This window comes from Marinobacter sp. PE14 (assembly GCF_053566155.1).
The window spans coordinates 57,672-173,014 of record NZ_JBQXNY010000007.1; the positions used below are offsets into that span (position 1 = coordinate 57,672).

A 115,343-nucleotide genomic window follows, 5' to 3' on the forward strand; every position below is an offset into this window, starting at 1 on the left:
GACCGGCTGCCCAAGGTATTCATGGCCACCGCCAGCGCCTCATGGGCCTCGGGTGACAGGGCACCTAGTGACATACCGGCCGAATCAAAGCGAGGGAAGATGTTTTCAACAGGCTCTACGTCCGAGATATCAATCGGCTTGATGTCTTTCCGGAAGACCAAAAGGTCACGGAGCGTCGCAACCGGGCGCTCGTTAACCAGACCGGCGTACTCCTTGTAGTGGCCATAGTCGCCACTGGTTACCGCTTCCTGGAGCTTGCCGACCACATCCGGGTTGAAGGCATGGTACTCCTGGCCATGGACGTACTTCAGCAGGCCACCCTGGATGATAGGCTTGCGCGGCTTCCAGGCCACGGACGCCAGTTGCTCCTGGTCCTGCTGGAAGTCGTAGAACCCGGCACCCTGGATTCTGCTGGGCACACCCTTGAAGCACAGGTCAACGACATCATCAGCCAGACCGACCGCCTCAAACAGCTGGGCGCCACGGTAGGAAGTGATGGTCGAAATTCCCATCTTCGACAGTATCTTCAGCAGCCCCTTGTTGATGCCCTTCCGGTAGTTGTTCTTGGCATCGATCGGATCCATCAGCAGTTCGCCGGTACGGATCAGGTCGTTCAGAACCTGGTAAGCGAGGTACGGATAGACCGCCGTTGCACCAAAACCGAAGAGCACGGCGAAATGATGGGGATCGCGAGCCCAACCGGTTTCAACAACGATGTTGGAATCGCAGCGCAATCCTTTCTTGACCAGGTGGTGGTGGACCGCACCGGTTGCCATCAGGGCATTGACCGGCAGTTCACCTTCCTTCAGATCTTTATCGGTGAGGATCAGCAGCACTTTGCCATCCCGGACGGCCTGTTCCGCTTCGTCACACACCTGGCGAATCGCCTGCTCCAGCCCCTGCTCCGGACGGTAGCTCATGGCAATACGCGCGACCTCGAAACCCGGGCGCTCGTTATTGGCGATTTTCAGGAACTTGGCCGGAGACAGTACGGGCGTAGTCAGGATGATGCGATCCGCGTGATCGGCGGTTTCCTCGAACACGTTGCGCTCGGCACCCAGACAGGTCTCCAGGGACATGACTATCGACTCACGCAGGGGGTCAATCGCCGGGTTGGTCACCTGGGCAAACTTCTGCCGGAAGTAATCCGCCACATGGCGCACCTTGCTCGAGAGCACGGCCATCGGGGTATCGTCGCCCATGGATCCGACCGCTTCCTGGCCGTTCTCCGCCAGCGGACGCAGGACCTGGTCACGCTCCTCGAAGGAGACCATGAACATCTTCTGGTGCACCAGAAGCTCGTCGGAATCCATCAGCCTGAAGTCCGGAGTGTCCTGATTCAAGGTGGTCTCGACGCGGAGAGCGTTTTCCCGCAGCCAGCGCTTGTAGGGCTGAGCGGTCTTCAGACGCTGATCAATGTCCTTGGTGTGCAGGACTTCACCGGATTCTGTGTCGATCGCCAGCATCTGACCCGGTCCGACACGGCCTTTGGCAACCACATCGTCCGGCTCATAGCCGTAAGTTCCGATCTCCGAGGCCAGCGTGATGAAATCATCCTTGGTGATGACCCACCGCGCGGGGCGCAGACCGTTCCGGTCGAGCATACAGACCGCATAGCGACCGTCTGACATGACCAGGCCGGCAGGACCATCCCAGGGCTCCATGTGCATGGAGTTGTACTCGTAAAACGCACGCAGCTCTGAATCCATGCTGTCGACATTCTGCCAGGCTGGCGGAATCATCATGCGAACCGCGCGGAAGAGGTCAACGCCGCCGGCAAGCAGCACCTCCAGCATATTGTCCATGCTTGAGGAGTCAGAACCGGTGAGGTTCACCAGAGGCTGCAGGGTCTGCAGATCCGGCAATTCCGGAGAGCTGAACTTGGCGGCTCGGGCGATGGCCCAGTTGCGGTTGCCGTCAATGGTGTTGATCTCACCGTTGTGGGCCAGATACCGGAACGGCTGGGCCAGCGGCCAGCGTGGCATGGTGTTGGTGGAGAACCGCTGATGGAAAACACAGATGGCGGTCTCGAGATCGGGGTCACCCAGATCCTTGTAGAAGTTTGCCAGATCTGCCGGCATCATCAGGCCCTTATAGGCCAGGGTGCGGTGTGACAGGCTGCAGATGTAGAACTCGGGATCGTCGGCCATATCGCTTTCGGCGTGGCGACGGCCCACGAACAGACTGATCGCAAAATCACGCTCTGCCTTGCCGCCAGGCACCACGAAGACCTGCTCGATGCGGGGCAGGCAATCAAGCGCCATGGGGCCAAGACAGCTGTCATCGACCGGCACGTCGCGCCAGCCGAGAATCTCCAGCCCCTGCTCCGTCAACCGTTTCTCGATGGCCGCACGACCAGCCGAGGCCTTGGCCTCATCGGGGTTCAGGAAGACCTGGCCGACAGCAAAAAGATCGCCCGGCTCCTTGCCAAACGCTGCCTTGGCGGCTTTTTTCAGAAAGCCATCCGGGCTCTGGATCAGAAGGCCACAACCATCGCCGGTCTTTCCGTCTGCAGCGATACCACCTCGGTGGGTCATGCAGGTCAGAGACTCGATGGCAGTTTGCAACAACTTGTGGCTGGCCTCGCCCTTCATGTGGGCAATCAGACCGAATCCGCAGTTGTCCCTGAATTCATCGGGATGATACAAACCTGTCATCATAAGCGTTCTCTCGCGTAGAAATGCTTTTCAATCAAAGGGTTAATTGGCGTGCAGCCAAACAACCACCCTTCGACACTGAAAATGAGGGCTGGCTATTTTACACACGTAGAAATACGTACTCAAATCGGCGTGACGTTATTGTGGGAAGCCGAAACCGGAATTACCAGTCGACAAGGTTATGGAACAACGAGTTAGCGCCGAAAACGGCGGCGCTATAAATTGTCGACCGGACGCACCCAGGGTGACCGGGAAGCCAGTTCCTCTGGCAAACCCGATGCCGCGGCATTTGCCGCCTCCCGGGTCGGGAATTGCCCATAGAATACCATAAACCAGGGCTGGCCTTGCCTTTCCCCGCGTGTGTAGACCAGATCACCAAGCTGTGAATAGCGGGAGATCACGTTCAGAGCAGTCTGCTCGAGATTGCCGGCCACCAGCTGAATGGTCCAGCCTCCACGAGCCCGTACCTGATCAATCGCCGAAAAATACGTCGGATTTTCCGGAGCGAAGCCCGGAGCTGGCTCTGGCTCTGGCTCTGGCTCTGGCTCTGGCTCTGGCTCTGGCTCTGGCTCTGGCTCTGGCTCTGGCTCTGGCTCTGGCTCTGGCTCTGGCTCTGGCTCTGGCTCTGGCTCTGGCTCTGGCTCTGGCTCTGGCTCTGGCTCTGGCTCTGGCTGGTCAGCTTCCGGCTCGGTTACCGGCTCTGTCAATACCGTTTCAGGCTCCACGGCAGGCTTGTCCTGCGGCGGCTCATCCAGGGGTGGCACTGAATTCTCCGTTTCAGGCCCAATGGTTATGCTCTTTCTCACCGGCTCCGGTGCTTTCACAGTCTCGCCGGCGACGGATTCATCATACTGGCGCGACACGAACCACCAGGAGCCCGCGAGAAGAACAAGCGCCAGTCCCGGCAAAAGGAACCGCTTCCACGGGACGTGCCTCGAGCGATCGGCACTCGGCGAGGCCACCATGTCCAGCCAAACACCCGGAGTCACACGTTTGAGTCGCGCAAAACTACCCTGACTCAGGGCATGGATTTTGGAGACCCTGCCCGGGCTCAGAAGTTCCCCCGTTTTGCCGCCGGCAGCGTGAACCCGTGGTTCCAGATAGGCAACGATTTCATCCCTGGTGAGAGGCCGCAGATGTATCTGGTGGACACTCGTGCTTGCATCATCCAGGCCCATCGACTGGACCAGGCTATCCGTACCAGCAAACACCGGAACTGCAGAAGAGCCGCGTTCTGAAGCCAGATAGGCGGACAGGATCAGCCGTAGCAACTCCGTCGGCGCCCGGTCGGCATCGTCAATCAAAAGAACCATACGCTGGCCCTTTCGGACCCGCGATTCAGACCACCGGAAAAACCCATAAACCAGGTCTCGAGGGCTGTCTTCCGGGCCGAGATTTGAACGAGAAACCGCTTTCAGGTCCCGGGCAAGGGCCTGGGCGCTGGTCAGCGCCGCAGCCGGTATCCGGTGAAAATCGAGTCTGGATGATTCGCTGCGGACCAGCTCCGCCAGTATCCGGGTTTTGCCCGAGCCAGCAGCACCGGTCAATAGCAGAGCCATATCGCCAAAACCGCATAGATGGCGCAATGCTTCCAGAGCGTGATGGCGCATGGCATCCGGAAAAAACGGCGTCTCCATTTCCAGCGGGTTGGCACGGAGGCTATAGCGATGCTGCAACCTGGGGAACAGGCCGCCGCCATCAAGACTGTTCAAGCTTTCTTCAGTCACGGGTCTTCCTTGTCTTCTGGTCCGCTACCAAATCATTGACACCTTCAGGCCGTCATCATGCCGAACTGCAGAAACGTGCAAAGGTGAGAGCAAGGTTTTCAGGACTTGCTTCGGATGTGATCACGGCGTCTCCAACCGAACGAAGCAGGACCAGCCTCAAAAGGCCATCCACGTTTTTCTTGTCGACAGCCATCAGGCCCATAAAGTCATCGGCCGTCATTGTAACCGGCGGCTTATCCGGTAGCCCGGCCCTGAGAATCAGTCGGTTTATGCGATCACAATCGTCACGGCTGATCATTCCCTCAAGCGCCGACAATTCGGCAGCCATCAGCATACCAGTGCCCACTGCTTCTCCATGCAGCCAGTTGCCATAACCGGCATAGGTTTCAATCGCGTGCCCGAAGGTGTGACCGAGATTCAGTATCGCCCTGAGACCACCTTCGCGCTCGTCGAGTGCAACAATTTCGGCCTTGCAGGCGCAGGACCTGAAGATGGCTTCTGCCAGCGCTTCCGGATCAAGGCTGACCAACGCATCCATGTGCTCTTCAAGCCAGCCAAGGAAGCCCTGATCCCGGATCAGCCCGTACTTGATTACTTCCGCCAGCCCCGCTGACACCTCTCTGGCGGGCAAAGTCTGCAGACTCGCGGTGTCTATCAACACCGCTCGCGGCTGATGGAAAGCCCCAATCATGTTCTTGCCAAGCGGGTGATTGATGCCAGTTTTGCCACCAACAGAAGAGTCCACCTGGGAAAGCAGCGTCGTTGGAATCTGGATGAATGGCACACCACGTTGATAACAGGCTGCTGCAAAGCCAGCCATATCCCCGACCACACCTCCGCCGAGGGCAACCAGAGTGGTTTTCCGGGTGTGGCGCTGTTTAAGGAGGCCGTCAAAGATGCTGTTTAGAGTCTGCCAGTCCTTGAACTTCTCGCCATCCGGAAGTACGACGGTATCAACCCGCTTCCCCGGAAAGCAGGCTTTCGCCCGTTCAAGATAGAGTGGTTCCACAGTCTCATTGGTAACGATCATGACCTGCGCCCCGGAAACATAAGCTGACAGATCCTGAGTGCCAAGAAGGTCCTCAGCGATGAATATGGGGTAGCTGCGCTCACCGAGCTCTACCGAGAGCTCGCGATACCGACTAGACATGATTGCGACCTTCCTTACGTATCTGTCTTTTGTGACGCGGCGTTTTCGGATTCAGCCGATTCACCAACTGACGCACCACCAGCCGGGGACTCTTTCTGTCCGTGTACATAATGATGTCTGCCAGATCTGAATACAGCGGATCGCGGATCGAGAACAGTTTCCGCAAGACCGCCTCGGGGTCGTCGTTCTGTAGCAAAGGCCGATTGCGGTCCTTGCGTGTTCGCTCCACCTGCTGCTCTATGGATGTTTTCAGATAGATGACCGTTGCATCCCTCTTGAGGATCGGATGATTTTCCTGGCGCATGACGGCTCCACCACCAGTAGCCAACACAGTCCGATCCTCGTGGGACAACTCGTCCAGCATGGCTGTTTCCCGCAAACGGAATCCGTCCTCGCCCTCAACGTCAAAAATCCACGGAATGTTGGCCCCGCACCGCTCTTCAATGATGCGATCAGAATCAAGAAAACGATAGCCGAGCTCTTTGGCGAGCATCCGGCCAATCGTGCTTTTCCCTGCTCCCATGGGACCAACCAAGACAACGCGTTTCGGCAAAGACATAACTTCCGCTCAGTTTTGTTCAGGCGGGTGAGAATATCACAGGGCCCGTAATTGCATAAGTTCAGGACCCATCTCGCGTCAATTTCGGGCACAAAAAAGCCGCCGGTTTTAAGCGGCGGCTTTTTACCTGCACCGATTAACGAAGCAGATCGTTCTTGATGATCTTCGGTGTAATGAAGATCAACAGCTCGCTGCGCTCATCGAGATGCTCAGTGCGCTTAAACATCCGACCCAAATAAGGGATATCTCCAAGGAACGGCGTCTTGGTCGTTTGAGTCGCAACCTCAGACTGGAAAATGCCACCCAGAACTACTGTCTCGCCGTTGCCAACCAGAACCTGTGTAGTAACAGAGTTTGTATTGATGGACGGAATGCCAGCTGTAACTTCACCTCTGGAATCCTGGTTTACTACCAAGTCCATAATGATTTTGTCATCAGGCGTGATTTGAGGTGTCACTTCCAGTGAAAGAACCGCTTCTTTAAATTCTATATTGGTCGCACCACTGGAAGTGGCCTCTTGATAAGGAATTTCCTCACCTGATTTGATAGATGCTGTTTGGCGATCAGCAGTAACCACCCTTGGCTGGGAAACAACCTCGGCCTGGCCATCACTCTCCAAAGCGGACAACTCCAGATCAACGAGGAAGTTGTCACTGCCCCACCCAATGGCGAAGGAGGACGTACCTTCACCACTAACACCAAGATCAACGGCAAGTGCTCCCGGGAAAGAAATCGTGTTGCTATTCCCGGCAGCTGCGTCACGAGCCTCCTGCAGCGATCCCTGAGAACCACCGACTGTGAACACGTTGTCGCCACTAACATCGTAGGCGGCACCACCCCATCGAACACCCAGGTTCTCGGCAACATTCGTTTGAGCCCGCACAATACGAGCCTCGATAGAGACTTGACGCACAGGAACATCCCAAGTTGAAACCAGCCTGCGAATTTCCTCTAACTTTTCCGCGGTCTCCCTGACACTGATCGTGTTTGTCCTAACATCAGAGGACACAAAACCCCGATCAGAAATCAGTTCCTCATCTTCCTTGATCAAAGCAACAATATCGGCCGCCTTTGCATAGTTAACCTGAATGATATCGAGGCGCACGGGAGCCAACTCAGCAATCTGTTTGCTAGTTTCAAGCTCAAGCTTCTCCCTAGCTGCGATCTCATCGGCAGGCGCGACCAACAAGACGTTACCGATCTGACGCTTATCAAGACCCTTGGTCTTCAGGATCAGATCAAGCGCCTGATCCCAGGGGACATTCTGAAGACGCAGAGTGATGCTGCCGCCCACAGTGTCACTGGCCACCAGATTCAGCCCGGTGAAATCGGCTATCAGCTGAAGTACCGAGCGGACTTCGATATCCTGGAAGTTCAGGGAAAGCTTGTCGCCGGTATACGGAAACTTTTCTTCCCGGCGGGATTCGGCTTCTTCCTGGCTTAGCTCCTCGACACTGACGGTAAACTGGCTACCAGACTGGTAGGCGATGTAGTCGTAGTTGCCTTCCGGGCTGATCTCGACAACGGCATTGCCACCTTCCACAAAGGTGTCAATGCGAGTAACCGGCGTGGCAAAATCAGTAACGTCGAGCCGGCGCCGCAGATTGGCAGGCACAGCAATTCCATCCATCGTAAGACGAATTTTGCCGGCACGCTCTGTCAGGTCGACCGGCGTGCTGGAGCTACCAAGATCCACAAGCACTCGGCCTTCGCCATCTTTACCGCGACGGAAATCGACCCCGGCAAGAGCATTAGATGGCGCCGCGTTGGTTGTTCCACTGCTCTGAGAAGCGGAGGTTGAGGAGCTGGCAACAACGCCCTCAGACTGCCCACCAATCGTCATGACCAGGGAGTTGCCAGAACGAACTGTGTCATAGGGCACCAGCTCGACAAGGTTGAAAATCAAGCGCGTTCGATCCTTGGTCTCAACCACGGTCATGCTCTGGGCATTACCCGACCCCAGAGGCACGCTTCGGCTATCAAGACCACTGGTCGTATCCCGAAGATCCACGGCAATCCGAGCGGGGCGCTCAATGGTGTAACCGGAGGGTTCCGGTGGCGCCCCATCAAATTGCAGTGTCACCTCAAGCCGCTCGCCCGGTAGCGACGAAAACGACACGTCTTCCAGCGTGACCGCGTTGGCCAGGCTGGATAACAACCCAAAAGCAATCACGCTGACGTATACATTGAGTTTTCTGAACATCGCTAGCCTCGACCCTAAACTTTTTTGTACGTGCATGTTTCTTTCAACTTTCATACAGCCGCTCCTTAGCCTGCGCCCTCTTCCAGGGTCAGGGAGCGAGGACGCTCGACCCAGCCACCCCGGCCATTGGGAACGATTTCAATGAGCTCGATACGGGTTTCACTAACGCCCACAATGCGACCGTAGTTCTGCCCCATGTAATTTCCCGTGCGGACTCGGTGGATTCCGCCGGTATCGTCTTCAATCAGGGCGAACAGGTTACCCGATGCACCCTGAAGCGTGCCGACCATTTCAAGCGCTTTCAGGTCGAAATTCTCCAGAACTTCTCGAGGCCGATCCAGATCGGGCTCAACATCGCTGACCGGCTGCTCATCTACCATGGTCAATTGAACATCGATTGGCGGCTCAAATGGGGCACGACGATCCGCAGCAGAATAACTGAATGCCTCGTAGGCTTTAAATTCCGGCAGAGGCTCTACAAAGCCTCTCGGCTTTGCACGAGTATCTGCCATGAATTGATCTAAATCTGAAAAACCGCTGCCCTGGGAACAGGCCGTCAGCAAGGAGACCAGACAAACACCCAGCCAGGCTCTTATCGCATGCTTTACTGTCATGCTCACTCTCCAGCCCGGTAGCGGTATGTGCGAGCTACAACCTGCATGTCAAGTCGCTCTCCATCTCCGCCTGTTGGTTTAATGGTTAAATCATGCAGTGTGACGATCCTGGGCAGGCTTGCGACACTGCTGACAAACGAGGCAAGCTCATGATAAGAGCCAGTCACACGAATATTAATCGGCAACTCTGAATAGAAATCACGACGCTGCTCAGGCTGAAGAGCCACCTCCTGAAGAGAAAGCCCGTTCCCCAACGCCGTGTTGGTTATATCTTCCAACAAGCCCGGAACCTCAGTTTCACTTGGAAGCTGCCTCACCAACGCGCCGAAGGTTTCTTCCATTTCTGCCATTTGAGCTTTGAAGACCTCCAGGTTTGCCACCTGATAAGCTTTCTCTTCGTATTTTTTTCTTAGATCCTGTTCGGTTTTTTCCACACGGTCGAGTTGAACATACTGATCTTTCACGAAAAACCAGTAGCCACCGCCAGCTATAAGAGCAAACACGATAAGCACAACAATTGCCTTGATTGGTGCCGGCCAAATACCCGCATTATTAACGTCAAGATCATTGATATCGAATTCATTGAGGCTTTTAAGTGAGTCGGCGAGGCTCATTGACCATCCTCCCCTTCAGGCTCAGGAGTTTTTTGTTGGACTGAAAGATTGAATTGACTGTACCCCGCGCGACGACTCTCAGCAGCCGACACATTGGACAAATCCGGATCCGTAAACCAGTCTGACTCTTCAAACTGACGCATCAGCGTAGATACACGACTGTTGGATTCAGCCATTCCCACTATGTCGATTTGGTCACCAGTTCGTTTGAGGTCCGCATAGAAAAGCCCATCAGGCAAAGTCCTGACCAGTTCGTCGAAAACGCGCACAATAACGGGGCGCTTGCCCTGAAGATCCTGAATAACCTGCATTCGGGCGAGAAGTTCATCCCTTTTTCGCTTTAGGTCCTCAATTTCCTTGATTTGCTGATCCAGATTTTTGGTCGCTGTTTCGAGGTAAGCATTGCGGGATTGCTGGTAGGCGATCCGGCTATCCATATCGGTTTTCCAGAGGAAGACCAGCCCGCCAGCAATGATCGCAGCGCCCAGAATCATGACCACGAACTGTTTCTGTTTCTCGGCGCGAAGCTCTTCGCGCCACGGTCGTAGGTTAATTTTTGCCATCAGTCGAAGCTCCTCATTGCCAAGCCGCAGGCAATCATCAGGGAAGGCGCATCATTACTCAGTGCCGACGCGTTCACCCTTGAACCTACCGCCATATCTGCAAAAGGATTCGCGACCATGGTCGGTGTTCCCGTTTTTTCTTCGACCATTTCAGTCAGCCCCTGAATCGAGGCCGTGCCTCCGGCCAGAACCACGTAATCGACGGCATTGTATTGACTGGCACCAAAGAAGAATTGAAGCGCTCGGGCAACCTGCTGCACTACAGCCTCACGGAACGGAGTAAGCACTTCGGACTCGTAATCATCAGGCAGTCCGCCCTGCTTTTTCGCAAGACCGGCTTCCTCGAGCGACAAACCATAACGGCGCTGGATTTCCTCGGTCAGCTGTTTGCCACCGAAAATCTGCTCTCGCGTGTAAACGGTTTTCCCACCCGCCAGAACACTCAGCGTGGTCATGGTCGCACCAATGTCCACAATCGCTACCACCAGCTCTTCTCCCTGAGAGTCCAGCTGTGGCTCGATCAGTGCGTAGGCACGCTCAAGGGCATAGGCTTCAACGTCAACCACTTTGGTAGTCAATGAGGCAATCTCGAGTGCATCCTCCCGGATGTCGACGTTTTCTTTCCGGCAAGCAGCCAGAAGCACATCCACCTGGTCGGGGTTGTTCTCGGAAGGTCCCTGAACTTCGAAATCAATCGCCACTTCATCCAGCGGGTATGGAATGTATTGATCGGCCTCGAGGGCAATCTGATCTTCCATCTCGAATTCGTTCAGGCCGCCATCCATCTGGATAAGCTTGGTAATAACCGCAGAACCTGAAACCGCAACAGCCACCTGTTTGACGCCAGAACGGGACTTGGAAGCTACGCGCTTCATTACCTCGCCCACGGCTTCTACGTCCGTAATATTCTTCTCCACCACGGCATTGGCCGGCAAAGGCTCCACCGCGTAGCTTTCGACCTTATAACGGTCGCCCTGCTTCGATAGCTCCAGAAGTTTGACCGAGCTGGAGCTTATATCCACGCCCAGCACTGCACTGGATTTCTTTCCTAATCCAAACACGCGCTCACCCTATACCTGGTTAGATGCACCCGGTTACGTAACTTATGTGTTTTTTATTTAAGAGAATTTCTTCACCATTCCGTCTACAATGCGTGTTCTTCTTTAGTTGAGAACTATTGCAGCGGTGAAGCACCTCTTCCATCCTAAAGCAATTTCTCAAATGATAGACCTATATCCAACAGTTGTCAGAAAAAAATGTCTCATTTGTTGCGCACATCTCGCCTTTTTGCCTGGTTGTTTCTTACCGGACTGAGTGTCGCCGTTATCGTAACCTCAGGCCTCTATCTTTACCTTCGCCCTGGCCTTCCGCCGGTACATCAGCTTCTGGACATCAAGCTGCAGACGCCATTACGGGTCTATAGCAAAGACAACAGATTAATAGCAGAATTCGGTGAAAAGAGAAGGGCACCCATCACAATCGAACAGATCCCAACAATTCAGTTACAAGCCTTTATGGCGGCTGAAGACTCGCGTTTTTACGAGCACTTTGGGGTCGACATCAAAGGCCTGGCGCGGGCTGCAATCGAACTGGTCTCTACCGGCGAGATCCAGTCCGGGGGCAGCACCATCACAATGCAGGTTGCAAAAAATTACTTTTTGTCACGGGACAGAACCTTTATCCGGAAGTTCAACGAGATACTTCTGGCTCTTCAGATCGAACGTGAACTGGATAAAAACCGCATCCTGGAGCTCTATCTGAACAAGATCTACCTGGGCAATCGGGCCTACGGGATTGCCGCCGCAGCACAGGTTTATTACAACGAACCAGTCTCGGAATTATCCCTGGCCCAGATGGCTATGCTCGCCGGCCTGCCAAAAGCGCCCTCGGCGTTCAATCCCCTGGCCAATCCGGACCGCGCGATGATCCGACGCAACTGGATTCTCGGACGCATGCGCGACCTGGGGTACATCACTCCGGATGCCCACGAACTTGCCGTTTCTGCCCCCATTACTGCCAGCTACAACAGCACGGAGACTGAAGTCGACGCCGACTATGTTGCCGAAATGGCGAGGTCCGAGATGGTTCGGCGGTTCGGCGAGGACGCCTACACCGATGGCTATACCGTAACCCTGACAGTTGACGGCAAAAAACAGCAGGTTGCCACAGAGGCATTAAGAGACGGCCTTGAAGCCTATGATCGGCGCCACGGCTTCCGGGGCCCTGTTGGGCAGATTGATCAGGAAACACTCGCCGAGAGCGAACCGTCAGATCTGATTCTGAACTATCCTCGCGTGGAGTCCCTGCTTCCCGCAATCGTCACAGAGGTTGACGATGAATCCGGCAAAGTGACGGTGCATGCGCGCCGTATCGGCAACGCCACCATGGCCTTCGAAACCATGACCTGGGCGAAGCGCTACAAAACGGAAAACCTCACGGGCCCCGAGCCTGGAAAGCCCTCCGATGTTGTGGCTCCCGGCGACGTTATCTATGTGCGTGCCCAAAACCCGGATCCGGCTTCGCCGGAGCCCGAAGCCAACGGGAACGAACTCAACAATGACGAGTCGGAGCGGCTCGGTGAAGCCACTGTTGCGCTTGCTCAAATTCCGAGGGCTGAAGGCGCGGTCATTTCACTGAAAGCCAAAACCGGCGCCATTGAGGCACTGAGCGGAGGCTACAGTTTTGGCCAAAGCAAATATAACCGTGCCATACAGGCGAGACGACAGCCTGGCTCCACCTTCAAGCCCTTCCTCTACCTGAGCGCCTTGGAAAGCGGCATGACACCCGCCACCATTTACAACGATGCGCCGATCGTCTTCGATGATTCGGAACTGGAGACTGCCTGGCGCCCCCAGAACTCATCCGGACAGTTCTATGGCCCAACCCGCCTGCGCGAAGCACTCTATCGCTCACGCAACCTTGTCTCGATCCGACTGCTGCGCGACCTAGGCATACAGAACACCCTGGATTATCTGTCACAGCTGGAAATCCCGGTAGAAAACATGCCGGACGATCTGTCACTCTCACTGGGCAGCGGCCAGCTTACGCCCATGGAGCTTGCCAGAGGCCTGGCTGTGATTGCCAACGGAGGCTACGACGTTGAACCCTACCTGATCGAGACTATCAGTGACTTTAGCGGTGAGACCATTTACCAGGCGCCGAAAACCGTTTTGTGTGACGAAGACTGCGACGACGTTACAGGACAGGAAAAATCGGGCGAGCAAGAAAGCTCGCCAAACACCGTCACCAATGTTTCTGAAACAAGTGAGGACTCGCCAGAGGTTCGGGTTATGCGCAGACTGGCGGACGAACGCTCGGTCTTTATCCTGCATTCGATGATGCAGGACGTCATTCGTCGCGGCACCGGCAGACGGGCGCTGGCCCTTGGCCGGGACGACATCGCCGGTAAAACCGGCACCACCAACGAACAGAAAGACACCTGGTTTGCGGGCTTCAATCACGAAGTGGCCACAACCACCTGGGTTGGGTTCGACCAACCGGCACCTCTGGGCAGACGCGAGTTTGGTGCCAGCACCGCGCTCCCCATCTGGCTGGACTACATGGAAGTAGCTCTCGACGGAGCACCCTCCTCCTTCATGCCCCGACCCAACGGCATCGTCAATATCCGGATCAACCCCGAAACCGGACAGCGGGCAAGGCCCGGCGAGGATGGCATTTTCGAGGTCTTCCGGGAAGAGGATGCGCCACCGCCTCTGACATCAGAAACAGAGAGCGAACGAAATGGAGGCTCCGAGGAAGACGACCTGTCAAGGCGAATCTTCTGACACAAGGAGCAGGCACAAAAAAACCGGCGGGATCACCGCCGGTTTTTTTTTCTATCCAGAACGACAGATCAGATAATGTCGTCCATGGACTTGAGCGGATAGTGCGCAGGGTATGGATTACGTGCAACGCCGGAATCCACGGCAGCGCGAGCAACGGCGGCCGGCACCACTTCCAGCAGGCGAACGTCCATCGGCTTGGGAATGATGTACTCTTTCCCGAACTCGAAACTCTCCACACCATAAGCCTCACAAATTTCCCGAGGCACAGGCTCCTTGGCCAGTTCACGGATTGCATTGACAGCCGCCACCTTCATTTCCTCGTTGATCGCGGTGGCACGAACGTCCAGCGCTCCACGGAAAATGAACGGGAAGCCCAACACATTGTTGACCTGGTTCGGATAGTCAGAGCGACCGGTGGCCATGATCAGATCATCTCGGGTTGCCAGGGCAATTTCCGGACTGATCTCCGGATCCGGGTTTGAGCAGGCGAAAACGATCGGCTTGGGAGCCATTTTCTTGAGCTGGTCAGCGGTCAGGAGATCCGGACCGGACAGCCCCAGGAATACGTCAGCGCCATCAATCGCATCGTCCAGAGTGCGCTTGTCAGTGTCGTTGGCAAACATTGCCTTGTACTGATTCAAATCATCACGACCAGAGTGGATCACACCCTTGCGGTCGAGCATGAAGATGTTCTCAGAACGAATACCGCAGCTGATCAGAATCTTCATGCAGGCAATGGCGGCCGCACCGGCACCCAGGCAGACCACCCTGGCCTCTTCAATCTTTTTACCCTGCAGCTCGAGGGCATTGATCATGCCGGCTGCAGTTACGATAGCAGTGCCATGCTGGTCATCGTGGAAGACGGGCACGTTGCACTTTTCGATCAGCGCACGCTCAATTTCAAAGCACTCCGGCGCCTTGATGTCTTCCAGGTTGATACCACCGAAGGTGTCCGCAATACGCTCGACTGTTTCGATAAACGCCTGCGGGCTTTCGGAATTGACTTCAATATCGAAGACATCAATTCCGGCAAAGCGTTTGAACAGTACGCCCTTGCCTTCCATAACTGGCTTGCTTGCCAGCGGACCCAGGTTACCCAGACCAAGAATCGCAGAACCGTCAGAGATGACAGCCACCAGGTTGCCCTTGGCGGTGTACTTGTATGCGTTCTCCGGGTCCTTTGCGATCTCGCGGACCGGTTCGGCAACCCCGGGGCTATACGCCAGGGAAAGGTCGCGGGAAGTCTTGGTTGGCTTGGTGATTTCAACACTCAGCTTACCAGGCCGCGGCTTGGCGTGATATTCAAGGGCTGCTTCTTTCAGATCTTGAGACATTGCCACTGTTCCGTTTGTCACGTTTAAAGGTAGTGAACCGCCGAAGCCAGGGAGCCTCGGATCAACTCCGAATCGAGGCCCCTACTCGGCGGAGCGCGACATTATGGCCCGCCAGCCCCGAAACGACAAGTGGCCCATGAACATTTTGTGAACAGTCAATAGTGCTAATTGCGTATGTATCCTATAGGTACACTCTGATGCCCGGGCACAAAAAAAGCGCCCGAAGGCGCTTTCCCGGATCCAGCTGGATCAGTCTTTCTTGCCGCCGATGCGACCACCGAAACGCTTCTGGAAACGGTCGATACGACCACCGGTATCCATAACTTTCTGCTTGCCGGTGTAGAATGGGTGACACTGGGAACACACATCCAGCTGCAGATCATGGGTGTAGGTAGAGCGGGTCTTGAAGGTATTACCGCAAGAGCAGGTTGCAGTAATCTCTTCGTACTTAGGATGGATACCTTCTTTCATGGCGAACCTCGTTAGGTCATGCCGCTACCTGATCACGGGGCATCAAATCTGCCCAGGCGCCAGGCACCGCACGTTTGAATCAATTGAGAAGACGGGGCACAATCATACCCTGCCGGAAACAGACCGCGAATCTTACTTGCAATTAGTTCTGCAGGCAAGCACCACCCTGACTTCCGGACTCGCCCACCCCGGATTTCGCGGCAGGCCGCCGACTGAAACAGGATAAGGAAAAACCGTGACACCCGTCATCCCGTGGAGCACTCAGTGCCGTTGATCGCACGCATTGCCCTGAATCGTCCGCTGCGTCGACTCTTCGATTACATCGTTCCGGAAAGCCTTGAACTGACTCCGGGACAGAGAGTGCGAATTCCCTTTGGCCGGCAGCAGGCAACGGGCCTTGTTGTTCAGGTCGGCGTTGAGCCGCCTCCCGGCATCACTCTCAAGCCTGTGGCAGGCGCAATGGAAAACTGGTCCGCGCTGCCTGCGGAAACCTTCAAGCTTCTCAGTTGGGCAAGCGACTACTACCAGCACCCGCTCGGCGAATGCCTGTTCACTGCCCTGCCCCCAGCACTCAGACGAGGGCGCATTGCAGAGGAAAAAAAAGACCAGTGGTGGCGTGCAATCGACAGCGGCTCGACGATCCCCGCGAATGCGCATAAACAGAAAGCCCTTTGGGATTGGCTGAACCAGCGATCCAACGGCGCCCCGACAACCGATATTCTGAGGGCGGGATTCAACCGGGCGCAACTCAAGGCACTGCAGAAGAAGCAACTGATCGAGGTTGTCTCGCCAGCCCGACCGGCGGATTTCAATGAAGCCCCCGAGCTGCTGGCCCGCCGACCCAGATTATCCGAGGCGCAGAGGTCTGCCGCAGAGCAGCTGGCTTCCCCGGACGAAGGGTTCGCCGCCTTTCTCCTATACGGCATCACCGGTAGCGGAAAAACCGAGATCTACCTTCATTACCTGAAAGAACACCTGGGAAATCAGGATCAGGCCCTCGTACTGGTACCGGAGATCAACCTGACGCCCCAAACGGTCGCCCGATTCCAGCACTATTTTGGCGCTCGAATTGTCGTATGGCACTCAGCCCTGAACGACGGTGAACGTCTGGCGACATGGCTGAAAGTGCGGAACGGCGAGCCCGTTATCCTTGTAGGTACGCGATCGGCTGTTTTGCTACCGTTCACCAACCTGCGGACCATCATTGTCGATGAAGAGCACGACAGCTCTTACAAGCAGGGTGAAGGTTTTCGGTACTCCGGCCGAGACCTGGCCGTTTACCGCGCGCACCTGAACAAGTGTCCCGTCATTCTGGGATCCGCCACTCCGTCGCTGGAATCCGTTCATAATGCCGAGCAGGCCAAATACCATCTGGTAAAGCTTGAAGAACGCGCCGGAAATGCTGCGCCCCCGGTCATCAGCTTGCTGGATATCCGGAGCCGCCCATTGGAGGGCGGCCTCTCCCGCCCTACCCTGAATGCCATCGAACAGACCCTGACAAAAGGTGAGCAGGCGCTGGTTTTCGTCAATCGGCGAGGATTTGCCCCGGTCATGATGTGCTTTGACTGCGGCCACATGGTTGAATGCCCGCGCTGTGACACTCGCCTGACCTACCACCGCCGGGACCGGGCGATGAGATGTCACCACTGCGACTACCAGACGGCGGCCACCGAGCAATGCCCGAAGTGCCAGAGTGAGGCCTTCAAACCGGTTGGACAGGGCACCGAGAGAACCGAGGACATTCTTGCCACGGCTTTCCCGGATACACCGGTGGTGCGCGTGGATCGCGACAGCACGCAGCGCAAGGGCAGCATCCAGGGCATCCTGAACCAGGTAAACACTGGCAAATCATGCGTACTTGTGGGCACCCAGATGCTGGCGAAAGGACACGACTTCCCGAATGTCACACTCGTGGTGGTGGTAAACGCGGATGGAGGGCTGTTCAGCGTGGACTTTCGCGCGCCCGAGCAACTCATACAGACCCTTTTGCAGGTCAGTGGCCGCGCCGGCCGGGGCACAAAGCCCGGCAAAGTTCTCGTGCAAACCTGCCACAGCGACCACCCATTGCTAAAAATCCTGTGCGAGGGACAGTATCTCGACATCGCCGACCAACTCCTAAAAGAGCGGGAAGAGGGTCAGTTTCCGCCATTCCGCGCCATGGCCATCTTCAGAGCAGAAGGCGATACCATGGAAAAGAGTCTGCAAGTGCTAGATGCAATAAGGCCTCTTACCAATGCCACAGGCATCGAGACCTGGGGGCCGCTGCCGGCCATGATTGCCCGACGCGCAGACAAGCACCGTGCGCAACTAATCCTCAACGCCCGCAACCGAAAAAAACTGAACAGCTTGCTGACCGGAATCTGTCAGGAACTGGACCAGAAAAAGCTGCCTGCCGGGATCAAATGGATGATTGATGTTGATCCGCAGGAAACCGGGTAAAGAAGATCATCCCACTTTCAGAAATGTGAGCTACTGCCACGAACATAAAAACGTTACAAAGTTTTTCACAAAATGGCGAAACCTCGAGCGACGATAAATTTCGATGTGCTATGATTTCAGCGAACTAGCATTTTGTCTTATCAGGCTCCCTGAACTCTAAGGGACTCGGGCGAGACCAAGATAAACGACACTTACGGAAAGTGGAGATAACAATGTCGGGGAAATTTGGCTTAACCATGGCAGCCAGCCTTCTGTCTCTTTTGCTCGTTGCCTGTGGCGGCGACAGTGGTTCCTCACCCCTTGCGGGGCCTGGAAATAACAACGGTGGTGGCGGAGATGATGACGGAGGACAAGTTACTGCCGGCTCTATCAACCTACTTTCCGACTCGCCTCAGATTGGTACTGCAGCGAACTCGCAAGTCACGCTTACAGCCACTGTCCAGGATAGTAACGGGATCCTGTTACCAGCAATCCCGGTCACGTTCAGCACCAGCGGCGCAGCACTTCAGGTAGTTAGCGCAGAAACAGATACCAACGGAAACGCCCAGGCCATTCTGACCAATTCCAGCAATCCCCAGAATCGGACCATTTCTGTAACCGCCACCGCAGGCGGCCAAACTGACACTGTATCTGTACAAGCTATTGGTACCGACATCTCCATCTCCGGCCCAACTGCTGTTTCAATTGGCGCTACCGCAAGCTATACCGTTCGCCTGACTGACTCCAATGGCAACGGTATCAGCGGAGAAGCCGTCACTGTCTCAAGCAGCGGTTCAAATACGCTGACGAGCGCTTCTCAAACAACCAGCGCAACCGGCACGGTATCACTGGGATTCACAGCCAACACCGGCGGCACCGACACTATTACTGTCTCGGCCTATACCGGCAGCAGCACGGTGCAAGCCTCCATTGATGTCCAAGTGGATCAGGACAGCTTCCTGTTTAACGACCCTGATCCGACTCAGATCGAGACAGTCGACCTGAACACCCCCGAAACTGTAACGGTTGTCCTGACATCTGGTGGGGCCCCGGTGAACGGCGAAACCATTACCTTCTCGGCAACACGCGGTGCGCTGAGTGCAACGCAGGTTTCAACCGCCAATGGCGAGGCCTCCGTCAACATCAGCTCATCCACTGCAGGGCCTTCTATCATTACCGCAACCACCACCGACGGATTGACCGCGACCCGACAGATTGAGTTTGTCGCAACTAACCCAACCAGCCTCATCATTCAGGCCAACGATACGCAGTTGAACCCGCAACAGGAAACCGAGGTTACAGCGGTACTGCGAGACTCACAGAACAACCTCGTGAAAGGCCAGCCCGTCACTTTCAGTATCGTGACAGATGAAAGCAATGGTCAGCTTCTTGAGTCCCAGGCTACGACAGACTCTCTCGGTCGTGCGACCGTCACCTACCGTGCTGGCAACAGCGGAACTGGCAACAATGGGGTCGTCATTCAGGCTCAGACAAGCGCGGGCACGCAGCCTTCTTCAACAATTTCTATGACTGTTGGCGGCCAGGCATTACGAATCACGCTCGGTACCGGCAATGAAATCATTGAGCCGGACAGCGTGCGCTATGACCGAGAGTGGGTCGCATTCGTTACCGACGTCAACGGTGCACCGGTGAGCGGCGCGAATGTTGAACTTAAACTTCTCCCCATCTCTTACGGCAAAGGCTTTTATGTGGCAACCGATATCGACGGGGACGGCGAACCAGACCAATGGGTACCAAACCGCACAGCGACTTGTGATGCCGAAGACCTTAACAACGGAAACGGCATCATCGATCCCGGCGAGGACCTCAACAATAACGGGAAACTGGACCCGTCCAACGACGCAACCTTCTCGCCAGCCACGCTGACTACCGCAGCAGATGGCTCAGCGGGCTTTTCCCTACTTTACCCTCAGAGCAACTGCTCCTGGGCCGACTTCCGCCTGACTGCAACGGTTGAGGTTGCCGGTTCCGAGAGCCAAGGTACGGCGGAATTTACGCTGTCGTGCTCTGCATCAGATTTGAACAACATTGAAGCCTCGCCCCCTGGCGGATCAGAGAGCAAATACGGCTCCGCAGCCATATGCTCCGACCCAAACTGATAGCGAGCGTCTAAACAACAGAACCCGGGGACCACAATCCCCGGGTTCTATTGTTTGAGAATAAGCAACCTTTCCGCGATAATACCTGCCTTCTGTTTTCAACGGGCCTCCTGCCCCGAATCCAATTCTCCTGTAAACCGAGCCACCTGACAGCATGAAAGAGACCGTTTCCGATCTGCTCCAGTCTGCACTGGCAGCACTCCAAGCCGATGGCACTCTGCCTGCGGACCAGTCCTTCACTCCACAGGTGGGCAATACCAAGGACAAGTCCCACGGCGACTATGCCTGCAACATTGCCCTGGTTGCCTCAAAAGCTGCCGGCTGCGCACCCCGCAAACTGGCGGAGGCGCTGATCGAGAAGCTGCCGCAGAGCAAAGCTGTAGAGAAAGTGGAGATTGCCGGGCCCGGTTTTATCAACTTCTTTATGAGCACTGCGAGTGCCTTTGAAGTGGTCAACGCCATACTGGATGAAGGCGCTCGTTTCGGCCGCAACAATCAGGGTCAGGGCGAAAAAGTTCAGGTGGAGTTTGTCTCGGCCAACCCCACAGGCCCCCTCCACGTTGGCCACGGCCGTGGCGCGGCGATCGGCGACTGCCTTTGCCGGCTGCTGGAAGCAAACGGTTACGTTGTAACCCGGGAGTTCTACTACAACGACGCCGGGGCCCAGATTGATAACCTGGCACTCTCAGTTCAGTCGCGGGTGAAAGGTCTGACGCCGGACGACGCGAACTGGCCGGCGGATGGCTACCGGGGCGATTACATTGTTGATGTTGCCAAGGCCTACCTTGCTGGCGACACCGTTACCGCAGACGATCGGGAAGTGACCGCCAAGGCGGATCCGGAAGACCGCGATGCCATCCGCGAGTTCGCCGTTGCCTACCTGCGGCGGGAGCAGGATCTGGACCTGAAAGCCTTCGGGGTTCAGTTCGATGTCTATTTCCTGGAATCCTCCCTGTACGAAGACGGCAAGGTCGAAGCCACGGTCAAGCGCCTGCAGGAAAATGGCTATACCTACGAGCAGGATGGCGCCATGTGGCTGAAGACCACGGAGTTCGGCGATGACAAGGATCGTGTCATGCGCAAGAAGGATGGGGGTTACACCTATTTCCTGCCGGATGTCGCCTATCACCTCGACAAGTGGCAACGGGGCTTTACCACTGTTATCAACGAACAGGGTGCCGACCATCACTCAACCGTTACCCGAGTCCGCGCCGGCTTGCAGGCGCTGAATGCGGGCATTCCCCAAGGCTGGCCTGATTACGTCCTGCACCAGATGGTAATGGTGACCCGTTCAGGCCAGGAGGTAAAAATCTCCAAGCGGGCCGGCAGCTACGTGACCGTCCGGGACCTGATTGATGAAGTTGGCCGCGATGCCACCCGGTTCTTCCTGGCTGCGCGCCGGGTGGATTCCCAGTTGACCTTCGATATCGATCTGGCTCGCTCCCAGACCAATGAAAACCCGGTTTATTACGTGCAGTATGCCCATGCACGCATCTGCAGCGTGCTTCGCAAACTGGCCGAGGAAGGCGTAGAGCGTGGCCGAAACGAATGCATCGGCGACCTTTCACTGTTAACGCTTGACGAGGAAAAGGACCTGGCCAACCAGCTGGCCAAGTATCCGGAGCTTATTGCCAACTCCGCCGCGCAGCGTGAACCGCACCATCTCACGCACTACCTGCGGGACCTGGCGGGCCAGTTCCATACGTATTACAACGCCCACAAGGTATTGATTGAAGATACGGCGATTCGTGATGCCAGGATCAGCCTCTACCTTGCCATCCGGCAGGTTATTGCCAACGGTCTGGACCTGTTGGGCGTCAGCGCACCGGAAGAGATGTAACACCAATGTCCCGAGATTACGCTCGCAAGGACAGGCCCGCCAAAGCGTCGGCCACGTCGCGCACGAAACCGGCGAAGCAGGCAAAGACAAAAGTGGCCCGCCAAAAACCCAAGGCCAGTGCCCGGGCCCAGCACGGCAGTTTGTCACTCAAGTGGATTCTGTCCCTGGCTGCTGTGGGCGGCTTTATCGGGTTTATCTTTTATCTGAATTCCCTGCCTGCGAACCCGGGTTCGCAGCCGCAAGCGGTCAGTGAGAAGCCGGCCCAGAAATCTGAGAAGACGCCGACGCAAACAGCAGAGGAAGAAGATAAGCCCGGGTTCCGCTTCTACGAGATGCTGCCGGAATCCGAGGTGGTACCGCCCAAAGTCGAAGAATACACGCCCGGACCAACGCAAACGGATTTCAATTATCTGCTTCAGTCCGGCTCCTTTCGCAGCAAGGAAGACGCCGAACGACAGCGGGCTCAGATCGCCTTTCAGGGTTTGCGAGCAAGCACCCAGAGGATTGACCTGGACAGCGGCTCCGTCTGGTACCGCGTCAACGTTGGCCCTTTCACATCCCGCAGCCAGATGAATTCCGCGATCGACAAACTGGTTTCCCTGAATATCCAGCCACTGGTCCGAAAGATCCCCAAGGAAGGCTGATCTTTCGGGCTCGTTGCGAACACCTTGAATTCGCACCAGAAGCCTCCATAACAACGGGATACCAATTTCAATCAGGCAATTGGAGCCCAAATGACTACCATTCTTTCCGTCAGGCGCAATGACGAAGTTGCCATGGGTGGCGACGGCCAGGTTTCCCTGGGCAATACCGTAATGAAAGGCAATGCCCGGAAGGTTCGCCGCCTTTACAACGGCCAGGTGATCGCCGGTTTCGCGGGCGGCACCGCCGATGCCTTCACCCTGTTTGAGCGATTCGAGGCCCAGCTTGAGAAACACCAGGGCAACCTCACCAGGGCCGCGGTTGAACTGGCGAAAGACTGGCGCACAGACCGTGCATTGCGAAGGCTCGAAGCCTTGCTGGCCGTAGCGGACAAAACCGCCTCACTGATCATTACCGGCAACGGCGATGTGATTGAGCCGGAACAGGGCCTGATTGCCATCGGGTCGGGCGGCCCCTTTGCCCAGGCTTCAGCCCGGGCCCTGCTGGAAAACACCGACCTGTCCGCACACGAGATAGTCGAAAAAGGTCTGGATATCGCCGCCGATATCTGCATCTACACCAATCACAATCGCACCCTTGAAGTGCTCTCCAAAAACGACTGATCCGGAGCGACCATGTCTGCAATGACTCCCCGTGAGATTGTCCACGAACTCAACAAACACATCGTGGGCCAGGAAGAAGCCAAGCGGGCGGTGGCTATCGCCCTGAGAAATCGCTGGCGCCGGATGCAGCTGGACAGCAGCCTGCGCGATGAGATCACACCCAAAAACATTCTAATGATCGGTCCCACCGGTGTGGGTAAAACCGAGATTGCCCGGCGCCTCGCCAAATTGGCCGATGCCCCGTTTCTGAAAGTGGAGGCCACAAAATTCACCGAAGTCGGCTACGTCGGCCGCGACGTGGAATCCATTATCCGTGATCTGGCGGATATGGCCGTCAAGATGCTTCGCGAAGCAGAAATGAAGCGCCACGAAGAACGAGCACTGGACGCGGCAGAAGAGCGCATCCTCGATGCACTGATCCCACCGCCCCGGGATTTCGGTGAGGACAGCCAGCGCAGCTCCGATTCATCCACACGCCAGCTGTTCCGGAAAAAGCTCCGGGAAGGCGAACTGGATGACAAGGAAATCGAAATTGACCTGAGCAACTCCAGCGCCGGAGTAGAAATCATGGCGCCCCCGGGTATGGAAGAGATGACTAACCAGCTTCAGAGCATGTTCTCCAACCTGTCCTCCGACAAGCGCAAGACCCGGAAAATGAAGGTCTCGGACGCGCTCAAGCGGGCAAAAGAAGAGGAAGGTGCAAAGCTGGTCAACGAAGAAGAGATCAAGCAGAAAGCCATCCAGGCCGTCGAGCAGAATGGCATCGTATTCGTGGATGAGATCGACAAGGTGGCCAAACGGTCCGAGAACACCTCTTCGGATGTCTCTCGGGAGGGTGTCCAGCGGGACCTGCTGCCACTGATCGAGGGCAGCACCGTAAGCACGAAATACGGCTCTGTGCGCACAGATCACATCCTGTTTATCGCCTCCGGCGCGTTCCACCTGTCCAAGCCCTCGGACCTTATTCCCGAGCTTCAGGGCCGCTTGCCGATCCGCGTTGAACTTCAGGCGCTGACGCCCGAGGATTTCAAGCGCATCCTGACCGAACCGGATGCCTCCCTGGTGCAGCAGTACGAGGCATTGATGCTGACCGAAGGTGTGAAACTGACCTTCCGGGAAGATGCCATCGCCCGCATTGCAGAGGTTGCCTGGAAGGTGAACGAAAGCACTGAAAACATCGGTGCCCGTCGGCTGTATACCGTCCTTGAGCGGTTGCTGGAGACACTGTCCTTCGATGCCGGCGACAAGGTTACCGATGGCTTCGAGGTAACCGCCGAGTACGTGGATGAAAAGCTTGGAGAGTTGTCCGAAGACGAGGATCTCAGCCGGTACATCCTGTAGGCGTGAACGAGGGGGCAGGTGAAACGGCCATCTGGCCCCCTCACCCACTGAACATTATTGCGCCTTTGAGAAGAGGTGCGACACGTTAGTCAAGCCGCCCGCCAATCGGCCCTTCTCGGCTTTTTTCTTTCTTCCCTTGGCCACATACAGTGGCAGCATTTCGCCGTAAAGACTGGTGCTGATTGTCCGCTGCTCGTCTTCAAGGCGATCCCGCCGAAGCTTGATGCCATATTTCGCCAGCTTGGGCTCCAACTGGTCTGCACGACTCAAAAGATCACGCCGTGTCATCTGATAGGCGTGCTCACACACCATTCTGCGGGACTGGAAGCTGAATACGTTGGAGAAGAACAGCTTGGCGTCGTCACGGGTAGGCTCAAACAGCAGAATGTCCTTGTCGGGATAATCCCGGGCATATTGAGCAATGCCCGACTGCATCCGGGAGTACACCATGGTCCTGAAAGTCTGTGACAGAACATTCGGCATGCCTGAGCGGGTCAGCTCACCCGGCTTCATGGAGCCGGCCCGGACCGCCGCACTGGCATCAATCGGCACCTGGGGATTCACCGCGAAAACCAGATCGGCACCGTCCTCGAAAGCCACTGAGGCGTGCAACCCCTTGCGCAACGTACCATCCACATAATACCGCCCATCGATTTCCACCGGCACATACAGCCCCGGCGAGGCAGTACTGGCCTGAATAGCCTTGGAAATGGGCACATGGTCAAAACCGGGAGCGCCAAAGCAGACGGCTTCGGTACTCTCAACATCGGCCGCCACTATGTAGAGGCTGCGTTTGAGTTGACGGAAATCATTGGTGCGCCCGAGCATGGTGAAGGCCCGTTTGAGATACTCATGCAGACCTTCATTATCAAACAGCCCTGCAGGCGCTGCCTGAGCCAGGATTGTCATGGCTTCCAGCAGGCTCTGATCGTAAGGGTTGTTGATAAAGCGGCTTACCGCCGTCGAAACCAGCCCCGGAATTGCCAGCAATCGGCTGCCAATCTCCCGAAAGGCCGGGCGGTAAAACACTTCCGGATGAAAGGGATGCACTTCCGCCTCGTTGCGCACGAAAATCCGGCAAAGTTGCGCCGTGGTCATCTGGTTGGCGAGATTTGCCGCCACAAAAGAGCCACCATTAACGCCTACATACACATTGATGTTGTTGAAATCGAGGCCGTCAAGCGCCTCATCCAGCGCCCGGAGCGCTCCGATTTCATAAATGCCGCCCAGAGGACCACCGCCACCAAGGGCAAGCCCGATGCGGGGAGCGGGTTTATGGTCAGTTGGCGAGCTCATAGGCTTCCCTTTTCCGGATAAAGAATGCGGGCCCGTCAGCCGGACCGCCGGATACTTCCATTCTCAAGATAACAACCGCATTTAGAGTGCACACCCTATATTGTCGGAATCCGCGCCTCCGTTCAGGAAACGGCGGCCTCCGATACCGCCATGGCCGATGACTTACCGGGGCGCAGATACCGACCAAAACCGGCATTTCGCAACGCCAGATCGACACAGCTCTTGATAACGTGAGGCGAATCCAGCAATAGGACGTCTTCCAGTAGCTGGATAGCCCACTCCCGGCTTACGCTGCGAATGACTGACTTGACCTTGGGCAGGCTGGCCGCGTTCATCGACAGGGAATCGTAGCCCATGGCCATCAAAAGCAGTGCGCCGCCGGGATCACCCGCCAGTTCACCGCAGATGCCAACGGGCTTGCCCACCGAGTGAGCGTCCTGGGCAATGCGCACCAGCGCCTGGAGTACCGCCGGGTGATACGAGTGATAGAGCTGTGCAACCCGGGGGTTGTTACGATCTACCGCCAGCAGATACTGTGTCAGGTCGTTGGAACCAACAGAAAGGAAGTCCACCCGGTCTGCCAGCTCCCGGATCTGGTAAACGGCAGCCGGGATTTCGACCATCACGCCCACCTTGGGCATGTGAATGTCGTAGCCCTCTTCCCGAACCTCGTGGTACACCCGGTAAATGAGATGCAGGGACTCCTCCACCTCCGAGATGTTCGAGATCATCGGCAGCATGATCTGAAGGTTGTTCAAACCCTCGCTCGCTTTGAGCATGGCCCGAACCTGAACCAGGAAGATCTCCGGATGGTCGAGAGTAACCCGGATACCCCGCCAGCCCAGGAACGGGTTTTCCTCCTGAATCGGGAAATAGGTCAGCGCCTTGTCGCCGCCAATATCCAGCGTACGCATGGTAACGGGGCTCGGCGCAAAGGCTTCGAGCTGCTCCCGGTAATACTCTCGCTGCTCCTGCTCGGAGGGGAAGCGGTCCTTGATCATGAAGGGCACTTCGGTGCGATACAGACCGATACCCTCAGCACCGTGCGAGAGAGAGCGCACCACATCGGTCATCAGACCGGTGTTCACCAGCAGTGAGACTCGATGGTGATCAGTGGTTTCACAAGGCTTGTCCTTGAGAACTTCAAGCCCGCGAATCAGCTCGTCTTCTTCGTCGCAGATCGCCTGGTAATAGGAACGGAGGTCTGCGGATGGCGAAGCAAAAATCTGGCCTTCAAAGCCGTCTACGATCAGCTCCTTGCCGTCAAGCTGGTTTACGGGAATGTCGACCAGTCCCATAACCGTGGGCACGCCCATGGCCCGTGCCAGGATGGCGACATGAGAGTTACTGGAGCCTTTGACGGACACCAGACCAACCAACTGTCCCTTGGGGACCTCGCCAAGCATGGCCGGCGTCAACTCCTCGCTGACCAGCACCGTGCGTTCGGGGTAGTTCAGGTGCTTCTGCTCGCCTTCCTGCAAATGAGACAGCAAGCGGCGGCCAAGATCCCGGATATCAACAGCACGCTCTTGCAGGTAGTGATCGTCCATCATCTCGAAATGACGGATGTATTGCTGGACCACCTGCTTGAGGGCACCCTGGGCCCAGATCCCTTCCCTGATCTTGTTCGACACCTCCCCGGGCATCGCATCGTCACCCAACATTCTCAGATAGACATCGAACAGGGCCTGCTCTTCGGGACGCAGCTGCGAAGCAAGCCGTTTGGCCACCCGCTCGATATCTTCCCTCACCGCTTTAACCGAGGCTCCGAACAGGGCCAGTTCCTGGTCAATATCGTCGGTGGGCTTCTCCGGAACCACATCAAGATCAGCGGAAGGGTAAACGACAACGCCACTGCCGATGGCAACACCCGGAGCACCCGGCACGCCGTTGAAGCTGACATCGTGGGTCTCCTCTCCGGTCAGGGAGAGGCCACTGATGGCGCCGGTGGCTTCGCTGTGGGCGATAACCCCCGCCAGCTGAGCGGAAACGGTGACCAGGAAGGCCTCTTCACCCTCATCAAAGCACCTGGAACTCTCCCGCTGCTGGACAACAAGCACGCCCAGCACCCGGCGATGGTGAATGATCGGCACACCCAGGAAAGAGCGGAAGCGCTCCTCACCGGTCTCGGGGAAGTAACGATAGCGCGGATGGGAGGGAGCATCCTCCAGGTTGATGGGCTCCTCACGAGAGCCCACCAGGCCGACAAGCCCCTCTGAATAGGCCAGACTCACCTGGCCAACTGCCTTGCGGTAAAGGCCTTCGGTGGCCATCAGGATGTAGCGGTTGGTGGCCGGGTCAAGCAGGTAGACAGAGCAGACCTCGGTTCCCATGGCCTTTTGCACCCGCGATACAATGATATCCAGCGCCTCCTGCAGATCGCGGGCGCTGTTTACCTCTTGTACTAGACTTCGCAGAATGCTCAGCATGGCGGTGTCAGTCCGTCATTTCTGGTGTTCCTGTAAACGCCGGTTCTGCTCCGCCCTGTGCCACTGTTCCATGTTGTAGAACAGTCGCGGCGCAAGCTCTCTCAGCGCGCGTCGATACACTTCTCGCTTGAATGAAACCACCTGCCCCAACGGATACCAGTAACTTACCCACTGCCAGCCGTCGAACTCCGGTGAATCCGTACCATCCACGCAAACCTGCGCGTCCGGCGATAACATCCTCAGCAGGAACCATTTCTGTTTTTGGCCCACACAAACGGGGTGGGAGTTTTGGCGTACCATCCTCCTCGGGAGTCGATACCTCAGCCAGCCTCGCGTGCAGCTGATGATTTCCACATCGTTTGCACAGAGGCCGACTTCCTCTCCAAGCTCCCGGTACAGCGCATCCTCAGGGGATTCATCATGTTTGATGCCACCCTGGGGGAACTGCCAGGAGTCCTGCCCTATTCGCCTTGCCCAGAGAACTTCTCCTCTGTGATTGGCCAGAATGATTCCGACGTTGGGTCTGAAACCGTCTGAATCGATCACGGCACAGTCCTCTCAAAAGGTCGGTTGACCGGCGCAAAAATTCACCGGTCGGATTTGTCCAAGTTGCTCTCATTCTTACAGAATCCCAAGGGTTCGGCAAACGGAGCCGTTGGGGACAGGTCATGATAGACTTGGCGTTTTACCGTAAGCCCTTTGATCACCGGAGGTAACCGCTTGACGCTCGCAATTTTTGATCTGGACAACACCCTTTTAGCCGGCGACAGCGACCACGCCTGGGGCGAATTTCTGGTGGAGGAAGGCATTGTCGATGCCGAGGAATACCGCCTTGCCAACGACCGCTTCTATCAGGAGTACCTGAACGGCGAGCTGGATATCCTGCATTACCTGGGCTTTGCCCTTCAGCCGCTGGCAAACCACAATATGGGCGAGCTACTGGCCTGGCGAGAAGCCTTCATGGATAAAAAGGTGCGTCCCATGATGCAGGCCAGCGCGAAAGCCCTTCTGGACAGCCATCGTGAGCAGGGCCATACGCTGATGATCATCACTGCCACCAACCGTTTCGTGACCGAACCCATTGCCGAGGCCCTCGGCATCGAACACTTGATTGCCACCGAACCGGAATTGGTCAACGGCCGTTACACGGGCGAAGTGGCCGGCACCCCGAGCTTTCAGGACGGCAAGGTCACGCGACTGGATGACTGGCTGAGTGCCCACAACAGGACACTTGAGGGGGCCTGGTTCTACAGCGACTCCCACAATGACCTGCCGCTGCTGAAAAACGTGGACAACCCGGTCGCCGTCGACCCGGACCCAACTCTGGAGCAATATGCCCGGGACAACGGCTGGAAAGTGATGTCACTGCGGGGTTAAGACGTGAACAGGGGGTCAGATGAAAGCGTTCATCTGACCCCGACTTCAACTGCTCAGAAAAATCCGGTCAGGGAGCGTACAAAGCAGGATTTGATGTAATCGGTCTCGGGAATACCCGGAATCACCGGATGATCCGGGGCCTGATGCCCCTGCTCCAGCAACTGGACAAAGCGGTCGATCTTACGGCCGCTGCCACGAATGATGTCCACCAGCTTCTCCTGCGAGAGGTGCATGGAACAGGATGCGGATACCAGTATGCCGTCGCGCTCCAGCAACCGCAGACCGAGCTGGTTCAGCCGGGCATAGGCCTCTTCCCCCGCCTTCTGGTCCCTGCGCCGGGGAATCAGTGCCGGCGGATCGAGAACCACCACATCAAACTTCTCCTTCTCATCCGCCAGCGCCTTCAGGGCTTCGAAGGCATCGCCCTCAATGGTTTCCACATTGTCCAGGCCGTTGAGCCTGGCGTTGTGGTGAACCGAATCAATGGCACCGGCCGAACTGTCCACACAGGTCACCTGAGTGGCCCCGGCACAGGCCGCCTGGATGCCCCAGCCACCGACATAACTGAACACATCCAGAACCCGCTTACCCGGCGCATAGGCCTGTAAACGGGCACGATTCATCCGATGATCATAGAACCAGCCCGTCTTCTGCCCCCCTTCCAAAGGTACCTCGAACCGGACACCATTCTCCTCCACTTCCAACAGGCTGACTTCAGCGCCATGGGCCTGCTCCACGTAAGTATCCAGCCCCTCCACCTTGCGCATCTTGCCATCGTTCTTGAGGATGATCGCCTCCGGGTGCGCCAGCCGCTGAACCGCACGGACAACCGCATCCTTCATCGCTTCCATGCCGGCCGTAGAAATTTGCACCACCACTGTGGAATCAAACCGGTCGATCACCAGACCCGAAAGACCGTCACTATCACCAAACACCCAACGGTAAAACGGCTTATCGAAAAGCCGCTCCCGCAGCGCAAGCGCAGCCTCCATCCGCTGGGTCAACCGCTGCGGCGTCATACCATGGCCCGGGTCCCGACTGATCAGCCGGCCACAAATCAGCGCATGGGGATTAACGAACACTGTACCCAGAGGCTTGTCGTTCGACGCCCGAAGCTCCGCCTGAACACCGGCCTCGAATTCCGTCAGCGGACTGCGGCGGGTGTCCACCTCATTGCTGTAAACCCATAGATGGCCAGCACGGAGACGGCGCTCTGCGCCTTTTCGTAGGTAGAGGACAGGAAAGTTCATAGGGACCACCAGGCAGAGGATAATTCGGGGCGAGGATTATACATTAACGGGTGAAGACAACACCCAAGCTACGGGAGCAGTCGGGCAGGGCTTTCGAAAACTGTGCGGAGCCATGGATGGCGGAGCCCAAGCGTCACATGGACGTGCCGCAAGGAGCGTGTTTTCGAAAGCCCTGCCCGACTGCTCATGCTCCGGTGGACAACCGCTACTGCTCGGCAGCCACATGCTCCGCATAAGCCGCAGAATCCATCAGGCCATCTAGCTCACCCGCATCCTCAAGCCGCACCTTGTAAAGCCAGCCGTCACCATAGGGATCTTCATTCACCTTCTCCGGCTCATCCTCGAGACTCTCATTCACCTCGATAACCTCACCAGTCACAGGACTGAACACATCCGAAGCCGACTTTACAGACTCCGCCACGCCAGCTTCCTCTCCACCGTTTACGGTAGTGCCAACATCCGGAACACCGATGTATACCACATCACCCAGTTGCTCCTGGGCAAAATCGGTTATGCCGACCGTCGCCGTGCCGTCATCGGACACGCGAACCCATTGATGGGTCTCAATGTATTTCAGGTCTGCGGGTATCTCACTCATAGTCTGGTTTCCTGAACGAATTTTTTGCGCAGTTTAACTGAAGACGTTAACTCCAGCGAACCTCACTTGCCAGCTTCATGAACGAATTCAGGTAATCCACGCCCCGGTCGCGTTCACGAAGGCCCAGGAAGATCTGTTTCGGGATCCCCGCCTCGCCCAATTGAACCGGTCGAACCGGAATCCGGGCACTGTAATCCTCTACCAGCCAGCGCGGAAGCGCAGCCACCCCGCGGCCTGCAGCGACCATTTGCAGCATGATATCGGTGGTCTCAATGGTTTTGTGCCTTGCCGGGCTGGCGTGAGCCGGCAGTAGGAACCGCGTATAGATATCCAGCCGTTCGATTTCCACCGGGTAGGTGATCAGGGTTTCTTTCTCCAGATCCTCGGGTTCAACCCATCCCTTACCTGCCAGCGCGTGGTCCGCTGCCACCACAAGCACCTGCTCGTAGTCGAACACCGGTTCAAAGACCAGCCCCGGGCGGTGCAAGGGGTCCGGAGTCACCAGCATATCGATATCGTGACCAAACAGCGCACCAATACCACCGAACTGGAATTTCTGTTTTACATCCACATCTACCCCCGGCCAGTCTTCCAGGTAGGGCCCGACCACTTTCAACAACCATTGATAGCACGGATGGCACTCCATACCGATGCGCAGCGTGCCACGCTGGCCCTTGGCAAACTGATCGATCAGCATTTCCGCATGTTCCATCTGCGGCAACAGCCTGTTCGCGAGAGACAGTAAATAGTCACCAGACTGAGTGAGCCTGAGCTGCCGCCCTTCACGCACCCAGATGTCGGTACCCAGCTGTTGCTCAAGCTTACGAATGGAATGGCTGAGGGCAGACTGGGTCAGATGCAGGCGCTCGGCAGCTGCTGTTAGAGAACCCTGCTGATTGACCGCCCTGAGAATCTCCAGATGGCTCCGCTCGATCATCGACACTCCATATATGACCAATATTCATCGTTACCTGAAATAATACCATTATTCTTCATTTCACCAGCCCGATATTCTGCATTTTCTTGCAAACCACAGGATCAAGCAGAGGAAAGACCATGGTAACCACGCATAACCTCGGGTTCCCCCGAGTTGGCGCCCGCCGAGAGTTGAAATTTGCCCAGGAAGCCTTCTGGAAAGGCCAGATCACCGAGGACGAACTGCAGATTACCGGTGCCGACCTTCGGCGCAGGCATTGGCATAGCCAGCAACGCCTCAGTCGTGTGCCTGTTGGCGACTTCTCCTTCTACGATCAGGTGCTGGACATGAGCTTCACCCTGGGCAATCTGCCTGAGCGGTTGAACGACACCGAAGGCAGCGAACTCGATCGTTATTTCCGGGTAGCCCGGGGCCGTTCCGGGCATGAGTCGGCCTGCTGCGGTGTTCAGGCGGGGGAAATGACCAAATGGTTCGACACCAACTACCACTACATCGTGCCTGAGTTCCACCAGAACACCCGCTTTCAGCTCAAGGCCGACCGGCTGATCGAACAGATCACAGAGGCGCGAGCCCAAGGGCTGGCACCGAAGCCGGTGATTATCGGGCCGGTCACTTATCTCTGGTTGGGCAAAACCAAAGACGAACATGATCGGCTTTCGCTACTGGAGTCTCTGCTACCCGTTTATTCAAAGCTTCTGGATGCGCTTGCCGCCCATGGCGTGGACTGGGTACAGGTAGACGAACCCGCTCTCGTCACCGACCTCGACGCAGATTGGCGCCACGCATTCAGCCTGGCCTACCACCACCTCAAGACCAGCGCTCCGAAGCTGTTGGTAACCACTTACTTCGGTGAGTTGCGAGAAAACTTGCAGCTAGCCTGTGAGTTGCCCGTGGCAGGATTGCACCTGGATGCCATCAGTGCCCCACAGGAAGTCGCCCGGGTGGTCGACTGGCTACCGCCCCACAAGCAACTGTCGTTGGGCGTCATTAATGGCCGGAATATCTGGCGAACGGATCTTGAGAAGACCCTGGACTGGCTGGAACCGGTCCACGATAAATTGGGTGGCCGCCTCTGGCTCGCGCCATCCTGCTCACTGCTCCACGTGCCTGTCGATCTCTCGAGCGAAGAAAAGCTGGACCCGGAAATCCGCAACTGGATGGCATTCGCTACCCAGAAACTGGATGAACTGAATACTCTAGCCACGGCATTGAGTCACGGTAGAGCAGCCGTTCAAAAAAACTTGGTGGAATCGACCGTAGCCATCAACAGTCAGAAAACGTCAGAGCGAGTCCATAACGCGTCTGTCCAGGCCCGACTCAAAGACGTCAGACCGGCACTCGGCCAGCGGCAAAGCCCATACCCGGACCGCATCGCCATACAGCAACAGAAGCTTGGCCTGCCACGCTTCCCTACAACTACCATCGGGTCCTTTCCCCAAACACGGGATATCCGCCAGACCCGCTTGCAGTTCCGCAAGGGCGAACTCACGGAGGCGGACTACAGCGCCCGGATTCGCGAGCACGTGCGCCACTGCATTACCGAGCAGGAAGCCCTGGGGCTCGATGTGCTTGTTCACGGCGAGGCCGAACGCAACGACATGGTCGAGTATTTCGGCGAACAATTGGACGGCTATGCCTTCAGCCAGTTCGGGTGGGTTCAGTCCTATGGTTCCCGCTGCGTAAAACCACCCATCCTGTTCGGCGACATCTCACGCCCGAAGGCAATGACCGTCGAGTGGACCCGTTATGCCCAGTCTCTCACGGAAAAGCCTCTGAAGGGCATGCTGACCGGCCCAGTCACCATCCTTAACTGGTCATTCGTTCGGGACGATCAGTCAAGACGGGAGAGCTGCCTGCAGCTGGCACTGGCTATCCGGGAGGAGGTGCTTGATCTGGAAGCCTCGGGCGTCAGAATTATCCAGATCGATGAAGCCGCCCTGAGGGAAGGCTTGCCGCTTAGGCAATCCGATTGGAAGAGCTATCTGGACTGGGCCATCGACGCATTCCGCATAGCCGCCAACGGCGTTCGCGACGAAACCCAGATCCACACTCACATGTGCTATTCAGAGTTCAACGACATTATCGAAGCCATCGCCCGGATGGATGCGGATGTCATTACCATCGAAACCTCCCGGTCGAACATGGAGCTTCTCGACGCCTTCCGTGGTTTCCAGTATCCGAACGACATCGGGCCCGGGGTCTATGACATCCACTCACCGAATATTCCTGACAGCAAGCAGATTCGGTCATTGATGATAAAGGCGGCAGAGCGGATACCGGTGGAGCGGCTATGGGTGAACCCGGACTGCGGCCTGAAGACTCGTCAATGGGAAGAGGTCCGCCCTGCCCTGAGAAGCATGGTCGCTGCCGCCCGGGAACTAAGGGAACGTATTCAGTAACCCGAGCTGTTCTGATCCAGTTCGAACTGGAAATCTTCGGCCCGGCGGACTTCCGTGGCGAAGTCGCCGGAATCGTGAAATTCGAACCAGCGGTAACCCGGCGGCAAATCCTCAACCGAGAACTTACTGGAACCAGAGGTGAACTGGATGCAGGTTGACGGCGTGGCCATCAGTTGCACGCCGTTGCGCTCGCGCTCGTGCTCCTGATGGATATGTCCCCACAACACGATCCTGACCTGAGGGAATCGATCAACCACCTGCCAGAAGGCGTCCCGGTTGGTGAGACCAATTTTCTCCATCCAGTCAGATCCGATATCCACCGGGTGATGATGGAGTGCAACCACTGCCGGCATGTTCGGATGCCGCTCAAGCGTCTCCGAGAGAAACTCCAGTTCGGATTCGGCCAGAGCGCCGAAAACCTTGCCGGGCACGGAGGAATCCAGCATCACGAACTGCCAACCACCCTGAATCACGTGACGTTCAGAAGCCTTGTACTCGCGAGAAACTTGCAGCAGGTTATCAGTATGATCGTGATTACCGGCGATCCAGACTGAAGGACAGGAGAAGGACTTCAGGCTCTCACCAAAGACTCGGTAGGCTTCCACCGACCCGTCTTGAGCGAGATCCCCGGTAGCCAGAATCAGATCCGGCTGACCGTGCACTTTCAGTACCTCTGCAATAACCGCCTGCAGGCTTTCCCGGGTTCTAACGCCCAACAGGTCTCCGTCGGCACGCGCCATCAGGTGCGGATCGGTCAGCTGCAGTACCCGCAGTGGCCGGTTTTTTTCCTTTGTGGTCATGGCGTTCTGGATCTACTCGCTGGCAATACGTGGTCTGATCACAAGTGTACGACGCCGATTCACAGATTTATCACTTTCGAATCGAACCCGGGTCACATTCTGGCAAGGCTTAGACGATATATTGCAATCTTTGACAACTATGGCACATCGGTGAGCCATAGCCACACCACTTTAGTACAGGATAAGCGTGTAACGGGCCGCCTTAGTCGACGCCTTCGCCGGCAGACCAGGCTGCATGTTCCATGGGCAGGTGACCAAACCTCAGGCAGTAATCCAGCCAATCGGCAAGGAAACCGTTGACCTGGACCTTTTCATCCGGATGGTGCATGAAGCGATTGGGGTAATCGTTGACGGGGGCAATCTGGCGATCACGGTAGCAGCTGATCACTTCCGCCATGTTGGCGTCGTGGTAGACCCGAACGGTCATCTGGGGGTTGTTTAGCCAACGCCCGGAATTATGAACCTGCTCAAGCAACAGGGTTTCGGTGAACCGTGCGGTCTGGAGCACCTGAATCCGGACTCGTCCAAGGTAGTGGTTCTCCCGATGCAGCTCGAATTCGCAGACGGGCTTGCCGTCCACTTCCAGCTGCCTCAGCTTTCTTAGCCGCTGATAGTTTCCGTCACACAGGGCACCGAGCTGCCTGAGATCCGGAACATACCGCCTGGGTTTCATGGTCCACTCGCCCATCACTGCCACCCTTTCCTCAAACGGGCCCGATTCAGCTCGAGCCACTGCAAGGCAATAATGGCGGCCGCGTTGTTGATGCGACCATCGTGGATCATCGCTATGGCGTCTTCGGATGGCACCACATGGGCACGGATATCCTCATGTTCATGTTCCATACCATACAGACCGCCGGCATCTATGGTGCTCACGCGACCGCAATAGAGGTGAATCATTTCGGTGCTGCCACCGGGTGATACCAGGTAATCGCAGATTTTTTCCAGCGGCTCAAAGGTGAGCCCGGCCTCTTCCTGGCCCTCACGTTGAGCGACTTCTTCAGGGCTCTCGCCGTCTTCGTTCATACCGGCTACCAGCTCCAGCAGCCAAGGCGACTGATTACGGCCGAGGGCACCAAGACGGAACTGTTCAAGAAGAACTACCTCGTCCCGTTCCGGGTCGTAGGGAAGTACACAGGTAGCATCGCCACGAATAAAGAGTTCACGGGTAAACACCGGCATGTCCCGGCCGTCAAAACGCGGGTGGGTCAACCAGAGCTTATCCATGCGGAAGAAGCCCTGGAAGACGGTTTCACGTTTTTCGACGTTGACGTCGTCGGCGTTGAACTGGAACGGTTTGGCCATTTTTTGTCCGGTCGTTGAATCGACTTGGAACGATAGCCTTTAGTTGGGCATTACTTCAAGTTCAAACCTTGTCGTAAAGCTTACTCCCGGACTCGACGAACTCGCGGGATTTCTCCTGCATGCCGGCATCCACTGCGGATACCTCATCCAGGCCGTGCTCCTTCGCATAATCCCGAACCTCCTGGGAAATCTGCATGGAGCAGAACTTCGGACCGCACATGGAACAGAAATGCGCCACCTTGGCGGATTCCTTCGGCAGGGTTTCATCGTGGTAGGCGCGAGCAGTATCCGGATCCAGACCGAGGTTGAACTGATCTTCCCAACGGAATTCGAAACGGGCCTTGGAGAGCGCATTATCGCGAATCTGGGCACCCGGGTGCCCCTTGGCCAGGTCGGCGGCGTGGGCGGCGATCTTGTAGGTGATGATGCCGGTTTTCACGTCGTCCTTGTTGGGCAGCCCCAGGTGTTCCTTGGGTGTGACGTAGCAAAGCATGGCGCAGCCATACCAGCCGATCATGGCGGCACCAATACCGGACGTGATGTGATCGTAGCCCGGCGCGATATCGGTAATCAGCGGGCCCAGGGTGTAGAACGGCGCTTCGTCGCAACATTCGAGCTGCTTGTCCATATTCTCTTTCACCAGATGCATGGGCACATGGCCAGGGCCTTCAATCATGCACTGCACATCGTGTTTCCAGGCAATCTTGGTGAGTTCACCGAGTGTTTCCAGTTCGCCGAACTGCGCTGCGTCGTTGGCATCCGCAATGGAACCGGGGCGCAGGCCGTCGCCAAGACTGAAGGACACATCGTAGGCCTTCATGATTTCGCAGATATCCTCGAAGTGCTCGTACAGAAAACTTTCCTTGTGATGCGCCAGGCACCATTTGGCCATGATGGAACCGCCACGGGAGACGATGCCAGTGGTGCGCTTCGCAGTCATGGGCACATGATGCAGGCGAACGCCGGCGTGGATCGTAAAGTAATCCACCCCCTGTTCGGCCTGCTCAATCAGCGTATCCCGGAAGATTTCCCAGGTCAGGTCTTCGGCCACACCGCCGACTTTTTCCAGGGCCTGGTATATCGGCACAGTGCCGATGGGAACCGGGGAGTTTCGGATGATCCACTCCCGGGTTTCATGGATATTCTTGCCGGTGGACAGATCCATGATGGTGTCAGCACCCCAGCGGATGCCCCAGGTCAGCTTCTCCACCTCCTCTTCGATGGAAGAGCTGACGGCAGAATTGCCGATATTGCCGTTAATTTTTACCAGAAAATTTCGACCGATGATCATAGGCTCGATTTCCGGGTGGTTGATATTCGCAGGGATAATCGCACGTCCTCGGGCTACCTCGTCGCGCACAAACTCCGGTGTAATTTCAGCTGGCAGGTTAGCGCCGAAGGACTGACCGGGGTGCTGATCGTCAAGAAGCCCCTGCTTACGAGCTTCCCGCAGCTTCATGCTCTCCCGGATGGCGATGTATTCCATTTCAGGGGTGATAATGCCCTGGCGGGCGTAATGCATCTGGGAAACGTTCTGGCCCGGTTTGGCACGCAGGGGTTTGCGCTCGTCCATAAAGCGCAGCGGGTCGAGCTGCGGATCTTTCATGCGGCGGCGAGTGAATTCCGAGGAATAACCCGAAAGTTGGTCGACATCGTCGCGCTCCGCAATCCACTCAGCCCTTACAGGCTTGAGCCCTCTGCGCAGGTCAATGGTCGCTTCCGGATCGGTGTAGGGGCCGGACGTATCGTACACCACCACCGGCGGATTCTTTTCACCGCCCATCTCGGTTGGCGTATCATGCACGGTGATTTCCCGCATGGGCACTCGCAGATCGGGTCGGCTACCCTGAACGTAGATTTTACGTGAACTTGGCAGGGGTTTGATCGCGGCTGAATCCACCTGGGCGGAATCGCTGAGGTAATCAGGCAAGTTGGTCATCATTCGCTCCCGGAACAATTGTTGGATTTCGGGTCGCGTATGACGGAGCTTTCGACACGGATTCCCCCGAGGGAGAACACTGGTCTTTCAGCACTGTGGTCTTAAATCCCTACGCCGGTATTATCCGGATCAGGTCGCGGGTTCTGCGATGCAATCTCAGCCGGTTGCTTCCCATGATTCGAAAAGCAGACCAGCACCCCGTCAAGACGCGAATCTGTAATGCGTGACACCCAGAATGGATGCCATTTGCAAGTGTAGAGCTGCGGGCAATTATTGTCCATAATGGCCAACCAGACCCGTCGGCCCGTAAAACGGAACAAAGCTGCGTGCCCACCAGCCCGACACGCACCCCGACTACCGGGCAAAGATGCGTAACCGTATTCAGGAGACATAATGAAGAAGCGATTGCTTTCCGGACTTATTGGCCTCATGGCGGCCCAGCCCGCTCTTTCCATGGATCTGGTCGAGACCTATGAGAAAGCACTTTCCTACGACTCCGGCATTGCCGCAGCCCAGGCAAGCTTTGAAGCCCAACAGGCAGCCAGCGATGTCAGCCAGAGCGCACTGCTCCCCCAGATCGGCGCCTTTGGTGAGGGCAATTACATCGATGTGGACGGCCCCAGCCAGGACAACAGCTACCAGGAACTGAATTACGGCGTTCAGCTTACCCAGCCACTGTTTCGGGCCGACGCCTGGTTCCGTTACGACGCCAGCAAGTTTCAAACCGAATCGGCTCGCGCCGAATACAACCTCGCCCAGCAGCAGCTGATCCTGGATGTTGCAACTGCTTACTTCGACGTTCTGAGAGCCAAGGATACCGTTTCGACTGCCAAGGCCGCAGAGGCAGCGATTCAGCGCCAGTATGAGCAGGCTCAAGAGCGTTTTGATGTAGGGCTGATTGCCATTACTGAGGTTTATGAGGCTCGAGCGAGCTTTGACGACACCAAGAGCCAGCGCATTGCGGCAGAGAACCGGTTAAACGTGGCAAGAGAGCAACTGGCCCGATTGACCGGGGAGTATACGGAGAGACTCGACAACCTGCGCCAGAAGTTCCCCCTGGGTCGCCCGGATCCGATGGACCCGTCCGCCTGGGAAGCAACCGCTCTGGAACAGAACTGGTCTATCCAGTCAGCTCTGTATGAGCTGAATGCCAACGAAGCAAGCCTCAGGGAAGCAAAGGCCGGACACTATCCGACTGTGGATCTGAACGCGTCCTACGGTAAAACAGATCTGAATGGAATTGATGGTTCCAGCGCTCCGATTACCAGCCAGCAGGATGGTACTACGACTCGCGGGGCTATCGGGCTTACGCTGAACGTTCCCCTGTATTCAGGCGGTGGCACTCAGGCCGGTGTCCGCCAACAACGTTCATTGGTCACTGTCGCGGAACAGTCATTGAACACCGTTCGGCGCGATGTTCGGGTTACCACTCGAAGCCTGTTTCTCACCGTCAACAATAACGTTGAGACAGCCTCTGCGCTGGAGCAGACGATCATTTCCCGACGAAGTGCTCTGGACGCTACCCGAGCTGGCTATGAGGTGGGAACAAGGAACATTGTCGAAGTGTTAGATGCAGAACGGGCCTACTATGTTGCCCTGTTGGATTATGCAAACGCCCGCTACGATTATGTAATCAACTCACTTCAGTTGAAACAGGCCGCAGGCACGCTAAGCCCTCAGGATCTGATCGAGTTGAACAACTGGCTGAGTGCTGCTGCACCCGGCATCGAGGCGTTGGCCAACGAGAAGAAAACCTTGGACGACCCCACCCTGTAACAACCAGGGCGGGCCTGAAGGCTCGCCCGCCTCTTAATGGGCGGACTTGTCACACCCGCTCAATGATCCCATCGACCACTTTGTCCAGCGCCCCCCGATTCTTGTTCACAACCGCCAACGCTCTCTGACCAATCGCTTCCCGTTCCTGATTGTCACTAAAGAGAGACGACACATGCGCGGCCAGATCATCTGCATCGGCAACCAGCTTAACGCCCCGATCGTCCAGCAGGCGCTGGTAAATGGTTTCGAAATTGAAAATGTGCGGGCCTGAAAACACCGGAATTCCCCATCCGGCGGGTTCCAGGGGATTATGGCCACCGCGCTCAATCAGCGAGCCGCCAACGAACGCCAGGCTGCTGGCACCGTAGAGCATCATCAGCTCACCCATGGTATCTCCGAGATACACCTGGGCCTTGCCCGGGTTCTCTCCGCGGGACCGCCGAGCCAGTGACAGCCCTTCCTTTTTCGCTTTTTCCGCCACCGGCTCAAAACGGTCAGGATGTCGCGGAACCAGAATCAACAACGCATTGGGATGATCTGCCAGAACCCTGCCATGGGCCGCCAGCAACTCATCATTTTCACTGCCATGCGTGCTGCCGGCAATCCAGACCGGCCGACCCGCCAGCTTCTGTCGAAGCGCCGCGGCCGCCGCTCTCACATCCTCCGGAATATCCACATCAAATTTGACGCTTCCCGTGACGGCCACTTTCGCGGGGGCAACTCCGATCCGGCGAAACCTCTCAGCATCTTTTTCGGCCTGGGCAGCCACCCAGCTGATACTGCGCATGATGGGCGCGGCAAGGCCGCGGACGCGCTCGTAACCCCGAGCGGAACGCTCTGACAGCCGGGCGTTGATCAGAAATACGGGAACGCGGCGGGCCCGGCACTGGCGAATCATGTTTGGCCAGATTTCGGTCTCCATGATCACCAGAATCCGGGGATTGGCGCGGTCGAGGAAGCGACGGATAGAACCTGGCGTGTCGTAAGGGGCGTAGGCGTAATGGACTTGATCACCGAACATCTTGCGCGCTTGAGACAGGCCGGTGTCTGTCATGGCCGTCATCAGGATAGTAATACCCGGGTTCCGGGCCAGCAGACGCCGCACCATTGGCGCAGCCGCTATGGTTTCACCCACCGAGACAGCATGGACCCAGACAACCGTACCGCTTGCCCGCGGTACGATGCCCAGGCGCTGGTACCAGTTGCGCCTGAGTTCCGGAGCTCGGCGTCCGTGCCACCAGAGGCGCAGCAGGATCAATGGCAGGAACAGCCTAATAAGCTGGGAATAGATAAATTGCAGCACACAGGACTCCGGGCAAAACAGTGCGCTATCATAGCGCAAAACCTATTGATTTGCTTCCGATTGATCGCCAGTGCCACGGTGCCAGCATCAATCGACCAGGACCTCGCAGGACCCGCATTACGTGAAAAAGAAATATCGCAAATTATCGCGAAATACAGACTACTCGGCGTATCGGCACCCGCGCTGGTGGCCTACCTGGCTGGGCATATCCCTGATGTGGAGTGTGTCCCGGCTGCCAATACGCGTTCAGTGGTGGCTGGGAAAGCTGGCGGGACTTCTGGCGTTCCGCCTTGCCCGCGGTCGCCGGCACATCGCCGAGGTGAACATCCGGCTTTGCTTCCCGGAACTCACGGTCGCTCAGCAATCTGCCCTGGTTCGGAACGCCTTTATTGCCAATGGTATTGGCTTACTGGAACTGGGCATCGCCTGGTTTCGCGATCCAGCCAAACTGACAGGCATCACGCAAGTCCATGGCCTTGAGCATTTCGAGCATGCTTTGGCCCAGGGCAAAGGCGTTTTATTATTGGGTGGCCATTACAGCACCCTGGATCTGGGCGGGAGCCTGGTGACCGAGTTCATTGAAGCCGATGTTATGCAGCGGGATCATAACAACCCGTTGATGAACGCAGTGATGACAAGGGCACGGGAACGCCGCTATGGCACTGTGCTCGGCGCCAGAGACCTGCGAGGCCTGTTCCGCAGCCTGAAGAAAAACCGAGCGGTCTGGTATGCCACCGATCAGGATTACGGCCGCAAGGATATTGTCTTTGCGCCGTTCTTCGGGATACCGGCGGGCACGATTACCGCAACGTCTCGAATCGCAGAGCGCAGCGGCTGCAAGGTGGTTCCGTTCAGTCATTTCCGGCGCGACGATGGTCCGGGTTACGACATTTACTTCCACCCTGCCCTCGAAAACTTTCCCAGTGGCGATGATCTCAAGGATGCAACACGGATCAACCAGACTATCGAGCGGGAAGTGCGGCGCGCCCCGGACCAATACCTGTGGATGCACCGTCGCTTCAAAACCCGTCCGGATGAGAACGATCCGGGATTCTACAAACGCCGGTAACGAGAAACTCAGGCAATACGGAGGCCGGCAGTGCATGCCGGAACACCATGGCCAAACCAGAGCCCAGAACGCAGGATGCATCCACACCCGTGGTGTGGCTTTTGACCGACAACAAGCCGGGCCACAGGAATCAGCTGAAGGGGCTTGGCAACCGGCTTCGCGTCCTGGCCGGGGCAAGCACCTACTGGGTCGATGCCTCCTCCATAAAGGTACCGCTGTGGCGCGCGTTGCTGGCCTCTCCGCCACAAATGGAGGCGTCACTGCCTCGCCCCGACCTGGTCATTGCAGCCGGATCTGGTACGCACCGATTGCTGCTCGCCCTGCGCAAGCTTCACGGAACCCGAACACTTGTCATCATGAAACCGGCGTTCCCGCTGTCTCTGGCCAGCGGCGCGCTGGTCCCAGCCCACGATCGAGTGCAGGCCAGCCCGCGAGTCCTGTTGACAGAAGGGGTTTTGAATACCATCACGCCCCTGGCCAGAATCACCGAAAAACGGGAAGCGCTCTTGCTCATCGGGGGGCCCTCACCGCATTTCGACTGGGACGACGACGTCGTCCTCGGCCAGGTAACGCATCTGATCGGCCATTACCCCGACTGGCGCTGGACCATCAGCACCTCCCGGCGAACACCGGAACCCCTGCAGGAACGCCTCGAGGAGATGGCCGGACTGAAAATTACCGTGGTTCACCCCAGGCAGACCCACGAAGACTGGCTCAGCCATCAACTCTCGGCTTCACGGGCGGTCTGGGTGACTCCGGACAGCATGTCCATGGTCTGTGAGGCCGCAACTTCCGGGGTGCCAACCGGCTTGTTCGAGCTGCCGGCCAGAACCGGCAGCCGAGTCGTGGATGGTGTGGAACGGCTGGTCCGGGACGGCTACGTTGCGCAGTGGACGGACCATGCAAGCGTCATGGCTGGCAGGGCTGATCATGACCAGCCCCTCTGGGAAGCCAATCGCGCAGCCCGCTGGGTCCTGGAGCAAGGAGTCCTGCCAAAAAGCCAGAAAACCAATCAACGCCTGCACAAGGGGATCAAACCTTGAGAATTCTTCAGGCACTTCCGGCGCTTTACAGCGGCGGTGTGGAAAGGGGGACCGTAGAGTTCGCTGCGGATCTCGTTAAACGTGGCCACGAATCCTTTGTCGTCTCCAAGGGCGGCCCTATGGCGGAACAACTTCGGGGACAGGGTTCGAAGCATATTTTCATGCCAATTCACCGTAAGAATCCAGCGTCCTTCGGGCAAATCCTGCCGATGCGAAAACTGCTTCTTGAACTGAAGCCGGACATCGTTCATGTCCGCTCGCGTATGCCTGCATGGATTATATTCCTGGCTCTGAAAAGCATCCCGAAACGGGAACGCCCGGCGGTTGTGTCCACATTCCACGGCATGTATTCCGTGACACCCTACAGCGCCATCATGACTCGCGCCGATCACATCATTGCCGTGTCGCAGTGTGTGCGGGATTACGTGATATGCAACTACCACGTACCCGAAGAAAAGCTGACCGTCATCCAGCGGGGCGTGGATGTGGATGCCTTTCATCAGCGGGAGCTTCCACAGCAATGGCTGGACCGTTGGTTCCGTCAGTATCCACAGCTTGCCGGGAAGAAAATCATTATGATGCCGGGGCGGATTTCCCGCTGGAAAGGCCAGTTGGATTTCCTGGCCATGATGGCGAAACTGGTTCAGGAGCGGCCCGATTGCCACGGTATTATTGTGGGTGGTGCGGAGCCGGGCAAGGAGCATTTTCTGGACGAACTGGAGAAGGAGCGGTCTCGCCTGGATCTGACCGAAAAGGTCAGTTTCCTGGGCCAGCGCAATGACATGACCAACCTGTACCTGCTCTCCGACGTGGTCTGTCATATGAGCACCAAACCCGAGCCCTTTGGCCGGACAGTGACCGAAGCCCTGGCTTCGGGGACACCGGTGGTAGCCTATAATCGTGGCGGGGCGGCGGAAACGCTGCAGGCGTGCTTCCGGGAAGGCCTGGTGGCGCCGGATAACGTGGAGGAGTTCGCACAGGCCGTTTCCCGGATGTTGGATGCTGGGCCTCCGGCCATCGAGATTCCTTATCGGTTCCGCCTGGAAGCACAGACCGAAGCAAGCCTGACCGTTTACGAGACGGTGCTGCAGAATGCCGCAGGCCGATCATGACCTCACCGCCCCGATTAACGATCGCCCTGCTGATTGCCACGCCCGGCACAACCTGGGGCGGCATGGAAAAACACACCGCCGATCTGGCGGCCGCTCTGGCCGGCCGGGGGCATTGCGTCCATGTAGTGGCTCACAAAGACTACCGGGATAAATTTCTTTCCGGCATCCACTTTCATGCGCTGCCCGTTCAACTGGGGCGACGGAACCTCTGGCTCCAACTGGCCCTCCGCCGGCGACTTCGCGAAATAGCACCTGACATTCTGCACGCCCAGGGCAATAAAGCTGCGCAACTCGCGGCTAAAACCGGAAAACTTGCTCAGGTGCGGGTCGGTACGGTGCACGGCACCAAGTCCAGCCACAAGGCTTTTGATCGCCTCGACGAGATCATTGCCGTAAGCCCGCGCATTCTGGCAAGTCTGCGACACCCCCGGAAACACCTGATCTATAACGGCGTGGAGTCCAGACGCCGACAAATTACGGTGAACAACGACGCGGAGCTACCCTCAGTAGCCACCAATGTCATTGCCGTGGGGCGACTCGAATCCGTCAAAGGCTTTGATACGCTGATCAGAGCCTGGGCCATGCTCGGCGACTCGGTACATCGCTGCCATCTGACCATTTTTGGCGAGGGCAGCCAGCGATCACAGCTCGAGCAATTAATTCGGCAGTTGAAACTGGAACACTCGGTAACCCTCGCCGGGTTCCGGGAAAATCTGGCGCCCATCTACGAAAGGGCCGAATTGACGGTGATCAGTTCCGAACGGGAAGGCTTTCCCTATGTACTGGCGGAGGCCCTTATCAGTGGCTGTCCGGTTGTCTCCACTCCGGTATCGGGCCCGCGGGATCTTCTTCCGACGCCATCTCTCAGCGCGGGACACAAGGACCGGGACCTTGCCGAACTGATAGCACGAGCGCTCGCTGATCTGGAGGCACTGACACAAAGCCAGCAGCCCGCCATGGCATTTGCCCGTAAAACTCTCACGATCAATGCCATGGCAGAGCAAACGGAAGCGCTATACCTCAGGGCAATGGACGAGCGACGAGGCACTTGATGTCCGCTGTATTCGGCTGAGAGCTACCGTGTATTTTCCCTCTCAAACTTGGATAGCATCTGGATCTCCCGAGCCTTTGCCAGGCGCATGAAGTTCCTGTTGGCTGCAGTAATGGCAACGCTCAGGCCAAACCAACCGTTCAGGATCTGGCGGTGCAGCAGGTAATATTTCAGAAACTTCAGGGGAAACTCGGCGAACAGGCGGGCGCTGGAAATTCGCCGTCCCTTTGCGGCGATAAAGCGGGCCTGCTCCGTCGACAACTGGCAGTACTTGCGTTCCATCTGCTCCAGGGAAATCAGCGTCCGGTGCAATACATCGCCCTTTAAATCCAGAACCCGGCCAGCCTTCACCTGCGGCCGGTCGTTGTTGCTGTCTTTTTCAGGCTCAATCACTGCCTTTTTGCGATTGTAAAGCCGGAGGATCTTCTTCGATTTATCATGGCGGAACGGATGCCTGGGATCCGGCTGAGACAACACCCAGCGCATACGGAAGCCCGCAATGTCCTGGTCAACCGGCTTTGAAAACAGGTTCTGGATGTTGGCCACAAGCTCGTCCGACAGCACCTCATCCGCATCCAGATCCAGCACCCAGTCATTGCGACAAAGGCTTGCGGCAAAGGCTTTCTGGCAGGCAAACCCCTGCCAGTCGTTGTGAACGAATCGGGCGCCCGCCGCTTCTACAATGTCACGGGTTCGGTCAATACTTCCGGAATCGACTACGATAATCTCATCAACCCAGCCGGAGACCTTTGCGAGGGATTCAGGCAATCGCAGTTCTTCGTCCTGGGTGATGTAATAAACGGATAACGGTAGCTTCATCAAAATTCCTGTTCGGGCAATCAGTTTACGGACTGGTCAGAACAATATCATGATTGCCTTATGATAAGATGGCGCGCCTGATTTTGATGTTTTTCTTGGCATTCTTTAACTCAAGCCCGGAGTGTACAGATGATTCACCCCGTCATTATGGCTGGCGGTACCGGCTCACGCCTTTGGCCGATGTCGCGCCAGCTGAATCCGAAACAGTTCCTGAAACTGACCAACGGCCCCCTGTCAATGTTGCAGGCCACCGTTGCGCGGCTTGAGGGCATGGACGCAGCAAACCCACTTCTGATCTGCAACGAGGAGCACCGATTCCTGGCTGCGGAGCAAATGCGCCAATCCGGTCACGAAGATACGCGGATCATTCTGGAGCCCTGTGGCCGGAATACAGCACCGGCGATTGCATTGGCAGCACTGCAATTGATCGAGGCCACCGAAAACAGCGCCGACGACCCTCTCATGCTGGTGTTGGCAGCCGACCACCTGATCAAGGATGTTACGGCCTTTCAGGAAGGGGTGAAGAAAGCCATTCCGCTGGCGCGGGAAGGGAAACTGGTCACCTTCGGCATTGTCCCGAACCATCCGGAAACCGGCTACGGCTACATCCACCGTGGCACCGAACTGGGCCCGGACAGTTATCTGGTAGACAAGTTTGTCGAAAAGCCGGACCAGACGACCGCCAATCGCTACCTCGATTCCGGCGAGTACCTTTGGAACAGCGGGATGTTCCTGTTCGGTGCCCGCCAATACCTCGAGGAACTGGAAACCCATCGCCCGGATATCCTGGCTGCCTGCCGTGCCGCCATCGCAGACACCGCCGATGACCTGCACTTCACGCGGGTCAACGCCGAGCGCTTCGCGGAATGCCCGTCGGATTCGGTGGACTACGCCGTCATGGAGAAAACCGCTAAAGCGGCAGTGGTTTCTCTGGATGCCGGCTGGAGCGATATTGGCTCCTGGTCCGCACTCTGGGAAGTCAGTGACAAAGACGCGGACGGCAACAGCCTGACCGGCGACGTTATTACCCACAACACCGCCAACACCCTGGTCCGTGCCGATAGCCGGCTGGTGGCCACCGTTGGCGTGGACAACCTGGTAGTTATCGAAACCAAGGATGCCCTGCTGGTTGCCCATAAAGACAGCGTTCAGGACGTCAAAACCGTGGTGGAACGGATCAAAACCGATGGCCGCCACGAACACATGAACCATCGGGAAGTCTACCGGCCCTGGGGCGTATACGATTCCATCGACAACGGCGCCCGCTATCAGGTCAAACGCATCACGGTAAAACCAGGCGCCAAGCTCTCCGTGCAGATGCATCACCATCGAGCAGAGCACTGGATCGTGGTCAGTGGCACCGCCCGGGTCACCAACGGCGAGAAAACCTATCTGGTCACCGAAAACCAGTCCACCTACATTCCGGTTGGTCAGGTGCACTCGCTGGAGAATCCGGGGGTCATCGACCTGGAACTGATCGAAGTTCAGTCGGGCTCTTACCTGGGTGAAGACGACATTGTTCGTTACGAGGATCGGTACGGCCGGAAATGAGCAAGCTCAAGTATTTCATCATCGCCGGGCTGCTCAGGATTGCCGGCTGGTTATCCCTTGCCGGTGCCCAGAGGGTGGGTCGTTTCGTCGGTTATCTGGTATGGCGACTGCCCACCAAGTCTCGCCAGGTAACCGACATTAACCTGTCTATTTGCCTCCCCGAGCTTTCAGACGCCGAACGCGCGGGTATGTCAAAGAGATCCCTGGCCCAGACCGGCATGACCATGCTCGAGGTGCCCCTGATGTGGGAGTGGCCGGTGGAAAAATGCCTTGGCCTGATCCGGGAAACAGAAGGCTTGGAACTTATCGACAAGGCCATGGCCGGCGACAAAGGCCTGATTCTCTTGGCGCCGCACCTCGGCAACTGGGAGCTGGCCGGATTGTTCTTTTCCTCGCGGTACAAAATGGCAGCGCTCTATAGCCCGCCGAATATGCCCGAATTCGAGGACTACATGATCAAGGTACGCGGGCGGCTTGGCTCGGAGCTGGTCCGGGGCGACCGACGCGGCCTCGCCCGACTCGCCTCGATTCTCCGGGAAGGCGGCGTTGCCGGGATCCTGCCGGATCAGTCACCCCGGGGTAAAGGCAATGCCTTTGCACCTTTCTTTGGCATGGAAGTGAAGACCATGACTCTGGTGTCCAAGCTGATCCAGCGCACCGGCGCCAATGTCCTGATTACCTATGCCGAACGCCTGCCCGATGCTTCCGGGTTCCGGATTGTCGTGCGGGAGACCGGCCCAGGCCTTGGTGACAAGGATCCCGTCGCCGCGACCAGCGCTATGAATCACGCCATCGAGCAATGCGTACGAGAAATTCCCGAGCAGTATCAGTGGGAGTACAAACGCATGCGCCATCGGCCACCCGGCGAAATCAACCCCTATAACCCGGACCGAGTATGTTGAACCCCAGACTGGCCTTCCATGCACTGCTGATCACCGGGCTCGGCGGCGCACTCCTGTCCTCAAGCATCCTGGCTGGCGCGACCCTCTTGCTTGCGATTGCCGGAATGGTGCTCAGTGCCCGTAAATCTTTGTATAAAAACGGCTGGGACAAGCCCAAAGAGCTAAGGCTCCTGCACTTTTCCTTCTGGTTCTTTGTACTGGTGAGCTTTTTGTCCTGGGTCCTGGAAGGCTTTGACTATGAGGGCGGAAAAACACTTGGTACCCACGCCCGGTTTATCCTGTTCTGGCCCCTGATCGTTGCCATCAGCTATGCGCGGATTGGCGCCCGCACGACTTTTGCTGCCATCGGACTCATGGCTGTGTCTGTCATCGGGATCTTTCTGGTGACCATTGCTGCCCGCCAGGGCGCGCTTGGTCAGGTGTTGCATTCTCGGTTTGGCGGCGGTATCAACCCTATCAGCTTCGGCAATCTCGCCCTTCTGGGGGGCATGTTGACGATCGTTGCTGCCATGTTTTTTATCCGGGACAAACGGGTGGGTCTGTCGATACTGTTTTTCATCGGTGGAACGGCTGCCGTTCTGATTTCCATGCTGTCGGAAACCCGCAGCAATCTGGTAGCTCTGCCATTCCTTCTGGTTGCGCTGGCACCACTGCTCAGTAAAAGACTTCGAATTGCCGGATTGATTGTTGTGCCAATTCTCGTCGCCGGCGCGATTATCACCAGCGACCGCATGTCCAGCTCGCTCAATGGATTGCTGCATGATGGCCAACTGGACTCCGGCATGGAAATCCGCCTGGAAGTATGGGGACAGGCCTTGAATATGCTCAGTGAGGACCCTTGGTCCGGTGCAGGCCTCGGCGGGTACACCCATAAAATTGAAGCAGAAGTTGCAGATGGCAATCTGCCAAAGTACTTCCTGGACTGCTGCACTGGGCATGCCCATAACGATCTGCTGAACAATGCCGCAACCAGCGGCATTCCGGGCATTCTCAGCTGGGCCCTACTTATTTTCATTCCACTGGCCATCTTTGCCAGAAACCTGCCCAGCCGCCACGCAGCAACGGCCCACCTTGCGGCAGCCGGTTGCATGATCTCTATTGGCTACTTCTTCTTTGGCCTCACAGAAGCCACCTTCAATCGGACTTTGTTCCTCACTTTCTACCTCCTGGCAGTTGCATCTATCGCCTCGGCTATGTTCACAGAGTTGAGCGCGTCCTATGTTCGAGGCCGGGCCCGGAAGGTTTCGGCGACCATTATCACCAAAAATGAAGAAGACCACATTACCGACTGTCTGAAGTCAGCGAGGCTGGTCGCCGACGAGATCATCGTCCTGGATAGCGGCAGTACTGACAGAACTGTCGAACTGGCCAAAGAGCTGGCCGATGTCGTTGAAGTCACCGACTGGCCGGGTTTTGGCATCCAGAAGCAGCGCGCACTTGAGAAAGCGACCGGCGAGTGGGTGCTTTCACTGGATGCCGACGAGCGTGTCACACCAGAGCTGGCACGGGAGATCAATGATCACCTGGCAGACCCTGACGCAGACGCCTACAAGCTTCCCTGGGCGGTAACGATTTATGGCAGCCGCCTTGATTTCGGACGCAGCGGGAGAGCCCCGCTACGTTTGTTCCGCAGGGAAGGTGTGAGCTTTTCCGACGCCTTGGTTCACGAACGGATACTGATTCCGTCCGGTCGCAAAATCAAAACCCTGAGAGGCCGTCTCACACACTACACACACCGGGACTTTGGCCATTCTCTGGAGAAAAGCGCGAAGTACGCCTGGCTTGGTTCTCTGGAAAAGCATCGTAAAGGCAAGAAGACCCGAACCATGATCTACCCCACCCTGCGGGGCCTGATGACGTTTGTGCAGGTGTACTTTATTCGGTTCGGGTTTCTGGACGGCGCAGTGGGATATCTGACGGCAGTGACCTATGCGCAGGTGACGTTCAACAAGTATGCCGGATTATGGACTCTGGACCGGCCTGCTCGCTTTGAAAAGTCGTGACCCCCGAAGGAGCGTTGTTTCCACGCCGACGCTCCTGAACATACGCCTTATTTCCTCATAGTAGGGTAGCCGCGCTCCCAGTGCCGCATCATCAATCTGGAAAACCCGGATCTTCGGGAAAATCTTTTTCAGAGTAAACAGAGCGGTTGAAGCAAAACTGTAGAAAGCCAGATACGTTTCCCCGGACAGAGCTACCTCGACCTCGATCGGACGACCGGCCTGTCGTATCTCGAGAGGAAATTCTGCCAGCAACTTCTCCAACTCTTCCCGGCTTTCCTTTCGGTGCATGAAGTACACAACAAGACTGTCAGGGTGACGCTCCACAACGTGCTGAATTTGAAGTTTCAGTTGCTGAAGTCGATCCTCTCCACCGAAGGGTTGGCCAAGAAACCCGACCATAGGCGCCTGAGTATTATCACGGGCAGAGGTTTTGAAGGTGCTGCGAAACACCGGGAAATCATGGACCAGCACCTGGACGAGATCGGAGCTCTCCAGCGGGAAGAAGGTGAAGAATGCAATCACACCCGGAACAACACGATGGATCCTGATCCCCATGGTTCTCAAAAGCCGCTTCTTGGGCGCTGAAATCCGGGAGGCGATGCCCTCGTCGTGAATGGCGTGGTAGTAGGTTACTGTTGCCAGGCCGTCATCCACGAAAATCAGCTGTTCGCTGTCGAATCCCCGATAGAACACTTCGTGAATCCAGCTGGATTTGTTTCCGATAAACAACCTCTCAATAGTGCGCTTTGAGAGACTCCTGGCGACTGACCCCAGACGAAGGTAAAAGGAACTCTTTTTAAGATAGATGGTTTCGATGCCCTGCCAGCCCAGCGCCTCGGCCAGGAAGGCCATTTGTCCCTCGGTCTCGCGGTTATCAGGTCGAGCAATGATGAGCAGTGTTTTTTCGGAGCTGCAGCCATAGTGGTAACGAGCCTCGGAGCAACTGATCAGTTGCAGGGGCGTGCTCGCAACAAAGACATTGATTGGGCTGGCGGAGCTGCTCAAATCATTCGTTTCCTGGTCGGGATCTTCGCTTGGTCTATCCTGAGCTTTCAGGTGCCATGCGTGCAAGTTCCTTCCGCAACCGGCGCCGGACTTTCAGTTTGCGCAACAGGTTTATCGGCTTTGGCTTGAGTTGGCTACGCTTGTTGATCAGGAAATCCTCAACGGCATCAAGAACCCGCTCGCTGGAACGACCATCCCGGAAACTGTGCAATTGATCGCAAAGACTTCGCGTTTCTTTCATCAGCGGATCGGGATACTGCACCGCCTCTTCCAGCGCTGTCTCAACGTTCGCCACTTCCTGGACATCGACCAGATAGGGACCCGGCATTTTGGTTCTGAACGTAACCACCGGGCGATCCAGGAACATGAACTCGAACATGATGGACGAGGTATCACAGAGCATCACATCCGCCTGAGGAAGCAGGGGCAACAGATCTTCATCGCTTTCGACAAAGCGAAGGTTCTCGCCGCTCAGATTGCGATACTGATCCACAACCGCCGGGTCCATCTTCGGATGAAGCGTCACAATGAACTTCCAGCGACCACTTCTAGAGAGCTCGCCGATCTTCTCCACCAGATTCGGGGCTGACGTAACAGACCGGCTGAAAGTTGAGGCGTAAAAAACAACCGGCAACTCATTTCCCACACGGTTTCTCTTGCCGACTTCATTCCGCGACAGCAATGGATCGAGCTTGGGCCAGCCTGTGTGAGCAACCCCGAAATGCTGGTATTGCTCGGCCAGTTCACGGAACTTTTCCGTATCTTTCAGGGCATGCGTACAGTAAAGATCAAACCATCCTCGAATTCGGTAATGGTCACTTTCATCTTCGCTGCTATGGCCCCGTTTGTTGCGCGCCATGCCATGGAATACTTCAACCTTGATTCCGGGAAAAAAGTAGGGCACCCAGTCACCGGGGACGAAGGTCGCGTCCGCGTTGTAGTCCATGACCTCTTTAACGGAAACGAGACGGCGCTCATCGGGCTGAAGTGGAGACGTTGAGCACCCGGCTATGAACCAGGCAGCCTCATCGCCCCGGCGCCGAATCGCTTCCTGCAGTGGTCGCAGTATTGAATAGGAATAGGGTTGGTTTACAAAAAACAGGTACCGCCGCATTCAAGCCCTACCCGTCAGCGATTTGTATAGCTCACCCGTCTCTGTGACGGTCTGTGAGGTGTGAAAATGCCGGGCTATCCTTTGCCTCGAAGCCTGCCCAAGAGAGGCAGCCAGTTCACGATCGCGGTAAAGGCGCTCAATGGCCGCTGAAAGCTCAGGGGCATTTTTGGGTTCAACGACAATACCGCTGACGCCATCTTCCACCAGCTCCGGCATACCGCCAACACTGGTCACTACCGGCGTTACTTCGTAGACCATCGCCTCGATAACCGCACGGGGCAGACCCTCCCTTTCCTTTGAGGGCAGCACAAACACATCACTGGCCGCCGCTATGGCGGGCGCATCGTTGCGGTAACCCGTAAAGTGAATCCGTTCGGGGTGAGAGGTGACAGCGGCCTGCGCCTGAATCTCTTCGTTATCAATGACGTCTCCCACCAGCAGCAAATGGACATCCACATCCGTAGGCAGCTTATCGATAGCTTCAATCAGGTCATCGAAGCCTTTTCTTGGGGTATTACGCCCTGTGCAGCACACCACGAAGGCGCCTTCCGGAACACCAAACTGTGTCAGGTCGGCCTTGGGCGATTGATACCAGTCCAGGTCGTGCCCTTTATAGATTCTCTGAAGCTTCCGTTCGGGAATGTGCATCCACAGAAACCGGAGGCTGGCCAGGTAATCCTTGATGGCATCGGCGACACAAACAATCTTGCTGACGCGTGGGTGCAGGAACGTAATCCAGGATTCCGGATTGAGAAAACTGATGTTACCGATCACACCACGATAGGCGACGATCTTGATATCTGTGCCCCGCGAAGCCCGTAATCCGCAGGCCAGGGCCCGGGGATTATAGGCATGGATGACCTCGTATTTTTTCTTCGCCAGTTGTTGGCGGATGGACTCGGTGCCTTCTTTGTCAAAGCGGTTCTTCAAGGCCATGGGACAGGCAACCATGCCCTCGTCGACAAGACGCTGATAATTCCGGCCCTTGGGGTTACACATGACGTCGACGTCGAACCCGGCCTTTCTGAGTCCGATAAAGAGTTCCGTCTCCGGACGATCACAGGCATCCGTAAGACAAAGTATCGACGGAAGCGATCCGCCCTGTTGTGGATTGGTCAAGTGGCCATTCCCCTGTTGTATCCGTTCATAAAATAACTCCAGGCTTTCGCCCGTGCGTCTTCTCCGGCCACCTTCACCAGCGACCGCGAGAAGCGATCAAGATTGGCCTCTTTCCAGCGCGCCGGGGCACCACCAGTCATCAACCTGCTCTTGTCGAAATCAATCAGAAAGTATTCGTTGCCCCGGACCAGTACATTGAAGCAGTTCAGGTCCGCATGCATGACGCCGGCGTCGTGAAATCGACGAATGGTTTCTCCAATGGACGTCCAGGCCTCATTATCCAACTCGGAGATAAGGTCAGCCAGCGGCGAGGTGTTCTCCAACCGTTCAATGATAATGGCGGCCCGATACTGAATTGGCGACAGTTTCCGGTACCAGGCCGCAACCGGGCGGGGCACGGGAAGCCCCTGGCTGACCAGTGTGTTCAGCAAACGGAATTCTGCAAAGGATCGCACATCCGCCTCACGAGTGAAGGCGTAGGCATATCGCGCAAACTTTGCCATCAACCCGCCCCGGCGATATTCCCGAAGCACCAATCTGTCCTCTCCGGACTGCAAAAACCAGGCACCGCCGCGGCCGCCACTGCTTACTGGCCGGGCCTGATCGCCCCAAGATGCGGCATTGAACCAGTTTTCGGTAACCCTGCCCTCGTAATCCGGGTGAATCAGCATTGCCGACGCCCTCTCCCGAATACAGATTTCAGACTCCACCATGCTGGGCACCCGGTCACCGAAATTGAAAGAAGACACACCTAACCCGCACACGCCGGGACGGACACACGCGAGTACGTTAGAATGGCGGCCAGTTTACCAATGATTGCCGACAAAGCTCCACAGCCCCAGGCCACAACCTGAACCGGATCAATATCTGATGAACTCCATCTGCATTCTTCGCCTGTCCGCCATCGGCGACGTGACTCACGTAATACCTGTCGTTCTGAGCCTCCAAGAGCAGCTTCCCGGCGTGAAGATCACCTGGGTTATCGGCAAGATCGAAGCCAAGCTGGTTGGCGATCTGCCCGGCGTTGAATTCATTATTTTCGACAAAAAGGCCGGTCGCAAAGGCTACGCTGAGCTTCGCAGACAAATGACGGGTCGCAAGTTTGACGCGCTGCTTCACATGCAGGTGGCTTTCCGAGCCAACCTCGCCGCTGCCTGCATTCCGGCCAGGGTCAGGATTGGCTATGACAAGGCCCGCAGCAAGGATCTTCACAGCCTGTTTATCAACCACCGGATCAAACCGGCACCGAAGCAGCACGTGCGAGACTGCCTTGCCAGCTTCCTCGAACCTTTGGACCTCAAGGCCGCACCGCCGCGCTGGCAGATTCCGTTGAACGATTCAGACCATGAGTTTGCGCGCGAGCAACTGGCTAATGACCGCAAAAACCTTGTTATAAGCCCGTGTGCCAGCCACACACTGCGTAACTGGCCAGCTGAGCGTTACGCACAGCTGGCTGATCACGCGATTCAGAAGCACGGTATGAAGGTGATTCTGGTGGGCAGCCCCGCCCCGTTCGAGTCCGAGTACTGCGCCGCCATCGAAGCCGGAATGAAGGAAAAAGCCCACAACATCTGCGGCAAGGACACCCTGAAGCAACTGACAGCGTTAATGACCCATGCCGACCTCGTGGTAGCGCCCGATACTGGGCCGGCTCATATCGCCAGTGCGGTGGGCACCGATGTCCTTGGGTTGTTTGCAGCGAGCAATCCCTACAGGTCTGGACCTTACAATTCACTGGAGTGGTGCGTGAATCGTTATCCCCAGGCTCTGGAAAAATTCACCGGGAAAACGGTGGAACAGGCACGATGGGGGGCAAAAGCAGAGTTCGAGGGGGCGATGGAGATGATCACGGTGGCAGATGCAACGGGAATGCTGGATCAGTGGATTGAAGCTCACACCACATCAGATACAAAAACGGCGCCCTAGTCTGGCTGACTTGGCGCCGCTTGAGATTGTTGTCGGATTACGCTCCGCTAATCCGACCTACCGGTACTGAAAACGGGGTCAGATGAAAGCGTTCATCTGACCCTGCAATTCACTTACGGGCGGTGTAATCCTGGTAGGACTTTTCTTCGACGAAACGTGACCCCAGGGCCAGATTGATCTCTTTCTTGATGGCGGCACGCTTGTCATTGGTGACGTAAACGGCACGGGCCAGCTCAATAAATCTCGCGCCAAAGTCCTGGGCGGCTTCCTGGTCACGAATGTCGTCTTCAATCACCCACAGCTCTTCGTTGACCGCTTTCAACTGCTTGCGAAGATCAGCGATTTCAGCGGCCTTGTCCTTCACCGCCTCGTCCCAGGTGGCACTCAGTTCGTCCAGCTCAAGCCGGACATTCTTGACCTTCGCTTCATCCTTGATGCGCTCGGACTTGATTTCGAGAATGGTGATCTTGTCCAGCACCTCGCCAAAAGATACCGGTACCTTGATAACGTCTGCCATTTGCTCGTCCCGCCAGTAAACAGGGTGTGTTAAACAACAAAGCCGCCGGGCTGAAACAGCAAACGGCGGCCTGCGACTATTCTGGAATCAGCCTTTAACGTGCGTCAGCCAACCGCTGTGCTCAGCCAGCTTGCCCTTGACTGCATCAAAGTACATAGCCTGAAGCTTCTCGGTCACCGGTCCACGCTTGCCGGCACCGATCACACGGCCATCCAGTTCGCGGATCGGCAGCACCTCGGCCGCTGTGCCTGTGAAGAAGGCTTCATCGGCGATGTACACCTCATCGCGGGTAATCCGGCGCTCCTTGATCGGAATGTTGAGCTCACGCGCAAAATCCATGATCGTGGCACGGGTAATACCCTCCAGGCAGGAGGTGAGCTCAGGCGTATGCAGAACACCATCACGCATGATGAAGATATTTTCTCCGGAGCCTTCTGCAACGTAACCTTCGTTGTCCAGCAGCAGGGCTTCCTCGGCACCACCGGAAATGGCCTCGTTCAGAGCCAGCATCGAGTTGATGTAGTTGCCGTTCGCCTTGGCCTTGCACATGGTGATATTGACGTGGTGGCGCGTGTAGGAGGACGTGCGCACCTTGATCCCCATTTCCTTCGCTTCCGGCGACATGTAGGAAGGCCAGCTCCAGGCCGCAACCATTACGTGCACCTTGAGGTTATCAGCCCTGAGCCCCATACCCTCGGAACCAAGAAACGCCATTGGGCGCAGGTAGGCTTCGTCAAGATTGTTTTCCCGTACCGCTGCACGCTGGGCCTCGTTGATCTCGTCCTTGCTGAACGGCATTTTCATGTTCAGGATGTGGGCGGAACGGAAAAGACGATCCGTGTGCTCTTTCAGGCGGAAAATCGCCGGGCCATTCGCGGTGTTATAGGCCCGCACACCTTCAAAACAGCCCAGGCCGTAATGCAGGGTGTGAGTCAGGACGTGGGTCTTGGCATCCCGCCAGGGAACCATTTCACCATCCATCCAGATAACGCCATCGCGATCAGCCATCGACATTCTTCATTGCTCCTAAAAAGCGTTTTTCGGGGGAACCGGCATTCTAGCAGGAAAATCTGCCGGAATTGAATTTGCCTCAGGCCTCAATCATCACTTTTTTCCACAGAGCGCGGGTGTAATCACGCTCTTCCCTGAAGGCATCACCCTCCACCTGACTGTTGAGGTTCTGGAGCGCCCGTCGGTGGATCGTGGAGCGAAGGGCGATGAAGGTTTCCCTGAGCTTTTCGGCATCTTCCACCGCCATCACGCCGGCGCGCCCCAGCTCCTCCATCTGGCGAATATTATCGGACCACTGGGTAAGCTCCGGGTGCTCGGCAGACCAGGCCAGCATCAGGTACTGGACCATAAACTCGATATCGACGATGCCCCCGGTATCATGCTTGATGTGGAACACCTCAGCCTGCCGGCTTTCCGGCGTGGCCAGGCTGGCGCGCATCTTCTCCCGCATTTCGACCACCTCGTTCCGGAGTTTTTCACGGTCACGGGGCTGACAGAGTATGTCGTGGCGTATGGATTCAAAGGCTTCAAGGGTCTCCGTGCACCCACCGACGCCCCGGGCACGGGCCAGCGCCTGATGCTCCCAGGTCCAGGCGTCTTCGCGCTGATATTTCTCGAACGCCTGCAGAGTACTGACCAGCAGCCCGGAGTTACCGGACGGCCGCAGGCGCATATCGACCTCGTAGAGCTGCCCCGAGGGCGTCTGGGTGTTGAGGATGTGGACGATCCTTTGCCCGAGCCGCGTGTAGAAAACCGCATTGTCGATGGGCTTTTCACCGTCGGTGGCCAGCTCAGGATCAGCTTTGTGCACAAACACCAGATCAAGATCGGAGGTATAGCCCAGTTCGATCCCGCCCAGCTTGCCATAGCCAATGATTGCAAAGTCAGTTTCACAGGCGGAGCCATCTTCCCGGCGCGGATACCCGTGGCGGCTGACCAGGTTGGCGAAGGCTACGTCCACCACATGATCCAGAACAACCTCGGCGATCCAGGTCAGGTAGTCACTGACCTTCATCAACGGCAACGTGCCTTTCAGTTCGGAGGCCGCCACACGAAGGATGTGGGCTTTCTTGAAATGCCGCAATGACTCCATCTGATCTTCCAGGTCTTCAAACGGAATCCGCAGCATCTGCTGGCGCAAATCATCCTGCAATTCTGCTTTCGCAGGCGGACTGTAAAGACTCTCGGCGTTCAAAAGCTCATCCAGCAGGAGCGGCGTTTCCGCCAGCTGCCGGGCAATCCAGGGGCTCTCACTGCACAACCGGACCAACTGGGTACAGGCGCCCGGGTTTTCCAGCAGCAACACCATGTAAGCCGTGCGCCGCAGTATGGCTTCTACCAGCTGCAACACCCTGGACAGGGTCTCGGATGGGTTATCAACCTGGGTGAGCGCCTCCAGTAGCATGGGCATGAACTGATTGAGGCGCCTTCGCCCCTGGGTCTGTAGATTCTGAACAGTCCTGTTTTCACGGAGTTCAGCCAACTCCGCCAACGTACCGCCGGGATCTTCATAGCCGCGAGACTTCAGCCAATCGGCGGCGGCAGCCTCTTCCATTTCGGAAAGCCAGAGTTCGAACCATTCTTCTTCAAGGGCACCCTGCCCCTCATCCTCGTCGTCTTCCGTGGTGATGATATTGGCAAAATGGGTGGCAACGCGCTCCCGGTGTTCTCTGAGGCTCTGTTCACAGGCCTGCCAGTTCTCGAAATCCATGATTGTTGCTACCCGTGCCCGGGAGAGCTCATCTTCCGGCAGCAACTGGGTTTGCTTGTCTTCCATACCCTGGAGCGCATGCTCCAGGTTTCTCAGAAACACATAGGCGTCGCGAAGCTCTCGGACCACCGGCGACGGCAACAGCTCGAGCTCTTCCAGCTCTTTCAGGATGACCAGCAGCTCACGCTGCTGAAGCTCTCTGTCCCGGCCACCGCGAATAAGCTGGAATGCCTGAACGACAAACTCGATCTCGCGGATACCACCGCTACCCAGCTTGATATTGTTTTCGAGCCCCTTTCGGCGCACCTCCCGGCCAATCATGGCCTTCATGCTGCGCAGGGATTCGAAAGCGCTGAAATCAATATACTTGCGGTACACGAAGGGGCGCAGCGTTTCCATAAGCACCTTGCCTGCCCTTTGATCCCCAGCCACCACCCGGGCCTTAACCATGGCGTAGCGCTCCCAATCCCGGCCCTGGTCCTGATAGTAGGTCTCCAAAGCGGCAAAGCTGAGCGCCAGCGCACCACTCTGGCCATAGGGCCGGAGACGCATGTCCACCCGGAACACGAATCCGTCTGCCGTAATCTGGTCCAGCGCCTGAATCAACCTCTGGCCAAGGCGGACGAAGAACTGCTGATTGTCCAGCGAGCGCCGCCCGCCAACGGTTTCCCCCTTGCTCGGGAAGGCAAAGATAAGATCAATGTCCGAAGAGACGTTCAGCTCCCGACCGCCCAGCTTCCCCATGCCCAGGACCACCATTTTCTGGTCGGTTTCATGGCCGGTTACCGGATCAGCACCGCGAGGCGTGCCGTATTGCTCGCAGGCGTCCTGGTATAGCCAGCTGAGGGCTCCATCAATACAGATGTCGGCAAATGCACTCGTCGCCGCCATGGTCTCAGCCAGGTCCGCCCATCGCATCAGATCCCGCCATATAATCCGGAACTGGGCCTCCATCCGGAATTGCCTGAGGGCCGAATGCAAGCCAGGCTCGCCATCAACCTCAGAGAGATACTCCTGCCAACGGCTTTCCAGATAGCCCGGGGTGGTTGGCTCCGAGAGCGAGCGAGAGGCCATCAATGCCTCTACCTGACCGGCATGGCGTTCCAGAGTCTGACGAAGGAACAGGCTGCGGGAGATCGCCGTAGCCACCACGGTGTCATCCATACCCTCCGATAAGGTCAACCAGGCCGGAACCCCTTCCGGGAACACCGACTCCCAGCACCCGGCAACATCATCCGCCAGCGGTTTCGGAAGGCTGTGCCATGGTTCGGACATAATGCAAACCCCTGTCTCTCTGTTATATTTCCGGTACTGTATAACGAACTTACCCGCAACTGAACAGGCCGCCGACACGGATGCAAAGAAACCGCCGCCCACTGAATCCGGAGCATCAGGAAACCCACCTACCGATGGGCGGCCTGATTCGAAGCCGGATGAAGCGCCTGTTCGCGATACTGGGCGTGCTGCTGTCGGTCCAGGTCCTGATCATCTGGGCGGTCGAAGACCTATCATTGTTCGAGGCCGCGTGGCTGACGATGACCACACTTGTGACCGTTGGCTACGGCGATTACGCGCCCCAGACCATGATCGGACGGTTCAGCACGATCGTGCTGATGTTTATTTCTTCAATTACCTTGCTGACACTGATCGTCAGCGACTATATCGAGTACCGGTTCTACCGCCGGGAACGCATTTTGTCAGGAAGGTGGATCTATAAAATGAATGACCACATCATCATCATTAACACCCCTCAACATGGCGGCGACCAGTACTTCATGAGATTCGCCTCCCAGATTCGGGCGATTCCGGGCTACGAGACCATTCCCATCATGATCCTGACTCGCCAGTTCCCGATGGGTCTGCCCACCGAACTTTCCGACATCGGAGTCGTGCACTACCACGGTGCAGGCTTTGATCCTGAAGCGCTGAAAGCCGTTCACGCCGGCAGTGCGCGGCATATCATCGTGCTTGCAGCCGACGAAGCCGATCCCTATTCCGATAGCCTGACCTTTGACATTGCCCATCGATTGACGGAACTGAATCTCGGCAATCACACCATTGTTGAATGCGTTAACGACCAGAACCGGGGACGATTCAAGGCGCTCGGCGTGCGCACAACCATCCGTCCGGTCCGAACTTACCCCGAAATAATGGTGCGCTCGGTTGTAGCGCCCGGCTCAGAGAAAGTGCTGGAAGATCTGTTCAACTACGAACATGACCATCCCCATCGGTATGACCTGACGCTGGACGACCTCAACTGGGCCGACATAGTGAGCGCCCTGGTCAGACATGGCATAGGGACGGCGCTCGCTTACATTGACAACGACAATGAAGTCATCTGCCACCCGCCAACCAACGAGGAAATTGAAGGTAAGGGATTGATCGTGCTGGTCAAATCCGCAGAAACGCCAGAGGTCTCTGTGGTGGAGGAAGCGTTGGAGCGGTACAGGGCTTTCCTGAAGCAGTGGCGCGCTCATGCCGCTGCCCGGGAAACCGGCGAAGCAGAGGAGCCGGCAAAGAACAACTCAACCAGCTAGAGGCCGCCTGACTTTGCGACCCAATCGTTAGTGCTCGGTAGTGGCCAGCCGCAATTGGAGAGCGCCGAGCTCCGTCGAGCCTGCGGCGAGCTGACGGACAGAGCCCCCCTCTGCCAGCTGTCCAATCACATGCTCCCAGGTCGCGTCGCACCCCGCGCCACCGGCTGCTTCCGCTACAGGCGACAAATCATACTGGTCGACAGGAAACGGCCTATCCAGCAGCCAGCAGGTTCCCAATGCTTTGAGAAAGGCTGTGACTGTCAGAGGATCATTGCCACTGGGCAACTCAGGGCGATAAAGACCAGCAAGAAAATAGCCCTGCTCGGCCTTGCTCACGAGGTTCAGGAAAACCGGCACTTCCCGGGCCAGCTCGAGTGCCCACGCCACCAGCCTTGAGCCGTCTCCTTTCTTTAACTCAAACTCCACTTCGTGCAGCGGCCAGCTCGCTTCATTGGCGGCAACAGTTCCGGAATCGACGGCCACCTCAATCAAAGTCTTGCCATCTTCCAGCCACAGCTCCTGGCGCTGAAAGTTGGTCTCGAATGCCACTTGAAGACTGCTTAGATCCAGCTCGGACTTCAGCGGGGTCTCTTTCAATAATGACAAATCCAGCCCCGGACCGGAAACCGGCCACTCCCATTCTTCTCGACGGTGAGCGCCATCAACGAACTCGCCACGGGTTTTCAGGGTCTGGATGTAATCATTGCCGGCTTTACGGACCCTCAGGGCAGCTCTGGCCTGATTAAGATCGGCGTTGGGGGTGTCGAAATAGCGATTGACCAGGGATTTGGTCTTTCCGGGTTGCACTTCAGGGCGAGCTGACAGCCATTTCACTGCTAGCGACTGTGCCTCATCCGAAACACTGAGTTTGATTTCCAGTTCGGTAGCCATATCAACGCCCTGTTTTTCGGGATTCAAAAACGCAAAAACCGGCGACCCAAGGGTCGCCGGTTTTCATACTACAGGATTAGCCGGTTGGCTGATCAGAAGTAGTAAACGCCACCAACAGAAGCGATGGAGCGCTCGCTTTCATCAGCAACGCCGTATACGCCGTCGTCACCGCCACCCAGGTAGCCTTCGAAGTACACATACATGTGGTCAGACAGGTTGTGCAGAGCCTGGAAAGTTACAGTGGAAGTCTCGGTGTCGCTGGCATCATCAGCAACGTTCATCTCGTAAGAGAGAGCGAACTGGTTAGCACCCATGCTGTAGTAGCCGATTACGCCGTAGGTGTCTGAAGCGTCCTTGGTGGTGTGGTACTCACCAGTCACACGCAGATCGCCCATGTCGTAGCTGGCGCGCAGACCGTAGGTGTTTTCGTTGCTGGCAGAACCGCCACCGTCGTTAGAGTCCATAGCAAAGGCCAGTTCCAGAGCGTCCATCTCATAGACGGCCGCCAGCTGGTACGGGTAAGACTTTTTGCCGCCCTTGTCAGGCAGAGTCTGATCGTCGCCGTCGCCGTTAATCTGAACAGCACCCATCAGGGTCAGACCGCCGAAACTCGGGCTCATGTATTGAATCAGGTCGCCTTCACCGGTGGTGTAGTCTGCGCCGATGTTCAGGGTCGCAACTTCGTAGTACTGTGAGATTTCGTCAACAGCACGCTCGTAAGTGGAGTCGTCAGAACCCACCCAGATTTGACCGAAGCTGTCGCCCTTAACACCGATGTAAGCCTCATCCACGTCTTCCAGACCGCTTTCACGATCCTTGTCGTCAGCTGCGAGGCCTTCGAGTTCAAGTTTGAAGAAACCAGTGATGCCAGAAGCAATTTCATGCTCATGCTTGACACCAAGGGTAGAACCGTTGTCAGCGTGCTCAACAACAGAATCACCGCCCTTCACGCTGTCATGATACAGAACGTATTGGATGTTACCGTAAACGGTCGGCATGGAGTCCATCTTGGCTGCCAGCTCGGAAGCAGACATCGTTTCTTGGGCAAAGGTTGCGCCAGAGAAGGTAGCGGCTGCAATAGCAGATGCGATGAGCGTTTTTTTCATGTTGCGTCTTCCTTTTTGAGTTAACTCAGGTTTTAGCGACGGGTTCTTATCCCGATTTTGTAAGGCTTCACCAGTCAGGCTGGATGAGGCCGATTCTGCATTACCTCCGTGTCAGTTTGATGACAGAGAAGTAACTTTTCTTCTTTTTCGAATAAATCCGGAGAATTCCAGACCTATACAGCTCAAACACTTACAGAACATTCTTAAAGTTCTGAATGATGAAACTGTTTTAATACAATAATTCTCATTTTGCAAATTAACTGCGGTGCATTTTTAGCTCTTTTGGCAGCAGAAAAGCAAGTATTTATGCCAATTCGCACTCATGAGCTGCGTTACAGTTGCGTTTCAAATCCGAGGCCAGATTCACATTAACGCTTTATAAACAGAACGTTAGAATATCCGCGATCAAACCTGAAAAAGACTTCCACCCTAATTCTGCACCATAAAAGGCCCGCATGGCGGCCTTCGCACAATACTAGTGCAAGTACTTACGCATTCTTTTTTCTGCTCTCAAGCAAGAACGTGACAGGGCCGTCATTGATCAGACCAACCTTCATGTCCGCGCCAAATCTGCCCTCACTCACCTTGTCCGGCCCTAACTGTGATCGCGCGTCTGTCAGAAACGATTGGTACAGCTTGATCGCAAGATCCGGTTCAGCAGCAAGCGAAAAGCCCGGCCTGGTCCCGGACGACGTATCTGCCGCCAACGTAAACTGTGGAACAACAAGGATGGAACCACCGATATCCAGCAAGCTGCGATTCATTCGGCCTGCGTCATCGGGAAACACACGGTAAGTGAGGATTTTTCGGCAGAGTTCCCTTGCCTCGCGCTCTCCATCTTCCTTTTCAACACCCAGCAATAACAGAACGCCTGGGCCAATCGAGGCTATCTGTTCACCGTCCACGGCAACACTGGCTTGCAATACTCGCTGGATCAATCCTTTCATCAACTGCCTTGGGGACGATTGAACAGGCAAACATTAAGATCGGGCAAGAGTGTATCCATGGCGGTTACCGGCCGCAACCCCGAAAACGGGATTCAACCGGCACTTTTACCAGTTTTCGCCACAACCGACTCAACACCTCGAATCAGAGCATCGACGATGGCGGGCTCGGAAGCCGAGTGACCCGCATCCCGAATGATCTGGAACTCTGCTTCAGGCCAGGCCTTACTGAGCGCCAGGGCATTATCCAACGGGCAGACCATATCGTACCGTCCGTGAATAATAATCCCCGGGATATCCGCCAGGCGGCCTGCATCGCGAATGATCTGGTCCGGCTCGAGAAAGGCGGAATTCATGAAATAGTGGCATTCAATGCGGGCCAGGGCGATGGCAACATGAGGATGGCCAAAGTGCTCAACCACCCTGGGGTTCGGGTGCAGCGTCGCACACCTGCCCTCCCAGACCGACCAGGCCTTGGCCGCCTGGATCTGCTCCAGCTCGTTGGAACTGGTCAGTTTGCGATAATAGGCCGAAACCATGTTAGCTCGCTCGGCTTCCGGGATCTGCGCCTCGAAGTCAGACCAGTAATCCGGAAACACCCGGCTCGCCCCTTCCTGATAAAACCAGTGAATATCCCGGGGCCGACAGAGAAAAATACCCCGAAGAACCAGTCCCGACACCCTTTCCGGATGAGCCTGGGCGTAAACGAGACTCAGAGTCGATCCCCAACTGCCGCCGAACAGAAGCCACTTGTCGATACCGAGAAACGAACGCACCACTTCCATGTCTTCAACCAGCTTGTCCGTGCTGTTGCCTTCGAGCTCCGCCAGGGGGCTGGACCGTCCGGCGCCGCGCTGATCCATCAGAATGATCCGGAACCTCTCGGAGTCGAAAAAGCGCCGATGGTAATCTTCACAACCGCCACCCGGACCGCCGTGAACCACCAGAACAGGTATCCCGTCCGGGTTCCCGCTTTCCTCAACGTAGAGTTCATGGGGAGGATCAACGGCTATGCGATGCTGGGCATTGGGTTTGATTTCCGGGTATAGAGTGAGCATTGACCGCTCCGTTCAGAGGATTTAACCGGAGTTTAGCTTAAGCCCATAAAAAAAGGGCCAGATGATTCATTCATCCGACCCTTTCTCATTAGACGAAACAACAATCAGAAAATTACTTCTTGTTGGCTCGCTTGCGCTCGTTTTCGGTCAGGAGCTTCTTGCGCAGTCTGATGGACTTCGGTGTCACCTCCACCAGCTCGTCGTCATCAATAAACTCGAGCGCCTGCTCAAGGGTGAACTTGATCGGCGGCACGAGACCAATGACTTCATCCTTGCCAGAGGCGCGCATGTTGTCGAGCTTTTTGGCCTTGGTGGGGTTGACCACCAGGTCGTTGTCCCGGCTGTGAATACCACACAACTGCCCTTCATAGATTTCCTGCCCCGGATCCAGGAACAGCTTGCCACGGCTCTGTAGGGTTTCCAGAGAGTAGGTAAAAGCGGTACCCGTAGCCATGGACACAATGACACCGTTCTGGCGACTGGTTACATCGCCGACTTTGATCGGGCCGTAGTGGCTGAAAGTCGAAGTCAGAATGCCAGTGCCTGAAGTCATGGTAAGGAAGGTGTTCCGGAAACCAATCAGGCCCCGGGCTGGAATGGTATAGTCCAAACGCATCCGGCCCTTGCCATCCGGAACCATGTTGGTCAGGTCGCCTTTACGCAGCCCCATTTGCTCCATGACGGCGCCCTGATGCTGCTCCTCGATATCAACAATGACGTTCTCGTAAGGCTCCTGCTTCACGCCGTCAACTTCGCGGATAACAACTTCCGGACGGCCAACCGCCAGCTCGAAGTTCTCGCGACGCATGTTTTCAATCAGTACAGACAGATGTAACTCGCCACGGCCGGATACCTTGAACTTGTCCGCGGAGTCGCCCTCTTCAACACGCAACGCCACATTGTGGAGCAACTCCTTTTCAAGGCGCTCCTTGATGTTTCGACTGGTGACGTACTTGCCTTCCTTGCCGGCAAAGGGCGAATCGTTGACCTGGAAGGTCATGGACACGGTCGGCTCATCCACCGTCAGTGCCGGCAGCGCCTCAACGTTGGCCTGGTCACAGAGGGTGTCGGAGATGAACAGCTCGTCCATGCCGCTGACACAGACAATATCGCCAGCCTGGGCTTCGTCGACTTCCACACGCTGCAGACCGGAGTGCCCCATAATTTTGAGGATACGACCGTTACGCTTCTTGCCGTTAGCGCCGATGGCGGTCACGGGCGAATTGGTCTTCACCTTGCCGCGCATGATGCGGCCAATGCCAATGACACCCAGGAAGCTGTTGTAGTCCAACTGGGAGATCTGCATCTGGAACGGGCCGTCCGGATCGACATTCGGAGCTGGCACGTGATCAACAATCGCCTGGAACACGGCATCCATGTTTTCATCCAGGTTTTCATGATCCATCCCGGCAATGCCGTTCAGAGCACTGGCGTACACGATCGGGAAATCAAGCTGCTCGTCGGTGGCGCCCAGGTTGTCAAACAGATCGAACACCTGATCCACAACCCAGTCCGGCCGGGCGCCGGGACGATCGATCTTGTTTACCACCACGATCGGACGAAGGCCAGCAGCAAACGCCTTCTGGGTCACGAAACGGGTCTGTGGCATCGGGCCATCAATGGAATCAACTACCAGCAGCACGCAATCAACCATGCTCATAACACGCTCGACCTCACCACCGAAATCAGCGTGGCCCGGGGTGTCGACAATATTGATATCGTAGTCGTTCCATTTCAGGGCCGTGTTCTTGGCCAGAATGGTGATGCCACGCTCTTTTTCCTGATCATTGGAGTCCATGACCCGCTCGCTATCGAGCTCCTTCCTATCCAGGGTGCCGGATTGGCGCAAAAGCTGGTCTACGAGGGTGGTCTTACCATGGTCAACGTGGGCGATGATGGCGATATTACGAAGTTTTTCAATCACAAAAATATTCCTGCGGCATGCACTCAATGACCTGAGAAGGTCGTTCGCAGGGAAAATCCCAGCACATGCCGTCTCAAATCCGTAAAATGAACTCATTCACCGGAGCTGGCTGCCCGGCACCCTGCATGGTGCTTTCCGATCCGTGATCAGGAAATGACAGGGTAAAAAATGAAGCGGCGCGCAGTATAGCGAAAAGTCTGTGTCGTTAATATGAAGAAAAACGCCTATTCTATATTCTGAGCGCACGCACCCTATCGGGGCAAAAACCGAATAAACGCACCAACAAGGTGCACCATTTAAGTGCAGGATTTCGCCGCAGAGCGAGCATTTTCCTTCCAATGTGCCCCAAACCCTTGCAGTTGCGCCGTTCTGGAGCATGCCCTAAAAATTGGCAAGCGCCTTGCTTTATCGAAATCAGCCGAAATTTACAGGTAAGACGCAACAGCATTTGCTAAGCTGCGCGAACCTGAGAAACAGATCGGAACCCGTTATCCCGGGCGATCCGGCACCACGAACATGAATACAGCCGCCTGTGCGGTATAACTTACGGAGCATGCACAATGTCCAAGACAGTTGATTTGATCAAAGAACACGAAGTCAAATGGGTTGACCTGCGCTTCACTGACAGCCGCGGTAAAGAGCAGCACGTAACACTGCCTGCCACCGAAGTAGATGAAGACTTTTTCGCAGACGGCAAAATGTTTGACGGCTCCTCCATCGCTGGCTGGAAAGGCATCAACGAATCCGACATGATCCTGATGCCGGACGACGAGACTTCCGTTCTCGATCCGTTCACCGAAGAAACCACCGTGAACATCACCTGCAACATCGTAGAGCCTTCTACCATGCAGGGTTACGAGCGTGATCCGCGCTCCGTTGCCCGCCGCGCAGAGGAATACCTCAAGTCCACCGGCATCGCAGACGGCGCCCTGTTCGGCCCGGAGCCGGAATTCTTCGTGTTTGACTCCGTAAAGTGGAACGTAGACATGCAGGGCGCGATGTACCACATCCACTCTGAAGAAGCTGCCTGGGTATCCGGCGAAGATTTCGACCGCAACAACATCGGTCACCGCCCGGGCGTAAAAGGCGGTTACTTCCCGGTGCCCCCGGTTGACAGCCTGCACGACCTGCGTGGCGCCATGTGTGCCGCCATGGAATCCATGGGCCTGGACATCGAAGTACACCACCACGAAGTCGGCACCGCCGGCCAGTGTGAAATCGGTGTTGGCGCCAACACGCTGACCAAGAAGGCTGACGAAGTTCAGATCTTGAAGTACTGCGTGCACAACGTTGCGCATGCCTATGGCAAGACTGCCACCTTCATGCCCAAGCCTGTTGTCGGTGACAACGGCTCCGGTATGCACGTTCACATGTCCCTGAGCAAAGACGGCAAGAACCTGTTTGCCGGTGACAGCTACGCTGGCCTGAGTGAAGCCGCCCTGTACTACATCGGTGGTGTTATCAAGCACGCCAAGGCCATCAACGCCTTCACCAACAGCTCCACCAACTCATACAAGCGTCTGGTTCCGGGCTTCGAAGCGCCGGTTATGCTGGCCTACTCTGCCCGCAACCGTTCTGCTTCTATCCGTATCCCGTACGTGAACAGCCCGAAGGCGCGTCGTATCGAAGTTCGCTTCCCTGACCCGTCTGCCAACCCGTACCTGGCCTTCGCAGCACTGATGATGGCCGGCCTGGACGGCATCCAGAACAAGATCCACCCTGGCGATGCCATGGACAAGGATCTGTATGACCTGCCGAAGGAAGAGGCCCTGAGCATCCCGACAGTTGCCGAGACTCTGTCTGAAGCTCTGGACTGCCTGGAAGCAGATCACGAGTTCCTGACCCGTGGCGGCGTGTTCACCGAAGACATGATCGCAGGCTACGTTGGCCTGAAGCGTGGTGAAGTCGAGAAACTGAACATGACGACCCACCCGATCGAGTTCGATCTGTACTACTCCTGCTAATAACCTCTTCCCAGAGGAACCAGCAGACAAGGCCCCGCCTCCGTGCGGGGCTTTTTTGTGAGCGAAAGCACAGTGCCTGCAGCCCTTAACGATATGTAACCAACATCCGGGCGACAAGCGTTGAAAACACCCCGGGCCCCGCCGATAATCGGGGAAACCCAATAACAGGTGAGCTTATGAATCCAAAGTCTGGATTGTGTGCCGGCCTTCTGTTTTTTCTGGTAACTCCGGTCTATGCCGAGGTTTACCGCAATGTCGATTCCTACGGCAACGTGACCTACTCTGACGAGCCCAGCGAAGGCTCTGAAGCGGTGGAGGTCAAGCCGGTCACTACAATCACCCTGCCCAAGCCAGAGGTGGTGCAGGAAACCGACAAGCTGCGTGAAGAAGTTCAGCGGGAAGGCGCTGCCTACGAAAGCGTTTCTTTCGCCTATCCGGATAACAACCAGGCGTTCAACAGTGGCAGCGGCGATGTTCAGTTCGAAGTTCGCAGCACCCCTGGCCTGCAGCCCGGCCACAAATACGAGGTGACTCTGGACGGGCAGCCTGTCGGTCAGAGTTCTTCCGGCTCAATCACCGTCAACAACGTGTTCCGTGGAACCCATGAAGCTCGCGCACACATCGTCGATGAAAACGGTGTTCAGGTAAAAACCGGCTCACCGATCACGTTTACTGTTCACCGCCCTTCCGCTTTGAACTGACCCTGCCAACCCGGCGATTCGCACTATTATGGTGCGCGCGCACCAGAAAAAAGCCATACTCTGATCAGCAACGGGGCGAATTTTCCGTGCTGGTCAGAGGCATTCCCCCCATTTGCACCAGCTTACGGCACTTTTCAGCGCCAATACGCCCCTCTGCCCGCACTTTGCCCATTCATTTATGAACCGGGCTCAAAGTGGTTCGCTTTTTGCAAAACTCCGGAAGTCACTTTATGTCGAACCAACGGGATTCACGCATGGCACTGCCCTCGGCCCATCAAACGGGATACAAGAGCATTCTCGACAGCCTCACCACGGCTGTTCTGGTGCTCGAGGATAGCTTGGCTATCCAGTACCTTAACCCGGCCGCCGAGAGCCTGTTCGAAACCAGCATGACTCGTAGCCAGGGCCAACCCTTCCAGGACATTCTGGTCGAATCCGAGGACGCCCTGAAAACCCTGTTCGCCGCCGTTCAGAACGGGCAATCCTACACCCGAAGGGAGGCCGAGTTTCTTCTGACCAGCGGTTCACGGCTCACGGTGGATTATTCCGTAACGCCCATCAGCCTGGAGCCGACGGAACTGCTGATCGAAATCCAGCCCAGGGACAGGCTGATGCGGATCAGCCGTGAGGAAGACATCATCTCCCAGCAGGAGACCACCCGTATTCTGGTCCGTGGTATGGCCCACGAGATCAAGAACCCGCTTGGCGGAATTCGGGGCGCGGCCCAGCTGCTTGACCGGGAACTCAGCAGTGAAGACCAGCGGGAATACACGCGGGTCATCATTGACGAGGCGGACCGCCTCAGGAGCCTTGTCGACCGGATGCTGGGACCCAACAAGGCGCTAAAACTGGCGCCGACCAACATCCATGAAATCCTGGAGCGAGTGGGCACCCTGCTTGAGGCGGAAAGCAAAGGCCGACTGAATTTCGAGCGGGATTACGACCCCAGCATTCCCGAGTTCAAAGGCGACAAGGAACAACTCATCCAGGCGTTCCTGAATATTGCCAGGAACGCCATGGAAGCGGCCTTCGAAAACCAGAGCGGTCACGGCTCCGAGGAGCCTCCGACCATTACCTTCCGCACCCGCACCCTGCGTCAGTTCACCATTGGCAACCGACGCCACAAGCTGGTGTGCCGGGTCGACGTTATCGACAACGGCCCGGGAATTCCGCCGGAGCTGGTGCAGAACATTTTCTATCCGATGATCAGTGGCCGTGCCAGTGGCACCGGTCTGGGGCTTTCCATCACCCAGAGCATCATTGGTCAACACCGCGGACTGGTTGAATGCGAAAGCGAGCCAGGCCGAACCGACTTCATCATCTTCCTGCCTCTGGAGGACACCCCATGAGCCAACCGGCGAACGTCTGGATCATAGACGACGACCGCAGTATTCGCTGGGTGCTGGAGCGCGCCCTTAACCAGGCCGGTATGCAGCCCCGAGTTTTTGAGAGTGGCGAAAGCATCATGATGCGGCTGGAGCACGAACAGCCGGATGCCATCGTCAGCGACATCCGGATGCCCGGTGTCGACGGCATCACACTTCTTTCCCAGATCGTGGACGCTCACCCGGACGTGCCCGTGATCATCATGACCGCGCACTCGGACCTCGAGAGCGCGGTGACCAGCTACCAGACCGGCGCATTCGAATACCTTCCCAAGCCGTTCGATGTGGATGATGCCGTCGCGCTGGTCAAACGGGCCGTCGCCCACAGCCACGAAAAACGGGCCAGTGGTGAACCCCAGGCCGAGATGGCCCAGCGAAACGCCGAAATTATTGGTGAAGCACCGGCCATGCAGGAAGTTTTCCGCGCGATCGGCAGGCTGTCCCACTCCAACATTACCGTACTGATCAACGGGGAGAGCGGCACAGGCAAGGAACTGGTCGCCCAGGCACTGCATAACCACAGCCCCAGGGCCAACCACCCGTTCATTGCCCTGAACATGGCCGCTATTCCGAAAGACCTGATTGAATCCGAACTGTTTGGCCACGAAAAAGGCGCCTTTACCGGCGCCGGCGCCGCCCGCCAGGGTCGTTTCGAACAGTCCAACGGCGGCACACTGTTCCTTGATGAAATCGGCGACATGCCCGCCGACACCCAGACACGACTATTGCGGGTTCTGGCCGACGGCGAGTTCTACCGAGTGGGTGGCACCACGCCCATCAAAGTGGACGTGCGCATCATCGCTGCAACGCACCAGGATCTGGAAAAGCTGGTGCAGGCGGGGACCTTCCGGGAAGACCTCTTCCACCGCCTGAACGTTATTCGCGTGCATCTGCCCAAGCTGGCAGAACGCCGGGAAGACATCCCCCGGCTGATGCAGCACTTCCTGAAACGGGCCGCAAAAGAACTGGCCGTAGAGCCCAAGATACTGCGCGAAGAGGCCGAGGAATACCTCACCACCCTGCCCTGGCCGGGCAACGTCCGCCAGCTGGAGAACACCTGCCGCTGGCTGACCGTGATGGCCAGTGGCCGCGAGATCCACATTGATGACCTGCCGCCGGAACTGCTGCACCAGGCGGAGACACCGACCACGGGAACGACCTGGCAGGAGGGTCTGAAAAACTGGGCCGAACAGGAGCTCAAGCGGGGTAAGAAAGGGATTCTCGATACGGCTGTGCCCGAGTTCGAGAAAATCATGATCGAAACAGCGCTGAAACACACCGGCGGCCGCCGCCGTGATGCCTCGATTCTTCTGGGTTGGGGGCGGAACACGCTGACCCGGAAGATCAATGAGTTAGGGATGGATCATCCGGAACACGAAGACGACTGACGATTGGCGAACCGCCGGGGTTCGTTGATGTTTTGGGGCAGGACTCAGGTCCTGCCCTTTTTTATCGTTCCTGCCAGTAGATCACTCTGTCGTGGCCCCGATAGACGCCGAACGTTGCCAGCCCAATCGGATCTTCGAGAGTGCCATCATCATTCCAATCAAACTCCAGCCATGAGTCGACATTCCAGACCAACGAATCGGTTCCACGGGTTCCGTTCGGCACGAGTTCCAGCGGCGGAGCCTCGCCCATTGAGAAGGTGTCGCTTGGAGGCGCACCGGCACTGAGCGAATGATGGTTTTCCGAATTGGTCAAATCAGCTGTATTCCACGTTGTGCAGCTATCATCCATGTGGATCATGAAACGGGATCCGTCCCAGTATTCAAGCCTGAATGGCATTTCGAGTGACCCGATATTTTCAGGACCATAGACGTTCTCAAGGGTGAACCGGCCAAACCGGATATCGAACGCGGCCATAGGTGTAAACGGGTAAGGAGCAGCGGCGGCTGCTACACCATCAGAATCAACCAGGCTGGTAACGGAAAATTCAAGCTGGGGAACGAAAGGCGCAATCTGGGCATCAGGCGACTTGTTATACACGAAGCTGTCCGACGCCGAGAAATCATACTGCATCAATCCTGAGCCCAGCGAAGACACAGGTGCTGTGAGGTTGCCTCCAATCTCGGTTGGAGAGAGCGTCATAAAAGCGCCAGCCCTGTCGACGGCTGCAGTGTCGGAGCTTGGATACAAGCGGTTGATATCAGATGCCACAAGCTTCTGGAAGCCAGTGAATGTGTAGTTCAGGGTACGAGTTCCCTGGACAGAAAGCGGCTCAATGGTCAACGACGGCGTGACCAGCCAGTCAAAGGTCTCGCCGGTGTAAACAAAAGGAGATCCTGTAGAGCACTGCGCCTCAAACTCGCCGGGATCGACAGATACCCGAAAACGGTCAGGGTAAAAGCGTCCGATCGGCACACTACGCCCACTGGGAACATCTCGCCCAAGATAGCTTCCCGGTACGGGAGAAGCCTCAAAACGGAAAACACCGACCTCCGAGACCTCGGTTGCCACAATTTCTTCTGCCGATGAGGATCTCGTGTGGGAGTAACTGACCGGCGTTACGGAACCGGAAGCCCCGCCGGCCGGTTGAACGAGGGTAGTCGATAACGGAATATCCAGTAATCGGAAATTCGGCGTGACCGGATTACCCTGGCACAGGTCACCATCACCACTCTGCTCCCAACCTACTGCGGTAATCGAGAGATCAAACGACTGTCCGGCTTTCCTGAATGCAGGACAGGTCGAGTCTCCGACCGGGCAATCACCCGCCGATGTCACACAAAAGCCGGCCGGAACACTAACAAAACTGTCTGCTCCCGGCATTTGCAAACCGTCATCGTTGGTGGCTGTCGAACCGAGATAAAGGGCGTCGAGGTTTATCAGGCCTGCGTCGGAATAGAGAACATCCACCTCTGCAATACCGCCAGTACCGAACTGAAGGCTGATCGGCGTGGCGTTCGCCTGGCCGGATCCAACCTCCGTATTTTCAACGAACACCGGACGGCTCTCGGGACGACCGGACGGCCCCGGATCAACATAAGTCGACCAGAAATTCACCTCCCGCTGCACATTTTCAAAAGCCGGAACGCACGCGCCAGTCTGGTTGTCTCGGCGCACGGCCCTTATCTGGATTGAGGTCGCTGATTGGTGAGAAATCAGGTCTGGTATATTGAAGGCCAGACCCGCATCAAGGAAAGGCAGATCGCAAGCGGCGGCTGAAACGCTGCCACCTCCGTTATCACAGAGAGTCTGGGTAAAGGCCTTCGTTGAAGGATTTGAGGATGCAATGGCCAGGCTCGCCGTTCCCGCCGTCGTGATCTGCAGCTGGCGAGTAGCCTGGCCGCCACTGAATGAAAAACTGTCACCACCAACCCATCCCGAAGGGCTTAATGTCACATCCACCGGGTCCGTAAAAAGCACGCTGCAATCGGAATTTTCACAGGCTCTGACCGTTACTGTTTCCGGCTGACAGGTCAGTGCTGTGCCGTCATGCACAAACTCGAAGTGATCAACCAACTTCCCAACCGGATTCAGCTTTTCGGCGCAAAGCTGCAAATCATCCAGCTCATGGATATTGGTGGAACCACCCGTTGAGCCAGTCAAAGAAAGGTAGAAATTCTCGGGCGTCGCCGGCTGATTCGGAAAACTGCTCAGGTCCAGTTGAACAAGCTGTTGGAAGTTGTTGCCTGTCCCTGAAACATCCCTCTCGACGGAGACAATCGGACCGACACCGCCTCTAGAGTCAACAATTATCCGATAGCGGTGAGGCGTCGGATTGTTACCGGGCTGGTCAATCCCCGGGTTCAGGGAGCCGGTCCCTCCGAGGTATTGGTAGCTACTCTGGGAGGCACCACGGATTGCGACTGCGTCCCGAACAAAGCCGATACCGCCCACGCGCCCCTCACTGGCGTTGGAAAAGTTTCCGAATTCGTCCAGACCAATACCCAGCCAACCACCCGCGAATCCGGGATCGCCATTGTTGCGCTGGGCGTATCCGAGCGAGCCCCCAAAGCTCCCGGGCTGTGGGGTAACAGAGGCATCCGACAGCACAACCGTCAGGCCATCAGCACCGTTGCCACCGTAAGCAAAATAGTCGAATTCCAGTCGAACGTAGTTGTCCGCTCCGGGGATCAGATTCTGGAACGTTGCCGCTGTCGCCTGGTTCCCGGAGGCCTCTGTCATACGGAGGCGACCGTTAACAATACCGGGTGTAAAGCTGCCGCTGGAAACATTGGTGATCCAGTCATCCGGCGACAGGGTGGCAGTACCAAAGGTATCGCCAGCACAAGTCAATGGGGAGGAGCTGCCGTCAATGACAACATCGTCAATGTGCCAGAAATCGAAGTTACCGCTGTTGCCTGATTCCTGAACGAACCGTATCCGGAAATCACTGTGAAATGCATCGGGCGGCAGTGTGAAGACGACATCGCCGGACTCACCGTTGGTCCCGTTACCCGGATATCGGTCAATCAGTTCCCAGTTGCCGGCATCATCAAGATACTCGACCCGAAGGTCTTCACCGCCATCCGGATCTTCACTGAAAGCATCATCACCCCGCCTCCACCAATAGGCGACGGTGCCCGATGTCAGCCCGGAAAGATCGATAGGCGCAAGCGTAACCTCGGCAGAGCCGCTGGAGGTATACAGAGAACGAACGGGACTCTTGCTGGTTTGCGCACTGATACCGGCATCACCGCCGGACGCTGTCACCACAGACCAGTCGGGCCCAAGAGAACCGCGTTCGAAATCGTCGCAGAAAAGGGCCGTCAATGTGCTGCAGAATCCGCCCGTCTCTTCATTACCTACAACAAAAAAGGCTCCCGGATCAGAGAGGTTGTTGTAGTGGGTTCTCAGCCAGTCACCAGAGCGGGGCCGTGAAGAGATTCGGACCTCATCAACGTCGCCATTCAGAATGGTTTCACCGTTGCCCTGAACGATGCCATAACCAGACCTGTAGGGCTGAGACGTTACGTTGAGATCTCTGCCTGCACAGTCGTTATCGGATGCAACCTGTTGCCCGTTAATGTAAGCACGAGTGGTGGTCCCGTCGAAACTGATGGCGTAGTGAGCCCAACCGGTACTTGCACTACCGCCATCGAACCAGGCCTCGGTGTTGCCGCAGGTCACGCCCCACGTAATACCGTTGTTCTGCCTGACGGCAATTCGAAAAAAGTAGTTGGCACCCCAGCCAATAACATTACCTTTCCAGAGAATCGGGTGATGATCGCTTCCTGACTGGTTGCCGGATACCCTTGCCCAGGCTTCGGCAGTAAAACTCGTTGACAGCCCCGGATTACCAAAATCAAAAAATCGTACCGCCGGATCTTCAGATTGTCCGTTAGCGAACTGCCCCGGATGCGCTCTTGCACCGGCGACAATGCCATTGTTGAGATACGTCGGGTAATTGTTGCCCTGCCCTAACAGGTCGCCATTATTCAGGTTGGCGGTCGAATCTTCTAACGTCGTCTGCCGCCCACCTGGCTCTTCCAGGTGATGAACCATTTGAAAGTCGTTGTCCCAGGTGCCAGCTGGACTCTCCTGGTTTCCCGCCGATGGATTGCCGTAATACAGGTAGAGACTGGTATTGGCGGATGCCAACAGGGTTGGAATCCGGATCCACGCCACCAACTCACCAGAATTTCCATCATAGCGCTCTAGCTCATGGTCAAGTTTGGTTCCATCCTCAAGTGCGAAAACAATGTCATCGCCGTCCGCTTGGGCGGAATTTGCCAGATCCGCGTCTATTGCCCTGAACATAACCGTGAAATCTGCCTGATCACCCACCACCTGACTGGCCTGGATCTGGATCGCCTTGCGGTAATTCCAGTCAGGATCAAACCATGCGGCCTCAGAAAATCCGGCCCAAGCCATTAAAACCAGTACAGATAGCAAACCGGATATCGGGCGGTTGGTTCTGGTCCACTTCATCTGACACGCACCTCAATTGTCCGGACAGCCCGATCAGGTCCGCTGCCACACTGCCCCGTACTGGCAATCGAAAAAACCGTGTTGCCACCGGGGCCACTGATGTTTTCTGTAACGGATTCACAGGTCAGCGCAGCGCTGCAACCGTTGAGCGCTGATGCGGAGAAGGACAAAGGCGTTGTCAAAGCGCTGCAATTACCCGCCTCAAGCACATCCCTCACGGCCACCTGCGCGCCACTCTCTGCTGCATAGAACGCCCTCTGGGACTGAATCTGCAGGCTGACAGAGTCACCGCTGGCCTGCTGCAGTTGAGCCATGCCAATCACCAGGAGAGCCAGCACGGTGATAATGAACAAGGCAACGGGCAGACCAGCGCCGCCCTGATTAACCAGATTGCGAGGCTCAGGGTACATTGCGAATCTGAACCTCCTGGCTGATATCGGTAGTCTCACCAGAATCCGGATCCGCCAGCACAAAGCCGAACGAAACCACCGCGCCTCTCCGCAGGCTTGGCGGCGTTACCTGGAAATTCATTGAGTTGGTCGCCAGTGTCGCGGCCATGACCTCCCGACCCGGATAGTTCGACGGCAGGCCCGATGCGGGTGAGGCGTTGATGCCGTAGTTCCGGTAGCGATACAGATACGCCCCTACCTGACAAACAGAAACCGGCTGGCCCACAATATAAAAGCGGCGTTCCGGCGACTGCGCCGAAAAACGATGTGTTGCCCCCGAATCGAAGGTAACGGTCACCGGGGAAGGACCGGAGGGCATAGTCGCCAGTGGCGAGATCGGCCCGGGACTGCCCGGGCTGTATACGTCTGACCCGTAGCCATACACCACCACCCGCCCAGAGGCAGATGCTCCGGCTGGCAGTGGGACAGCCCGAAATGAATCCGGATTTGCGCCTCGGGGAAGATCGAGATAGTTGGAGGCGGCCAGAATCGGCATCCACTCAAGGCAACTGCCACTCGCATTGGTTCTGATGGATGTTGGCAGCGCCTCCCGAACCTCGCGACTGATCTGCTCACTGATCACCACACCAGCGAGGGAACGCTGTTGCCGGGAGCTGACATCCAGTGCGCCCTGCGTGGACAGACTGACAAAGCGGACCGAGATCGTGGCCACGATGGCCAGCAATACGATCACCATGACAAGTTCTACCAGGGTGAAGCCACGGCCCGCACGCATCAGAAGTTGGCCCGGTATGCGGTGAATGAAAAGGTCTGGTTTCCTGGGGCGATGATCTCGAGATCAATCCGCTTGGCTTCATCTGCGGGCAAGCCAACTTCCGTTCCAGCACAGGCAATGGCGATCGAAATCGAGAAACCGGAGTAGCCACTCAGAGCGGCACCGGTAGCGGTCGATGGCGCCCCGGTAAGACCATCATAGTCATCGACATCGTCAAAGGTCGTTCGCCCTTCGGAACCTTCCGGGCCAATGGAACATGCGCCCGAAAACTTGGGGGAACCACCCTGGGGCGTCTGGTCATCGTATTTCTGGGTCAGAATCTCATCCATGTAGAGCTGAGCAAGCTTTACAGCACGGGTCTGATTCAACGGGTCAGCACTTCGACCTGTGATCAGCGAAAACGCACCGACAACGCCGGCAATGGCAACGCTGATGATCACGATCGTGATCACCAGTTCCACCAGGGTTGCGCCAGTTTGAGTCGACCTCATGACTGGCAGCTCCCGGCGTACACCGCGCCCAGAGAACTTAGGCAGGTCTGGAAGGTACTGTCACCTGAAAAGGTAAATTGCAGATTGGTGCCGGTTGAAGGCGCCCCTTTGTTGTCAAAGGTCAGGGTCAATGGCAACCCACCCGGAGCTGACAGGCTGGTGCCTTCCCGGGCTATTTCGAAGGTCCGCGCATTGCCGGAACCAGCTCCCACAATGAATCGGAAGTTATCCCCACCCTGCTCAATGGTCAGGGTATTGGCGGGATTCCCCGCCAGCGCTGCCTGCTGGGCGAGCAGCGTGGCGGAGGCAAGTTGCTGGGTAGCCAGCAAGGGGGAGAAGGCCGAGCGGCTGGCGAACAGGCCAATACCCAGAGCGGAGAGAACTCCGATCAGGATGATGACCATCACCAGCTCAATTACGGTGAACCCAGATTCCAGCTTCTCAACCGGCACTTAGGGTACTCCCGAGCTCGTCCTGCCCCAGTTCGAAATCCAATATGATCTCGGAATTTCAATCAATAAATCAGCAACCACCGTCATTAACCGTAACGCTGTAGCTGCTCGTTATTGGACCGGTGTTATCAGTCGCAGCATTTGCAGCGGTGTACTGGACAGCACAATTGGCCTGAATCTCAAGGGTAATGGTATCCCCACCAGCGGTACCACCAGCATCGGTTGTTGAAACTGTATAGTCATTGGTTGTATCTACGTCGATCGCAGCAACAATGCCGTCGGTATCCGCCGTAGGGTAGCCGTTAACCATAGTGACTGTTTGGCCTTCCAGGGTCACACTCGTACCAAGCGTGCTCCCACTTGCAAGCTGCGCCGAGTGAGCAATTGAAGCCGCTGACTTCATCGCACCAGCGAGCCCTTGAAGGGATGAAGAGCGGGCATCTCCTCCCAAATCCGCAAACCTCGGCAAAGCAAACGCCGCCAGAATGCCCAGAATCACAATCACCATGACCAATTCGATCAAGGTGAAGCCTTTCTCTTTTCTTGCCGCAATGGCTGTCATCGCTTTCATGGTACTTCTCCGTTCTTCCGTTTGGGTTTGTTAAATCAGTTGATTGTGGTTGTGATTTCGCCGGTGTCGGCGTCGTAACCAATTGTGCTGCCCTGCCCGTCGAGCTGGTAGGTGTAAACACAGTCACTCCCCGGATCACCGTCGGAATCGGCCTGGATCGTTACCTCGTAATCCGGGTTGGTGCCGGTGATACTCGGCGCGTTGGATTGCAGAACCCCAGCCCAGACCTGCTGACAGCGTGCTTCAGTCATATCTGCACTGGTAACGTCATTGGTTGCGGTCGGCCAGCCCTCATCGCTAACGTCAACGTTGTCATTCCCAAAGCCCTGGACATTGGCGGTCGCCGTTGTCAGGCCGTTGGACACCCACTGGGTCTTTGTCAGCGCCACGCCTGCAGAAAGAGCCCCCGCAGTTGCCCGAATACTGGACTGATGCGCCTGCTCGGAAAGCTGGGCAAACCGGGGCAAAGCGAAGGCGGCAAGAATTGCCAGGATGGCAATGACGACCACCAGCTCAATCAGAGTGAAACCCTTTCGTCTGTTCGTTCTAAAATCCCGCTTCATAGCGTCGGCCTCTCTACGGTTTCGTTCGTCTGTCTGGTCAGCGTTGCGCATCCTGCGTTTGCGCTGCTTCTTCTGTCAACGACACCGGGGCGAGTTTTAACCCCGTCAGCCGTTCTTCCTGCTCCCGCGCACCATTCCCGTTGCGGTCTGCAAATTCCGTTGTCACTGTCCAGGCCAGAGGCTGCTCTTCATTGGCTTGCCGACTGTCTATGGTTATCGGCTGCCCTGGTTTATAAATTAACCAGCCTTTGGGCCCGTTTTCTGTTTCTTTTTGTTCTTTAACCCGGAAACACCAGGTCGCCGGTGCCAGTTGTTCGGCCTGGCACTGCCCTTTGTAATTGCCCCAATGATGTTCCACCAGCTCAAACGGGTTGATGCCCCGATGCTCCGCAAGGCGCCCGCCACGGCTCAGCATCACTTCTGCACCCTTGATCACCAGGGCCGATCTCAGCTGGCTGATCACCATGTTAGCGGCCCGCTCTTCGGCATTTCGGGTTTCCCGCTCCAACACACCGAGCAGGAACCACCACAGCACGCCCAGCACGATTACCACGACTGCCAGACGAAACTTGCGGGAAAGCGAGTACCCGCTGGCGTCCGCCAGTTTTGCCGCTGGCACTCAGCCCCGCCCCATGGCGGCGGCCCCCAGGTCCCAGATCGGGAGGAACACACCCAGTGCCAGAATCAAAACCAGAACGCCCATGGCCACAATCAATATCGGCTCAATCGACTCCGCCAGCCGCTTGAGGCCGTAGTCGACATCCTCATCGTAAAAATCCGCCACGTTGTTGAGCATGTCGTCCACGGAGCCGGTTTCCTCGCCCACCGCAATCATCTGCAGAATCAACGGGGTGAACATTTCGCTGTGCCTGGCTGTTCTGAGCAGGCTCTCGCCTCTCTCGATGCCGGCTCGCATATCCTTGATGTGACTCGAGATCCACGCGTTATCAGTTGTATCAGCCACCACGGTTAACGCGGTTGTCACGGGCATACCCGCGGACAGCATGGTAGCAAAGTTCCTCGAAAACCGGCTGAGCGTGATCAATTCCAGCAGCGGTCCGATAATGGGTAACTTGAGTTTGTAACGATCCCAGGTCAGCCGCCCCTGTTCCGTTTGTTTCCACTGCCGCAGCAACAGTCCGCCAGCGGCAACCGCAAACAGCATCACGTACCAGTAGGCGAGGAGGAAATTGGAGGTTCCAACCAGCACCTGAGTCAGGAACGGCAAGTCCGCCCCCAGTTTGTTGAATACCGACGCGAATTTCGGGATAACCAGAAAGTTCACGATCATCAGTGCCGATAACAGGGCAATGATGACAAACATCGGATAACGCATCGCCTGCTTCAGACGCCGCTTGGTATCCCGCTCCAGCTCGAGAATTTCCGACAGGCGCCGGAAGGCGTCGTCGAGCATCCCGGTGTTCTCGCCCACGTGGATCATGGCAATGAACAGCTCGGAGAACACCTTGGGGTGGGCCTGCATGGCGGCCGCCATAGTTGTGCCGCCCTCAAGCCGGGTGGTCACATCTTCCAGAACTTCCGCCAGCACCGGAGATCGGGAGGTCTCAGCCAGGCCACGCATGGTTCGGATCAGGGGAATGCCAGCCTTGGTCAGCGCATGCATCTGGCGGCAGAACACAATCAGCTCATCGAGGGTGACCTTCTTCCGGAAAATCGGCAGGCGATTCAATCGATCGATGACGGATTCCGTTTCCTGTACCTCCCGGATGGCGAGCGGAGTAATACCCCGGCGCATCAGTTCGGTGGCAGCAGCATCGGCATTGGGAGCGCCCAGCAAACCCTGCTGGACACCGCCACGATCATCCTTGCCCCGGTAGCTGAACTGCATCAGGCATCTCCCCCGGCCGGCCCAACAGGCTCATCCGGTAAAGGAATCTCGTCATCCGGTGAGTACTCGCCTTCGGAAGTGGCGGCCACCCGTGCCACTTCTTCAAGTGTGGTGGTGCCCTGCAACGCGAAATCCATGGCGCATTGCCCGAGCGGTCGATAAAGCGGGCTCACACGAGCTGCCTTGGTAAAACCGGAGACGTCCTGGCGCCGAAGGGCATCCAGCATGGCCTCGTTCATTTCCAGCATCTCGTAAACGCCGATCCGTCCCTTATAGCCTGTGTTGCTGCACTGGTAACAACCACGGCCATGAACGAAACCGGCCTCTAGATCCAGAGGATCCAGATCAAAACTGCGCAGCCAGACCAGTTCCTGTTCCGTGGGCGTGTAGGCTTCGGCACAGTTATCACAGACCCGCCGTACCAGACGCTGGGCAACAACGCCGAGCAGGGAGCTGGCCACCAGAAAGGGCTCCGCCCCCATATCAATCAGCCGCATCGCACTGCTGATGGAATCGTTGGTGTGCAGGGTGGAGAGCACCAGGTGGCCGGTCATGGCCGCTCGCAGGCCGATTTCCACGGTCTCGCGATCTCGCATCTCCCCTACCAGGATCACGTCGGGATCCTGTCGCAGCGCGGATCGCAGTACATTCGCAAATTCCAGCCCGATTTTCGGGTTCACCTGCACCTGGGTAATCCGGGGCAGGCGGTATTCCACCGGATCCTCGGCGGTGATGATTTTCACTTCCGGGCGGTTCAGTTCCGTCAGGGCGCCATAAAGCGTGGTGGTTTTACCGCTACCAGTGGGGCCGGTCACCAGTATCATGCCGTGGGGCTTCTTGATCATCCGGCGGAACCTTTCCAGCAGCTGTGCCGGCATCCCCGTGCCGTCCAGGTTCAACATGCCCTGGCTCTGGTCCAGCAAACGCATCACCACGGATTCGCCGTACTGAACGGGCATGGTGGACACCCGCACGTCGATACTGCGCCCCTTGACCCGGACGTTGAAGCGCCCGTCCTGGGGCATCCTCTTTTCAGAGATGTTCAGGCCTGCCATCAGCTTCAGGCGCAACACCAGCGCGGCATTGACCCGTTTCTCCTTCATCACCTGTTCCTGAAGCACGCCATCCACCCGCTGCCGTATACGGACCACAGTTTCATCGGGCTCAATGTGGATGTCCGAACTACGCGCCTGCACAGCATCCTCGAACAGCGTTTGCAGCAGTTTGACCACGGGTGCTTCGGCGCTTTCAGACTCGGCAGACAGATCTGCCAGGTCGAAGGCATCGTCGCCCAGTTCATCCTCCAGCTCTTCCGCCAGGGAGGCGATTTCGTCGGTGCGCCGGTAGACCAGATCCAGGGTGTTAAGCAGTTCGCTTTCCCGCACCACTGCCTGTTTGATGGGCTGCTTCAGAATGCGAACCAGCTCATCGTAGGCAAAGATGTCCAGAGGATCGGCCATGCCCACGAGCAATTCGCCACCATGCTCCGCCAGCACGATACTGCGGAACCGACGGGCCATGGCTTCCGGGAGCTTTTTTACCAGCTCATTGTTGAACTGGTAGTGACGCAGCTGCACAAAAGGTACATCAAGCTGACGGGACAGGATATTGAGCAGGCTGTCCTCGTCCACATAGCCAAGATCAGTCAGTGTCTTGCCAAGCTTGCGTCCGGTGCTTTTCTGCTCGCGCAGGGCCGTCATCAGCTGCTGCTCAGTGATGACATCATTCTGCACCAGCAGGTCGCCTAACCGGACTTTCTTTTTTGGCTCTGTCGTCATCATCCCGCCTGCAAAGATTTCAGTCGTTCACGAACATAATCCGCCAGGGAAGGCGAAAGCCCGGGTAACTGGACAGCCTGGCTGTAAGCCCGAACCGCACTATTGATCTCACCGCCCGCCTCCAGAGCAATCGCCAGGCCCACCCACCAGGCCGCGCGGCTGTCGTCCTCGGCAATCAGGGCCGACCAGTGTCGGGCCGCGTCGGCATTGCGGCCGGCCTGTTGCAACAAGGTCGCCAGGGTTACCCGATATTCCACGTTCTGGCGCACAGCGGGCACACTGCTCTCCAGGGCAGCGATTGCATCAGGCAGCCTGCCCTTGGCGTGGAGCGCCCGGGCCCTGAGAAGTCGCAGACCGGCATCGCTGTCCGTCACCGATTCCGGAAGCCATGCCAGTGCCCGGTCAGGCATTTCCTGCACCAACATCTGACGCGCGAAAACTTCCCGACTGGCCGTCGCGGCCTGAGCAGCGGCCAGTTCCTGTAGCTTTTGCTCGGCTTCCCGAGTTTCACCGCTTCTCAGTAATGAGGCCAGCTCCCGGCTAACGCGGCGATCAATGGCGTCGGGCGTCTCACGAATCTGCTTCACCGACGGGGTTGGCACCTCCGCTTCCTGGGCAGGCTTGCTTTCTGCCACCACCGGCTTACTGACGGCGGCTTCAGGCTCGGAAGCTTCGACTCTTACCGGTTCGGGCTTTGGCTCTGGCTCGACCGCCTCGGCTACTTCCCTGGCTTTGGGTTCGGGCTGTACCACGGCGGGGGGCTCAGGGGCTGGTGGCTGCTGGCTGACCGGCTCATTCTCGACCCTGGACACAGCTGGCTCGATGGTATCTTGCCCAACGTCCGCAGACTGCGAATCAGCTGAACTCTTTTCGGTTCCGGCATCCTGATCAATTGGCGGCGCCATGGCGGTTTCCGACGCTGGCAGGGCGCTCACATCGACAGGCATCTCTTCAATGCCGGCCCGAGTCATGAACCAGAAGGCTGAAGCGCCAACCAAGCCCACGGCCAAGAGCAATACAACTGCCCAGAGCCCGGAACGCGGGCGGCCTCGCGATTGCGATTGCCCGGCATAGGCAGCCGCCACTTCCGGACGGTTCTGACGTTGTTCTGCCGCTCGCAGGGCATCGTTCAGGAGACTCATAGCCACCTCCCGATCAGCCCCGGCAAGCGAACGCTCTCGGTGTCGCGGATGGCCTGCATGGCATGGCCCCGCTCGATAAGACGGTCGCCCCGACCCCAGGCCGCCAACATGGACTTGTGGGCAAGGATATTAACCAGCCTCGGAATACCACCGGAAGCCCGGGTAATCAGACGAAGCGCACCCGGCGCGAAAAGGTCAGCGCCGTTATAGCCGGCCTGCGCCAGGCGATGACGCAAATACTGGGCAACCGAGTTTCGGTCCAGTGGCGCCAGGCGGTAGTGGAAGGTGATGCGCTGATTCAGTTGGCGCAGGCTCTGCTTTTTAAGCAATACATCGAGTTCCGGCTGACCAAACAGGACCACCTGCAGCAGCCGGACACTCTCGGTTTCCAGGTTCGTTAACAGACGCAACGCCTCGATGGTTTCCTCAGGCATGGCCTGGGCCTCGTCAATCACCAGAACGACCGATTTCTGATCCATGGCATGGTTGATCAACTTTTCGTTGATGGCCTTGAGAACCTGGTGCGCATTGGCGCAGCCAGACATATCCACCCCCAACTCCTCGGCCACGGCTTCGTACAGGGTATCCGGAGTAAGTTGTGGGTTCGGGATGTAGGCGGTGTGCGCAACCTGCTCGAGCTCGTTGAGCAAGAGCCGGCACAACAGGGTTTTACCTGTGCCCACTTCTCCGGAGATCTTGATGAAGCCCTCCCGCTCTTTCAGCGCCACCAACAAGAGTTCCAGCGCATCGCCATGGCTGGGCGCCCGCAGAAAATAGCGGGTGTTGGGCGTCAATGCGAACGGTGCTTCCTGCAGTCCGAAATGGGCTTCGTACATGCTATCGAACGGCTTTCTCCGGTTCCGGTGTGACGGATTCAGACGATTGCAGCAACTCACGCAGCACATTCATGCGCTCCCGGCTGGCAGAAACATCCGCGTTCATCTCCGGCGTTCCGGCCACAACCGGGCGCAGAAGGATGACCAGTTCGCTCTTGCGCGACTGGAAACGCCGTTGCTTGAACAGTTCGCCCACCAGCGGGATCTCGCTGAAGAAGGGAACCGCGGAATTGTTGTCCTCACTGGAGTTCTGGATCAGACCACCGATTACCACAATCTGGCCGCTCTCGGCGCGGATCACGCTGTCGGTTTCACGAACCGTGCTGCTGGCCAGGGGCAGCGTGACGTCCCGCTCGCCAATGGTGATCACCTTTTCCTGATCGGTCACCTCACTGACGGAGGGATGTACGTGCAGGGTGATCACACCGCTTTCGGAAATCTGGGGAGTGACATCCAGCGAAATGCCGGAGAAGAAGGGGGTCAACTCCACGGAGGTTGATGTTGAATCCGTGGCCGTCACGGCGGAATTGTTGTCGTCGAAATCAATATCGGTCACGAAGAACTCGTCGGTACCGACCTTGATGACCGCCTTCTGATTATTAATTGTGGAGATTCTTGGGCTGGACAAGATCTGGACATTACCCTGGCTCCCCAACAGCTCAATCAGGGCCGTAAAACTGCCCTCCCTGAAAGTGGCTGAAAAAAGGCCGCCTATGTCCGATGTCTGTATTACCTGTCCTGCAAGAGCCTGCGCAGTGAATTCTGCCGGAAGGCCATCACTGGCGATTACCGATGACGCACTCTGAATATCCGACCAGTTAATGCCCTGCTGATAGCTCTCGTTCAGTCCGATCTCCAAAATCTTCGCTTCCAGGATCACCTGACGCTGCATAATTAACTCAGTGCGGCGCAGATACTCCTCAACCATGCGCAAATCCTCGAAACCCGCCCGGACCATCACCAGACCGGCACCTGGATTAACGATTACCTGCTGGCCATCACCGCCACCGACAATCATGCTCAACGCGCGTTGGATGTCCTGCCAGAAATCCGACGCCGTTTCCGTGGAAATGGTGGTTCCCACCAGGTTGCGCGTCTCGCCGGAACCGGTGTTGTCGCCATTGCTATTGGAGCTACCGGAACTGCCACTGCGTGCCCCCGTCACCTGCCCGGAACTTACGCGGGTCTCGGAGCCGCCTCTGCGTTTGAAATGCAGGTAATCAATGGGAAACATCCGCGTCTGGACCTGATCCGCCTGAACACGGAACAGCCGGCCATTGCGACGGATATCCAGGCCATACAGATCGCCGGCAATATCCATGACTTCCGGTACGGTGACATCACCCAGTCGGAGATCGATACTGGTAGCGACATCGGGATGAACCACAACGTTGTAGCGGGTCCCCTCGACCAGCGATTCAAAAAAGCTTGCGGCAGGCACGCCCCGGGCATTGACGTCAAAACGTTCGTCCAGATCCGCGCTGCCTGACAGTGGCGGCAGCAATGCAGCGCTTACGTCCGCAGGCAAAGGCGCTGAAGGCTCAGCCGACGTGGGCGCTGCCGGTGCTGGTTGCGTGGCCTCTTCGAGGCTTTGGTCAATGGCGTCCGCAGCATCGGTTGAGGTAGCTGTCGCCGAGCGCATCAACGGGTTGTTACTGCACGCCGTCAATATCAGGCTCAACGCCAGTGCGCCAGTGATTTTAATGGTTGTCATGAATATCCGATTGTCTGTCATTGAGTTCCCCGAACCTGCGGAAGTCTCTCCAGGTACAACACCCGTTCGCGGCCGTTATCCGTTACCAGAACACGATTGGCATAGATCCGGATAACCCGCACGTTGTCAAAACCCTGGCCTTCCCTGAGGGCCTCACCTTCGATTACGGCGACACGCCTGTCCTTGCTGAAAAGAATGGAATCCAGAGCCAGTGACCGCTCTGGCGCCGGCTTGGCAACTTTGGCCTGCGGACCCGGCGGCCGGGTCGGATCCTGCAGTGCCAGGGCCGGGCCGGCAAACAAAAGCAAATAGCCGAGCGCCATGCAAAACCACCGACGTGCTGTTTTATTCAGGCGTTTGCTCATCTCATACCCCCAGCCAGGCCTGATCCAGGCTCAGCGTTTGCACTCTGATGACGGCCTCACCCGAGGGCCATTCTCCCGCGCTGTATTCCAGCCTGATCCAGCCGAGGCGCTCATCCATCGCCTCCAGCCGCTGCAGGTACTTCAGTACATCGAGATAGCTCCCCTTGATCCGGAGCTCGACATCGTGTGCATACAGCAGTGGCTCAGGCGCCGCCTGCGACTCCTGAGAGGACTGCTCGGGTGCACCCGGTGCGAAAACCGGGGTTGGAGCCTGTAACTCGAGGGTCTGCAACTCCAGCGATTCCTGGGCTGCCAGAATATTCCTGAGCAATGCCACCATCGCCGTGGGTGCGATCAATTGCCCCGTGGTATCCGCGATCTGCTGATCGAGCCGTCCCAGTCTCTGCTGACGGGCGCTTAGCTGATTCCGCAATTCCCGGGACGGATCGGTCGCGAGCTGTGCATCGAGCGTCTGTTGCTGCGCCAGCAGGTCGTCCCGACTGGTGGACAGCGTCTGGAGGCGATTTTCCAGGCTCTGGTGCCGTTGTTGCAATGGCGTAACCGCAAGCTCCCAGGCCAGAACCAGGACAAGCACCAGCGCCGTGAGCAGAATCAGTGCCCGCTCACGAATCGGGCGCAGGTTATACCACTGCGCCGCTCGTGCCAGGGAAGTGTTGGACGCATCCGCCATCAGTTGGCCTCCCCATCGCGTTTACTGGAAACATGAAAATCGATCCAGCGGCCTTCCTCCGACCGCGACAACCGGAACACGCCAAAGGTTTTTCCGGCAAAGGCCGCCTCGTCGCCCAGATTTTCAAGGTATCGGGGCACCAGAGCGCCATCACGGCTTCGTCCCTCAATGGTGACCTTGTCCGGGCCTGACTCGAGAGTAACGTCGGTTAGCCAAACGTCTTTCGGGATCTGCCGGGCCAGTGCTGACAATTGCGGCGAGAAGTTGCGGCCTTCCGAGAGCACCAGGCTCTCCACCCTTTCTAACAAGCGCTGGCGCCGGGCAAGGATCTGGGTAACGCGCTTCAGAGCCTCCTCCACTTCCGCATTCGGCTGGCGGGCTTGAACCGCCGCTGAAAGCTCCGCCACGGCCTGCTCAAGCTGCTGATTCTGCCGATCCAGACGCGAGGCCTTATTGGCCATCACGGAGTTCTCGTAGGTCAGGAATCCGGCCACGAACGCCACCAGCAGCAACCCCACGAGCAGAACACCAACCGCCACCCCCGCCTGGAGCCTTTCCTTACGCGGGCGAAGCTCGTCTGTGTAGAGATTGACCTGCTGGATCATGGGCGCCCGTCCTCCGGCATTGGCAAGCATGCGCTCCAGGCAGGCAGGCAACGACTGTCCAGATCGGCCTGAAGGCCCAGGGCGCTCCAGTCGAGGGTTTCGATACCAGCGGCCACATAGGAGGACAGCATGGAGGCGAGTGGCAGGACACTATCACGGGCAATAAGACGAATCGTCGCCGGCGGCACCTGGCCCAGTTGGCTTTCGTAATAGTCCAGGGAACGCTGCATTTCCAGAGCCAACGACTGGACGGCCGATTCCTGGCGGGCAGCATCACGGAGGTCTTCGGAGGTCACATCCAGTTTGCGCGACAGATACAGGGTATTGTCTCTGCAGATCACCATCTGGCCGTAATTGTCTTTCAAATGCACCAGTGCTGCCCCGCGACGATTCTCATCCAGCCGGCACACCAGGTTTCGCAACGCAAGCTCGGCAATATCAATGCGCTCCAGCTCCAGGCCTGCTTCCTGAACCAGCCGAACCAGTTCCGAGACCAGTACTTTCCTGGCTGCGACCACGTTAACCAGCTCACCGCGGCCACGGGAAGCATCCCGGGGGAAGGGAAACACATCGGAAACCGCCTCAGACGGACTGAAATCCAGAAAGTCCTTCAGCTTCCACTTAAGGGCATCGCCCAGCTCCGATTCCTCGATGCCTTCCGGGCGATCCATCTGGAATACCTGGTACTGGTCCAGAGGCAGCACAAGCGTCGTCGCAGCGCCCGACCAACCGTGACTTTCCACCAGCGCGGCGAGGGCCTCCAGACGCCTGGCAGGCAGACAATCACTGAAGCCCGATCGCCCTGCATCGGATCCGGCGGATTCCGCCCAGGCAATGCCGTCCGGGCGGATCTCAAGGCATACCCGCAAGCGTGCCCCGGAGCGCCTGAACAGGCCGGTCAGCTTTCTGAGAATTGATGTCTTTGTCATGGAGTCCGTTGAAGAAGGACCCGAAGGCCACTCGCCAGCCTCAAGTCGTTAGTATGCTGCCTAAAAAACAGGCTATTTTTACAATGGATCACATGATAGATGAGAAAGTGAACGTAACTCCACGTTTTTTTGGCTGATTTCACACCGTTTTTGCAAGTCAGTAACAATAAAGCCCCCGCAAGGCGGAGGCTTTACTCACTTCGGATGCTCAAATCCCGGTTCCCTTATCAGGAGAGTCAGAACGGAATGTCATCATCAAAATCGTCAACCGGCTCGGGCATGCTGCCCTGTGATGGCTGATTGCTGTAGCCACCAGACTGCGACTGGGGCGGCGGATTGTTCTGCTGTCCTGCCGGTGCATTATAGCCGGACTGCTGCGGACGCCCCGCCGGTGCGCCCTGGCTCATACCGCCTTCAGCGCCTCGGCTGTCCAGCATCTGCATCTGGCCATTGATATCCACCACAACCTCGGTGGTGTAGACATCCTGCCCTTCCTTGTTCTGCCATTTGCGGGTCTGTAGCTTGCCCTCAATGTAAACCTTCGACCCCTTGCGAAGATACTGGCCAGCCACTTCGGCGATCTTGCCGAACATGACAACCCGGTGCCATTCAGTTTTCGGCACCAGCTGACCGGTCTGACGATCCTTGTAGCTTTCGTCTGTTGCAAGATTCAGGTTCACTACGGCATTGCCGTTGGGGGTGTAACGGGTATCCGGGTCCTGCCCCAGATTACCGATGAGAATTACCTTGTTTACGCCTCGTGCCATGTTCTGCTCCTGACTCTGTTTTCAGGGACGCCCGCGTTCCGTGCGAACCTCCGGATTTCAAGAATGGTTAGCCTGCCGGACAAAGGAAAAGTCCGCAAGTAACGCTTCATCAAATTGCTGACGATCCACCTTAAGATAGGCGGTGGCAGCGTCTTCCACAATCACCACATCCTGAACGCCCGGAAGGCGGCGGAGATTGTCATCGATGTCGTCGTACTGGTTGCTCATTACCTGCTGCAACTGTACCACGAAACTTGTGGCGTGACCGGGCGGGGGCATAGTGAGCGCTATCAATAGCCAGAGGCCCAGCACTACCACCATGAACCAGAGTACGCCCTGAAGCCCGGCTACCTCCAGGAGGTAGCCGCCGAGGGCGCCCCCCAGAAACGCGCCCATAAACTGGGAGGTGGAGTAGACCCCCATTGCCGTACCTTTGCTTGCAGCCGGCGCCTCCTTGCTGATCAATGACGGCAGGCTGGCCTCGAGCAGGTTGAAGGCCATAAAGAAGAAAAACAGCACAGCCCAGGCCGCAACCAGGCTGCCGGAGACACCGGTAAACCCGGCAGTGGCCAATGTCAGCAAGGCAATCGCCCCGCACAGCACCGGTTTCATCCTGCGTTTTTTCTCGCCAATGATGATGAACGGCACCATGGCAAAAAAAGACGTGACCATCACGCTCAGGTAGAACCACCAGTGTGAACTGCTGGCAAGCCCAAACTGCTCCTGAAGCATGGAGGGAAACACCAGAAACAGAGCGGTCAGCACCAGATGCAGGGCAAAGATACCGAAATCCAACCGGATCAGACGACCGTCTGAAAGCACGCGACCCAGCATCTCCCGGGCAGGATGCGTGTCGGGGCTGGTCTTGTGCTGATGGGGCGTCGGAACCAGGCGGTTGACGATCACCAGCGCGACCATGGCCAATGCTGCTGTGGTGTAGAAGATCCCGGAAAGCCCCCACCAGGCTCCGAGAAGGGGGCCAAGAACCAGCGATACCGAAAACGACAGACCAATTGTGATCCCCACCGTTGCCATGGCCTTGGTCCGCTCCTCTTCCCGGGTCAGGTCACTGAGAAGCGCCATCAACACACTGGCGATCGCACCGGCCCCCTGAAGAATCCGACCGGCAATTACAACGTATATGGAGTCCGTGGCTCCGGCCAGCAAACTGCCTGCGGCAAAAAGGACCAGTCCGATATAGATCATGCGCTTTCGGCCGACCCGATCAGACAGCATGCCGAAGGGAATCTGCAACAGGGCCTGACTGAGACCGTATGCGCCTATGGCGAGACCCAGCAATGCGGGCGTTGCACCCTTGAGATCTTCGCCCAGCAACATGAATACCGGCAGCACCATGAACAGTCCGAGCATGCGCATGGCGTAAACAGACGCCAGGGCCAATACGGAGCGTTTTCCCAGCGCATTCATGGCAATTACGTACCTCAGCCGGGGTTGAAAGCGGTCAGATTGAGGGCAGATACCCATCGCAGGCGGCGCATTGTAACAGAAGGGGCGCTGACGGGGGACAGCCCGCGTGATGCTGGCCCCGGTATCATTTTCGCCGCGGCGGGCCCAACGCGGTATAATTTTCGTTTTTATCCGAGCGAGGTGTTATGGACCATATCCAGATCAAAGGGGCACGAACCCACAACCTGAAGAACATCGACCTGGATATGCCAAGGGACAAACTGATCGTGATTACCGGCCTCTCCGGTTCCGGTAAATCGTCCCTTGCGTTCGATACCCTCTATGCCGAAGGGCAGCGCCGTTATGTGGAGTCGCTGTCTACCTATGCTCGCCAGTTTCTCTCGATGATGGAGAAGCCGGATGTGGACCATATCGAGGGGCTGTCGCCAGCGATATCCATTGAGCAGAAGTCCACTTCCCACAACCCTCGCTCCACCGTTGGCACCATCACCGAGATCTACGATTACCTGCGCCTGCTCTTCGCCCGCGCCGGCGAGCCCCGGTGCCCCGACCATGGCCAACCCCTGGAAGCACAGACCATCAGCCAGATGGTGGACCAGGTGGTCGCCATGCCAGAGGACAGCAAGCTGATGATTCTGGCACCGGTAATCCGGGACCGGAAAGGCGAACATCTGCAGGTTATCGAAACCATGCGCAGCCAGGGTTTTATCCGCCTGCGGGTGGACGGCACGGTTTACGATATTGACGATGTGCCGGCCCTGGACAAGAAACGCAAACATCAGATTGATGTGGTCGTCGATCGGTTCAAGGTCAAGCCAGGCCTGGAGCAGCGGCTTGCCGAGAGTTTTGAAACCGCCCTGGGCCTGGCGGATGGGATTGCCCTTGTGGCGCCCATGAGCGGTGAGGGCGAAGAACACACTTTCTCCGCCCGTTATGCCTGCACCCAGTGCGGTTATGCCCTGAGCGAGCTGGAGCCGAAACTGTTTTCCTTTAACAACCCGGCAGGTGCCTGCCCTACCTGCGACGGACTGGGTGTTAAACAGTTCTTTGATCCCGAAAAAATTGTCCAGCACCCGGAAGCCACTTTGGCATCCGGCGCCATCAAGGGCTGGGATCGCCGGGCCGTCTATTACTTCCAGATGCTGGGTAGCGTGGCAGATCACTACGGCATTGATCTGGAAACGCCCTGGACGGATCTGCCCGAGGATTTCCGCAACGTCCTTTTGTTCGGCTCGGGCGATGAGGATATCCCATTCCGTTATGTGAATTCCCGTGGCCATATCATGGAGAAGGCCCATACATTCGAGGGCATTCTGCCGAACCTCGAACGGCGCTACCGCGAGACCGATTCCCAGAGCATGCGGGAGGAGCTCGCACGCAACCTGAGCACCCAACCGTGCAAAGAGTGCGGCGGCTCACGACTGCGCCGCAGCGCCCGCCACGTCTTCATCGAAGAGCACAATATTTCCGATGTCACTCACCTCCCGGTGGGTGACGCTCATGATTACTTCGAAACCCTCGCGCTGCCGGGGCGGAAAGGTGAGATAGCCGAAAAAATTCTGAAGGAAGTGCGGCAGCGTCTTCAGTTCCTGGTGAACGTCGGACTGGAATACCTCACGCTCGAGCGGAGCGCCGATACGCTCTCCGGGGGTGAGGCACAGCGCATTCGCCTGGCAAGCCAGATCGGCGCCGGATTGGTAGGCGTTATGTACATTCTCGATGAACCCTCCATCGGGTTGCATCAACGGGACAATGACCGACTTTTGGCCACTCTCACCCATCTGCGGGACCTGGGCAATACTGTCATTGTTGTCGAACACGATGAGGATGCTATCCGCGCTGCCGATCATGTCATTGATATCGGGCCGGGCGCTGGTGTTCATGGCGGACACGTTATCGGTCAGGGCACACCGCAACAGATCATCGACAACCCCGATTCGCTTACCGGGCAATACCTGAACGGTACCCGGGAAATCGCCATCCCCAAGCAACGCAACAAGGGCAGCGGAAAAGTGCTGACCCTGTCGGGCGCTGCTGGCAACAACCTGAAAGACGTCACGCTGAATTTACCGCTGGGTATCATGACCTGCGTCACCGGTGTATCCGGGTCTGGCAAATCGACGTTGATCAACAGCACCCTGTATCCGGTAGCTGCCGCCAAACTCAACAAGGCCACCAGCCTCAACCATGCCCCTTACCAGACGCTCAAAGGCCTAGACCACCTGGACAAGGTCATCGACATTGACCAGAGCCCCATCGGTCGCACCCCCCGCTCGAATCCGGCCACCTACACCGGCCTGTTCACTCCCATCCGGGAACTCTTTGCCGGAACACAGGAAGCACGCTCCCGCGGTTACAAACCTGGCCGATTCTCTTTCAACGTCAAAGGTGGACGATGCGAGGCGTGCCAAGGCGATGGCGTGATCAAGGTAGAGATGCATTTCCTGCCCGATGTCTACGTGCCCTGCGACGTCTGCAAGGGCAAGCGCTATAATCGGGAGACCCTGGAGGTCCGCTACAAGGGCAAGAACATCAACGAAGTGCTGGAGATGACCGTTGAGGAGGGCCGGGAGTTCTTCGACGCCGTGCCTTTCCTTGCCCGGAAACTGCAGACGCTGATGGATGTGGGCCTCTCCTATATCCGTCTGGGGCAGAGCGCAGTGACACTCTCGGGAGGCGAAGCCCAGCGGGTGAAGCTGGCCAAGGAATTGTCGAAACGGGATACCGGCAAAACCCTCTACATTCTGGACGAGCCCACCACCGGCCTGCACTTCTACGACATTCAGCAACTACTAAATGTCCTGGAACGGTTGCGTGACCACGGCAACACCATCGTGGTGATCGAGCACAACCTGGATGTAATAAAAACCGCAGACTGGATTATCGACCTGGGCCCGGAGGGTGGCTCCGGCGGTGGGCAGATCATTGCCGAGGGCACGCCCGAGGAGGTTGCGGAGAACGCTGCTTCCCACACAGGCCGCTACTTGAAGCCAATGTTGAAGAAGTAGTTGGCGGGCAACGGAGAGCCCTGTCGGCGAGGGGGTGGGGGTTTATTTTCTGCCGGAAAAAGATGTCTGAGCGAAGCGAGTTATTTTTCCAAAGAAAATAAACCCCCACCGCCTTGCCAGCCACCTAACCTCGAAAACTACGAATTTCCTAAAACCCAGACACAAAAAAACCGGGAACCTTACGGAACCCGGTTTTTTTGTGTTGGCCGAAGCCGAGGAAATTAATCCTCGTCTTCGTCCACCTCTTCCGCTTCGATATCCAGCGGGCGACCAACCAACTCGACAAATGCCATCGGGGCATTGTCGCCGGCACGGAAGCCACACTTCAGGATACGAAGATATCCACCCGGACGCTCATTGTAGCGGGGACCAAGCTCGTCAAACAGCTTGGCAACCGCTGCATCGTCACGCAGGCGTGAGAACGCCAGACGACGATTCGCGACCGAATCATTCTTGGAAAGCGTGATCAAAGGCTCAGCTACCCGACGAAGCTCTTTGGCTTTCGGCAGCGTTGTTTTGATCAGCTCGTGTTCAACCAGTGACGCAGTCATGTTACGGAACATGGCCTTGCGATGCGCACTGGTCCTGCTGAACTTACGACCACTCTTACGATGACGCATTGCTCTGATTCCTTACCTTAAACTAATCGGCGATTAACCGCCCAGAACCCGGTCGTCGCCACGAAGGCTAGCCGGCGGCCAGTTATCAAGACGCATGCCCAGTGACAGACCACGGGACGCCAGAACGTCCTTGATCTCGGTCAGCGACTTTTTACCAAGGTTAGGCGTCTTCAACAGCTCAACTTCTGTACGCTGGATAAGATCGCCGATGTAGTAAATGTTCTCAGCCTTCAAGCAGTTAGCTGAACGCACTGTCAATTCCAGATCATCAACCGGACGCAGCAGGATAGGATCGATTTCCTCCTCTTCCTCTACGCGCTCGGGCTCTTTCTCATGATCGAAATCGACAAACACCGCCAGTTGCTGCTGGAGGATGGTGGCCGCCCGGCGAATTGCTTCTTCCGGGTCGATCGTACCATTGGTCTCCAGGTCGATAACCAGCTTGTCCAGATCGGTCCGCTGCTCTACCCGTGCACTTTCCACGGCGTAAGCCACACGACGAACCGGGCTGAATGTTGCATCCAGCTGCAGGCGTCCGATGGCGCGAGTTTCGTCCTCGTCGAGACCGCGCTGATCCGCCGGCTCATAGCCGCGACCGCGTGCAACACGGAGACGCATGTTCACTTCACCATTCTCGCTAAGGTGACAGATCACGTGCTCCGGGTTGGCAATCTCGACGTCATGATCCAGCTTGATATCACCGGCTGTCACAACGCCCGGGCCTTTCTTGCTGAGCGTAAGCTCGGCATCGTCCCGACCGTTCATTTTTACGGCAACGCCTTTGAGATTCAAAAGAATCTCGATGACGTCTTCCTGGACACCCTCAATGGCGCTGTACTCGTGCAGGACACCGTCAATCTGCGCTTCAGTCACGGCGCAGCCCGGCATCGAAGACAAGAGAATCCGGCGCAGAGCACTGCCCAGGGTATGCCCAAAGCCCCTTTCCAGAGGCTCAAGCGTAACCTTGGCACGTGTGGCGCTTGATTCCTTCACGTCAATGGTACGAGGTGTCAATAACTCATGTACTGAACGCTGCATAGACGCCCCTATCTGCTATCGTTGCTAACTGGGCTTTACTTGGAGTAAAGCTCGACGATGAGGTTCTCGTTGATGTCGGCCGGCAGTTCAGTACGCTCGGGTACTGACTTGTAAACGCCGGACATCTTGTTGGCGTCGACCTCTACCCAGCTCACCGGTGCACGGCTTGCAGACAGATCCAGTGCGCCTTTAACACGCAACTGGTTCTTCGCCTTTTCACGCACGCTCACAACATCACCCGGACGGACCTGGTAAGACGGGATGTTCACCGACTTATCGTTGACCAGTATCGCCTTGTGAGAGACGAGCTGACGGGCTTCTGCACGGGTAGAACCAAAGCCCATGCGATATACAACGTTATCAAGACGGCCTTCCAGCAGCTGCAGCAGGTTTTCACCGGTTGCACCTTTGCCTCGGGCGGCCTCTTTGTAATAGTTGCGGAACTGCTTCTCCAGTACGCCGTAGATACGACGAACTTTTTGTTTCTCACGAAGCTGAACGCCGTACTCGGACAGACGACCGCGACGCGCGCCGTGCATACCCGGCGGAGTCTCGATGTTGCACTTGGAATCGAGCGCGCGAACACCGCTCTTCAGAAAAAGATCTGTCCCTTCACGACGAGACAGCTTGCACTTCGGGCCTATATAACGAGCCATATTTCACTGTCTCCTGTGTTAGACGCGGCGCTTTTTGGGCGGACGACAACCGTTATGGGGAATCGGCGTCACATCTGTGATGTTCGTGATCTTATAGCCACACGCATTCAGCGCGCGAACTGCAGACTCACGTCCGGGCCCAGGACCCTTAACCTCTACGTCCAGGTTTTTAAGGCCGTATTCAGCAGCCGCATTACCGGCTCTTTCAGCTGCTACCTGCGCAGCAAAAGGTGTACTCTTGCGTGACCCACGGAAACCGGAACCACCAGAAGTGGCCCAGGACAGGACGTTGCCCTGACGGTCAGAAATGGTCACGATAGTGTTGTTGAAGGACGCGTGAATGTGCGCGACGCCATCAACAACCGTCTTTTTCACCTTTTTACGGGTACGTGTACCTGGCTTTGCCATGTTTGCCTACCTGTTACTTACGAATAGGTTTGCGTGGACCTTTACGGGTGCGTGCGTTGGTCTTGGTGCGCTGGCCACGGACCGGAAGGCCATGACGATGACGCAGACCACGGTGGCATCCGAGATCCTTCAAACGCTTGATGTTCATCTGTACTTCACGACGCAGATCGCCTTCGACAGACACCTTGCCCACTTCAGTACGAAGTGCTTCAAGCTGCTCGTCGCTCAGGTCTTTGACCTTAAGGTCCGGCTTGACACCGGTTGCGTCGCAAAGCTTCTGGGCTGTGGTCTTGCCAACACCAAAGATGTAGGTCAGCGAGACAACAGCATGTTTGTGATCGGGTATATTGACACCGGCTATACGTGCCATCCAAATTACTCCGCGTTCAAAGCTTTGCTGTGTGAATTTTCCGCCACAAAAAGGGCGCGAAATAATAGCGCCTGACCCCGCATGGAGTCAAGCGCTATCATTCCGAAACCCTACAATGTCAGGAACGATTCCTCTCGGAATCAGCCCTGGCGTTGCTTGTGACGAGGCTCCGAGCAAATGACTCGTACCGAGCCATTGCGACGAATTACTTTGCAGTTACGGCAAATTTTCTTTACCGAAGCGCGTACTTTCATTGTCGACTCCAGTTTTCAAGGGGAACGGGATTAACCGTTCCGACCATAGCCCTTGAGATTGGACTTCTTCATCAGCGATTCATACTGATGGGACATCAGGTGCGACTGAACCTGCGCCATGAAATCCATCACCACGACTACAACAATCAGCAGAGAGGTACCGCCCAGATAGAACGGAACATTCCCGGCCACCATCAGGAACTGAGGGAACAGGGAAACTGCTGCAATGTACATTGCACCGAACAGCGTCAGCCGGGTCAGAACACCATCGATATACTTGGCAGTCTGATCACCAGGACGGATGCCCGGAATAAACGCTCCAGAGCGCTTGAGGTTATCCGCAACTTCTTTCGGGTTGTACATCAGCGCTGTATAGAAGAAGCAGAAGAAAACCACTGCTGCTGCAAACAGGATAATGTACAACGGCTGGCTCGGCGCCAGAGCCTGGGAAACATCGCTCAGCCATTCCATACCCTCACCCTGACCAAACCACTGCCCCAGCGATGCCGGGAAGAGCAGAATGGAAGACGCAAAGATGGGCGGAATCACACCGGCCATATTTACCTTCAGAGGTAGATGGCTGGACTGCTGGGCGAACACCCGGCGACCCTGTTGTCGCTTGGCGTAATTGATCGTCAACCGCCGCTGCCCGCGCTCCATGAAGACCACAAAGCCGATAACAGCAACCGCAAGAACACCAATACCCAGAACTACCAGCAGGCTCATCTCACCATTACGGGCCTGCTCGAGCGTCTGACCGATAGCACCGGGAAGCCCGGCAACAATACCGGCGAAGATCAGCAGGGAAATGCCGTTGCCGACACCCCGCTCGGTGATCTGCTCGCCAAGCCACATCATGAATACGGCGCCACTCACGAATGACACTACCGCCACAAAGTGGAAGCTGAAGCTGTCATTGAAGGTGACACCCTGAGATGCCAGACCGACAGAAATACCAAAACCCTGAACCAGGGCCAGGATAACCGTACCATACCGTGTGTACTGGCTAATCTTTCGACGGCCAGCCTCGCCTTCTTTCTTCAGCTGCTCAAGCTGCGGACTAACCGCAGTCATGAGCTGCATGATGATAGAAGCCGAAATGTACGGCATGATACCGAGAGCGAAGATACTCATGCGCTCAAGCGCACCACCGGAAAACATGTTGAACATGCTCAGGATTGTGCCCTGGTTCTGTTCAAACAGTGCCGCCAGACGGTCGGGGTTGATACCCGGCACCGGAATGTGGGCACCAATCCGGTACACCAGCAATGCCAGGAAGACAAACCAGAGCCGCGATCGCAGCTCTGCCAGTCCTTTACCCGCGCCCGCAGGCAATGATGCGTTCTTGGCCATTTAGTCCTCGACTCGCCTTAGTCTTCGACTTTACCACCCGCGGCAGAAATTGCCTCGCGCGCGCCTTTGGTTACCCGCAGCCCCTTCACAGTTACCGCGCGGCTCAGTTCGCCGGACATGATAACCTTGGCTTCGCGGATTTCCCCGCGAATGATATCAGCCTTTTTCAGGGCTTCCAGATCAACCACATCGCCCTCTACCTTCGCCAGTTCGTTCAGGCGAATCTCAGCAACGTAACGCTGCTGACGGGACGTGAAGCCAAACTTCGGCAGACGACGGGCCAACGGCTGCTGACCGCCCTCAAATCCGGGCGCTACACTGCCGCCGGAGCGTGCCTTCAGACCTTTGTGACCGCGACCACCGGTTTTACCGAGACCGCTACCGATACCACGACCGACGCGCCTTGCGGCGGGACGTGAACCGGGCTCTGGACTAAGTTCGTTCAGACGCATCTTAGTTCTCCTCAACCCGAACCAGGTAATAAACCCGGTTGATCATGCCGCGGATAGAAGGTGTATCTTCCACTTCCACGGTGTGACCGATTTTACGAAGACCCAGGCCCTTCACACACAACTTGTGCTTGGGCTGGCAGCCGATGGGGCTGCGGGTCAGAGTTACTTTGATCGTTTTTGCGTTCGCCATGACTTCAACCCAGAATCTCTTCCACGGTCTTACCGCGCTTGGCTGCAATATCTTCAGGCGCTTGAGTTGCCTGGAGACCCTTGATGGTGGAACGTACAACGTTCACCGGGTTGGTAGACCCGTAACACTTGGACAGTACGTTCTGAACACCCGCCACTTCCAGTACTGCGCGCATCGCACCGCCGGCGATGATACCAGTACCTTCGGACGCCGGCTGCATGTAGACCTTGGAGCCGCCATGCTGAGCCTTGACCGGGTATTGCAGGGTAGTGCCGTCAAGCGGAACTTCTACCATGTTCTTGCGTGCAGCTTCCATGGCCTTCTGGATGGCAACCGGCACTTCACGCGCCTTGCCACGACCGAAACCAACGCGACCTTTACCATCACCCACTACAGTCAGTGCGGTGAAGGCGAAAATACGGCCACCTTTAACAACCTTGGCGACACGATTGACCTGAACCAGCTTTTCCTGGAGCTCAGGCGCCTTCTGTTCGTTAACGCTCATCTTCTCCACCTCTTAGAATTGCAAGCCAGCTTCACGGGCTGCGTCGGCCAGAGCCTGAATACGGCCGTGATAACGGTAACCGGAGCGGTCAAAAGCAACCTGCTCAACACCTGCTGCCTTGGCGCGTTCAGCGATCAGCTGACCGACCTTCTTGGCAGCGTCCACGTTACCGGTTGCACCCTGGCGCAGTTCCTTATCCAACGTGGAGGCAGAAGCCAGCACCTTGCTGCCGTCTGCAGTCGTGACCTGGGCGTACATGTGACGCGGTGTGCGGTGAACGCACAGACGATCGGTACCCAGTTCACGGATCTTCATGCGCACTTTGCGTGCGCGACGCAATCTTTCGTTATTCGCGCTCATAGTCCCGCCTTATTTCTTCTTGGCTTCTTTGCGTCTGACCTGCTCATCCGCATAACGAACACCCTTGCCCTTGTAAGGCTCGGGCGGACGGAACGCGCGGACTTCCGCAGCGACCTGGCCAACCTGTTGCTTGTCGATACCGCGAATCACAACTTCCGTATTGGACGGAGTTTCTGCGGTAATCCCCTCGGGCAGCTCATACTCGACCGGGTGTGAGAAACCCAGTGTCAGGTTGAGCTTCTTACCTTGCGCCTGGGCACGGTAACCTACGCCCGTCAGCTGGAGTTTACGTTCCCAGCCTGTGGAAACACCGGTCACCATGTTGTTGACCAGTGCACGAGTAGTACCAGCAAGAGCGCGGGACTTGGTAGCACCATCGCGGGCCGCAAAGCGAAGAATGTTTTCTTCCTGCTTTACTTCAACCGCCTGGTGAATGGTGATTTGAAGCGCTCCCTTGGAACCCTTCACATTAATTTCCTGTCCGTTCAGCTTAACCTCAACACCGGAAGGCAGCACGACAGGATTATTGGCAACCCTGGACATGTGGTTCTCCTAGAATACGGTGCAGATGACTTCGCCACCCACGCCAGCAGCTCGTGCGGCGCGGTCTGTCATAACGCCCTTGGACGTTGAGACAATCGCGACTCCCAGACCACCGGATACTTTCGGCAGTTCCCCAGCGCCGTTGTACTGGCGCAGACTCGGACGGCTGACCCGCTTGATCTCTTCAATAACCGGCTTGCCGCCGAAATATTTCAGAGTAATCGTCAGCTCGGGCTTCGCGTCGGCTGAAACGGAGAAATCGTCGACGTAACCCTCGTCCTTGAGGACCTGGGCTACGGAGATCTTCATCTTTGAAGACGGCATCGTAACGTCTGCTTTTGATGCCATCTGTGCATTACGGATACGGGTAAACATATCCGCAAGCGTGTCTTGCATACTCATTGGTATGAGGCTCCTGATCTTTTTAGTTGTGCAGCGGCTTGCCGCACCGCTTACCAACAGGCACCCGACCGAGGCCAGGGTACCTATCTTACCAGCTTGCCTTGGTCAGGCCCGGAACGTCACCGCGCATGCCGTATTCACGGAGTTTGATCCGTGACAGCTCAAACTTGCGCAGAACGCCGTGGGGGCGACCAGTCACCTGGCAACGATTACGAAGACGCGAAGGAGAAGCATCACGAGGAAGCTGCTGGAGCTTCATCTGTGCATTCCAACGGTCATCATCGCTGGTATTCGGGTTCTTGATAATCGCCTTGAGCTCGGCACGCTTCGCTGCAAACTTCGCAACGGTTTTTTCGCGCTTGAGCTCACGGTTTTTCATGGAAACCTTAGCCATTACACTCGTTCCTTATTTCTTGAACGGAAAGCCAAAGGCTTTCAACAGTTCGCGACCTTCATCGTCGGTACCGGCAGTGGTGGTAATGGTGATGTCAAGACCACGGATCTTGTCGACTCTGTCGTACTCGATCTCGGGGAAAATGATCTGCTCACGCACACCCATGCTGTAGTTACCGCGACCGTCGAACGACTTGGGATTCAGACCACGGAAGTCACGAATGCGGGGAACCGCAATGTGAACCAGGCGATCAAAGAAATCCCACATACGCTCGCCGCGCAGGGTAACCTTACAACCGATAGGCCAACCTTCACGGATTTTGAAACCCGCGACGGATTTACGAGCCTTGGTGACAACCGCTTTTTGACCTGCCAGGCGCTCAAGATCCGCCACAGCATTCTCAATCAGCTTCTTGTCACCAACCGCTTCGCCGACACCCATGTTAAGGGTGATCTTCTCGATACGCGGCACCTGCATGATGTTCTTGTAGCTGAACTCTTTCTGCAGGGCGGGTACCACTTCCTTACTGTACTGCTCTTTCATGTTAAGCATCGTAACCACCACCGCTTACTGGTTATCGACAGCTTCGTTCGTGGACTTGAAGATCCGCACTTTCGCGCCGTCTTCCTTGATCTGGAAGCCTACACGATCGGCTTTGCCGGTCTGCGGATTAAAAATAGCCACGTTGGAAGCCTGGATAGGTGCTTCTTTTTCGACGATGCCACCTGGGGAGCCCAGCATCGGGTTCGGCTTGGTGTGCTTCTTGATCATATTGATCCCTGAAACCACCATGCGGCCATCGTCCTGAACCTTCAGGACTTTACCACGTTTGCCTTTATCTTTCCCCGTGGTGACGATTACTTCGTCATCTCGTTTGATCTTTTTCATAACCGGCCTCTGGTCCTTTAAAGTACTTCGGGTGCCAGTGAGATAATTTTCATGAACTTCTCATTACGCAGTTCACGGGTAACCGGTCCGAAGATACGGGTACCAATAGGAGCGTCCTGATTGTTCAGAAGTACTGCCGCGTTTCCGTCGAAACGGATCAGCGAACCGTCGGGACGGCGAACACCCTTGCGGGTGCGCACCACGACAGCTTTCAGGACCTGGCCTTTCTTCACTTTACCGCGGGGGATGGCTTCCTTTACGGTCACCTTGATGATATCCCCTACGCTGGCATAACGCCGATGTGAACCGCCCAGGACCTTGATGCACATCACCTGACGCGCACCGCTGTTATCCGCGACTTCAAGCATTGTTTGAGTCTGAATCATGGTTGTTCTCCGGCGTTACACCTTGGATGCACGTTCGGTGACTTCCACCAGGGCCCAGCTCTTGGTCTTTGAGACCGGACGGGTTTCCTGGATGGTCACAGTGTCACCGACGTTGCACTGATTGCTCTCATCGTGAGCATGGATCTTGGTAGAGCGCTTCATGTACTTACCGTACAGAGGATGCTTCACCTGACGCTCGACCAGCACCACGATGGACTTCTCCATCTTGTTGCTCACGACCTTGCCGCTCAGAGTTCTGGCAGTTTGGGTAGCTTCGGTCATGTCACTGTCCTGCCTTTTCGTTCAATACTGTTTTCACGCGAGCGATGTCGCGCTTCACCTTGCCGAGAAGGTGAGACTGATTCAGCTGACCTGTCGCCTTACGCATGCGCAGGTTGAACTGCTCCTTCAGGAGGTCGATCAGCTCTTTGTTCAGCTCCTCGACTGACTTTTCACGCAGCTCTGTTGCTTTCATCACATCACCGTCCTCGTTACAAAGGTGGTCTGTACCGGCAGTTTGGCCGCCGCGAGAGTGAATGCGTCACGAGCGATTTCCTCGGAAACACCTTCCATCTCGTAGAGCATGCGGCCTGGCTGGATTTCAGCCACCCAATACTCGACAGAACCCTTACCTTTACCCATTCGAACTTCAAGCGGCTTTCCGGTGATCGGCTTGTCCGGGAACACCCGGATCCAGATCTTACCGCCCCGCTTGATGCGACGAGTCATGGTACGACGCGCTGCCTCAATCTGGCGCGCAGTTATACGCCCACGGCTCGTAGCCTTCAATCCGTATTCACCGAAGCTCACCTTGTTGGCGCGGTGAGCAAGACCGGTGTTACGGCCTTTCATTACCTTGCGGAATTTGGTGCGTTTTGGTTGCAGCATAAGAGTGCCCCTTTACTTAGAACCTTTCTTCCCAGAGGCTTTCTTGTCAGCACGGACCTGCTCCATACCACCAAGAATCTCACCTTTGAAGATCCATACCTTGACGCCGATTACGCCGTAAGTGGTATGCGCTTCGTAGGTTGCGTAATCAATATCTGCACGCAGTGTGTGCAGCGGAACACGACCTTCGCGATACCACTCGGAACGAGCGATTTCAGCACCCCCGAGACGACCGCCTACCTGGATCTTGATACCCTTGGCACCCTGGCGCATGGCGTTCTGAACCGCACGCTTCATAGCGCGACGGAACATCACACGACGCTCCAGCTGGCCGGCAACGTTTTGCGCTACCAGGCGGGCATCGAGGTCCGGCTTGCGGACTTCTTCGATGTTGATGTGCACAGGCACACCCATCATGTCGCTGACTTCGCGACGCAGACGATCAACATCTTCACCCTTCTTACCGATAACAATACCGGGACGGGCAGTATGGATCGTGATACGGGCGTTCTGAGCAGGGCGCTCGATCACAATCTTGCTGACAGACGCCTTAACCAGACGCTTGTCAAGGAACTCACGAACCTGAATGTCATTCAGCAGGTTCCTGGAGTATTCCTTCTTGTCGGCATACCAGACTGAGTTGTGCTCTTTGATCACACCCAGGCGAATGCCGGTTGGATTTACTTTATGACCCATCTGAGCATCTCCTACTTGTCGGCGACCTTGACGGTGATATGGCAGGTGCGCTTGAAAATACGGTCAGCGCGCCCCTTGGCTCGAGCTTTGATTCGCTTGAGCGTCGGACCCTCATCCACCATCACGGTGGAAACCCGCAGTTCGTCAACGTCCAGACCTTCGTTGTGCTCAGCGTTGGCGATGGCGGACTCAAGAGCTTTCTTGATCACGACCGCCGCCTTCTTCGGGCTGAAAGTCAGAATGTTCAGGGCATCCTCAACAGCCTTGCCACGTACTTGGTCAGCGACAAGACGTGCTTTCTGAGCTGAGAGGTTAGCGCCCTTATACTTGGCTGCTACTTCCATTTCGATTACCTCAGAATCAGCGTTTAGCTTTCTTGTCGGCCGCATGACCACGATAAGTACGCGTTGCCGCGAACTCACCCAGCTTATGTCCAACCATATCTTCGGTGACATAAACCGGCACGTGCTGCTTGCCGTTGTGGACTGCAATGGTCAGGCCTACCATCTCTGGAAAGACTGTCGACCGGCGGGACCAGGTTTTGATCGGCCGCTTGTCGTTAGCTTCCAGAGCTGCCTCGACCTTCTTCAACAGATGCAGGTCTATAAAAGGACCTTTCTTTAAAGAACGTGGCACAGCAATTACCTCTATGTAGTCGTTTACTTGGCCGAACGACGACGTACTATCATCTTGTCAGTACGCTTGTTCTTACGAGTCTTATGCCCTTTGGTCGGAACACCCCACGGAGTAACCGGGTGACGCCCGCCAGAGGTACGCCCTTCACCACCACCATGTGGGTGGTCAACTGGGTTCATAGCAACACCACGTACTGTTGGCCGTTTGCCGCGCCAACGTGATGCACCCGCTTTACCAAGCTGCTTGAGGCTGTGCTCGCTGTTGGATACTTCACCCAGCGTTGCACGGCAATCTACAAGCACCTTACGCATTTCACCTGAGCGCAGGCGGATGGTGGCATACGCACCTTCCCGGGCAACCAGCTGTACGGATGCGCCCGCAGAGCGAGCCAGCTGTGCACCTTTGCCAGGCTTGAGTTCGACGCAGTGGATCACAGAACCGACCGGAATATTCCGGAGCGGCAGCGTGCTACCCACTTTGATTGGCGCGTCGATACCGGAGCGCACAGGATCACCAATCTGCATGCCTTTGGGAGCGACAATATAACGACGCTCGCCATCGGCGTACTTCAACAGTGCAATGTGCGCAGAGCGGTTCGGATCGTATTCCAGGCGCTCAATGACCGCCGGGATACCATCTTTGGTCCGCTTGAAATCGATGACACGGTAGTGCTTCTTGTGGCCACCACCCGTATGACGGGTTGTGATGCGGCCTACATTGTTACGACCACCCGTCTTGTTCTTTCTTTCTACCAACGGCTCGTATGGGCGCCCAGTGTGCAGATCCGGGTTGTAAAGCTTTACAACGTGACGGCGTCCGGCAGATGTTGGTTTGGTTTTGACGATCGGCATATTACGACCCCTTTACCTTATTCCACATCCAGAAAATCGATGTCCTGACCTTCTGCCAGCTTTACGTAAGCCTTACGAATGTCATTACGCTTGCCGAACCCGCGGATAGTGCGCTTGAGCTTACCCTTACGGTTCAGAACCTGAACACCTTCTACGGTGACGTTGAACAGCTGCTCAACGGCTTTCTTGATCTCGGGCTTGGTGGCATCAGGTGCTACACGAAACACTACCTGGCCACGCTCTGCTGCCAGAGACGCTTTTTCCGATACGTGCGGCCCAAGCAGGACCTTGTAAATACGTTCCTGATTCATCCCAGCATCTCCTCGATCTTCTTCAGAGCGGGAACGGTCACAACGACCTTCTCGAAGGCAACCAGGCTAACCGGATCCAGACCGGCAATATCACGCACGTCGACGTGCGGAATGTTGCGCGAGGCCAGATGCAGGTTCTGCTCGACGTTGTCGGACAGAATCAGCGCATTGGTCACACCGATATCCTTCAGCTTGGCGTTGAATGCCTTGGTCTTGGGGCTATCAACATTCATATCGTCGACAACCACCAGACGCTCTTGGCGAACCAGCTCGGAAAAAATGGAGCGCATCGCTGCGCGGTACATTTTGCGGTTAACCTTTTGCTCAAAGCCACGAGGCTTGGCCGCAAAGGTAACGCCACCGGCACGCCAGATCGGACTACGGATAGTACCGGCACGGGCACGACCGGTGCCCTTCTGACGCCATGGCTTCTTACCGCCACCGCTTACTTCGGAACGCGTCTTCTGAGCCTTGGTACCCTGGCGGGCGCCTGCCATGTAGGCAGTCACTACCTGGTGAACCAGCGACTCGTTAAAATCTTTGGCGAATGCAGCGTCGGAAACCGAAATTCCCTTGCCGCTACCTGTAATAGTCAATTCCATCGCACCGCTCCTCAGGCTTTAACTGCAGGCTTGATGACAACATCGCCGCCAGTTGCGCCGGGAACGGCACCACTTACCAGCAGCAGGTTGCGCTCGGCGTCGACACGGACGATTTTCAGGTTCTGCACAGTTACCTGAGCATTACCCATCTGGCCCGCCATCTTTTTGCCCTTGAATACCTTGCCCGGAGTCTGGTTCTGACCAATGGAACCCGGAGCACGGTGAGACAGAGAGTTACCGTGAGTGGCATCCTGCATAGAGAAATTCCAGCGCTTTACACCGCCCTGGAAGCCCTTACCCTTGGACTGCCCGATGGCATCAACCACCTGACCGTCTTCGAATACAGAAGCCGTGATCTCACTACCAGCGGCAAGGTCTTCACCTTCGCCATCGGCAAGACGGAATTCCCACATACCACGACCGGCTTCAACGCCCGCCTTGGCAAAGTGGCCCGCTTCGCTCTTGGTAACACGAGAGGAACGACGAGTACCGACAGTCACCTGTACGGCGCGGTAGCCATCGCTTTCAAGAGTTTTCAGTTGGGTAATGCGGTTGGGCTCAACCTCAATTACCGTTACGGGCAGCGCCTGCCCATCTTCCGTAAAAATACGGGTCATACCGGCCTTACGACCGACAACACCAATTGCCATGCTTCACCTCTTAAGTGTACGGGGCTCTCACCCTCTATGGCCTTATGACAGTTACACAGACTAATACCGGGCGGTATTAGCCGAGGCTGATCTGAACGTCTACACCTGCTGCCAGGTCCAGTTTCATCAGAGCATCTACTGTCTTTTCCGTCGGCTCAACGATGTCGAGCAAACGCTTATGCGTACGAATTTCATACTGATCACGCGCGTCCTTGTTGACGTGCGGAGAGATCAATATGGTGTACTTTTCCTTCCGCGTCGGCAGAGGGATAGGGCCACGCACCTGAGCGCCGGTCCGCTTGGCGGTATCGACGATCTCCTGCGTGGACTGGTCGATCAGGCGATAATCAAACGCCTTCAACCGGATTCGAATTTTTTGGCTTTGCATGATGCACCAAACTCCACTCGTAGCAGCTACTAGTTAGCCGACCTTCAAAAAAAGGAGCCGCATTGTATGCATAATACCCAACCCTGTCAACAGCAATACTGGTTGACCGGGTCAGGCAAGCTTTGCGGCTGAAACAGAAAAAGGGGCTGAAGAATCAGCCCCTTTTTCCTGATCAAACGAGCAGATTACTCGATGATCTTGGAGACTACGCCGGCACCAACGGTACGGCCGCCTTCGCGAATCGCGAAGCGCAGGCCATCTTCCATGGCGATCGGAGCAATCAGGGTAACACTCATCTTGACGTTGTCACCCGGCATAACCATTTCCACACCTTCCGGCAGTTCGCAAGAACCGGTTACGTCGGTGGTACGGAAGTAGAACTGCGGACGGTAGCCCTTGAAGAACGGAGTATGACGGCCGCCTTCTTCTTTGGACAGTACGTACACTTCGCACTCGAACTTGGTGTGCGGAGTGATGGAACCCGGAACCGCCAGAACCTGACCACGCTCAACGTCGTCACGCTTGGTGCCACGCAGCAGCGCGCCAATGTTCTCACCAGCACGACCTTCGTCCAGCAGCTTGCGGAACATCTCAACACCAGTACAAGTGGTCTTCACGGTATCCTTGATACCCACGATTTCCACTTCGTCACCAGTCTTGATAACGCCACGCTCAACACGGCCGGTCACAACAGTACCACGACCGGAGATGGAGAAGACGTCCTCGATCGGCATCAGGAACGGCTGATCGATCGCACGCTCCGGCTCAGGGATGTAGTCATCCAGAGCTTCTACCAGCTTCTTGACAGCGGTAGTACCCATCTCGTTGTCGTCTTTGCCTTCCAGCGCCATCAGCGCGGAACCAGTGATGATCGGAGTGTCGTCACCCGGGAAGTCGTACTGGCTCAGCAGGTCACGAACTTCCATCTCAACCAGCTCAAGCAGCTCTTCATCGTCTACCATGTCCGCTTTGTTCAGGAACACCACGATGAACGGTACACCAACCTGACGGGACAGCAGGATGTGCTCGCGAGTCTGCGGCATGGGGCCGTCAGCTGCGGAGCAAACCAGGATCGCGCCGTCCATCTGCGCCGCACCAGTGATCATGTTCTTCACATAGTCAGCATGGCCCGGGCAATCTACGTGTGCGTAGTGACGGTTCGGAGAATCGTACTCAACGTGAGACGTCGCAATAGTAATACCACGAGCTTTCTCTTCCGGTGCGTTATCGATCTGGTCGAATGCACTCGCAGACCCTGTACCCCAAACTTCGTGACATACACGGGTCAGGGCAGCAGTCAAAGTGGTTTTACCATGGTCAACGTGACCAATGGTGCCTACGTTCAAGTGCGGCTTATTACGCTCAAATTTAGATTTAGACACGGTTACACCTCTTCCTGTTTCTTAAGTCCTGGGGATCAACCCTTTTTAATGATCGCTTCGGCAATGTTCGAAGGTGCCTCTGAATAACCAGAGAACTCCATCGCGTAGGACGCCCGGCCTTGCGTTGCAGAACGCAAGTCGGTGGCGTAACCGAACATTTCCGACAACGGAACCTCTGCACGGATGACCTTACCAGCAGGACCCTCGTCCATACCCTGGATTACGCCGCGACGACGGTTCAGGTCGCCTACAACATCACCCATGTAGTCTTCCGGCGTCACAACTTCCACACGCATGATCGGCTCGAGCAGTGCCGGGCTTGCCTCGAGGGCACCCTTCTTCATTGCCATGGAACCGGCAACCTTGAAGGCCATTTCGTTGGAGTCGACGTCGTGATAGGAACCGTCGTACAGGGTTGCCTTGATACGCAGCAGCGGATAACCGGCCAGACAGCCGTTCTGCATCTGCTCTTCAATACCCTGCTGAACTGCCGGGATGTATTCCTTGGGAACAACACCACCAACAATCTCATTCACGAAGATAAAGTTTTCGCCTTCTTCATCATCCAGCGGCAACGGCTCAAGCTTCAGCTTGACGTGACCGTACTGACCACGGCCACCAGATTGACGTACGAATTTGCCTTCGACGTCTACCGGCTTGCGGATGCACTCACGATAAGCAACCTGCGGCTTACCGATGTTCGCCTCTACCTTGAATTCGCGACGCATACGGTCGACGATGATGTCCAGGTGAAGCTCACCCATGCCGGAGATGATGGTCTGGCCGGATTCCTCGTCAGTACGAACGCGGAACGACGGGTCTTCCTGAGCCAGCTTGCCCAGGGCAACGCCCATCTTTTCCTGGTCCGCCTTGGACTTCGGCTCAACGGCAACAGAGATGACCGGCTCCGGGAATTCCATACGCTCGAGAATGATCTTGTGATTCTCGTCGCACAGGGTATCACCGGTGGTCACGCTTTTCAGACCGATAGCCGCAGCAATGTCGCCCGCCAGAACCTCTTTGATTTCCTGACGATCCTTGGAGTGCATCTGAACCATACGGCCGACGCGCTCTTTCTTGCCCTTGACCGAGTTGTAGACGGCATTACCGGACTCAAGCTTACCGGAGTAAACCCGGAAGAAAGTCAGAGTACCGACAAACGGATCAGTGGCGATCTTGAACGCCAGTGCCGCGAAGGGCGCGTTATCATCCGCCTCACGAAGCTCTTCGGTGCCATCTTCGTCAACCTCACCACGAATGGCCTTGACTTCGTCCGGCGCCGGCAGGAACTCGATAACAGAGTCCAGAACAGCCTGAACGCCCTTGTTCTTGAACGCAGAACCACAGGTGGCAACAACGATTTCGTTGGCCAGGGTGCGCATGCGCAGACCTTTCTTGATATCCTCGATGGACAGCTCACCCTCTTCGAGGTACCGCTCCATCAACTCTTCATTGGCTTCTGCAGCAGCTTCGACCATCTGCTCGCGGTACATGGCGACTTCTTCTTCCATTTCCGCAGGCACTTCTTTCTGCTCGTAGCTGGCGCCAGCGTCAGCTTCGTTCCAGTAGATGGCCTTGTTACGAATCAGGTCCACAATGCCAGCGAAGTTGTCTTCGGCACCGATCGGCAACTGAATCGGAACGCAGTTCGCGCCCAGACGCTTCTTGATCTGCTCTACAACGCGCAGGAAGTTTGCACCGGCACGGTCCATCTTGTTGACGAACACCATGCGGGGAACTTCGTACTTGTTGGCCTGACGCCACACCGTCTCGGACTGGGGCTCAACACCGGAGGAGCCACAGAACACGACAACCGCACCGTCGAGTACGCGCAGGGAACGCTCTACTTCGATCGTGAAGTCAACGTGCCCCGGGGTGTCGATGATGTTGATCCGGTGCTCCGGGTACTGCTTATCCATACCCTGCCAGAATGTCGTAGTCGCAGCAGAGGTGATGGTAATACCACGCTCCTGCTCCTGCTCCATCCAGTCCATGGTGGCTGCACCATCATGGACTTCACCGATCTTGTGGGAGATACCTGTATAGAACAGCACCCGCTCGGTGGTCGTGGTTTTGCCCGCATCAACGTGCGCACAAATACCAATGTTTCTGTAACGCTTGATAGGAGTCTTGCGTGCCACTGTATAAACCTCGGCTGATTAGAAACGGAAGTGAGAGAACGCCTTGTTGGCTTCTGCCATGCGGTGAACATCTTCACGCTTCTTAACAGCGGAGCCTTTGCTGTCAGCGGCGTCCAGGATTTCACCAGCCAGACGCTGAGCCATGGACTTCTCACCGCGCTTCCGTGAATATTCTACGAGCCAGCGCATTGCCAGCGCGTTCTGACGGGAAGGCCGTACTTCGACAGGCACCTGGTAAGTAGCACCACCCACACGACGGGACTTAACCTCAACCATCGGCTGGATGTTCTCCAGGGCCTTCTCGAACATGTCGATCGGCTCTTCTTTGGATTTCTCGGCAACAATGTCCAGAGCACCGTAAACAATGCGCTCTGCGGTAGATTTCTTGCCACTTTCCATCACGTGATTGATGAACTTGGCAAGACGTGCACTGCCGAATTTCGGATCCGGGATAATTTCCCGTTTAGCTGCAACTCTTCTTCTAGGCATCGATAAGCCCTTATATATCTAAAAGGTCTTCAGGAACCCCTGAGATAGCAAATGCTACTCAGCCTTACTCTTACCGTTCTGACAAGCAACGATAAAAGACACCCGCTCGGGACATCAGGACTTGGGTCGTTTTGCACCGTACTTGGAGCGGCCCTGCTTACGGTTCTGTACACCCTGAGTGTCCAGCGTTCCGCGAACAGTGTGATAGCGCACACCCGGAAGGTCTTTAACTCGACCGCCACGGATAAGCACAACACTGTGCTCCTGAAGGTTGTGACCTTCACCACCAATGTATGAGGAAACCTCGTAGCCGTTGGTCAGACGAACACGGCACACTTTACGCAGTGCTGAGTTCGGCTTCTTCGGCGTTGTGGTATACACACGAGTGCACACACCACGGCGCTGAGGGCAGGCCTGGAGAGCAGGAACATCGCTCTTGGCTACCCGGCGCTTACGAGGCTTACGCACCAACTGATTAATCGTTGCCATGTAAGCAAACTCCAAAAAACCATATCAATGAAACTTACCCCCAGTGCAGAGGGTAAAATTTAAGGGACGCAAGTGTAAGCCTGCGCCCCCGGACAGTCAAGATGACTGGTCTCTTTTTGACCACCTCCCGGGTAGGTAACTACCCGGAGGCAGTGCGCCGGCTCAACTCAGCTTTCGCGGTTGAGCTCGGCACTCAGAGCTTCTTCCACGTCGGCCGCGG

General features: G+C 56.6%; 111 protein-coding genes and 1 riboswitch (2 of these 112 cut by a window edge). Of the genes, 24 read left to right on the forward strand and 87 right to left on the reverse strand.

The window, feature by feature from the left end; translation table 11 throughout:
- From gltB to ACWJ62_RS18580, 9 genes are all read right to left on the reverse strand, one after another.
- Positions 1-2,660: the 5' portion of a glutamate synthase large subunit gene (gltB, locus tag ACWJ62_RS18540; RefSeq protein WP_449287520.1), read on the reverse strand. Its footprint begins 1,789 nt before the window's first position; 2,660 of the gene's 4,449 nt are visible here — the first part of the coding sequence; it begins with the start codon at positions 2,658-2,660; the stop codon falls past the left edge of the window.
- 212 nt (positions 2,661-2,872) lie between these two features.
- Positions 2,873-4,384 carry an SPOR domain-containing protein gene (locus ACWJ62_RS18545; RefSeq protein ID WP_449287521.1) on the reverse strand — a complete coding sequence of 504 codons (1,512 nt, stop codon included), beginning with the start codon at positions 4,382-4,384 and terminating at the stop codon, positions 2,873-2,875.
- Between the two features lie 55 nt (positions 4,385-4,439).
- Positions 4,440-5,534: a 3-dehydroquinate synthase gene (gene aroB, locus ACWJ62_RS18550; RefSeq protein ID WP_449287522.1), complete on the reverse strand. Its 1,095-nt coding sequence runs from the start codon at positions 5,532-5,534 to the stop codon at positions 4,440-4,442.
- Positions 5,527-6,093: a shikimate kinase AroK gene (aroK, locus tag ACWJ62_RS18555; protein WP_449287523.1), complete on the reverse strand. Its 567-nt coding sequence runs from the start codon at positions 6,091-6,093 to the stop codon at positions 5,527-5,529. The genes aroB and aroK overlap by 8 nt, the downstream gene beginning before the upstream one ends.
- Positions 6,094-6,229: 136 nt before the next feature.
- Entirely contained in the window at positions 6,230-8,296 is a 2,067-nt protein-coding gene (gene pilQ, locus ACWJ62_RS18560; RefSeq protein ID WP_449287524.1) for a type IV pilus secretin PilQ, read from the reverse strand.
- Positions 8,297-8,361: 65 nt separating this feature from the next.
- Complete coding sequence (locus ACWJ62_RS18565) at positions 8,362-8,910, reverse strand: pilus assembly protein PilP (RefSeq protein WP_449287525.1); 549 nt, start codon at positions 8,908-8,910, stop codon at positions 8,362-8,364.
- Between the two features lie 2 nt (positions 8,911-8,912).
- Positions 8,913-9,524 (reverse strand): type 4a pilus biogenesis protein PilO, encoded by a 612-nt coding sequence (locus ACWJ62_RS18570; protein ID WP_449287526.1) that lies wholly within the window; start codon positions 9,522-9,524, stop codon positions 8,913-8,915.
- Positions 9,521-10,087 (reverse strand): PilN domain-containing protein, encoded by a 567-nt coding sequence (locus ACWJ62_RS18575; RefSeq protein WP_449287527.1) that lies wholly within the window; start codon positions 10,085-10,087, stop codon positions 9,521-9,523. The genes ACWJ62_RS18570 and ACWJ62_RS18575 overlap by 4 nt, the downstream gene beginning before the upstream one ends.
- Complete coding sequence (locus ACWJ62_RS18580) at positions 10,087-11,148, reverse strand: pilus assembly protein PilM (protein ID WP_349521790.1); 1,062 nt, start codon at positions 11,146-11,148, stop codon at positions 10,087-10,089. The genes ACWJ62_RS18575 and ACWJ62_RS18580 overlap by 1 nt, the downstream gene beginning before the upstream one ends.
- A 195-nt stretch (positions 11,149-11,343) precedes the next feature.
- Between ACWJ62_RS18580 and ACWJ62_RS18585 the strand changes: the two genes are divergently transcribed.
- A complete protein-coding gene (locus tag ACWJ62_RS18585; RefSeq protein ID WP_449287528.1) occupies positions 11,344-13,872 on the forward strand; it encodes a penicillin-binding protein 1A in 2,529 nt (842 codons plus the stop codon).
- 68 nt (positions 13,873-13,940) lie between these two features.
- Here the strand turns inward: ACWJ62_RS18585 and ACWJ62_RS18590 are convergent, their stop codons facing one another.
- Both ACWJ62_RS18590 and rpmE read right to left on the reverse strand, forming a co-directional pair.
- Positions 13,941-15,206, reverse strand: a complete 1,266-nt coding sequence (locus ACWJ62_RS18590) for a malic enzyme-like NAD(P)-binding protein (RefSeq protein ID WP_449287529.1) — start codon at positions 15,204-15,206, stop codon at positions 13,941-13,943.
- Positions 15,207-15,455: 249 nt separating this feature from the next.
- Complete coding sequence (gene rpmE, locus ACWJ62_RS18595; protein WP_064230272.1) at positions 15,456-15,677, reverse strand: 50S ribosomal protein L31; 222 nt, start codon at positions 15,675-15,677, stop codon at positions 15,456-15,458.
- 264 nt (positions 15,678-15,941) lie between these two features.
- On the opposite strand from rpmE, the gene ACWJ62_RS18600 reads away from it, so the two are divergent.
- From ACWJ62_RS18600 to hslU, 6 genes are all read left to right on the forward strand, one after another.
- Positions 15,942-18,116, forward strand: a complete 2,175-nt coding sequence (locus tag ACWJ62_RS18600) for a primosomal protein N' (protein ID WP_449287530.1) — start codon at positions 15,942-15,944, stop codon at positions 18,114-18,116.
- A gap of 212 nt (positions 18,117-18,328) precedes the next feature.
- Positions 18,329-20,215, forward strand: a complete 1,887-nt coding sequence (locus tag ACWJ62_RS18605; RefSeq protein ID WP_449287531.1) for an Ig-like domain-containing protein — start codon at positions 18,329-18,331, stop codon at positions 20,213-20,215.
- 154 nt (positions 20,216-20,369) lie between these two features.
- Positions 20,370-22,055: an arginine--tRNA ligase gene (gene argS, locus ACWJ62_RS18610; RefSeq protein WP_449287532.1), complete on the forward strand. Its 1,686-nt coding sequence runs from the start codon at positions 20,370-20,372 to the stop codon at positions 22,053-22,055.
- A 5-nt stretch (positions 22,056-22,060) separates the two neighbouring features.
- On the forward strand, positions 22,061-22,699 hold the full coding sequence (locus ACWJ62_RS18615) for an SPOR domain-containing protein (RefSeq protein ID WP_449287533.1): 639 nt from the start codon (positions 22,061-22,063) through the stop codon (positions 22,697-22,699).
- Between the two features lie 90 nt (positions 22,700-22,789).
- Positions 22,790-23,320, forward strand: a complete 531-nt coding sequence (gene hslV, locus ACWJ62_RS18620; protein WP_449287534.1) for an ATP-dependent protease subunit HslV — start codon at positions 22,790-22,792, stop codon at positions 23,318-23,320.
- A gap of 12 nt (positions 23,321-23,332) precedes the next feature.
- The gene (gene hslU, locus ACWJ62_RS18625; RefSeq protein ID WP_449287535.1) at positions 23,333-24,661 is read left to right on the forward strand and encodes an ATP-dependent protease ATPase subunit HslU; all 1,329 of its coding nucleotides are present in this window, start codon (positions 23,333-23,335) and stop codon (positions 24,659-24,661) included.
- Positions 24,662-24,715: 54 nt separating this feature from the next.
- Here hslU and ACWJ62_RS18630 read toward each other — a convergent pair whose 3' ends face one another.
- The 3 genes from ACWJ62_RS18630 to ACWJ62_RS18640 all read right to left on the reverse strand — a co-directional run bounded on the left by ACWJ62_RS18630 (position 24,716) and on the right by ACWJ62_RS18640 (position 28,932).
- Positions 24,716-25,957, reverse strand: a complete 1,242-nt coding sequence (locus ACWJ62_RS18630; RefSeq protein WP_449287536.1) for a patatin-like phospholipase family protein — start codon at positions 25,955-25,957, stop codon at positions 24,716-24,718.
- A 122-nt stretch (positions 25,958-26,079) separates the two neighbouring features.
- A complete protein-coding gene (ptsP, locus tag ACWJ62_RS18635; RefSeq protein WP_449287537.1) occupies positions 26,080-28,386 on the reverse strand; it encodes a phosphoenolpyruvate--protein phosphotransferase in 2,307 nt (768 codons plus the stop codon).
- 15 nt (positions 28,387-28,401) lie between these two features.
- A complete protein-coding gene (locus ACWJ62_RS18640) occupies positions 28,402-28,932 on the reverse strand; it encodes an RNA pyrophosphohydrolase (RefSeq protein ID WP_449287538.1) in 531 nt (176 codons plus the stop codon).
- A 174-nt stretch (positions 28,933-29,106) separates the two neighbouring features.
- Here ACWJ62_RS18640 and ACWJ62_RS18645 point away from each other — a divergent pair, with 174 nt between their 5' ends.
- On the forward strand, positions 29,107-29,763 hold the full coding sequence (locus ACWJ62_RS18645; protein WP_449287539.1) for a histidinol-phosphatase: 657 nt from the start codon (positions 29,107-29,109) through the stop codon (positions 29,761-29,763).
- Between the two features lie 53 nt (positions 29,764-29,816).
- On the opposite strand, the gene ACWJ62_RS18650 is transcribed toward ACWJ62_RS18645, so the two are convergent.
- From ACWJ62_RS18650 to ACWJ62_RS18660, 3 genes are all read right to left on the reverse strand, one after another.
- Positions 29,817-31,013, reverse strand: a complete 1,197-nt coding sequence (locus ACWJ62_RS18650; protein WP_449287540.1) for a class I SAM-dependent rRNA methyltransferase — start codon at positions 31,011-31,013, stop codon at positions 29,817-29,819.
- A gap of 205 nt (positions 31,014-31,218) precedes the next feature.
- Entirely contained in the window at positions 31,219-31,611 is a 393-nt protein-coding gene (gcvH, locus tag ACWJ62_RS18655; RefSeq protein WP_449287541.1) for a glycine cleavage system protein GcvH, read from the reverse strand.
- A gap of 46 nt (positions 31,612-31,657) precedes the next feature.
- Entirely contained in the window at positions 31,658-32,548 is an 891-nt protein-coding gene (locus ACWJ62_RS18660) for a LysR family transcriptional regulator (RefSeq protein WP_449287542.1), read from the reverse strand.
- Positions 32,549-32,667: 119 nt separating this feature from the next.
- Between ACWJ62_RS18660 and metE the strand changes: the two genes are divergently transcribed.
- On the forward strand, positions 32,668-34,947 hold the full coding sequence (metE, locus tag ACWJ62_RS18665; RefSeq protein WP_449287543.1) for a 5-methyltetrahydropteroyltriglutamate--homocysteine S-methyltransferase: 2,280 nt from the start codon (positions 32,668-32,670) through the stop codon (positions 34,945-34,947).
- Here metE and cpdA read toward each other — a convergent pair.
- The 4 genes from cpdA to thiC form a co-directional block, all read right to left on the reverse strand.
- Positions 34,941-35,747, reverse strand: coding sequence for a 3',5'-cyclic-AMP phosphodiesterase (cpdA, locus tag ACWJ62_RS18670; protein WP_449287544.1), 807 nt, complete (start codon positions 35,745-35,747; stop codon positions 34,941-34,943). The genes metE and cpdA overlap by 7 nt on opposite strands.
- Positions 35,748-35,949: 202 nt before the next feature.
- Positions 35,950-36,435 carry a DUF1249 domain-containing protein gene (locus ACWJ62_RS18675; RefSeq protein WP_449287545.1) on the reverse strand — a complete coding sequence of 162 codons (486 nt, stop codon included), beginning with the start codon at positions 36,433-36,435 and terminating at the stop codon, positions 35,950-35,952.
- Entirely contained in the window at positions 36,435-37,052 is a 618-nt protein-coding gene (locus ACWJ62_RS18680; protein WP_449287546.1) for an NUDIX domain-containing protein, read from the reverse strand. The genes ACWJ62_RS18675 and ACWJ62_RS18680 overlap by 1 nt, the downstream gene beginning before the upstream one ends.
- A 61-nt stretch (positions 37,053-37,113) precedes the next feature.
- Positions 37,114-38,991, reverse strand: coding sequence for a phosphomethylpyrimidine synthase ThiC (thiC, locus tag ACWJ62_RS18685; RefSeq protein ID WP_449287547.1), 1,878 nt, complete (start codon positions 38,989-38,991; stop codon positions 37,114-37,116).
- Between the two features lie 88 nt (positions 38,992-39,079).
- Positions 39,080-39,202, reverse strand: a riboswitch (TPP riboswitch).
- A gap of 182 nt (positions 39,203-39,384) precedes the next feature.
- Between thiC and ACWJ62_RS18690 the strand changes: the two genes are divergently transcribed.
- Positions 39,385-40,767 carry a TolC family outer membrane protein gene (locus tag ACWJ62_RS18690; RefSeq protein WP_449287548.1) on the forward strand — a complete coding sequence of 461 codons (1,383 nt, stop codon included), beginning with the start codon at positions 39,385-39,387 and terminating at the stop codon, positions 40,765-40,767.
- A gap of 49 nt (positions 40,768-40,816) precedes the next feature.
- Here ACWJ62_RS18690 and waaA read toward each other — a convergent pair whose 3' ends face one another.
- The gene (gene waaA / locus ACWJ62_RS18695) at positions 40,817-42,070 is read right to left on the reverse strand and encodes a lipid IV(A) 3-deoxy-D-manno-octulosonic acid transferase (protein ID WP_449287549.1); all 1,254 of its coding nucleotides are present in this window, start codon (positions 42,068-42,070) and stop codon (positions 40,817-40,819) included.
- 121 nt (positions 42,071-42,191) lie between these two features.
- Between waaA and lpxL the strand changes: the two genes are divergently transcribed.
- From lpxL to ACWJ62_RS18715, 4 genes are read left to right on the forward strand one after another with little or no spacing between them, the layout of a single operon-like run.
- Positions 42,192-43,139: an LpxL/LpxP family Kdo(2)-lipid IV(A) lauroyl/palmitoleoyl acyltransferase gene (gene lpxL / locus ACWJ62_RS18700; RefSeq protein WP_449287550.1), complete on the forward strand. Its 948-nt coding sequence runs from the start codon at positions 42,192-42,194 to the stop codon at positions 43,137-43,139.
- Between the two features lie 47 nt (positions 43,140-43,186).
- On the forward strand, positions 43,187-44,182 hold the full coding sequence (locus ACWJ62_RS18705; RefSeq protein ID WP_449287551.1) for a mitochondrial fission ELM1 family protein: 996 nt from the start codon (positions 43,187-43,189) through the stop codon (positions 44,180-44,182).
- Positions 44,179-45,294, forward strand: a complete 1,116-nt coding sequence (locus tag ACWJ62_RS18710; RefSeq protein WP_449287552.1) for a glycosyltransferase family 4 protein — start codon at positions 44,179-44,181, stop codon at positions 45,292-45,294. The genes ACWJ62_RS18705 and ACWJ62_RS18710 overlap by 4 nt, the downstream gene beginning before the upstream one ends.
- Complete coding sequence (locus ACWJ62_RS18715; protein WP_449287553.1) at positions 45,291-46,346, forward strand: glycosyltransferase; 1,056 nt, start codon at positions 45,291-45,293, stop codon at positions 46,344-46,346. Before ACWJ62_RS18710 ends, ACWJ62_RS18715 begins: the two co-directional genes overlap by 4 nt.
- A 23-nt stretch (positions 46,347-46,369) precedes the next feature.
- Here the strand turns inward: ACWJ62_RS18715 and ACWJ62_RS18720 are convergent, their stop codons facing one another.
- Positions 46,370-47,164, reverse strand: a complete 795-nt coding sequence (locus ACWJ62_RS18720) for a glycosyltransferase family 2 protein (RefSeq protein ID WP_449287554.1) — start codon at positions 47,162-47,164, stop codon at positions 46,370-46,372.
- A gap of 129 nt (positions 47,165-47,293) precedes the next feature.
- Between ACWJ62_RS18720 and ACWJ62_RS18725 the strand changes: the two genes are divergently transcribed.
- The 3 genes from ACWJ62_RS18725 to ACWJ62_RS18735 are packed head-to-tail and all read left to right on the forward strand — an operon-like array spanning position 47,294 to position 51,620.
- Positions 47,294-48,715 (forward strand): mannose-1-phosphate guanylyltransferase/mannose-6-phosphate isomerase, encoded by a 1,422-nt coding sequence (locus ACWJ62_RS18725; protein WP_449287555.1) that lies wholly within the window; start codon positions 47,294-47,296, stop codon positions 48,713-48,715.
- Positions 48,712-49,617, forward strand: a complete 906-nt coding sequence (locus tag ACWJ62_RS18730) for a lysophospholipid acyltransferase family protein (RefSeq protein ID WP_449287556.1) — start codon at positions 48,712-48,714, stop codon at positions 49,615-49,617. Before ACWJ62_RS18725 ends, ACWJ62_RS18730 begins: the two co-directional genes overlap by 4 nt.
- Positions 49,611-51,620 carry a glycosyltransferase gene (locus ACWJ62_RS18735; protein ID WP_449287557.1) on the forward strand — a complete coding sequence of 670 codons (2,010 nt, stop codon included), beginning with the start codon at positions 49,611-49,613 and terminating at the stop codon, positions 51,618-51,620. The genes ACWJ62_RS18730 and ACWJ62_RS18735 overlap by 7 nt, the downstream gene beginning before the upstream one ends.
- Here the strand turns inward: ACWJ62_RS18735 and ACWJ62_RS18740 are convergent.
- Genes ACWJ62_RS18740 through ACWJ62_RS18755 form a run of 4 tightly spaced genes read right to left on the reverse strand, consistent with a single transcriptional unit; the run spans position 51,579 to position 55,607 of the window.
- Entirely contained in the window at positions 51,579-52,625 is a 1,047-nt protein-coding gene (locus ACWJ62_RS18740; protein WP_449287558.1) for a hypothetical protein, read from the reverse strand. The two genes, ACWJ62_RS18735 and ACWJ62_RS18740, sit on opposite strands and share 42 nt — an antisense overlap.
- A gap of 34 nt (positions 52,626-52,659) precedes the next feature.
- Complete coding sequence (locus ACWJ62_RS18745) at positions 52,660-53,739, reverse strand: CDP-glycerol glycerophosphotransferase family protein (RefSeq protein ID WP_449287559.1); 1,080 nt, start codon at positions 53,737-53,739, stop codon at positions 52,660-52,662.
- Positions 53,740-54,858, reverse strand: a complete 1,119-nt coding sequence (locus ACWJ62_RS18750; RefSeq protein ID WP_449287560.1) for a glycosyltransferase family 4 protein — start codon at positions 54,856-54,858, stop codon at positions 53,740-53,742.
- Complete coding sequence (locus tag ACWJ62_RS18755; RefSeq protein WP_449287561.1) at positions 54,855-55,607, reverse strand: 3-deoxy-D-manno-octulosonic acid kinase; 753 nt, start codon at positions 55,605-55,607, stop codon at positions 54,855-54,857. Before ACWJ62_RS18755 ends, ACWJ62_RS18750 begins: the two co-directional genes overlap by 4 nt.
- A gap of 121 nt (positions 55,608-55,728) precedes the next feature.
- On the opposite strand from ACWJ62_RS18755, the gene ACWJ62_RS18760 reads away from it, so the two are divergent.
- Positions 55,729-56,784 carry a glycosyltransferase family 9 protein gene (locus tag ACWJ62_RS18760; RefSeq protein ID WP_449287562.1) on the forward strand — a complete coding sequence of 352 codons (1,056 nt, stop codon included), beginning with the start codon at positions 55,729-55,731 and terminating at the stop codon, positions 56,782-56,784.
- A gap of 109 nt (positions 56,785-56,893) precedes the next feature.
- Here ACWJ62_RS18760 and ACWJ62_RS18765 read toward each other — a convergent pair whose 3' ends face one another.
- The 3 genes from ACWJ62_RS18765 to glnE all read right to left on the reverse strand — a co-directional run bounded on the left by ACWJ62_RS18765 (position 56,894) and on the right by glnE (position 61,298).
- Positions 56,894-57,301 carry a DUF6165 family protein gene (locus tag ACWJ62_RS18765; RefSeq protein WP_449287563.1) on the reverse strand — a complete coding sequence of 136 codons (408 nt, stop codon included), beginning with the start codon at positions 57,299-57,301 and terminating at the stop codon, positions 56,894-56,896.
- Positions 57,302-57,388: 87 nt separating this feature from the next.
- Entirely contained in the window at positions 57,389-58,315 is a 927-nt protein-coding gene (locus ACWJ62_RS18770) for a branched-chain amino acid transaminase (protein WP_008170880.1), read from the reverse strand.
- Between the two features lie 76 nt (positions 58,316-58,391).
- On the reverse strand, positions 58,392-61,298 hold the full coding sequence (gene glnE / locus ACWJ62_RS18775) for a bifunctional [glutamate--ammonia ligase]-adenylyl-L-tyrosine phosphorylase/[glutamate--ammonia-ligase] adenylyltransferase (protein ID WP_449287564.1): 2,907 nt from the start codon (positions 61,296-61,298) through the stop codon (positions 58,392-58,394).
- A gap of 80 nt (positions 61,299-61,378) precedes the next feature.
- Between glnE and ACWJ62_RS18780 the strand changes: the two genes are divergently transcribed.
- Positions 61,379-62,560, forward strand: coding sequence for an ion channel (locus ACWJ62_RS18780; RefSeq protein ID WP_449287565.1), 1,182 nt, complete (start codon positions 61,379-61,381; stop codon positions 62,558-62,560).
- A gap of 27 nt (positions 62,561-62,587) precedes the next feature.
- On the opposite strand, the gene ACWJ62_RS18785 is transcribed toward ACWJ62_RS18780, so the two are convergent.
- The 5 genes from ACWJ62_RS18785 to typA form a co-directional block, all read right to left on the reverse strand.
- Positions 62,588-63,451, reverse strand: coding sequence for a CYTH domain-containing protein (locus ACWJ62_RS18785; RefSeq protein WP_449287566.1), 864 nt, complete (start codon positions 63,449-63,451; stop codon positions 62,588-62,590).
- A gap of 92 nt (positions 63,452-63,543) precedes the next feature.
- On the reverse strand, positions 63,544-64,557 hold the full coding sequence (locus ACWJ62_RS18790) for a porin (protein WP_449287567.1): 1,014 nt from the start codon (positions 64,555-64,557) through the stop codon (positions 63,544-63,546).
- Positions 64,558-65,045: 488 nt separating this feature from the next.
- Positions 65,046-65,504: a D-aminoacyl-tRNA deacylase gene (gene dtd / locus ACWJ62_RS18795; protein WP_449287568.1), complete on the reverse strand. Its 459-nt coding sequence runs from the start codon at positions 65,502-65,504 to the stop codon at positions 65,046-65,048.
- Positions 65,505-65,596: 92 nt separating this feature from the next.
- Positions 65,597-66,559 carry a prolyl aminopeptidase gene (gene pip / locus ACWJ62_RS18800; protein WP_449287569.1) on the reverse strand — a complete coding sequence of 321 codons (963 nt, stop codon included), beginning with the start codon at positions 66,557-66,559 and terminating at the stop codon, positions 65,597-65,599.
- Between the two features lie 112 nt (positions 66,560-66,671).
- The gene (typA, locus tag ACWJ62_RS18805; RefSeq protein WP_449287570.1) at positions 66,672-68,483 is read right to left on the reverse strand and encodes a translational GTPase TypA; all 1,812 of its coding nucleotides are present in this window, start codon (positions 68,481-68,483) and stop codon (positions 66,672-66,674) included.
- A gap of 560 nt (positions 68,484-69,043) precedes the next feature.
- Between typA and glnA the strand changes: the two genes are divergently transcribed.
- The 4 genes from glnA (at position 69,044) to ntrC (ending at position 73,921) form a co-directional block, all read left to right on the forward strand.
- Positions 69,044-70,447 carry a glutamate--ammonia ligase gene (gene glnA, locus ACWJ62_RS18810; protein WP_014575989.1) on the forward strand — a complete coding sequence of 468 codons (1,404 nt, stop codon included), beginning with the start codon at positions 69,044-69,046 and terminating at the stop codon, positions 70,445-70,447.
- Positions 70,448-70,623: 176 nt separating this feature from the next.
- Positions 70,624-71,148, forward strand: coding sequence for a DUF4124 domain-containing protein (locus ACWJ62_RS18815; RefSeq protein ID WP_449287571.1), 525 nt, complete (start codon positions 70,624-70,626; stop codon positions 71,146-71,148).
- Positions 71,149-71,402: 254 nt separating this feature from the next.
- Complete coding sequence (glnL, locus tag ACWJ62_RS18820; protein WP_449287609.1) at positions 71,403-72,497, forward strand: nitrogen regulation protein NR(II); 1,095 nt, start codon at positions 71,403-71,405, stop codon at positions 72,495-72,497.
- Complete coding sequence (gene ntrC / locus ACWJ62_RS18825) at positions 72,494-73,921, forward strand: nitrogen regulation protein NR(I) (RefSeq protein WP_449287572.1); 1,428 nt, start codon at positions 72,494-72,496, stop codon at positions 73,919-73,921. Before glnL ends, ntrC begins: the two co-directional genes overlap by 4 nt.
- A gap of 61 nt (positions 73,922-73,982) precedes the next feature.
- Here ntrC and ACWJ62_RS18830 read toward each other — a convergent pair whose 3' ends face one another.
- The 19 genes from ACWJ62_RS18830 to ACWJ62_RS18920 all read right to left on the reverse strand — a co-directional run bounded on the left by ACWJ62_RS18830 (position 73,983) and on the right by ACWJ62_RS18920 (position 93,773).
- Positions 73,983-78,407, reverse strand: coding sequence for a DUF2341 domain-containing protein (locus ACWJ62_RS18830; RefSeq protein ID WP_449287573.1), 4,425 nt, complete (start codon positions 78,405-78,407; stop codon positions 73,983-73,985).
- Positions 78,404-78,817 (reverse strand): hypothetical protein, encoded by a 414-nt coding sequence (locus tag ACWJ62_RS18835; protein ID WP_449287574.1) that lies wholly within the window; start codon positions 78,815-78,817, stop codon positions 78,404-78,406. Before ACWJ62_RS18835 ends, ACWJ62_RS18830 begins: the two co-directional genes overlap by 4 nt.
- Complete coding sequence (locus tag ACWJ62_RS18840) at positions 78,807-79,592, reverse strand: PulJ/GspJ family protein (protein ID WP_449287575.1); 786 nt, start codon at positions 79,590-79,592, stop codon at positions 78,807-78,809. The genes ACWJ62_RS18835 and ACWJ62_RS18840 overlap by 11 nt, the downstream gene beginning before the upstream one ends.
- Positions 79,592-80,083, reverse strand: coding sequence for a type IV pilus modification PilV family protein (locus tag ACWJ62_RS18845; RefSeq protein ID WP_449287576.1), 492 nt, complete (start codon positions 80,081-80,083; stop codon positions 79,592-79,594). Before ACWJ62_RS18845 ends, ACWJ62_RS18840 begins: the two co-directional genes overlap by 1 nt.
- Positions 80,080-80,535, reverse strand: a complete 456-nt coding sequence (locus ACWJ62_RS18850) for a pilus assembly FimT family protein (protein WP_449287577.1) — start codon at positions 80,533-80,535, stop codon at positions 80,080-80,082. The genes ACWJ62_RS18845 and ACWJ62_RS18850 overlap by 4 nt, the downstream gene beginning before the upstream one ends.
- Positions 80,536-80,605: 70 nt before the next feature.
- Complete coding sequence (locus tag ACWJ62_RS18855; RefSeq protein ID WP_449287578.1) at positions 80,606-81,106, reverse strand: type II secretion system protein; 501 nt, start codon at positions 81,104-81,106, stop codon at positions 80,606-80,608.
- Positions 81,107-81,141: 35 nt separating this feature from the next.
- Positions 81,142-81,669, reverse strand: coding sequence for a prepilin-type N-terminal cleavage/methylation domain-containing protein (locus ACWJ62_RS18860; protein WP_449287579.1), 528 nt, complete (start codon positions 81,667-81,669; stop codon positions 81,142-81,144).
- A 37-nt stretch (positions 81,670-81,706) separates the two neighbouring features.
- Entirely contained in the window at positions 81,707-82,288 is a 582-nt protein-coding gene (locus ACWJ62_RS18865) for a hypothetical protein (RefSeq protein ID WP_449287580.1), read from the reverse strand.
- The gene (locus ACWJ62_RS18870; protein ID WP_449287581.1) at positions 82,289-83,518 is read right to left on the reverse strand and encodes a type II secretion system F family protein; all 1,230 of its coding nucleotides are present in this window, start codon (positions 83,516-83,518) and stop codon (positions 82,289-82,291) included.
- Positions 83,518-85,296, reverse strand: a complete 1,779-nt coding sequence (locus ACWJ62_RS18875; RefSeq protein WP_449287582.1) for a GspE/PulE family protein — start codon at positions 85,294-85,296, stop codon at positions 83,518-83,520. Before ACWJ62_RS18875 ends, ACWJ62_RS18870 begins: the two co-directional genes overlap by 1 nt.
- Positions 85,296-86,438 (reverse strand): tetratricopeptide repeat protein, encoded by a 1,143-nt coding sequence (locus tag ACWJ62_RS18880; RefSeq protein WP_449287583.1) that lies wholly within the window; start codon positions 86,436-86,438, stop codon positions 85,296-85,298. Before ACWJ62_RS18880 ends, ACWJ62_RS18875 begins: the two co-directional genes overlap by 1 nt.
- Positions 86,435-87,274, reverse strand: a complete 840-nt coding sequence (locus ACWJ62_RS18885; protein ID WP_449287584.1) for an ExeA family protein — start codon at positions 87,272-87,274, stop codon at positions 86,435-86,437. Before ACWJ62_RS18885 ends, ACWJ62_RS18880 begins: the two co-directional genes overlap by 4 nt.
- A 1-nt stretch (position 87,275) precedes the next feature.
- Positions 87,276-88,988 (reverse strand): pilus (MSHA type) biogenesis protein MshL, encoded by a 1,713-nt coding sequence (gene mshL, locus ACWJ62_RS18890; RefSeq protein WP_449287585.1) that lies wholly within the window; start codon positions 88,986-88,988, stop codon positions 87,276-87,278.
- Positions 88,989-89,005: 17 nt separating this feature from the next.
- Positions 89,006-89,311, reverse strand: coding sequence for a hypothetical protein (locus ACWJ62_RS18895; protein ID WP_449287586.1), 306 nt, complete (start codon positions 89,309-89,311; stop codon positions 89,006-89,008).
- Between the two features lie 43 nt (positions 89,312-89,354).
- On the reverse strand, positions 89,355-90,044 hold the full coding sequence (gene gspM, locus ACWJ62_RS18900) for a type II secretion system protein GspM (RefSeq protein ID WP_449287587.1): 690 nt from the start codon (positions 90,042-90,044) through the stop codon (positions 89,355-89,357).
- The gene (locus tag ACWJ62_RS18905; RefSeq protein ID WP_449287588.1) at positions 90,044-90,649 is read right to left on the reverse strand and encodes a PilN domain-containing protein; all 606 of its coding nucleotides are present in this window, start codon (positions 90,647-90,649) and stop codon (positions 90,044-90,046) included. The genes gspM and ACWJ62_RS18905 overlap by 1 nt, the downstream gene beginning before the upstream one ends.
- Complete coding sequence (locus ACWJ62_RS18910) at positions 90,646-91,578, reverse strand: biogenesis protein MshI (RefSeq protein ID WP_449287589.1); 933 nt, start codon at positions 91,576-91,578, stop codon at positions 90,646-90,648. Before ACWJ62_RS18910 ends, ACWJ62_RS18905 begins: the two co-directional genes overlap by 4 nt.
- 236 nt (positions 91,579-91,814) lie before the next feature.
- Positions 91,815-92,345 (reverse strand): single-stranded DNA-binding protein, encoded by a 531-nt coding sequence (gene ssb / locus ACWJ62_RS18915; protein ID WP_449287590.1) that lies wholly within the window; start codon positions 92,343-92,345, stop codon positions 91,815-91,817.
- A gap of 57 nt (positions 92,346-92,402) precedes the next feature.
- On the reverse strand, positions 92,403-93,773 hold the full coding sequence (locus tag ACWJ62_RS18920; protein ID WP_449287591.1) for an MFS transporter: 1,371 nt from the start codon (positions 93,771-93,773) through the stop codon (positions 92,403-92,405).
- Between the two features lie 185 nt (positions 93,774-93,958).
- Between ACWJ62_RS18920 and uvrA the strand changes: the two genes are divergently transcribed.
- Entirely contained in the window at positions 93,959-96,781 is a 2,823-nt protein-coding gene (gene uvrA / locus ACWJ62_RS18925; protein ID WP_449287592.1) for an excinuclease ABC subunit UvrA, read from the forward strand.
- 221 nt (positions 96,782-97,002) lie between these two features.
- Here uvrA and rplQ read toward each other — a convergent pair whose 3' ends face one another.
- The 33 genes from rplQ to rpoC all read right to left on the reverse strand — a co-directional run.
- Positions 97,003-97,401, reverse strand: a complete 399-nt coding sequence (gene rplQ, locus ACWJ62_RS18930) for a 50S ribosomal protein L17 (protein WP_008174913.1) — start codon at positions 97,399-97,401, stop codon at positions 97,003-97,005.
- 33 nt (positions 97,402-97,434) lie between these two features.
- Positions 97,435-98,439 carry a DNA-directed RNA polymerase subunit alpha gene (locus tag ACWJ62_RS18935; RefSeq protein WP_008174911.1) on the reverse strand — a complete coding sequence of 335 codons (1,005 nt, stop codon included), beginning with the start codon at positions 98,437-98,439 and terminating at the stop codon, positions 97,435-97,437.
- Between the two features lie 35 nt (positions 98,440-98,474).
- Positions 98,475-99,095 (reverse strand): 30S ribosomal protein S4, encoded by a 621-nt coding sequence (gene rpsD / locus ACWJ62_RS18940; RefSeq protein WP_069185086.1) that lies wholly within the window; start codon positions 99,093-99,095, stop codon positions 98,475-98,477.
- Positions 99,096-99,113: 18 nt separating this feature from the next.
- A complete protein-coding gene (gene rpsK, locus ACWJ62_RS18945) occupies positions 99,114-99,503 on the reverse strand; it encodes a 30S ribosomal protein S11 (RefSeq protein WP_007153992.1) in 390 nt (129 codons plus the stop codon).
- Positions 99,504-99,516: 13 nt separating this feature from the next.
- Complete coding sequence (rpsM, locus tag ACWJ62_RS18950) at positions 99,517-99,873, reverse strand: 30S ribosomal protein S13 (RefSeq protein WP_008174904.1); 357 nt, start codon at positions 99,871-99,873, stop codon at positions 99,517-99,519.
- Positions 99,874-100,013: 140 nt separating this feature from the next.
- Positions 100,014-100,127: a 50S ribosomal protein L36 gene (gene rpmJ / locus ACWJ62_RS18955; protein ID WP_008174902.1), complete on the reverse strand. Its 114-nt coding sequence runs from the start codon at positions 100,125-100,127 to the stop codon at positions 100,014-100,016.
- Between the two features lie 30 nt (positions 100,128-100,157).
- Positions 100,158-101,480, reverse strand: coding sequence for a preprotein translocase subunit SecY (gene secY / locus ACWJ62_RS18960; protein ID WP_008174899.1), 1,323 nt, complete (start codon positions 101,478-101,480; stop codon positions 100,158-100,160).
- Between the two features lie 17 nt (positions 101,481-101,497).
- Positions 101,498-101,932, reverse strand: a complete 435-nt coding sequence (gene rplO, locus ACWJ62_RS18965; protein ID WP_088829375.1) for a 50S ribosomal protein L15 — start codon at positions 101,930-101,932, stop codon at positions 101,498-101,500.
- A 1-nt stretch (position 101,933) separates the two neighbouring features.
- Positions 101,934-102,122, reverse strand: a complete 189-nt coding sequence (gene rpmD, locus ACWJ62_RS18970) for a 50S ribosomal protein L30 (RefSeq protein WP_449287593.1) — start codon at positions 102,120-102,122, stop codon at positions 101,934-101,936.
- A 4-nt stretch (positions 102,123-102,126) separates the two neighbouring features.
- Positions 102,127-102,627 carry a 30S ribosomal protein S5 gene (rpsE, locus tag ACWJ62_RS18975; protein ID WP_008174892.1) on the reverse strand — a complete coding sequence of 167 codons (501 nt, stop codon included), beginning with the start codon at positions 102,625-102,627 and terminating at the stop codon, positions 102,127-102,129.
- A gap of 12 nt (positions 102,628-102,639) precedes the next feature.
- The gene (gene rplR / locus ACWJ62_RS18980; protein ID WP_148607565.1) at positions 102,640-102,987 is read right to left on the reverse strand and encodes a 50S ribosomal protein L18; all 348 of its coding nucleotides are present in this window, start codon (positions 102,985-102,987) and stop codon (positions 102,640-102,642) included.
- A gap of 9 nt (positions 102,988-102,996) precedes the next feature.
- Positions 102,997-103,530, reverse strand: coding sequence for a 50S ribosomal protein L6 (rplF, locus tag ACWJ62_RS18985; protein ID WP_449287594.1), 534 nt, complete (start codon positions 103,528-103,530; stop codon positions 102,997-102,999).
- 9 nt (positions 103,531-103,539) lie between these two features.
- Positions 103,540-103,932 carry a 30S ribosomal protein S8 gene (gene rpsH / locus ACWJ62_RS18990; protein WP_008174886.1) on the reverse strand — a complete coding sequence of 131 codons (393 nt, stop codon included), beginning with the start codon at positions 103,930-103,932 and terminating at the stop codon, positions 103,540-103,542.
- A gap of 88 nt (positions 103,933-104,020) precedes the next feature.
- On the reverse strand, positions 104,021-104,326 hold the full coding sequence (rpsN, locus tag ACWJ62_RS18995; protein WP_449287595.1) for a 30S ribosomal protein S14: 306 nt from the start codon (positions 104,324-104,326) through the stop codon (positions 104,021-104,023).
- A 12-nt stretch (positions 104,327-104,338) separates the two neighbouring features.
- Positions 104,339-104,878: a 50S ribosomal protein L5 gene (gene rplE / locus ACWJ62_RS19000; RefSeq protein ID WP_088558161.1), complete on the reverse strand. Its 540-nt coding sequence runs from the start codon at positions 104,876-104,878 to the stop codon at positions 104,339-104,341.
- A 15-nt stretch (positions 104,879-104,893) separates the two neighbouring features.
- On the reverse strand, positions 104,894-105,214 hold the full coding sequence (rplX, locus tag ACWJ62_RS19005) for a 50S ribosomal protein L24 (RefSeq protein ID WP_008174881.1): 321 nt from the start codon (positions 105,212-105,214) through the stop codon (positions 104,894-104,896).
- 17 nt (positions 105,215-105,231) lie between these two features.
- Complete coding sequence (gene rplN / locus ACWJ62_RS19010; protein WP_007154005.1) at positions 105,232-105,600, reverse strand: 50S ribosomal protein L14; 369 nt, start codon at positions 105,598-105,600, stop codon at positions 105,232-105,234.
- Positions 105,601-105,615: 15 nt separating this feature from the next.
- Positions 105,616-105,882 carry a 30S ribosomal protein S17 gene (gene rpsQ / locus ACWJ62_RS19015; protein ID WP_012139774.1) on the reverse strand — a complete coding sequence of 89 codons (267 nt, stop codon included), beginning with the start codon at positions 105,880-105,882 and terminating at the stop codon, positions 105,616-105,618.
- A 1-nt stretch (position 105,883) separates the two neighbouring features.
- Positions 105,884-106,075, reverse strand: a complete 192-nt coding sequence (rpmC, locus tag ACWJ62_RS19020) for a 50S ribosomal protein L29 (RefSeq protein WP_008174877.1) — start codon at positions 106,073-106,075, stop codon at positions 105,884-105,886.
- Positions 106,075-106,488, reverse strand: a complete 414-nt coding sequence (gene rplP, locus ACWJ62_RS19025; protein ID WP_008174875.1) for a 50S ribosomal protein L16 — start codon at positions 106,486-106,488, stop codon at positions 106,075-106,077. The genes rpmC and rplP overlap by 1 nt, the downstream gene beginning before the upstream one ends.
- Before the next feature lie 12 nt (positions 106,489-106,500).
- Positions 106,501-107,184, reverse strand: coding sequence for a 30S ribosomal protein S3 (gene rpsC, locus ACWJ62_RS19030; RefSeq protein ID WP_064230338.1), 684 nt, complete (start codon positions 107,182-107,184; stop codon positions 106,501-106,503).
- An 11-nt stretch (positions 107,185-107,195) separates the two neighbouring features.
- Positions 107,196-107,528 (reverse strand): 50S ribosomal protein L22, encoded by a 333-nt coding sequence (rplV, locus tag ACWJ62_RS19035; RefSeq protein WP_008174870.1) that lies wholly within the window; start codon positions 107,526-107,528, stop codon positions 107,196-107,198.
- Positions 107,529-107,544: 16 nt separating this feature from the next.
- A complete protein-coding gene (rpsS, locus tag ACWJ62_RS19040; RefSeq protein ID WP_007154011.1) occupies positions 107,545-107,820 on the reverse strand; it encodes a 30S ribosomal protein S19 in 276 nt (91 codons plus the stop codon).
- A 23-nt stretch (positions 107,821-107,843) separates the two neighbouring features.
- Positions 107,844-108,671 (reverse strand): 50S ribosomal protein L2, encoded by an 828-nt coding sequence (gene rplB / locus ACWJ62_RS19045; RefSeq protein ID WP_449287596.1) that lies wholly within the window; start codon positions 108,669-108,671, stop codon positions 107,844-107,846.
- Positions 108,672-108,688: 17 nt separating this feature from the next.
- Positions 108,689-108,982, reverse strand: a complete 294-nt coding sequence (rplW, locus tag ACWJ62_RS19050; RefSeq protein ID WP_008174862.1) for a 50S ribosomal protein L23 — start codon at positions 108,980-108,982, stop codon at positions 108,689-108,691.
- Positions 108,979-109,584, reverse strand: a complete 606-nt coding sequence (gene rplD, locus ACWJ62_RS19055; RefSeq protein WP_064230340.1) for a 50S ribosomal protein L4 — start codon at positions 109,582-109,584, stop codon at positions 108,979-108,981. The genes rplW and rplD overlap by 4 nt, the downstream gene beginning before the upstream one ends.
- Positions 109,585-109,595: 11 nt before the next feature.
- Positions 109,596-110,234, reverse strand: coding sequence for a 50S ribosomal protein L3 (gene rplC / locus ACWJ62_RS19060; protein WP_148607561.1), 639 nt, complete (start codon positions 110,232-110,234; stop codon positions 109,596-109,598).
- Between the two features lie 76 nt (positions 110,235-110,310).
- A complete protein-coding gene (rpsJ, locus tag ACWJ62_RS19065) occupies positions 110,311-110,622 on the reverse strand; it encodes a 30S ribosomal protein S10 (RefSeq protein WP_077529290.1) in 312 nt (103 codons plus the stop codon).
- Between the two features lie 185 nt (positions 110,623-110,807).
- The gene (gene tuf / locus ACWJ62_RS19070; RefSeq protein WP_008174851.1) at positions 110,808-112,004 is read right to left on the reverse strand and encodes an elongation factor Tu; all 1,197 of its coding nucleotides are present in this window, start codon (positions 112,002-112,004) and stop codon (positions 110,808-110,810) included.
- A gap of 35 nt (positions 112,005-112,039) precedes the next feature.
- Positions 112,040-114,145 carry an elongation factor G gene (fusA, locus tag ACWJ62_RS19075; protein ID WP_449287597.1) on the reverse strand — a complete coding sequence of 702 codons (2,106 nt, stop codon included), beginning with the start codon at positions 114,143-114,145 and terminating at the stop codon, positions 112,040-112,042.
- Positions 114,146-114,163: 18 nt separating this feature from the next.
- The gene (gene rpsG, locus ACWJ62_RS19080) at positions 114,164-114,634 is read right to left on the reverse strand and encodes a 30S ribosomal protein S7 (RefSeq protein WP_008174847.1); all 471 of its coding nucleotides are present in this window, start codon (positions 114,632-114,634) and stop codon (positions 114,164-114,166) included.
- Positions 114,635-114,748: 114 nt separating this feature from the next.
- Positions 114,749-115,123, reverse strand: a complete 375-nt coding sequence (rpsL, locus tag ACWJ62_RS19085; RefSeq protein WP_148607559.1) for a 30S ribosomal protein S12 — start codon at positions 115,121-115,123, stop codon at positions 114,749-114,751.
- Positions 115,124-115,290: 167 nt separating this feature from the next.
- On the reverse strand, positions 115,291-115,343 hold the final stretch of the coding sequence (gene rpoC, locus ACWJ62_RS19090) for a DNA-directed RNA polymerase subunit beta' (protein WP_449287598.1). 4,162 nt of this gene lie beyond the right edge of the window; the window shows 53 of its 4,215 coding nt (coding positions 4,163-4,215); its start codon lies beyond the right edge, outside the window — the gene reads right to left on this strand; the stop codon is at positions 115,291-115,293.

Coding starts and splice junctions, on each gene's coding strand:
- aroB (WP_449287522.1), bottom strand. CDS start 5,534: ATGTCTAGTCGGTATCGCGAGCTCTCGGTAGAGCTCGGTGAGCGCAGC.
- aroK (WP_449287523.1), bottom strand. CDS start 6,093: ATGTCTTTGCCGAAACGCGTTGTCTTGGTTGGTCCCATGGGAGCAGGG.
- pilQ (WP_449287524.1), bottom strand. CDS start 8,296: ATGTTCAGAAAACTCAATGTATACGTCAGCGTGATTGCTTTTGGGTTG.
- ACWJ62_RS18565 (WP_449287525.1), bottom strand. CDS start 8,910: ATGACAGTAAAGCATGCGATAAGAGCCTGGCTGGGTGTTTGTCTGGTC.
- ACWJ62_RS18570 (WP_449287526.1), bottom strand. CDS start 9,524: ATGAGCCTCGCCGACTCACTTAAAAGCCTCAATGAATTCGATATCAAT.
- ACWJ62_RS18575 (WP_449287527.1), bottom strand. CDS start 10,087: ATGGCAAAAATTAACCTACGACCGTGGCGCGAAGAGCTTCGCGCCGAG.
- ACWJ62_RS18585 (WP_449287528.1), top strand. CDS start 11,344: ATGTCTCATTTGTTGCGCACATCTCGCCTTTTTGCCTGGTTGTTTCTT.
- ACWJ62_RS18590 (WP_449287529.1), bottom strand. CDS start 15,206: ATGTCTCAAGATCTGAAAGAAGCAGCCCTTGAATATCACGCCAAGCCG.
- rpmE (WP_064230272.1), bottom strand. CDS start 15,677: ATGAAAGAAGGTATCCATCCTAAGTACGAAGAGATTACTGCAACCTGC.
- ACWJ62_RS18605 (WP_449287531.1), top strand. CDS start 18,329: ATGTCGGGGAAATTTGGCTTAACCATGGCAGCCAGCCTTCTGTCTCTT.
- argS (WP_449287532.1), top strand. CDS start 20,370: ATGAAAGAGACCGTTTCCGATCTGCTCCAGTCTGCACTGGCAGCACTC.
- ACWJ62_RS18615 (WP_449287533.1), top strand. CDS start 22,061: ATGTCCCGAGATTACGCTCGCAAGGACAGGCCCGCCAAAGCGTCGGCC.
- hslV (WP_449287534.1), top strand. CDS start 22,790: ATGACTACCATTCTTTCCGTCAGGCGCAATGACGAAGTTGCCATGGGT.
- hslU (WP_449287535.1), top strand. CDS start 23,333: ATGTCTGCAATGACTCCCCGTGAGATTGTCCACGAACTCAACAAACAC.
- ACWJ62_RS18630 (WP_449287536.1), bottom strand. CDS start 25,957: ATGAGCTCGCCAACTGACCATAAACCCGCTCCCCGCATCGGGCTTGCC.
- ptsP (WP_449287537.1), bottom strand. CDS start 28,386: ATGCTGAGCATTCTGCGAAGTCTAGTACAAGAGGTAAACAGCGCCCGC.
- ACWJ62_RS18650 (WP_449287540.1), bottom strand. CDS start 31,013: ATGAACTTTCCTGTCCTCTACCTACGAAAAGGCGCAGAGCGCCGTCTC.
- gcvH (WP_449287541.1), bottom strand. CDS start 31,611: ATGAGTGAGATACCCGCAGACCTGAAATACATTGAGACCCATCAATGG.
- ACWJ62_RS18660 (WP_449287542.1), bottom strand. CDS start 32,548: ATGATCGAGCGGAGCCATCTGGAGATTCTCAGGGCGGTCAATCAGCAG.
- metE (WP_449287543.1), top strand. CDS start 32,668: ATGGTAACCACGCATAACCTCGGGTTCCCCCGAGTTGGCGCCCGCCGA.
- cpdA (WP_449287544.1), bottom strand. CDS start 35,747: ATGACCACAAAGGAAAAAAACCGGCCACTGCGGGTACTGCAGCTGACC.
- ACWJ62_RS18675 (WP_449287545.1), bottom strand. CDS start 36,435: ATGGGCGAGTGGACCATGAAACCCAGGCGGTATGTTCCGGATCTCAGG.
- ACWJ62_RS18680 (WP_449287546.1), bottom strand. CDS start 37,052: ATGGCCAAACCGTTCCAGTTCAACGCCGACGACGTCAACGTCGAAAAA.
- thiC (WP_449287547.1), bottom strand. CDS start 38,991: ATGACCAACTTGCCTGATTACCTCAGCGATTCCGCCCAGGTGGATTCA.
- ACWJ62_RS18690 (WP_449287548.1), top strand. CDS start 39,385: ATGAAGAAGCGATTGCTTTCCGGACTTATTGGCCTCATGGCGGCCCAG.
- ACWJ62_RS18705 (WP_449287551.1), top strand. CDS start 43,187: ATGGCCAAACCAGAGCCCAGAACGCAGGATGCATCCACACCCGTGGTG.
- ACWJ62_RS18715 (WP_449287553.1), top strand. CDS start 45,291: ATGACCTCACCGCCCCGATTAACGATCGCCCTGCTGATTGCCACGCCC.
- ACWJ62_RS18720 (WP_449287554.1), bottom strand. CDS start 47,164: ATGAAGCTACCGTTATCCGTTTATTACATCACCCAGGACGAAGAACTG.
- ACWJ62_RS18725 (WP_449287555.1), top strand. CDS start 47,294: ATGATTCACCCCGTCATTATGGCTGGCGGTACCGGCTCACGCCTTTGG.
- ACWJ62_RS18730 (WP_449287556.1), top strand. CDS start 48,712: ATGAGCAAGCTCAAGTATTTCATCATCGCCGGGCTGCTCAGGATTGCC.
- ACWJ62_RS18735 (WP_449287557.1), top strand. CDS start 49,611: ATGTTGAACCCCAGACTGGCCTTCCATGCACTGCTGATCACCGGGCTC.
- ACWJ62_RS18745 (WP_449287559.1), bottom strand. CDS start 53,739: ATGCGGCGGTACCTGTTTTTTGTAAACCAACCCTATTCCTATTCAATA.
- ACWJ62_RS18760 (WP_449287562.1), top strand. CDS start 55,729: ATGAACTCCATCTGCATTCTTCGCCTGTCCGCCATCGGCGACGTGACT.
- ACWJ62_RS18765 (WP_449287563.1), bottom strand. CDS start 57,301: ATGGCAGACGTTATCAAGGTACCGGTATCTTTTGGCGAGGTGCTGGAC.
- ACWJ62_RS18770 (WP_008170880.1), bottom strand. CDS start 58,315: ATGTCGATGGCTGATCGCGATGGCGTTATCTGGATGGATGGTGAAATG.
- glnE (WP_449287564.1), bottom strand. CDS start 61,298: ATGTCCGAACCATGGCACAGCCTTCCGAAACCGCTGGCGGATGATGTT.
- ACWJ62_RS18780 (WP_449287565.1), top strand. CDS start 61,379: ATGCAAAGAAACCGCCGCCCACTGAATCCGGAGCATCAGGAAACCCAC.
- ACWJ62_RS18785 (WP_449287566.1), bottom strand. CDS start 63,451: ATGGCTACCGAACTGGAAATCAAACTCAGTGTTTCGGATGAGGCACAG.
- ACWJ62_RS18790 (WP_449287567.1), bottom strand. CDS start 64,557: ATGAAAAAAACGCTCATCGCATCTGCTATTGCAGCCGCTACCTTCTCT.
- dtd (WP_449287568.1), bottom strand. CDS start 65,504: ATGAAAGGATTGATCCAGCGAGTATTGCAAGCCAGTGTTGCCGTGGAC.
- pip (WP_449287569.1), bottom strand. CDS start 66,559: ATGCTCACTCTATACCCGGAAATCAAACCCAATGCCCAGCATCGCATA.
- glnA (WP_014575989.1), top strand. CDS start 69,044: ATGTCCAAGACAGTTGATTTGATCAAAGAACACGAAGTCAAATGGGTT.
- ACWJ62_RS18815 (WP_449287571.1), top strand. CDS start 70,624: ATGAATCCAAAGTCTGGATTGTGTGCCGGCCTTCTGTTTTTTCTGGTA.
- glnL (WP_449287609.1), top strand. CDS start 71,403: ATGGCACTGCCCTCGGCCCATCAAACGGGATACAAGAGCATTCTCGAC.
- ntrC (WP_449287572.1), top strand. CDS start 72,494: ATGAGCCAACCGGCGAACGTCTGGATCATAGACGACGACCGCAGTATT.
- ACWJ62_RS18830 (WP_449287573.1), bottom strand. CDS start 78,407: ATGAAGTGGACCAGAACCAACCGCCCGATATCCGGTTTGCTATCTGTA.
- ACWJ62_RS18835 (WP_449287574.1), bottom strand. CDS start 78,817: ATGTACCCTGAGCCTCGCAATCTGGTTAATCAGGGCGGCGCTGGTCTG.
- ACWJ62_RS18840 (WP_449287575.1), bottom strand. CDS start 79,592: ATGCGTGCGGGCCGTGGCTTCACCCTGGTAGAACTTGTCATGGTGATC.
- ACWJ62_RS18845 (WP_449287576.1), bottom strand. CDS start 80,083: ATGAGGTCGACTCAAACTGGCGCAACCCTGGTGGAACTGGTGATCACG.
- ACWJ62_RS18855 (WP_449287578.1), bottom strand. CDS start 81,106: ATGAAAGCGATGACAGCCATTGCGGCAAGAAAAGAGAAAGGCTTCACC.
- ACWJ62_RS18860 (WP_449287579.1), bottom strand. CDS start 81,669: ATGAAGCGGGATTTTAGAACGAACAGACGAAAGGGTTTCACTCTGATT.
- ACWJ62_RS18870 (WP_449287581.1), bottom strand. CDS start 83,518: ATGCAGTTCAGCTACCGGGGCAAGGATGATCGTGGCGGTGTCCAGCAG.
- ACWJ62_RS18875 (WP_449287582.1), bottom strand. CDS start 85,296: ATGACGACAGAGCCAAAAAAGAAAGTCCGGTTAGGCGACCTGCTGGTG.
- ACWJ62_RS18880 (WP_449287583.1), bottom strand. CDS start 86,438: ATGAGTCTCCTGAACGATGCCCTGCGAGCGGCAGAACAACGTCAGAAC.
- ACWJ62_RS18885 (WP_449287584.1), bottom strand. CDS start 87,274: ATGTACGAAGCCCATTTCGGACTGCAGGAAGCACCGTTCGCATTGACG.
- mshL (WP_449287585.1), bottom strand. CDS start 88,988: ATGACAACCATTAAAATCACTGGCGCACTGGCGTTGAGCCTGATATTG.
- ACWJ62_RS18895 (WP_449287586.1), bottom strand. CDS start 89,311: ATGGCGCTCGGCTATTTGCTTTTGTTTGCCGGCCCGGCCCTGGCACTG.
- gspM (WP_449287587.1), bottom strand. CDS start 90,044: ATGGCGGATGCGTCCAACACTTCCCTGGCACGAGCGGCGCAGTGGTAT.
- ACWJ62_RS18905 (WP_449287588.1), bottom strand. CDS start 90,649: ATGATCCAGCAGGTCAATCTCTACACAGACGAGCTTCGCCCGCGTAAG.
- ACWJ62_RS18910 (WP_449287589.1), bottom strand. CDS start 91,578: ATGACAAAGACATCAATTCTCAGAAAGCTGACCGGCCTGTTCAGGCGC.
- ssb (WP_449287590.1), bottom strand. CDS start 92,345: ATGGCACGAGGCGTAAACAAGGTAATTCTCATCGGTAATCTGGGGCAG.
- ACWJ62_RS18920 (WP_449287591.1), bottom strand. CDS start 93,773: ATGAATGCGCTGGGAAAACGCTCCGTATTGGCCCTGGCGTCTGTTTAC.
- uvrA (WP_449287592.1), top strand. CDS start 93,959: ATGGACCATATCCAGATCAAAGGGGCACGAACCCACAACCTGAAGAAC.
- rplQ (WP_008174913.1), bottom strand. CDS start 97,401: ATGCGTCATCGTAAGAGTGGTCGTAAGTTCAGCAGGACCAGTGCGCAT.
- ACWJ62_RS18935 (WP_008174911.1), bottom strand. CDS start 98,439: ATGCAGCGTTCAGTACATGAGTTATTGACACCTCGTACCATTGACGTG.
- rpsD (WP_069185086.1), bottom strand. CDS start 99,095: ATGGCTCGTTATATAGGCCCGAAGTGCAAGCTGTCTCGTCGTGAAGGG.
- rpsK (WP_007153992.1), bottom strand. CDS start 99,503: ATGGCAAAGCCAGGTACACGTACCCGTAAAAAGGTGAAAAAGACGGTT.
- rpsM (WP_008174904.1), bottom strand. CDS start 99,873: ATGGCACGTATAGCCGGTGTCAATATACCCGATCACAAACATGCTGTT.
- rpmJ (WP_008174902.1), bottom strand. CDS start 100,127: ATGAAAGTACGCGCTTCGGTAAAGAAAATTTGCCGTAACTGCAAAGTA.
- secY (WP_008174899.1), bottom strand. CDS start 101,480: ATGGCCAAGAACGCATCATTGCCTGCGGGCGCGGGTAAAGGACTGGCA.
- rplO (WP_088829375.1), bottom strand. CDS start 101,932: ATGCGTCTGAACGAACTTAGTCCAGAGCCCGGTTCACGTCCCGCCGCA.
- rpmD (WP_449287593.1), bottom strand. CDS start 102,122: ATGGCGAACGCAAAAACGATCAAAGTAACTCTGACCCGCAGCCCCATC.
- rpsE (WP_008174892.1), bottom strand. CDS start 102,627: ATGAGCGTTAACGAACAGAAGGCGCCTGAGCTCCAGGAAAAGCTGGTT.
- rplR (WP_148607565.1), bottom strand. CDS start 102,987: ATGAGCGCGAATAACGAAAGATTGCGTCGCGCACGCAAAGTGCGCATG.
- rplF (WP_449287594.1), bottom strand. CDS start 103,530: ATGTCCAGGGTTGCCAATAATCCTGTCGTGCTGCCTTCCGGTGTTGAG.
- rpsH (WP_008174886.1), bottom strand. CDS start 103,932: ATGAGTATGCAAGACACGCTTGCGGATATGTTTACCCGTATCCGTAAT.
- rpsN (WP_449287595.1), bottom strand. CDS start 104,326: ATGGCTAAGGTTTCCATGAAAAACCGTGAGCTCAAGCGCGAAAAAACC.
- rplE (WP_088558161.1), bottom strand. CDS start 104,878: ATGCTTAACATGAAAGAGCAGTACAGTAAGGAAGTGGTACCCGCCCTG.
- rplX (WP_008174881.1), bottom strand. CDS start 105,214: ATGAAAAAGATCAAACGAGATGACGAAGTAATCGTCACCACGGGGAAA.
- rplN (WP_007154005.1), bottom strand. CDS start 105,600: ATGATTCAGACTCAAACAATGCTTGAAGTCGCGGATAACAGCGGTGCG.
- rpsQ (WP_012139774.1), bottom strand. CDS start 105,882: ATGACCGAAGCTACCCAAACTGCCAGAACTCTGAGCGGCAAGGTCGTG.
- rpmC (WP_008174877.1), bottom strand. CDS start 106,075: ATGAAAGCAACAGAGCTGCGTGAAAAGTCAGTCGAGGAGCTGAACAAA.
- rplP (WP_008174875.1), bottom strand. CDS start 106,488: ATGCTGCAACCAAAACGCACCAAATTCCGCAAGGTAATGAAAGGCCGT.
- rpsC (WP_064230338.1), bottom strand. CDS start 107,184: ATGGGTCATAAAGTAAATCCAACCGGCATTCGCCTGGGTGTGATCAAA.
- rplV (WP_008174870.1), bottom strand. CDS start 107,528: ATGGAAGTAGCAGCCAAGTATAAGGGCGCTAACCTCTCAGCTCAGAAA.
- rplB (WP_449287596.1), bottom strand. CDS start 108,671: ATGCCGATCGTCAAAACCAAACCAACATCTGCCGGACGCCGTCACGTT.
- rplW (WP_008174862.1), bottom strand. CDS start 108,982: ATGAATCAGGAACGTATTTACAAGGTCCTGCTTGGGCCGCACGTATCG.
- rplD (WP_064230340.1), bottom strand. CDS start 109,584: ATGGAATTGACTATTACAGGTAGCGGCAAGGGAATTTCGGTTTCCGAC.
- rplC (WP_148607561.1), bottom strand. CDS start 110,234: ATGGCAATTGGTGTTGTCGGTCGTAAGGCCGGTATGACCCGTATTTTT.
- rpsJ (WP_077529290.1), bottom strand. CDS start 110,622: ATGCAAAGCCAAAAAATTCGAATCCGGTTGAAGGCGTTTGATTATCGC.
- rpsG (WP_008174847.1), bottom strand. CDS start 114,634: ATGCCTAGAAGAAGAGTTGCAGCTAAACGGGAAATTATCCCGGATCCG.
- rpsL (WP_148607559.1), bottom strand. CDS start 115,123: ATGGCAACGATTAATCAGTTGGTGCGTAAGCCTCGTAAGCGCCGGGTA.